This window comes from Helicobacter sp. 23-1045, assembly GCF_053654655.1.
The window spans coordinates 56,534-168,734 of record NZ_JBSIUR010000004.1 but is presented as its reverse complement, the minus strand read 5'-3'; the positions used below and the strand labels follow the sequence as shown (position 1 = coordinate 168,734).

General features: G+C 41.4%; 130 protein-coding genes, 3 tRNA genes, 3 rRNA genes and 2 pseudogenes (1 of these 138 only partly in view). 57 read left to right on the top strand and 81 right to left on the bottom strand.

What is annotated here, in order from left to right; all coding sequences use genetic code 11:
- The 7 genes from ACWIUE_RS05930 to pta form a co-directional block, all read right to left on the bottom strand.
- On the bottom strand, positions 1-1,321 hold the 5' portion of the coding sequence (locus ACWIUE_RS05930; RefSeq protein ID WP_454135719.1) for a M3 family oligoendopeptidase. It extends 449 nt beyond the left edge of the window; 1,321 of the gene's 1,770 nt are visible here — the first part of the coding sequence; the start codon lies at positions 1,319-1,321; the stop codon falls past the left edge of the window.
- Positions 1,322-1,359: 38 nt separating this feature from the next.
- On the bottom strand, positions 1,360-2,484 hold the full coding sequence (dnaJ, locus tag ACWIUE_RS05925) for a molecular chaperone DnaJ (protein WP_454135717.1): 1,125 nt from the start codon (positions 2,482-2,484) through the stop codon (positions 1,360-1,362).
- A 59-nt stretch (positions 2,485-2,543) separates the two neighbouring features.
- Positions 2,544-2,654, bottom strand: coding sequence for an LpxL/LpxP family acyltransferase (locus ACWIUE_RS05920; RefSeq protein WP_454135715.1), 111 nt, complete (start codon positions 2,652-2,654; stop codon positions 2,544-2,546).
- Positions 2,651-2,956, bottom strand: coding sequence for a hypothetical protein (locus ACWIUE_RS05915; protein ID WP_454135713.1), 306 nt, complete (start codon positions 2,954-2,956; stop codon positions 2,651-2,653). The genes ACWIUE_RS05920 and ACWIUE_RS05915 overlap by 4 nt, the downstream gene beginning before the upstream one ends.
- 93 nt (positions 2,957-3,049) lie before the next feature.
- A complete protein-coding gene (locus ACWIUE_RS05910) occupies positions 3,050-4,039 on the bottom strand; it encodes a hypothetical protein (RefSeq protein ID WP_454135712.1) in 990 nt (329 codons plus the stop codon).
- Positions 4,040-4,294: 255 nt separating this feature from the next.
- Positions 4,295-5,494: an acetate kinase gene (locus tag ACWIUE_RS05905; protein ID WP_454135710.1), complete on the bottom strand. Its 1,200-nt coding sequence runs from the start codon at positions 5,492-5,494 to the stop codon at positions 4,295-4,297.
- A 21-nt stretch (positions 5,495-5,515) separates the two neighbouring features.
- Positions 5,516-6,517 (bottom strand): phosphate acetyltransferase, encoded by a 1,002-nt coding sequence (pta, locus tag ACWIUE_RS05900; protein ID WP_454135709.1) that lies wholly within the window; start codon positions 6,515-6,517, stop codon positions 5,516-5,518.
- 77 nt (positions 6,518-6,594) lie between these two features.
- Here pta and ACWIUE_RS05895 point away from each other — a divergent pair, with 77 nt between their 5' ends.
- Together ACWIUE_RS05895 and ACWIUE_RS05890 are read left to right on the top strand one after the other, a co-directional pair.
- The gene (locus ACWIUE_RS05895; RefSeq protein WP_454135708.1) at positions 6,595-6,774 is read left to right on the top strand and encodes a hypothetical protein; all 180 of its coding nucleotides are present in this window, start codon (positions 6,595-6,597) and stop codon (positions 6,772-6,774) included.
- Positions 6,735-6,825 (top strand) — tRNA-Ser (locus ACWIUE_RS05890). The genes ACWIUE_RS05895 and ACWIUE_RS05890 overlap by 40 nt, the downstream gene beginning before the upstream one ends.
- Positions 6,826-7,047: 222 nt before the next feature.
- Here the strand turns inward: ACWIUE_RS05890 and ACWIUE_RS05885 are convergent.
- A complete protein-coding gene (locus ACWIUE_RS05885; protein ID WP_454135707.1) occupies positions 7,048-9,207 on the bottom strand; it encodes a sulfatase-like hydrolase/transferase in 2,160 nt (719 codons plus the stop codon).
- Between ACWIUE_RS05885 and ACWIUE_RS05880 the strand changes: the two genes are divergently transcribed.
- Both ACWIUE_RS05880 and ppk2 read left to right on the top strand, forming a co-directional pair.
- Entirely contained in the window at positions 9,191-9,466 is a 276-nt protein-coding gene (locus tag ACWIUE_RS05880) for a hypothetical protein (protein ID WP_454135705.1), read from the top strand. The two genes, ACWIUE_RS05885 and ACWIUE_RS05880, sit on opposite strands and share 17 nt — an antisense overlap.
- A 117-nt stretch (positions 9,467-9,583) precedes the next feature.
- Entirely contained in the window at positions 9,584-10,465 is an 882-nt protein-coding gene (gene ppk2 / locus ACWIUE_RS05875; RefSeq protein WP_454135704.1) for a polyphosphate kinase 2, read from the top strand.
- Between the two features lie 65 nt (positions 10,466-10,530).
- Here the strand turns inward: ppk2 and ACWIUE_RS05870 are convergent, their stop codons facing one another.
- From ACWIUE_RS05870 to ACWIUE_RS05855, 4 genes are all read right to left on the bottom strand, one after another.
- A complete protein-coding gene (locus ACWIUE_RS05870) occupies positions 10,531-10,737 on the bottom strand; it encodes a hypothetical protein (RefSeq protein WP_454135703.1) in 207 nt (68 codons plus the stop codon).
- Between the two features lie 3 nt (positions 10,738-10,740).
- Positions 10,741-10,881 carry a hypothetical protein gene (locus tag ACWIUE_RS05865; protein ID WP_454135701.1) on the bottom strand — a complete coding sequence of 47 codons (141 nt, stop codon included), beginning with the start codon at positions 10,879-10,881 and terminating at the stop codon, positions 10,741-10,743.
- 116 nt (positions 10,882-10,997) lie between these two features.
- Complete coding sequence (locus tag ACWIUE_RS05860; protein WP_454135699.1) at positions 10,998-11,234, bottom strand: hypothetical protein; 237 nt, start codon at positions 11,232-11,234, stop codon at positions 10,998-11,000.
- A 7-nt stretch (positions 11,235-11,241) separates the two neighbouring features.
- Positions 11,242-11,868, bottom strand: a complete 627-nt coding sequence (locus tag ACWIUE_RS05855) for a phosphatase PAP2 family protein (RefSeq protein ID WP_454135697.1) — start codon at positions 11,866-11,868, stop codon at positions 11,242-11,244.
- Here ACWIUE_RS05855 and ACWIUE_RS05850 point away from each other — a divergent pair, their 5' ends adjacent.
- Entirely contained in the window at positions 11,869-12,030 is a 162-nt protein-coding gene (locus tag ACWIUE_RS05850) for a hypothetical protein (protein ID WP_454135695.1), read from the top strand.
- Entirely contained in the window at positions 11,984-12,283 is a 300-nt protein-coding gene (locus tag ACWIUE_RS05845) for a hypothetical protein (protein WP_454135693.1), read from the top strand. Before ACWIUE_RS05850 ends, ACWIUE_RS05845 begins: the two co-directional genes overlap by 47 nt.
- On the opposite strand, the gene ACWIUE_RS05840 is transcribed toward ACWIUE_RS05845, so the two are convergent.
- The 10 genes from ACWIUE_RS05840 to ACWIUE_RS05795 form a co-directional block, all read right to left on the bottom strand.
- On the bottom strand, positions 12,215-12,463 hold the full coding sequence (locus ACWIUE_RS05840; protein WP_454135692.1) for a S4 domain-containing protein: 249 nt from the start codon (positions 12,461-12,463) through the stop codon (positions 12,215-12,217). The two genes, ACWIUE_RS05845 and ACWIUE_RS05840, sit on opposite strands and share 69 nt — an antisense overlap.
- Entirely contained in the window at positions 12,450-12,920 is a 471-nt protein-coding gene (locus ACWIUE_RS05835) for a hypothetical protein (RefSeq protein WP_454135691.1), read from the bottom strand. Before ACWIUE_RS05835 ends, ACWIUE_RS05840 begins: the two co-directional genes overlap by 14 nt.
- A complete protein-coding gene (locus ACWIUE_RS05830) occupies positions 12,917-13,381 on the bottom strand; it encodes a Sua5 YciO YrdC YwlC family protein (protein ID WP_454135690.1) in 465 nt (154 codons plus the stop codon). Before ACWIUE_RS05830 ends, ACWIUE_RS05835 begins: the two co-directional genes overlap by 4 nt.
- An 8-nt stretch (positions 13,382-13,389) precedes the next feature.
- Positions 13,390-17,142 (bottom strand): carbamoyl-phosphate synthase large subunit, encoded by a 3,753-nt coding sequence (gene carB / locus ACWIUE_RS05825; protein ID WP_454135688.1) that lies wholly within the window; start codon positions 17,140-17,142, stop codon positions 13,390-13,392.
- A 363-nt stretch (positions 17,143-17,505) separates the two neighbouring features.
- Positions 17,506-17,624: ribosomal RNA gene (gene rrf / locus ACWIUE_RS05820) — 5S ribosomal RNA — on the bottom strand.
- Between the two features lie 105 nt (positions 17,625-17,729).
- Positions 17,730-21,157, bottom strand: a 23S ribosomal RNA gene (locus tag ACWIUE_RS05815).
- 217 nt (positions 21,158-21,374) lie between these two features.
- Positions 21,375-21,450, bottom strand: a tRNA-Ala gene (locus tag ACWIUE_RS05810).
- Between the two features lie 3 nt (positions 21,451-21,453).
- Positions 21,454-21,530: transfer RNA gene (locus ACWIUE_RS05805), tRNA-Ile, on the bottom strand.
- Between the two features lie 90 nt (positions 21,531-21,620).
- Positions 21,621-23,120: ribosomal RNA gene (locus ACWIUE_RS05800) — 16S ribosomal RNA — on the bottom strand.
- Together the 16S, 23S and 5S rRNA genes with 2 tRNA genes alongside form the textbook arrangement of a ribosomal RNA operon.
- An 11-nt stretch (positions 23,121-23,131) precedes the next feature.
- Positions 23,132-23,320, bottom strand: coding sequence for a hypothetical protein (locus ACWIUE_RS05795; protein WP_454135686.1), 189 nt, complete (start codon positions 23,318-23,320; stop codon positions 23,132-23,134).
- A 371-nt stretch (positions 23,321-23,691) separates the two neighbouring features.
- On the opposite strand from ACWIUE_RS05795, the gene ACWIUE_RS05790 reads away from it, so the two are divergent.
- Positions 23,692-23,907 carry a hypothetical protein gene (locus ACWIUE_RS05790; RefSeq protein ID WP_454135684.1) on the top strand — a complete coding sequence of 72 codons (216 nt, stop codon included), beginning with the start codon at positions 23,692-23,694 and terminating at the stop codon, positions 23,905-23,907.
- Positions 23,908-23,972: 65 nt separating this feature from the next.
- Here ACWIUE_RS05790 and hypE read toward each other — a convergent pair whose 3' ends face one another.
- Positions 23,973-25,031 carry a hydrogenase expression/formation protein HypE gene (gene hypE, locus ACWIUE_RS05785; protein ID WP_454135683.1) on the bottom strand — a complete coding sequence of 353 codons (1,059 nt, stop codon included), beginning with the start codon at positions 25,029-25,031 and terminating at the stop codon, positions 23,973-23,975.
- Between the two features lie 81 nt (positions 25,032-25,112).
- On the opposite strand from hypE, the gene panD reads away from it, so the two are divergent.
- Genes panD through surE form a run of 5 tightly spaced genes read left to right on the top strand, consistent with a single transcriptional unit; the run spans position 25,113 to position 28,460 of the window.
- Positions 25,113-25,478 carry an aspartate 1-decarboxylase gene (panD, locus tag ACWIUE_RS05780; protein WP_454135681.1) on the top strand — a complete coding sequence of 122 codons (366 nt, stop codon included), beginning with the start codon at positions 25,113-25,115 and terminating at the stop codon, positions 25,476-25,478.
- A 10-nt stretch (positions 25,479-25,488) separates the two neighbouring features.
- Positions 25,489-25,791 carry a YbaB/EbfC family nucleoid-associated protein gene (locus ACWIUE_RS05775; RefSeq protein WP_454135680.1) on the top strand — a complete coding sequence of 101 codons (303 nt, stop codon included), beginning with the start codon at positions 25,489-25,491 and terminating at the stop codon, positions 25,789-25,791.
- The gene (locus ACWIUE_RS05770; protein WP_454135678.1) at positions 25,733-26,833 is read left to right on the top strand and encodes a DUF7488 domain-containing protein; all 1,101 of its coding nucleotides are present in this window, start codon (positions 25,733-25,735) and stop codon (positions 26,831-26,833) included. Before ACWIUE_RS05775 ends, ACWIUE_RS05770 begins: the two co-directional genes overlap by 59 nt.
- Complete coding sequence (locus ACWIUE_RS05765; protein WP_454135677.1) at positions 26,830-27,693, top strand: polyprenyl synthetase family protein; 864 nt, start codon at positions 26,830-26,832, stop codon at positions 27,691-27,693. The genes ACWIUE_RS05770 and ACWIUE_RS05765 overlap by 4 nt, the downstream gene beginning before the upstream one ends.
- Positions 27,690-28,460, top strand: coding sequence for a 5'/3'-nucleotidase SurE (gene surE / locus ACWIUE_RS05760; RefSeq protein ID WP_454135675.1), 771 nt, complete (start codon positions 27,690-27,692; stop codon positions 28,458-28,460). The genes ACWIUE_RS05765 and surE overlap by 4 nt, the downstream gene beginning before the upstream one ends.
- A 12-nt stretch (positions 28,461-28,472) precedes the next feature.
- On the opposite strand, the gene ACWIUE_RS05755 is transcribed toward surE, so the two are convergent.
- Both ACWIUE_RS05755 and ACWIUE_RS05750 read right to left on the bottom strand, forming a co-directional pair.
- Complete coding sequence (locus ACWIUE_RS05755; RefSeq protein WP_454135673.1) at positions 28,473-29,297, bottom strand: hypothetical protein; 825 nt, start codon at positions 29,295-29,297, stop codon at positions 28,473-28,475.
- 37 nt (positions 29,298-29,334) lie between these two features.
- Positions 29,335-30,573: an MBOAT family O-acyltransferase gene (locus ACWIUE_RS05750; RefSeq protein WP_454135671.1), complete on the bottom strand. Its 1,239-nt coding sequence runs from the start codon at positions 30,571-30,573 to the stop codon at positions 29,335-29,337.
- A gap of 64 nt (positions 30,574-30,637) precedes the next feature.
- Here ACWIUE_RS05750 and ACWIUE_RS05745 point away from each other — a divergent pair, with 64 nt between their 5' ends.
- Positions 30,638-30,796 carry a hypothetical protein gene (locus ACWIUE_RS05745; RefSeq protein WP_454135670.1) on the top strand — a complete coding sequence of 53 codons (159 nt, stop codon included), beginning with the start codon at positions 30,638-30,640 and terminating at the stop codon, positions 30,794-30,796.
- Between the two features lie 104 nt (positions 30,797-30,900).
- On the opposite strand, the gene ACWIUE_RS05740 is transcribed toward ACWIUE_RS05745, so the two are convergent.
- From ACWIUE_RS05740 to ACWIUE_RS05700, 9 genes are all read right to left on the bottom strand, one after another.
- Positions 30,901-31,518 (bottom strand): GT-D fold domain-containing glycosyltransferase, encoded by a 618-nt coding sequence (locus ACWIUE_RS05740; protein WP_454135668.1) that lies wholly within the window; start codon positions 31,516-31,518, stop codon positions 30,901-30,903.
- Positions 31,466-32,035 carry a hypothetical protein gene (locus ACWIUE_RS05735; protein ID WP_454135667.1) on the bottom strand — a complete coding sequence of 190 codons (570 nt, stop codon included), beginning with the start codon at positions 32,033-32,035 and terminating at the stop codon, positions 31,466-31,468. Before ACWIUE_RS05735 ends, ACWIUE_RS05740 begins: the two co-directional genes overlap by 53 nt.
- 2 nt (positions 32,036-32,037) lie before the next feature.
- Positions 32,038-33,261: an exodeoxyribonuclease VII large subunit gene (gene xseA, locus ACWIUE_RS05730; protein ID WP_454135665.1), complete on the bottom strand. Its 1,224-nt coding sequence runs from the start codon at positions 33,259-33,261 to the stop codon at positions 32,038-32,040.
- Between the two features lie 27 nt (positions 33,262-33,288).
- Positions 33,289-33,951, bottom strand: coding sequence for a uroporphyrinogen-III synthase (locus ACWIUE_RS05725; RefSeq protein WP_454135663.1), 663 nt, complete (start codon positions 33,949-33,951; stop codon positions 33,289-33,291).
- Entirely contained in the window at positions 33,948-34,550 is a 603-nt protein-coding gene (locus tag ACWIUE_RS05720) for a DUF2147 domain-containing protein (protein ID WP_454135662.1), read from the bottom strand. The genes ACWIUE_RS05725 and ACWIUE_RS05720 overlap by 4 nt, the downstream gene beginning before the upstream one ends.
- Positions 34,547-35,056: a YhcH/YjgK/YiaL family protein gene (locus ACWIUE_RS05715; RefSeq protein ID WP_454135660.1), complete on the bottom strand. Its 510-nt coding sequence runs from the start codon at positions 35,054-35,056 to the stop codon at positions 34,547-34,549. Before ACWIUE_RS05715 ends, ACWIUE_RS05720 begins: the two co-directional genes overlap by 4 nt.
- 1 nt (position 35,057) lies before the next feature.
- Positions 35,058-35,606 (bottom strand): hypothetical protein, encoded by a 549-nt coding sequence (locus tag ACWIUE_RS05710; protein WP_454135658.1) that lies wholly within the window; start codon positions 35,604-35,606, stop codon positions 35,058-35,060.
- 90 nt (positions 35,607-35,696) lie between these two features.
- Positions 35,697-36,005, bottom strand: coding sequence for a hypothetical protein (locus tag ACWIUE_RS05705; protein ID WP_454135657.1), 309 nt, complete (start codon positions 36,003-36,005; stop codon positions 35,697-35,699).
- Positions 36,006-36,023: 18 nt separating this feature from the next.
- Entirely contained in the window at positions 36,024-37,502 is a 1,479-nt protein-coding gene (locus tag ACWIUE_RS05700; RefSeq protein ID WP_454135655.1) for an ankyrin repeat domain-containing protein, read from the bottom strand.
- 299 nt (positions 37,503-37,801) lie between these two features.
- Here ACWIUE_RS05700 and ACWIUE_RS05695 point away from each other — a divergent pair, with 299 nt between their 5' ends.
- The 5 genes from ACWIUE_RS05695 to ACWIUE_RS05675 are packed head-to-tail and all read left to right on the top strand — an operon-like array spanning position 37,802 to position 44,457.
- On the top strand, positions 37,802-39,301 hold the full coding sequence (locus tag ACWIUE_RS05695; RefSeq protein ID WP_454135654.1) for a DEAD/DEAH box helicase: 1,500 nt from the start codon (positions 37,802-37,804) through the stop codon (positions 39,299-39,301).
- Between the two features lie 12 nt (positions 39,302-39,313).
- On the top strand, positions 39,314-40,432 hold the full coding sequence (locus ACWIUE_RS05690) for a succinyldiaminopimelate transaminase (protein WP_454135652.1): 1,119 nt from the start codon (positions 39,314-39,316) through the stop codon (positions 40,430-40,432).
- Positions 40,423-41,751 (top strand): UDP-N-acetylmuramate--L-alanine ligase, encoded by a 1,329-nt coding sequence (murC, locus tag ACWIUE_RS05685; RefSeq protein WP_454135651.1) that lies wholly within the window; start codon positions 40,423-40,425, stop codon positions 41,749-41,751. The genes ACWIUE_RS05690 and murC overlap by 10 nt, the downstream gene beginning before the upstream one ends.
- Complete coding sequence (locus ACWIUE_RS05680; protein WP_454135649.1) at positions 41,748-42,083, top strand: hypothetical protein; 336 nt, start codon at positions 41,748-41,750, stop codon at positions 42,081-42,083. The genes murC and ACWIUE_RS05680 overlap by 4 nt, the downstream gene beginning before the upstream one ends.
- Before the next feature lies 1 nt (position 42,084).
- A complete protein-coding gene (locus ACWIUE_RS05675) occupies positions 42,085-44,457 on the top strand; it encodes an endonuclease MutS2 (RefSeq protein WP_454135647.1) in 2,373 nt (790 codons plus the stop codon).
- A 145-nt stretch (positions 44,458-44,602) separates the two neighbouring features.
- Here ACWIUE_RS05675 and ACWIUE_RS05670 read toward each other — a convergent pair whose 3' ends face one another.
- Positions 44,603-45,058: a hypothetical protein gene (locus tag ACWIUE_RS05670; protein ID WP_454135646.1), complete on the bottom strand. Its 456-nt coding sequence runs from the start codon at positions 45,056-45,058 to the stop codon at positions 44,603-44,605.
- An 878-nt stretch (positions 45,059-45,936) separates the two neighbouring features.
- On the opposite strand from ACWIUE_RS05670, the gene purD reads away from it, so the two are divergent.
- Positions 45,937-47,247, top strand: a complete 1,311-nt coding sequence (gene purD, locus ACWIUE_RS05665; RefSeq protein WP_454135644.1) for a phosphoribosylamine--glycine ligase — start codon at positions 45,937-45,939, stop codon at positions 47,245-47,247.
- On the opposite strand, the gene ACWIUE_RS05660 is transcribed toward purD, so the two are convergent.
- From ACWIUE_RS05660 to glmM, 4 genes are all read right to left on the bottom strand, one after another.
- Positions 47,169-47,492: a hypothetical protein gene (locus ACWIUE_RS05660; protein WP_454135643.1), complete on the bottom strand. Its 324-nt coding sequence runs from the start codon at positions 47,490-47,492 to the stop codon at positions 47,169-47,171. The two genes, purD and ACWIUE_RS05660, sit on opposite strands and share 79 nt — an antisense overlap.
- A 64-nt stretch (positions 47,493-47,556) precedes the next feature.
- A complete protein-coding gene (locus tag ACWIUE_RS05655) occupies positions 47,557-47,718 on the bottom strand; it encodes a hypothetical protein (RefSeq protein ID WP_454135642.1) in 162 nt (53 codons plus the stop codon).
- A gap of 40 nt (positions 47,719-47,758) precedes the next feature.
- Positions 47,759-48,277, bottom strand: coding sequence for a signal peptidase II (gene lspA / locus ACWIUE_RS05650; protein WP_454135640.1), 519 nt, complete (start codon positions 48,275-48,277; stop codon positions 47,759-47,761).
- 23 nt (positions 48,278-48,300) lie between these two features.
- Complete coding sequence (gene glmM / locus ACWIUE_RS05645) at positions 48,301-49,656, bottom strand: phosphoglucosamine mutase (protein ID WP_454135638.1); 1,356 nt, start codon at positions 49,654-49,656, stop codon at positions 48,301-48,303.
- A gap of 205 nt (positions 49,657-49,861) precedes the next feature.
- Between glmM and ACWIUE_RS05640 the strand changes: the two genes are divergently transcribed.
- Positions 49,862-50,026, top strand: coding sequence for a hypothetical protein (locus ACWIUE_RS05640; RefSeq protein WP_454135636.1), 165 nt, complete (start codon positions 49,862-49,864; stop codon positions 50,024-50,026).
- A 99-nt stretch (positions 50,027-50,125) separates the two neighbouring features.
- Here the strand turns inward: ACWIUE_RS05640 and ACWIUE_RS05635 are convergent, their stop codons facing one another.
- The 4 genes from ACWIUE_RS05635 to ACWIUE_RS05620 are packed head-to-tail and all read right to left on the bottom strand — an operon-like array spanning position 50,126 to position 51,249.
- Complete coding sequence (locus ACWIUE_RS05635) at positions 50,126-50,317, bottom strand: hypothetical protein (protein WP_454135634.1); 192 nt, start codon at positions 50,315-50,317, stop codon at positions 50,126-50,128.
- A gap of 8 nt (positions 50,318-50,325) precedes the next feature.
- Positions 50,326-50,532 carry a hypothetical protein gene (locus tag ACWIUE_RS05630; protein ID WP_454135633.1) on the bottom strand — a complete coding sequence of 69 codons (207 nt, stop codon included), beginning with the start codon at positions 50,530-50,532 and terminating at the stop codon, positions 50,326-50,328.
- 3 nt (positions 50,533-50,535) lie between these two features.
- Complete coding sequence (locus ACWIUE_RS05625; protein ID WP_454135631.1) at positions 50,536-50,985, bottom strand: hypothetical protein; 450 nt, start codon at positions 50,983-50,985, stop codon at positions 50,536-50,538.
- Between the two features lie 18 nt (positions 50,986-51,003).
- Positions 51,004-51,249 carry a hypothetical protein gene (locus tag ACWIUE_RS05620; protein ID WP_454135630.1) on the bottom strand — a complete coding sequence of 82 codons (246 nt, stop codon included), beginning with the start codon at positions 51,247-51,249 and terminating at the stop codon, positions 51,004-51,006.
- A 69-nt stretch (positions 51,250-51,318) separates the two neighbouring features.
- Here ACWIUE_RS05620 and ACWIUE_RS05615 point away from each other — a divergent pair, with 69 nt between their 5' ends.
- Together ACWIUE_RS05615 and ACWIUE_RS05610 are read left to right on the top strand one after the other, a co-directional pair.
- Positions 51,319-51,957: a trimeric intracellular cation channel family protein gene (locus tag ACWIUE_RS05615; protein WP_454135767.1), complete on the top strand. Its 639-nt coding sequence runs from the start codon at positions 51,319-51,321 to the stop codon at positions 51,955-51,957.
- Positions 51,954-52,616: a hypothetical protein gene (locus tag ACWIUE_RS05610; RefSeq protein ID WP_454135629.1), complete on the top strand. Its 663-nt coding sequence runs from the start codon at positions 51,954-51,956 to the stop codon at positions 52,614-52,616. The genes ACWIUE_RS05615 and ACWIUE_RS05610 overlap by 4 nt, the downstream gene beginning before the upstream one ends.
- Here ACWIUE_RS05610 and ACWIUE_RS05605 read toward each other — a convergent pair.
- Together ACWIUE_RS05605 and ACWIUE_RS05600 are read right to left on the bottom strand one after the other, a co-directional pair.
- Positions 52,592-52,744: a hypothetical protein gene (locus ACWIUE_RS05605; protein ID WP_454135627.1), complete on the bottom strand. Its 153-nt coding sequence runs from the start codon at positions 52,742-52,744 to the stop codon at positions 52,592-52,594. The two genes, ACWIUE_RS05610 and ACWIUE_RS05605, sit on opposite strands and share 25 nt — an antisense overlap.
- Positions 52,741-54,024, bottom strand: a complete 1,284-nt coding sequence (locus tag ACWIUE_RS05600; protein ID WP_454135625.1) for a citrate synthase — start codon at positions 54,022-54,024, stop codon at positions 52,741-52,743. Before ACWIUE_RS05600 ends, ACWIUE_RS05605 begins: the two co-directional genes overlap by 4 nt.
- Before the next feature lie 139 nt (positions 54,025-54,163).
- Here ACWIUE_RS05600 and cutA point away from each other — a divergent pair, with 139 nt between their 5' ends.
- The gene (cutA, locus tag ACWIUE_RS05595; protein ID WP_454135623.1) at positions 54,164-54,472 is read left to right on the top strand and encodes a divalent-cation tolerance protein CutA; all 309 of its coding nucleotides are present in this window, start codon (positions 54,164-54,166) and stop codon (positions 54,470-54,472) included.
- A gap of 18 nt (positions 54,473-54,490) precedes the next feature.
- On the opposite strand, the gene ACWIUE_RS05590 is transcribed toward cutA, so the two are convergent.
- The 3 genes from ACWIUE_RS05590 to ACWIUE_RS05580 form a co-directional block, all read right to left on the bottom strand.
- Complete coding sequence (locus tag ACWIUE_RS05590; RefSeq protein ID WP_454135621.1) at positions 54,491-55,327, bottom strand: ankyrin repeat domain-containing protein; 837 nt, start codon at positions 55,325-55,327, stop codon at positions 54,491-54,493.
- Positions 55,328-55,344: 17 nt separating this feature from the next.
- Positions 55,345-56,346: a DUF2971 domain-containing protein gene (locus ACWIUE_RS05585; protein ID WP_454135619.1), complete on the bottom strand. Its 1,002-nt coding sequence runs from the start codon at positions 56,344-56,346 to the stop codon at positions 55,345-55,347.
- A 227-nt stretch (positions 56,347-56,573) separates the two neighbouring features.
- Positions 56,574-56,735, bottom strand: coding sequence for a hypothetical protein (locus tag ACWIUE_RS05580; protein ID WP_454135618.1), 162 nt, complete (start codon positions 56,733-56,735; stop codon positions 56,574-56,576).
- 37 nt (positions 56,736-56,772) lie between these two features.
- On the opposite strand from ACWIUE_RS05580, the gene ACWIUE_RS05575 reads away from it, so the two are divergent.
- A complete protein-coding gene (locus ACWIUE_RS05575; protein ID WP_454135616.1) occupies positions 56,773-57,324 on the top strand; it encodes an outer membrane beta-barrel protein in 552 nt (183 codons plus the stop codon).
- A gap of 35 nt (positions 57,325-57,359) precedes the next feature.
- Here ACWIUE_RS05575 and ACWIUE_RS05570 read toward each other — a convergent pair whose 3' ends face one another.
- The 3 genes from ACWIUE_RS05570 to uvrA are packed head-to-tail and all read right to left on the bottom strand — an operon-like array spanning position 57,360 to position 61,480.
- The gene (locus tag ACWIUE_RS05570) at positions 57,360-58,505 is read right to left on the bottom strand and encodes a CCA tRNA nucleotidyltransferase (RefSeq protein ID WP_454135614.1); all 1,146 of its coding nucleotides are present in this window, start codon (positions 58,503-58,505) and stop codon (positions 57,360-57,362) included.
- 1 nt (position 58,506) lies between these two features.
- Positions 58,507-58,734, bottom strand: coding sequence for a hypothetical protein (locus tag ACWIUE_RS05565; RefSeq protein WP_454135612.1), 228 nt, complete (start codon positions 58,732-58,734; stop codon positions 58,507-58,509).
- The gene (uvrA, locus tag ACWIUE_RS05560; RefSeq protein ID WP_454135611.1) at positions 58,682-61,480 is read right to left on the bottom strand and encodes an excinuclease ABC subunit UvrA; all 2,799 of its coding nucleotides are present in this window, start codon (positions 61,478-61,480) and stop codon (positions 58,682-58,684) included. Before uvrA ends, ACWIUE_RS05565 begins: the two co-directional genes overlap by 53 nt.
- A 297-nt stretch (positions 61,481-61,777) precedes the next feature.
- On the opposite strand from uvrA, the gene ACWIUE_RS05555 reads away from it, so the two are divergent.
- Together ACWIUE_RS05555 and pyrE are read left to right on the top strand one after the other, a co-directional pair.
- Entirely contained in the window at positions 61,778-62,479 is a 702-nt protein-coding gene (locus ACWIUE_RS05555) for a lysophospholipid acyltransferase family protein (protein WP_454135609.1), read from the top strand.
- Complete coding sequence (gene pyrE, locus ACWIUE_RS05550) at positions 62,466-63,077, top strand: orotate phosphoribosyltransferase (RefSeq protein WP_454135607.1); 612 nt, start codon at positions 62,466-62,468, stop codon at positions 63,075-63,077. Before ACWIUE_RS05555 ends, pyrE begins: the two co-directional genes overlap by 14 nt.
- A gap of 13 nt (positions 63,078-63,090) precedes the next feature.
- On the opposite strand, the gene ACWIUE_RS05545 is transcribed toward pyrE, so the two are convergent.
- On the bottom strand, positions 63,091-63,282 hold the full coding sequence (locus tag ACWIUE_RS05545) for a hypothetical protein (RefSeq protein ID WP_454135606.1): 192 nt from the start codon (positions 63,280-63,282) through the stop codon (positions 63,091-63,093).
- Between the two features lie 38 nt (positions 63,283-63,320).
- Between ACWIUE_RS05545 and ACWIUE_RS05540 the strand changes: the two genes are divergently transcribed.
- The 7 genes from ACWIUE_RS05540 to ACWIUE_RS05510 all read left to right on the top strand — a co-directional run bounded on the left by ACWIUE_RS05540 (position 63,321) and on the right by ACWIUE_RS05510 (position 69,601).
- Positions 63,321-63,476: a hypothetical protein gene (locus tag ACWIUE_RS05540; RefSeq protein WP_454135604.1), complete on the top strand. Its 156-nt coding sequence runs from the start codon at positions 63,321-63,323 to the stop codon at positions 63,474-63,476.
- Positions 63,469-63,894 carry an RDD family protein gene (locus ACWIUE_RS05535; RefSeq protein WP_454135602.1) on the top strand — a complete coding sequence of 142 codons (426 nt, stop codon included), beginning with the start codon at positions 63,469-63,471 and terminating at the stop codon, positions 63,892-63,894. The genes ACWIUE_RS05540 and ACWIUE_RS05535 overlap by 8 nt, the downstream gene beginning before the upstream one ends.
- Positions 63,895-63,909: 15 nt before the next feature.
- A complete protein-coding gene (locus ACWIUE_RS05530; RefSeq protein ID WP_454135601.1) occupies positions 63,910-64,695 on the top strand; it encodes a J domain-containing protein in 786 nt (261 codons plus the stop codon).
- A 100-nt stretch (positions 64,696-64,795) separates the two neighbouring features.
- Positions 64,796-65,449, top strand: a complete 654-nt coding sequence (locus tag ACWIUE_RS05525) for a hypothetical protein (RefSeq protein WP_454135599.1) — start codon at positions 64,796-64,798, stop codon at positions 65,447-65,449.
- A complete protein-coding gene (locus ACWIUE_RS05520) occupies positions 65,450-66,442 on the top strand; it encodes an NAD(+)/NADH kinase (protein ID WP_454135597.1) in 993 nt (330 codons plus the stop codon).
- A complete protein-coding gene (locus ACWIUE_RS05515; protein ID WP_454135596.1) occupies positions 66,384-67,973 on the top strand; it encodes an AAA family ATPase in 1,590 nt (529 codons plus the stop codon). Before ACWIUE_RS05520 ends, ACWIUE_RS05515 begins: the two co-directional genes overlap by 59 nt.
- Positions 67,970-69,601, top strand: a complete 1,632-nt coding sequence (locus tag ACWIUE_RS05510) for an NFACT family protein (protein WP_454135595.1) — start codon at positions 67,970-67,972, stop codon at positions 69,599-69,601. The genes ACWIUE_RS05515 and ACWIUE_RS05510 overlap by 4 nt, the downstream gene beginning before the upstream one ends.
- Before the next feature lie 43 nt (positions 69,602-69,644).
- On the opposite strand, the gene ACWIUE_RS05505 is transcribed toward ACWIUE_RS05510, so the two are convergent.
- Positions 69,645-69,809: a hypothetical protein gene (locus tag ACWIUE_RS05505; protein ID WP_454135593.1), complete on the bottom strand. Its 165-nt coding sequence runs from the start codon at positions 69,807-69,809 to the stop codon at positions 69,645-69,647.
- On the opposite strand from ACWIUE_RS05505, the gene ACWIUE_RS05500 reads away from it, so the two are divergent.
- Entirely contained in the window at positions 69,790-70,077 is a 288-nt protein-coding gene (locus ACWIUE_RS05500; protein ID WP_454135591.1) for a hypothetical protein, read from the top strand. The two genes, ACWIUE_RS05505 and ACWIUE_RS05500, sit on opposite strands and share 20 nt — an antisense overlap.
- On the opposite strand, the gene ACWIUE_RS05495 is transcribed toward ACWIUE_RS05500, so the two are convergent.
- Positions 70,025-70,234, bottom strand: a complete 210-nt coding sequence (locus ACWIUE_RS05495) for a hypothetical protein (RefSeq protein WP_454135589.1) — start codon at positions 70,232-70,234, stop codon at positions 70,025-70,027. The two genes, ACWIUE_RS05500 and ACWIUE_RS05495, sit on opposite strands and share 53 nt — an antisense overlap.
- 126 nt (positions 70,235-70,360) lie before the next feature.
- On the opposite strand from ACWIUE_RS05495, the gene ACWIUE_RS05490 reads away from it, so the two are divergent.
- The gene (locus ACWIUE_RS05490; RefSeq protein WP_454135587.1) at positions 70,361-70,963 is read left to right on the top strand and encodes a type II secretion system protein; all 603 of its coding nucleotides are present in this window, start codon (positions 70,361-70,363) and stop codon (positions 70,961-70,963) included.
- A gap of 405 nt (positions 70,964-71,368) precedes the next feature.
- On the opposite strand, the gene ACWIUE_RS05485 is transcribed toward ACWIUE_RS05490, so the two are convergent.
- From ACWIUE_RS05485 to ACWIUE_RS05475, 3 genes are read right to left on the bottom strand one after another with little or no spacing between them, the layout of a single operon-like run.
- Positions 71,369-71,620, bottom strand: a complete 252-nt coding sequence (locus ACWIUE_RS05485) for a hypothetical protein (protein WP_454135586.1) — start codon at positions 71,618-71,620, stop codon at positions 71,369-71,371.
- Position 71,621: 1 nt separating this feature from the next.
- Positions 71,622-72,701 (bottom strand): undecaprenyldiphospho-muramoylpentapeptide beta-N-acetylglucosaminyltransferase, encoded by a 1,080-nt coding sequence (gene murG, locus ACWIUE_RS05480; RefSeq protein ID WP_454135584.1) that lies wholly within the window; start codon positions 72,699-72,701, stop codon positions 71,622-71,624.
- Positions 72,692-73,270: a LysE family translocator gene (locus tag ACWIUE_RS05475; protein ID WP_454135582.1), complete on the bottom strand. Its 579-nt coding sequence runs from the start codon at positions 73,268-73,270 to the stop codon at positions 72,692-72,694. The genes murG and ACWIUE_RS05475 overlap by 10 nt, the downstream gene beginning before the upstream one ends.
- A gap of 94 nt (positions 73,271-73,364) precedes the next feature.
- Here ACWIUE_RS05475 and ACWIUE_RS05470 point away from each other — a divergent pair, with 94 nt between their 5' ends.
- Together ACWIUE_RS05470 and ACWIUE_RS05465 are read left to right on the top strand one after the other, a co-directional pair.
- On the top strand, positions 73,365-73,673 hold the full coding sequence (locus ACWIUE_RS05470) for a hypothetical protein (protein WP_454135580.1): 309 nt from the start codon (positions 73,365-73,367) through the stop codon (positions 73,671-73,673).
- Positions 73,642-73,860, top strand: coding sequence for a hypothetical protein (locus ACWIUE_RS05465; RefSeq protein WP_454135579.1), 219 nt, complete (start codon positions 73,642-73,644; stop codon positions 73,858-73,860). The genes ACWIUE_RS05470 and ACWIUE_RS05465 overlap by 32 nt, the downstream gene beginning before the upstream one ends.
- Positions 73,861-73,891: 31 nt before the next feature.
- On the opposite strand, the gene ACWIUE_RS05460 is transcribed toward ACWIUE_RS05465, so the two are convergent.
- The 7 genes from ACWIUE_RS05460 to ACWIUE_RS05430 form a co-directional block, all read right to left on the bottom strand.
- Positions 73,892-75,163, bottom strand: a complete 1,272-nt coding sequence (locus ACWIUE_RS05460; protein WP_454135577.1) for a glucose-6-phosphate isomerase — start codon at positions 75,161-75,163, stop codon at positions 73,892-73,894.
- 73 nt (positions 75,164-75,236) lie between these two features.
- Entirely contained in the window at positions 75,237-76,283 is a 1,047-nt protein-coding gene (gap, locus tag ACWIUE_RS05455) for a type I glyceraldehyde-3-phosphate dehydrogenase (protein ID WP_454135575.1), read from the bottom strand.
- A 170-nt stretch (positions 76,284-76,453) separates the two neighbouring features.
- The gene (locus ACWIUE_RS05450) at positions 76,454-77,578 is read right to left on the bottom strand and encodes a hypothetical protein (RefSeq protein WP_454135573.1); all 1,125 of its coding nucleotides are present in this window, start codon (positions 77,576-77,578) and stop codon (positions 76,454-76,456) included.
- Positions 77,575-78,915, bottom strand: a complete 1,341-nt coding sequence (locus ACWIUE_RS05445) for a glycosyltransferase family 25 protein (RefSeq protein WP_454135571.1) — start codon at positions 78,913-78,915, stop codon at positions 77,575-77,577. The genes ACWIUE_RS05450 and ACWIUE_RS05445 overlap by 4 nt, the downstream gene beginning before the upstream one ends.
- 36 nt (positions 78,916-78,951) lie before the next feature.
- Positions 78,952-79,194, bottom strand: coding sequence for a HypC/HybG/HupF family hydrogenase formation chaperone (locus tag ACWIUE_RS05440; protein ID WP_454135570.1), 243 nt, complete (start codon positions 79,192-79,194; stop codon positions 78,952-78,954).
- 1 nt (position 79,195) lies between these two features.
- Positions 79,196-79,852 carry a hydrogenase nickel incorporation protein HypB gene (gene hypB / locus ACWIUE_RS05435; RefSeq protein ID WP_454135568.1) on the bottom strand — a complete coding sequence of 219 codons (657 nt, stop codon included), beginning with the start codon at positions 79,850-79,852 and terminating at the stop codon, positions 79,196-79,198.
- A 9-nt stretch (positions 79,853-79,861) separates the two neighbouring features.
- Positions 79,862-82,576, bottom strand: a complete 2,715-nt coding sequence (locus ACWIUE_RS05430) for a carbamoyltransferase HypF (RefSeq protein WP_454135566.1) — start codon at positions 82,574-82,576, stop codon at positions 79,862-79,864.
- A 134-nt stretch (positions 82,577-82,710) separates the two neighbouring features.
- Here ACWIUE_RS05430 and ACWIUE_RS05425 point away from each other — a divergent pair, with 134 nt between their 5' ends.
- Positions 82,711-82,956, top strand: coding sequence for an RNA recognition motif domain-containing protein (locus ACWIUE_RS05425; RefSeq protein WP_454135564.1), 246 nt, complete (start codon positions 82,711-82,713; stop codon positions 82,954-82,956).
- Between the two features lie 155 nt (positions 82,957-83,111).
- On the opposite strand, the gene ACWIUE_RS05420 is transcribed toward ACWIUE_RS05425, so the two are convergent.
- A complete protein-coding gene (locus ACWIUE_RS05420) occupies positions 83,112-83,978 on the bottom strand; it encodes an ElyC/SanA/YdcF family protein (protein ID WP_454135562.1) in 867 nt (288 codons plus the stop codon).
- Between the two features lie 163 nt (positions 83,979-84,141).
- On the opposite strand from ACWIUE_RS05420, the gene ACWIUE_RS05415 reads away from it, so the two are divergent.
- The 4 genes from ACWIUE_RS05415 (at position 84,142) to ACWIUE_RS05400 (ending at position 87,629) form a co-directional block, all read left to right on the top strand.
- Positions 84,142-85,590: a catalase gene (locus ACWIUE_RS05415; RefSeq protein ID WP_454135560.1), complete on the top strand. Its 1,449-nt coding sequence runs from the start codon at positions 84,142-84,144 to the stop codon at positions 85,588-85,590.
- A complete protein-coding gene (locus tag ACWIUE_RS05410) occupies positions 85,587-86,180 on the top strand; it encodes an ankyrin repeat domain-containing protein (RefSeq protein WP_454135559.1) in 594 nt (197 codons plus the stop codon). Before ACWIUE_RS05415 ends, ACWIUE_RS05410 begins: the two co-directional genes overlap by 4 nt.
- On the top strand, positions 86,116-86,805 hold the full coding sequence (locus ACWIUE_RS05405) for a hypothetical protein (protein ID WP_454135557.1): 690 nt from the start codon (positions 86,116-86,118) through the stop codon (positions 86,803-86,805). Before ACWIUE_RS05410 ends, ACWIUE_RS05405 begins: the two co-directional genes overlap by 65 nt.
- A 149-nt stretch (positions 86,806-86,954) precedes the next feature.
- A complete protein-coding gene (locus ACWIUE_RS05400; protein ID WP_454135555.1) occupies positions 86,955-87,629 on the top strand; it encodes an alpha-1,2-fucosyltransferase in 675 nt (224 codons plus the stop codon).
- A gap of 180 nt (positions 87,630-87,809) precedes the next feature.
- Here the strand turns inward: ACWIUE_RS05400 and ACWIUE_RS05395 are convergent, their stop codons facing one another.
- The 4 genes from ACWIUE_RS05395 to ACWIUE_RS05380 form a co-directional block, all read right to left on the bottom strand.
- Complete coding sequence (locus ACWIUE_RS05395; RefSeq protein WP_454135553.1) at positions 87,810-87,971, bottom strand: hypothetical protein; 162 nt, start codon at positions 87,969-87,971, stop codon at positions 87,810-87,812.
- 10 nt (positions 87,972-87,981) lie between these two features.
- A complete protein-coding gene (locus ACWIUE_RS05390; RefSeq protein ID WP_454135551.1) occupies positions 87,982-89,922 on the bottom strand; it encodes a heavy metal translocating P-type ATPase in 1,941 nt (646 codons plus the stop codon).
- A gap of 116 nt (positions 89,923-90,038) precedes the next feature.
- Positions 90,039-90,266, bottom strand: coding sequence for a hypothetical protein (locus ACWIUE_RS05385; RefSeq protein ID WP_454135549.1), 228 nt, complete (start codon positions 90,264-90,266; stop codon positions 90,039-90,041).
- Positions 90,267-90,269: 3 nt separating this feature from the next.
- Positions 90,270-90,488 (bottom strand): hypothetical protein, encoded by a 219-nt coding sequence (locus ACWIUE_RS05380; RefSeq protein WP_454135548.1) that lies wholly within the window; start codon positions 90,486-90,488, stop codon positions 90,270-90,272.
- A 90-nt stretch (positions 90,489-90,578) separates the two neighbouring features.
- Between ACWIUE_RS05380 and ACWIUE_RS05375 the strand changes: the two genes are divergently transcribed.
- The 9 genes and pseudogenes from ACWIUE_RS05375 to ACWIUE_RS05335 all read left to right on the top strand — a co-directional run bounded on the left by ACWIUE_RS05375 (position 90,579) and on the right by ACWIUE_RS05335 (position 100,349).
- Entirely contained in the window at positions 90,579-91,244 is a 666-nt protein-coding gene (locus ACWIUE_RS05375; RefSeq protein ID WP_454135546.1) for a response regulator transcription factor, read from the top strand.
- Positions 91,245-91,524: 280 nt separating this feature from the next.
- Complete coding sequence (locus tag ACWIUE_RS05370) at positions 91,525-92,121, top strand: hypothetical protein (protein ID WP_454135544.1); 597 nt, start codon at positions 91,525-91,527, stop codon at positions 92,119-92,121.
- 65 nt (positions 92,122-92,186) lie between these two features.
- Positions 92,187-93,371: an ATP-binding protein gene (locus ACWIUE_RS05365; protein ID WP_454135542.1), complete on the top strand. Its 1,185-nt coding sequence runs from the start codon at positions 92,187-92,189 to the stop codon at positions 93,369-93,371.
- 6 nt (positions 93,372-93,377) lie between these two features.
- Entirely contained in the window at positions 93,378-96,005 is a 2,628-nt protein-coding gene (locus ACWIUE_RS05360; RefSeq protein WP_454135540.1) for an HD domain-containing phosphohydrolase, read from the top strand.
- A 3-nt stretch (positions 96,006-96,008) separates the two neighbouring features.
- On the top strand, positions 96,009-96,431 hold the full coding sequence (locus tag ACWIUE_RS05355; protein WP_454135539.1) for a hypothetical protein: 423 nt from the start codon (positions 96,009-96,011) through the stop codon (positions 96,429-96,431).
- A pseudogene (locus ACWIUE_RS05350) lies at positions 96,431-96,844 on the top strand (glutamate--tRNA ligase family protein); the annotation flags it as partial. The gene ACWIUE_RS05355 and the pseudogene ACWIUE_RS05350, both read left to right, overlap by 1 nt.
- Positions 96,845-97,003: 159 nt before the next feature.
- A pseudogene (locus tag ACWIUE_RS05345) lies at positions 97,004-97,525 on the top strand (glutamate--tRNA ligase family protein); the annotation flags it as partial.
- 858 nt (positions 97,526-98,383) lie between these two features.
- On the top strand, positions 98,384-98,677 hold the full coding sequence (locus ACWIUE_RS05340; RefSeq protein WP_454135537.1) for a YggT family protein: 294 nt from the start codon (positions 98,384-98,386) through the stop codon (positions 98,675-98,677).
- A 16-nt stretch (positions 98,678-98,693) separates the two neighbouring features.
- Complete coding sequence (locus ACWIUE_RS05335) at positions 98,694-100,349, top strand: lytic transglycosylase domain-containing protein (protein ID WP_454135536.1); 1,656 nt, start codon at positions 98,694-98,696, stop codon at positions 100,347-100,349.
- A gap of 9 nt (positions 100,350-100,358) precedes the next feature.
- Here the strand turns inward: ACWIUE_RS05335 and ACWIUE_RS05330 are convergent, their stop codons facing one another.
- Complete coding sequence (locus ACWIUE_RS05330; protein ID WP_454135534.1) at positions 100,359-100,487, bottom strand: hypothetical protein; 129 nt, start codon at positions 100,485-100,487, stop codon at positions 100,359-100,361.
- Between the two features lie 57 nt (positions 100,488-100,544).
- Between ACWIUE_RS05330 and ACWIUE_RS05325 the strand changes: the two genes are divergently transcribed.
- Together ACWIUE_RS05325 and moaA are read left to right on the top strand one after the other, a co-directional pair.
- Positions 100,545-100,919 (top strand): hypothetical protein, encoded by a 375-nt coding sequence (locus ACWIUE_RS05325; protein ID WP_454135532.1) that lies wholly within the window; start codon positions 100,545-100,547, stop codon positions 100,917-100,919.
- 111 nt (positions 100,920-101,030) lie between these two features.
- Entirely contained in the window at positions 101,031-102,131 is a 1,101-nt protein-coding gene (gene moaA, locus ACWIUE_RS05320) for a GTP 3',8-cyclase MoaA (protein ID WP_454135530.1), read from the top strand.
- Positions 102,132-102,138: 7 nt separating this feature from the next.
- On the opposite strand, the gene ACWIUE_RS05315 is transcribed toward moaA, so the two are convergent.
- Genes ACWIUE_RS05315 through ACWIUE_RS05265 form a run of 11 tightly spaced genes read right to left on the bottom strand, consistent with a single transcriptional unit; the run spans position 102,139 to position 107,057 of the window.
- A complete protein-coding gene (locus ACWIUE_RS05315) occupies positions 102,139-102,264 on the bottom strand; it encodes a hypothetical protein (protein ID WP_454135528.1) in 126 nt (41 codons plus the stop codon).
- A 5-nt stretch (positions 102,265-102,269) separates the two neighbouring features.
- Positions 102,270-102,833, bottom strand: a complete 564-nt coding sequence (gene recR / locus ACWIUE_RS05310) for a recombination mediator RecR (RefSeq protein ID WP_454135526.1) — start codon at positions 102,831-102,833, stop codon at positions 102,270-102,272.
- On the bottom strand, positions 102,820-102,993 hold the full coding sequence (locus tag ACWIUE_RS05305; protein WP_454135525.1) for a hypothetical protein: 174 nt from the start codon (positions 102,991-102,993) through the stop codon (positions 102,820-102,822). Before ACWIUE_RS05305 ends, recR begins: the two co-directional genes overlap by 14 nt.
- On the bottom strand, positions 102,990-103,880 hold the full coding sequence (locus ACWIUE_RS05300; RefSeq protein ID WP_454135523.1) for a helix-turn-helix transcriptional regulator: 891 nt from the start codon (positions 103,878-103,880) through the stop codon (positions 102,990-102,992). Before ACWIUE_RS05300 ends, ACWIUE_RS05305 begins: the two co-directional genes overlap by 4 nt.
- Before the next feature lie 34 nt (positions 103,881-103,914).
- Positions 103,915-104,052, bottom strand: a complete 138-nt coding sequence (locus tag ACWIUE_RS05295; protein WP_454135521.1) for a hypothetical protein — start codon at positions 104,050-104,052, stop codon at positions 103,915-103,917.
- Between the two features lie 41 nt (positions 104,053-104,093).
- Positions 104,094-104,771: a uracil-DNA glycosylase gene (gene ung, locus ACWIUE_RS05290; RefSeq protein WP_454135519.1), complete on the bottom strand. Its 678-nt coding sequence runs from the start codon at positions 104,769-104,771 to the stop codon at positions 104,094-104,096.
- Between the two features lie 50 nt (positions 104,772-104,821).
- Positions 104,822-105,049 carry a hypothetical protein gene (locus ACWIUE_RS05285; RefSeq protein ID WP_454135517.1) on the bottom strand — a complete coding sequence of 76 codons (228 nt, stop codon included), beginning with the start codon at positions 105,047-105,049 and terminating at the stop codon, positions 104,822-104,824.
- A gap of 17 nt (positions 105,050-105,066) precedes the next feature.
- Positions 105,067-105,273, bottom strand: coding sequence for a hypothetical protein (locus ACWIUE_RS05280; protein WP_454135515.1), 207 nt, complete (start codon positions 105,271-105,273; stop codon positions 105,067-105,069).
- Positions 105,274-105,303: 30 nt separating this feature from the next.
- Positions 105,304-105,432 carry a hypothetical protein gene (locus ACWIUE_RS05275; RefSeq protein ID WP_454135514.1) on the bottom strand — a complete coding sequence of 43 codons (129 nt, stop codon included), beginning with the start codon at positions 105,430-105,432 and terminating at the stop codon, positions 105,304-105,306.
- Between the two features lie 53 nt (positions 105,433-105,485).
- On the bottom strand, positions 105,486-105,764 hold the full coding sequence (gatC, locus tag ACWIUE_RS05270; protein WP_454135512.1) for an Asp-tRNA(Asn)/Glu-tRNA(Gln) amidotransferase subunit GatC: 279 nt from the start codon (positions 105,762-105,764) through the stop codon (positions 105,486-105,488).
- A gap of 18 nt (positions 105,765-105,782) precedes the next feature.
- Entirely contained in the window at positions 105,783-107,057 is a 1,275-nt protein-coding gene (locus ACWIUE_RS05265; protein ID WP_454135510.1) for a 3-isopropylmalate dehydratase large subunit, read from the bottom strand.
- Positions 107,058-107,146: 89 nt separating this feature from the next.
- On the opposite strand from ACWIUE_RS05265, the gene ACWIUE_RS05260 reads away from it, so the two are divergent.
- The 4 genes from ACWIUE_RS05260 to ACWIUE_RS05245 all read left to right on the top strand — a co-directional run bounded on the left by ACWIUE_RS05260 (position 107,147) and on the right by ACWIUE_RS05245 (position 112,124).
- Entirely contained in the window at positions 107,147-108,325 is a 1,179-nt protein-coding gene (locus tag ACWIUE_RS05260) for an N-acetyl-gamma-glutamyl-phosphate reductase (protein ID WP_454135508.1), read from the top strand.
- 15 nt (positions 108,326-108,340) lie between these two features.
- On the top strand, positions 108,341-109,144 hold the full coding sequence (locus ACWIUE_RS05255) for a UDP-2,3-diacylglucosamine diphosphatase (protein WP_454135506.1): 804 nt from the start codon (positions 108,341-108,343) through the stop codon (positions 109,142-109,144).
- Positions 109,145-109,226: 82 nt separating this feature from the next.
- Positions 109,227-111,620, top strand: a complete 2,394-nt coding sequence (locus tag ACWIUE_RS05250; RefSeq protein WP_454135505.1) for a hybrid sensor histidine kinase/response regulator — start codon at positions 109,227-109,229, stop codon at positions 111,618-111,620.
- Positions 111,621-111,632: 12 nt separating this feature from the next.
- The gene (locus ACWIUE_RS05245; protein ID WP_454135503.1) at positions 111,633-112,124 is read left to right on the top strand and encodes a chemotaxis protein CheW; all 492 of its coding nucleotides are present in this window, start codon (positions 111,633-111,635) and stop codon (positions 112,122-112,124) included.
- The last annotated feature ends 77 nt before the right edge of the window (positions 112,125-112,201 follow it).

Below are 112,201 nucleotides of genomic sequence, written 5' to 3'. Positions count from 1 at the left end.
TAAAAAGCGTGGAGAAAATATCCTCAATTTTCCCTGCATAAATGGCGGTTAGCTCTTTGCCACTCAATTTTTGCTTCATTTTATCAAAAAGCAACATTTCGCCAAAAACACTCGCCGTTTCCGCCGTTGTAAGCGGTGTGTCCATATTCAAATAACCCACGCTTTTGCTTAACTCTTGGTGAATCGCGTGTCCAAATTCGTGTGCGATAGTGAAAATATCGCGCCTCCCGCCTGTGTAGTTTAGTAGCACAAAAGGGTGCGCGTGTGGTGTCGCGCCGTGCGAAAATGCCCCGCCTCTTTTATCATTGCTTGGGTGCGAATCTACCCATCCATTTTTGAATGCAGATTCTGCGATTTTGCCAAATGTAGGGCTAAAATCAGCATAAGTTTGCAAAACCAAATCTTTTGCCTCTGCATAAGGGATTTTGGCGTTTGATTCAAAGTTTAGCGGTGCGTATCTATCAAAATCTTTTAGCTTTTTTATGCCTAAAAGGCGCGATTTTAGGCGATAATAGCGATGAACTAGCGCGAAATTTGATTCGACAATCTTTATCATCGAATCCACGCTTTTTTGGGAGATTTGATTATCAATGTGGCGAAAGGATTCGCTTAGCTCATAGCCCCGCAATTCGCGCGAAATCTCCGTATCTTTTTTGATAATATTTATAATGTAGCTTAAAATATGCGCGGATTTTTTGAGATTTTTTGTCATCGCTTTTTGCGCGCTTTTTCGCACTGCACGGCTTTTGTCGTGTAGCTTGGATAAAATCTCTTCTTCGCTCAATTCTTGTGAATCTAGCTTAAAACGCATTTTGCTAATATGCTCATCAAAAAGTCTGCTAAACGCATTTGCGCCCACAGGGGAGAGTTTTAAGATGATTTTTTCCTCTGCCTTGCTTAAAGAGTGCTTTTTTTGTGCGAAAATTTTGGAGAGATAATATTTGTAATTTTTGCTTTGGGCGATTAGATTTTTGGCGATTTTATCGCTATTTTTTGATAGCTCAGCAAATTCCACTTCAAAAAATATGACAATGCTTTGAATTTCATTTACGACAAGCTCGTATTTTGCGTAGATTCCGCCGTTTTTGGTGTCCTTTGCAAAAAGCAAAAACGCATAAGTGGCGATTCGCGCTAATCCCTCGCAAATCCCCTCATACTCGCGCATAACGCTATCAATATCGTTTATTTTTGCAATATTGCCACTATATTTTTTTTCAAAATTTTGTGCGCGAATCTTTAAATCTTTTGCAAATCTATCTACTTCTTTTGTGCTTTTAAAAAGCGGTTTTAAGTCCCACACATCGATATTTTCTTTATTCATTCTTTACTCCATTTTTGCAAATTATAGCAGAATCTAACTCATTCTAACCATTCTTTGATTTTATCCAAACAACTATCCAAAATCCCCTTGTGTGGCTCACTTTTTAGCCCAAAAGATTTATGCAAATCCTCTGCGATTTTGCGTTGCTCTGCTGTGAGTTTTTCACTTGGATAAGTGATTTTGATTTGGACGATAAATCGCCCTTTTTGGCTACTATTTAGGCTTTTTACGCCCTCATTTTTGAAAACAAATTGTTCTTTGTCTTTGGCATTTGGCGGGATTTTTAGCTCTAATTCGCCCCGCAAACTAGGCACTTTTATGCTTCCACCCAAAATAATATTTGTAAAAAACACGGGGATTTCTATGTAAATATCGCTTCCGTGCCGAATGAAATGCGAATCTTCGCTCACATCAATGATAATGTATAAATCCCCGCGCTCCCCGCTTGGTAGCTTGTGTCCGTGATTTGAAGCGCGGATTCGATTGTCTGTATCGATGCCTTCTGGGATTTCAATGGTGAATTTTTCCTCTAATTTCGTGAATTTTTTGCCATTGCATTTGGGGCATTTATCTTTGATGATTTCGCCTAATCCACCGCATTTTGGACAAGTTTGCGCAAAAGTCATAAAGCCACTGCGCGTATAAACCTTGCCCTGCCCTTTACACGCGCCACATTGCTCTTTTGATTTTGCGCCACTGCCTTTGCATTCCTCGCAATACGCTCTATATGAATTTTTGATTTCTTTTTTGCAACCAAAGACGGCTTCTTTGAAACTCAAATTTAGCGCAATGGCAAAGTCCGATTCAAAGCCACTTTGCCTCCGATTTGCGCCAAATCCACCGCCAAATCCGCTCCCAAAAACGCTCTCAAATATAGAGCCAATGTCGCCAAAAATATCGCCAAAATCTTTCCCGCTAAAACCGCTAAATCCGCTGTTTTCTAGCCCTGCCTTGCCGTATTTGTCATAAATCTCGCGTTTGCTATCATCGCTAAGCACTTGATAGGCTTCATTTATTTGCTTAAATTTTTCCTCCGCGTCCTTGTCGCCCTCATTTCTATCGGGGTGATATTTTAGGGCAAGTTTGCGATAAGCCTTTTTTATAATCTCTTTGTCGCTTGTTTTCTGTATTTCAAGCACTTCGTAATAATCAAATTCTTCCAAAATCTACCTCGAATCTTTAAAATTTGCAAAATTGTAATTGTGGCAAAAAATTGCTGATTTTATACATAAAGCTCACGATATTTTCCTTTGAATCGCCTATGAAACCAAAACCACTCATCTGGTTTCTCACGGATTATGCGCTCTGTAAAGTCGCTTTGCGCCTGTGTCATTGCCAAAATATCCGCCAGCGTGATTTTTTCATCAAAGCATTTGTGTAGTCCAAAATTTTTAACCTTTCATTTACAGAGTTGCAAAAATGCGAAATTATAGCAGAAAAGATTGTTTTAAGGGGTAGATTCTGCGATTTTATTTTGAAAATAATGCTAGATTCTGCGGAATTTGTTTGATTTTCGCAGAATCTCGCGAATTTTTGGCAGATTCTGCGAATCTTGCATATTTTCGCAGAATCTTGGCGTAGAATCTCGCAAATTTTTGGCAGATTCTGCGAATCGTGCGAAATAAATTTTGTCATATTGAGACTTTGAAAAAGTCGAAATATCTCAAAAATTTAAAAAAAGAGATTCTTCGCTTTACACTTCGCATTCGCGCGAGAATGACAAGGTTGCTAAAACTCAATAACGCCCGTAGAAGCAAGTGGGATGATTTTATCGCCATTGCCTCCGCTGCTTGCATAGCTCATACGCAAAGCGCTACAAAAGTCATCTTTGTCATAATCATCGCTCAATCTGCTAGGGTTAAAGTGCATATTGCCATCGCGGGGATTTATCCACAGCGCGGGCAGTCCGCTTATATCTTTGCATAGTTTGCGCTTCTTGCCTTTTTCGTCCGTGCCGATGGCGTAAATGCCATTATTTCCCGCTTTCCACCTGCTTTCATCAAGTTCTGCAATTTCCATAATCCACTCGCCCCAATCTTTGCCATTTGGTGCTTTGCGTTTATTTACATCAATATTATCCGCAAAGACTTTTGCTACAATCGCCTTTTGCGCGGACGCTAAGTCGCTTCTAGCGGTTGCCACTTGCCCATCTGTCCTATCTGCTGTAAATCTAGGCACGGCAACTGCCGTAAGTATTAAGAACACAAAAAGCAATGGTATGAATAAAAGAACTATAAATAACCCCACAGACGCCTCTTTTGGTTGCTCACTATAAATACAATTCTTACTAAATGCAAGATATAGAAATGCTATCAAATTTATATGTGGAATGGCAAGTAAGAATCTAATCCCCACGCCACAGCCAAATTTTCCACCTAATTTAAATGCCAAAACAAGACGCATAATCAAAAATGGCAAGGCAAAAAGAAAATATATAATATCATAAGCTCTTTCTTCATCTGTGATAATCATTACGACTAGCCCCATAATAATGCCAAAAAATTGAATCATTACCACCACAAGAAAGCCCACGCCAAAGCCAACGCCACCTGCGACTTTGCCTAAAATATAGGCATTGTAAAATGGCACGATTGCCGCCCAGCCCTCTTCGCCACCTTTTTTAAAGATTTTCCACCACGAGACAACAAGTGCCACTAGATACGCAATCACAAGCAATACAAGTAAAAATCCAAGCAATGCTAACAATCCATCATTCATAATCAATCCTTTAAATTAAAATTTCTAAAAACGAATTTTGCCCCCCCCCAACCTTAAATTTCGCTGAAAAATATGAGAAATTTTGAAAATTTTTGATTTTTTTTGAATTTTTGTGATTTTTTGTGATTTTTTGTGAATTTTTGTGAAAAAAATGCAGAATTTTGGGATTTTTTAAAAGCAGATTCTGCGTTTTTCGCCTAAAATCGCAGAATCTAAACGCAGAATCTATAAATTCGCAGAATCTAATAAAAAATCCTACAACTTCGACACAATCTCATAAGTATCCTGCGCGATTACTAGCTCTTCATTTGTGGGGATTACGCAGACTTTGACTTTTGAGTCCGCCGTAGAGATTAACGCTTCTTTGCCGATGGTGGCGACATTTACGCCGATATCTAGTTGCACTCCCAAAAATCCCAAATGCTCCACGATTAGTCCGCGAATATACACGGCATTTTCGCCCACCCCAGCGCAAAATGCAATCGCATCTACGCCATTCATCGCTGCCATATATGAGCCTATGTATTTTGCCACGCGGTAGGCAAATACGCGCCTTGCAAGTGCGGCAAGCTCGTTGCCACTGCCTTCTGCGGCAAGTAAGTCTCTAAAATCGCTTGATAGCTTTGAGATTCCAAGCACGCCACTTTTTTTGTTTAGCACATTTAAAATCTCATCAATGTTTAGATTTTCCTTTTTTGCGATATATTGAAGCACCGCAGGGTCTAAATCCCCGCTACGCGTCCCCATAGCGATTCCCTCCAAAGGCGAAAGCCCCATACTTGTATCAACGCTCTTGCCGTTTTGAACCGCGCAGAGCGAGCTTCCATTGCCTAAATGGCAAGTGATAATTTTGGAGTTATTTATATCTAATCCCAAAAATTCCGCCGTGCGCTTGCTTACAAACTTATGACTTGTGCCGTGAAAGCCGTATTTGCGGACTTTGTATTTCTCATACCACTCATAAGGCAATGCGTAAAGATACGCGCGGGGTGGCATACTTTGGTGAAATGAAGTATCAAACACGCACACCATAGGCGTGTTTGGCATTAGCTCTCTGCACCCTCGCAAACCCATCAAATGCGCGGGATTGTGAAGCGGGGCTAAATCGCTACACGCCTCAATTTTTGCAATGACATCATCAGTGACTAAAACGGAGTTAAAGAAAAACTCGCCTCCGTGCACGATTCGATGTCCTATTGCCTCAATTTCATCAAGCGATTCAACCACGCCACATTCTTTATCTGCCAAAATATCAAAGACATATTTTATCGCGCTTTTATGGTCTGGCATAGGCATTTGACGCTCGATTTTCTGTCCGCGCACCTTGTATTTTAGCACGCTACCTTCTAAATAAATCCTATCACACATTCCATCTGCCAAAACCTCGCTATTTTCCATATCTATCAATCGATATTTGAGCGATGAGCTACCGCAATTTATTACCAAAACTTTCATTTTTTCTCCCTTTTGTTGAATTTATAGCGATTGTAACGCCGTAATCGCAATCGTGCCGACAATATCATCTGCGCTACACCCGCGTGATAAGTCATTTATCGGTTGCGCCAAACCTTGCGTGATAGGACCATAGGCGTCTGCGTGTGCGAATCGTTGCACTAGCTTATAGCCGATATTTCCTGCGTCAATATCTGGGAAAATCAGCACATTCGCGCTTCCTGCGATTTTTGAATGCGGTGCTTTTGCCTTGCCTACGGATTCAATGATTGCCGCATCAAGTTGCAACTCGCCATCTATCAGTAGATTCGCGTCATTTTCCTTTGCGATATGAAGCGCACGAAGCACTTTATCGACTTTTTCGTGCTTTGCACTACCATAAGTTGAGTGGCTTAAAAGCGCGACTTTTGGCACACCGCCCGTTAGGCTATGAAAAGTTTTTGCGCTAGAAATTGCGATTTGCGCGAGTTCATTTTCATTTGGATTTTGGATAAGCGCACAATCCGCAAAGCCAAAAATCCCGCCAAACTTGTGCTGGTAGCCAAGTGGCGAATCTTTTAGCACCATTAGCATAAATGTGGATACGACTTTCACCCCGCTTTGTGTGCCTACGATTTGAAGTGCCGCGCGAAGCACATCAGCAGTTGGGGATAGCGACCCAGCTACCATTCCATCCGCCTTTTTATCGCGCACCAAAGCCGCGCCAAAATAAAGCGGATTATTTGTTAGCAAATCCACCGCCTTTTCCTTTGTCATTCCCTTGTGTGCGCGAAGTTCAACTAGCAAATCCACATATTTTGGCAAAAGCGAAGAAGTGGCAGGATTTATAATCTCCGCCTTGCTAATGTCAAATCCTGTGGCTTTTTTGCGCACTTTGCTTTCATCTCCAAGCAAAATGATTTTTGCAAAGCCGTCATTTAGTACCTTTGCCGCCGCTTCAATCACGCGAATATCATCAGTTTCGGGCAAAACGATTGCCTTTTGATATTTTCGCGCCTTATCCTTAATCTCATCGATAAATTCCATCTGTCGCTCCTTTTTCTTTAAAGTGGCAAAATAATAACTAACAAAATTTTAATATTTCGCAGAATCAAGGCGAATTTTTGGCAAAATTTTCGCAAAATGTAAAATTTACGCAAAAATTAGCGAAATTTCAAAATATTTTGCTACAATTTCGCTTTTTTAATGCAAATGCAAACTTGTCGCAAGTGCTAGATTCTGCGAATTGTGGCGAGATTTTGATGGACCGGTGGGTGAGTTGGCTTAAACCACGTCCCTGCTAAGGACGCGTAGTCGCAAGATTACCGAGGGTTCGAATCCCTCCCTGTCCGCCATTTTTAAACTTCAACTTTTTTACAAAACAAATTTAAAATCAAATTTTTCACAGCCGAATCTAAAATCATAATCATTAAGACATTTTCACGCGTGGGGTTCGAATCCCTCAATGTCCGCCATAAATTTAAAACTTCAAATTTTTCGCAAATCAAATCTAAATTCAACTTTTCACAATTTACAATAGCAAAATCTCGCAGAATCTACCGCAGATTCTGCGAATACTACTTGATTTCCTTCCATTTGCTTGTATCTAACACATCTTCAACTTCCCACACTTTTTCAAAAATCAATCCATCATTTCTCTGCGCCTTCTGCGTCCAGTGGATATTTAGCGTGTGAATGATTTTGCGATTTTTGGGATAATTTTGCAAGATATTTTTTTCATCGCACGCATTTAATTTATCGCATAAAATCCCATAAACATCGGCATTACTCATTAGTCGCATATCCGTTTTTAGCGCGCCATTCGCATTAAAATGCTTTATCATCAAAAGCGGATTTGGATTATTTCCAAGCGATTTTTTAGGCATATTATGCTCAATTATGTCATTATAACTATGGTCGCTAACTAGCGCAATCATCGTGTTACCATAGATTTTTTCCGCCTTTAAAAAGTGCAAAATTTTAATAGTTTCTTTTATCGCGCAAATTTCATTATCATAATGATTTGGATTCGCCACAAATGCGCGAAACTGCGCTGGAAGTTGCGAAGGGGCATTAAACTTTGGCGCACAATCCGCAGAATCCAGCGAAAAAGGATAATGCGTATGCATTGTATGGATGTATTTTAGCGTTTTTTGCGTGGCGTTTGTGTTTAGATTCTCCGCAATCATCGGTAGTTGCGAAGCATTTTTAAGTCCATTTATAAATCCGCCAATTTGCACTTTACTACCAAAAATCCACGAATAGTTCCCAAACTCAAAGTACCTATAAATACGCACACGAAAAGAATATGGCGCAAAATAAAATAATCCCATCGAAATCATCTCGCCAATGGGGCGATTTTTTGCGCGGAGATTCTGCACTAAGTCATCTAAATTATACGCATTTTTGTAACTCTCAAAATAATCATCGCCATATTCATAAATGTGGATTTTTGGCGCAGAATCTGCGTTTTGCAAATATGGCATTCCAAAACTACTCACTTCAAATCCCGCCTTTGCAAATTGCCTATAACTCTCAATCAAGGCATTTTTGGCACTTTTTGCATACTGCTCCAAAGACTTTTCTTTGTTTGCATATGGCGCAAGTGCGTGTCCGCTTAAAATCGTGTGCGCCGTCCGCGTGGTATGCCCATCCACGCTAAGTGTATTTGGATAGTAAGTAAATCCGCTAAATTCCCTCTCAAACTCGGGGAATTGCTCAAAAATATACTTCAAATGCGACCCGCTAAATCCATCAAAAAGCAAAATTAGCACATTTAAATCATCTTTACTAAAAGCAGTGAGTTGTCCGTGATATGCGGGTAAATTCGCAGAATCTGCGGGATTTTTGGAGTTAGATTCTGCGATTTTTGCAGAATCTAAATTGTGCGTATCTTTTATGATTTTATAGCAATAAATACCGCCCACAGCGACAAAACTAATAAAAAATACCCTAAAAATCACAAGAGTAATTTGCCTAAATCTTAACAGCACCATCGCCACCACGCACGATAAAATGCCGATTGCCAAATCCACGAATTTCCCCTGCGGTGCGGATAAATTATGCGGATTTTTAAAGGTGAAATTATCAATCTCGCTATAACTTTCACCCGTCATCACATTAAAATCTAACACAAAACAATAAATAAACCCAATGCTTAAAACCACGCAAAATGCGAATGTGCCGAGTTTCAAAAGTCTTGTTTTGTAGAAAAAACTCGTGGCGTAGATGAAAATCCCGCTTGTTAGGATGAAAAATCCCGCTAGCGCGCATAAAGTCGAGGTCGTCTGCGTGGCGTCAAACTGCGTCACATCGCTTGCATACAGCGCAAATGGCGAGAAAACGCAGATTAAAAAGCAAATATTTAAAATCGCAAAGATGGAAATATCGCGGTAAGTTTTGTAGTCTTTGTCGCTAAAATCGCCGTGCGATGGGAAAATCGCGCGAATTAGATTGCGTGGGAATTTGGGAAATTTGGGATTTGGGGGATTTGTGGGATTTGTGGGAGATTCTGCGAAATTTGCAGAATCTGCGGGATTTTGGGGATTTTTTGTATTAGATTCTGCGGATTTCGTGCGATTCGCAGAATCTCGTGTAAAATTTGAAGTTTTCGCAGAATCTAGCGCAGAATCCGCGTTATTTTTGCGATTAGATTCTGCGTTTTTTGTTTGATTTGCAGAATCTAATGCGGAAGTTTCGCTTAAAACTTCCCCATCCCTTGTGAAGGGCAATTCCAAAACTTCCCCCTCCCTTGCGGAGGGGGTTAGGGGGTGGGTAAATTTTATTTTAGATTCTGCGGATTTTGTGCGATTCGCAGAATCTCGTGTAAAATTTGAAGTTTTCGCAGAATCTAGCGCAGAATCTGCGTTATTTTTGCAATTAGATTCTGCATTTTTTGCAAAATTCGCAGAATCTGCCTTATCTAGCGCACCGCGCCGCTCTCTCTCTCTCTCTCTCTCTCTCTCTCTCGTGGCGTTTCATCAAAAATCTCTTTGAAAATCTCATCGAAAATCTAAAAAATCTCATTTGCAAAATCCTTTTTAAAAAAATAAAGCGAATTTTAGCGCATTTTTGCTACAATCAAAACTTAAAATTTCAAAACGGAGGGACAAAATGTCAAAACAAATTGTGATTCGACCAGAGGATAGCAAAGATGTAAGCGAGGTTTATAAGGAGCGCGGGAAGCTACAAGTTTTCAAACGCAAATTTTATGAGGACGAAATGTATAAGCTAGAAATCGAGCTTATAAAGTTTCAAACTTGGGTGATGAATAACAAAAAGCGCGTGTTAATCATTATGGAAGGGCGCGATGGCGCGGGAAAAGGCGGGACGATTAAGGCACTTACAAATCGCCTAAATGCAAGAGGACTGCGAATCGTAGCACTCCCTGCGCCAACAGAGCTAGAAAAACGCGATTGGTATTTTTTGCGCTACCTTATCAAGCTCCCCAGACCGGGCGAAATCGTGCTTTTTGATAGAAGCTGGTATAACCGCGCGGGTGTCGAGCGTGTGATGGGATTTTGCACACAGGAGGAATACCGCGAGTTTATCATACAAGTCTCAAATTTGGAAAATATGCTAATTTCAAGCGGACTAATCGTCTTTAAATACTTTCTAAATGTCGCGCGAGATGAGCAAAAAAGGCGCATAGAGCGACGCAAAACCGACCCACTTCGTATGTGGAAGCTAAGCCCCATTGACAACAAATCGCTAAATCTTTGGGATGAATACACGGAGGCATTTCAAAAGATGTTTTCACGCACGCACACTGCGGAGGCGCCGTGGATTTTGGTGAATTCTACGGATAAAAAACGAGCGCGAATAAATATCGCACGGGATTTGCTCTCAAAAGTCGATTACGATGGCAAAGACCAAACGAAAGTCTGCCTGCTAGCCGACCCGACAATCGTTACGCCATATTCGCAAGCGTCATTTTTCTCCCGCAAAGAGAAGAAAGAAAAAGAAAAAGACGGCAAAAAGGGGAAAAAGAAGTAGGATTTTTGGGGAGATTCTGCGAAAATTTGGGAGATTCTGCGATTAGATTCTGTGGTTAGATTCTGCTAAATTTGGGTTGATTCTGCGATTTTTACGCAATTTGCAGAATCTACATTACTTTCTGTCATTGCGAGATTCTGCGAAGCAGAATCGTGGCAATCCATACTTTTTTTGTCATTTTGAGCGAATAAAATGAGCGAAAAATCTCTATTTGTTGAATTTTGAGATTTTTCGCTACACGCGAGAATGACAATTAAAAATAGATTCTGCAATTTTTACGCAATTCGCAGAATCTCGCACGAAAAACGCAGAATCTCACACGCCATTATAAACAATCGAAGCATTGGTTGCTTCGCTTTGCTTGTAAATTCTATGGATTGCTTCGTTGCACTCGCTTCGCTTAGTGCGCCTCGCAATGACGAAATTTTTAGATTCTGCAAAAGGCAACAAAAACGCAGAATCTGCAACTAATTGTCATTGCGAGATTCTGCGAAGCAGAATCGTGGCAATCCATTTTTAGATTCTGCGTTTTTTATTTGATTCGCAGAATCTGCGAGATTTTTATCATTTTTGCTATCGCAAAAATTTTTGGATTGCTTCGTTGCACTTGCTTCGCTTCGTGCTCCTCGCAATGACGAAGTGGGAGCAGATTCTGCGATTTTGCAAAATCTCGCAATGACGAATCTATTTTGGATTTTAGATTTGCCAAATCTGCGGAATGACTACCCAAAACAAGCGAAGCGCAGTTTCCTATAAAAACAAATTGCACTCAAAACCTAAAACACATAACTCACGCTAACATAATAAAATATCCTATACGCCCTATCTCGCCCCACAGATGGGAAAACGAAAAATTGTCGGCGCGGTGCGGAATGATAAGTGTTGCGATATGCCACGCCAAACGCACTATTATCCACAAACTCGCTATATGGCGTGGTAAAAAGCGCGGCAAATCCCCACGCAATCGCACTCCCCACCAAAACCTGCCAAACGCTATGCTTCTCCGCATACACGCGCGATGCGCTAGTGGCGACACTTAGCGCGATGAGTGGCAGTGCCGGCTTCCACCCGTAGCGATAAAATACATATCCCGCCGCACTCATCGCCCCGCCTGCGTGCCCGCTTGGCATCCCCTTGTAACTATCGCAACACGGGCGTTTGGCAAATGCGATACTATATCCATTTTTATGCGCTAAATTAAAACCGCTTTTTATCCCTTCAATCGCGCCCTGCGTTGCTGCCGTGCCTAGCAATAATTGAAATGCGCCCCAATAATCCTCCATACTCTCACTCACAACGCCCACAGGCACGGGCATAAGCGTAAATGTATCGCCGAATTTTTCAAAGTCGCTTCGTGCGTGTGCGACAACGCAGATGATGAGATAAAAGATAAGTTTTTGCATTTGTTTCCTTTAATAGATTCTGCGAAAATTGCGCTAGATTCTGCGAATTTCCCCAAAAAACACGCTAGATTCTGCGAATTTCCCCAAAAAACGCGTGAGATTCTGCGAATTTCGTTTGAGATTCTGCGAAAATCGCGCGAGATTCTGCGAAAATCGCGCTAGATTCTGCGAATTATCTTACGCTGTCATTGCGAGACTTGCTTACAAGTCGTGGCAATCTATATTTAAAAAGTGGATTGCCACGACAATTCGCTTCGCTCATTTTCTCGCAATGACGAAATTCAAGCAGATTCTGCGATTTTCGTTCGTTTTCACGCGAGATTCTGCGAAAATCGCAGAATCTGCCCTACCCTACTTCCTCCCAAAAGTCATTTTTGGTGTTTTTGGGGACATTTTTGGATTGTGGGATTGCTAAAATCTTGTATTTTTTGGAGTATTCTAAAAATTTGATTTCCACAATATCGCCGATTTTTACCTCTCTACTTGCCTTTACAACCGCGCCATTTACGCAAACTAAATTATTTTTGATTAAATCCTGCGCCACGCTTCGCCGTTTTAGGATATTTGTCGTATTTAGAAAACTATCTATTCGCATTTGGATTTGCCCTATTTTCAGCACGATTCGCGCTCAAATTCACTTTCACAACCTTTGGATTTTCCGCCGTGTTGTAATAAAACTTGTATTTATCCTTGTAAATCACGCGCACAACTTCGCTTTTGCCATTTTGGATAATGCGGACATTTTCTTTTAAAAAGAGTTTCTGCCCCACGCTTTGCCCCACGCTCGGGATTAAAGTCGCCATCAAAATCATCGCACAAAGCAAATAAAGGATTTTCAAAAAATTACCATTCGCCACAAAACAAATCCCGCTAAACGCCCCAAACAGCGCGTAAAAATACAGATTTAGATTCTGCGTGAAAAATCCGTTGAAATATTCTTTGATTTCATAGGGCGCAAAATAATTTATCCAAACCCCGCCATAGAACATAATCAGCGGAAAAAGTCCAAAGATTGCGCCAAATGCGAGAGTTGAAAATATGCGTGAAATCATCGAATCTTCTTTAATTTGGATTTTTTGACTTTGAAAATGCGTGATGGCGAATCCTCGCGCAATCGGCGCGAATCGCTTACAATAATATCCGCGCTTTTTTTGGCGAATGTTTCGTCAAATCGTCCGCCATTTTTATTAGCTGATGATGAAAAAAGTGTGCCAAATCGCCTTAAAAAGGCGTGGTGGAGATTTGTGCCTTTGGTGCTAAAATCATCGCATACTACGCGAAATGACAACCCATTATCAAAAATAAATGTTGTCTTGTTTGCACGGCGAATCCGTTTTTGCAAGATTCGCGGGATTCGCGTGATATTTTTTATGTGCGCCAAATCACAGGATTCGCGTAAAATCGCTTTGTTTTTTGGGCTATTTTTTGCATTTAAGATTCGCATTTGATTTACGCTCAAAAATCCCGCTGTGGTGTCGCTCTGCGCTAAAAAAATGGCGTTTGATAAATCCATATTTTGTCCTAAATTTTTTTGATAGATTCTGCGTTTTTCGCAGAATCTGCGTTAGATTTTGTGCGATTCGCAGAATCTGCGTTAGATTCTGCGACTAAATATTCTTGCAAAGGTTTTGCGGTGTTTGGCGAATTTTTGCGCAATTCTTTTATCGCTTCTATCGCTACCGCTGTCCCTGCGATTGTCGTAAAATAGGGCAGATTTAGACGCACGACTTGGGCGCGAATCTGCCTTGCGTCATCTTTGCTAGACTTATTGTCGCTCGTATTTACGATAAGGCAAATCTCGCCGTTTGTCAGCATATCGTGGATATTTGGGCGTCCCTCGCTAATTTTTAGCACCTTGTGTGCGGGGATTTTATGCGCCTCCAAGCAGTCATAAGTCCCGCCTGTGGCATAAATCTTAAATCCAAGTTTGGCAAAACCCTTTGCGATTCGTGGCAACTCAGACTTGTCATTGTCTGCCACCGACAAAAGCACACTGCCCGATAACGGAATGACATTTTTGGAGGCGATTTGACTTTTGGCAAAGCTCATCGCAAAATTACGCGAAATCCCCATAACCTCGCCCGTGCTTTTCATCTCTGGTCCCAAAATCAAATCCGCCCCGTTTAATTTGCTAAACGGAAATACAGATTCTTTTACCGCGATATGATTTAGTGCCTTGTGGCAAAGCGGTTTTGCGCTAAAATCCACGCAATGAAAACTATCATAAAATTTCAACGCTTCTTTGAGAATGCCTTTACTTGTGGGATTTTGTGATTGATTCCACATAACCCTTGTGGCGATTTTGGCAAGTGGTATCCCTGTGGCTTTACTCACAAAAGGCACGGTGCGCGAAGCGCGCGGATTTACTTCGATGATATAAAGTGTATTTTGGTGGATTGCGTATTGAATGTTTAGTAAGCCCACGATTCCTAACTCTATGGCGATTTTTTCAGTGGTGGTGCGAATCGATTTTAGCATTTTCTCATCAATATTTATGCTAGGCAAAACGCTTGTGCTATCCCCGCTATGCACGCCTGCTTCTTCGATATGCTGCATAATCCCCCCGATATAGACTTCCTCCCCATCGCAAATCGCATCGACATCAAGCTCGGTAGCGTGGTCTAAAAATTTATCCACAAGCACGGGGCTAGACTCACTCACCCTCACCGCCTCGTCCATATAGGTTTTTAGCTCATCATCGCTTTGCACGATACGCATAGCGCGCCCACCTAGCACATAGCTAGGGCGCACAAGCACGGGGTAGCCGATATTTCGCGCTATGGCAAAGGCTTGCTCTTTGCTTGTGGCAGAGCCATTGGGGGGCTGATTTAGATTGAGCTTTTTAGCAAATGTGGCGAACTTCTCTCTATCCTCTGCGGTGTCGATTACCGCTGCCTTTGTGCCGATGATATTTGCGCTAATTGCCGTGAGATTTTTAGCTAGTTTTAGTGGCGTTTGTCCGCCAAAATGCACGATTATGCCATTTGGATTTTCTCTCTCTATCACCGCTCGGACGCGCTCAAAGTCGATAGGCTCGAAGTAAAGAGTGTCGCTTGTGTCATAATCCGTGCTAACGGTTTCAGGGTTGCAGTTATACATTATGCTTTGCACGCCTAAGTCTTTGAGCGCGAAGCTAGAATGCACGCAACAATAATCAAATTCGATGCCTTGACCGATGCGATTTGGACCGCCACCGATGATTAGGACTTTTTTGCTTTGTGCGTCATCTTTTTGGCAATTTGCCTTTACTAAAGAAACTTCGGCTACGCCTTGTTTTGAGTATGCAATTTGCGCCGTTTCCGCATAAACTGCGCTCTGGTGTTCCCCAAGTTCTATCTCGCTTGTTTCACGCGAAAATAATCCAAAGCAACACCGCAAATCCTTCGATTGTTTGTTTTGCGAATCGTGCGCTGTGTGAGATTCTGCGTTTGCAGAATCTACCCACCACCTAGCCCCCTCCGCAAGGGAGGGGGGATTTTGAGAATCTGCGTTTTCTTTTGAAACAATTCTAGTATTTGCGGTAGTGCTTGTGGAGTTTTTGCAAAATTTTGGGGCTGAGACTAGACTAGCGGTCTGCGAAGCCCCGAAATTTTGCAAATCTACGCAATGATTACCCAAAGACGAATTGCCAATAAAAAGATTCACAGGGATTGTCGAATAAAGATAAGGCGTCAAAGCCTCAAACTCCGCCGCACAAGTATCCACCTCCTCATATCTCGCCACTACGCCCATTGCCTTTCTAGCCGTGTAGATTTCGCCCTCACTCATCTCCACGCCCTCATTTTGCGCCAAAAGTCTAGCCAAAGCCTTATCGCTAAATCCCTGCGATTTGAGAGTGCGCATAGCCCCCTCATCGCGTAAAATCTCGCTACTCACGCCCCTTTCAGCCTCCACTAGCTCATAGATTTGGTGCAAAAACCATTTATCGATTTTGCTAAGCTCCGCGACTTCCTCCACACTAAGCCCCAGCCGAAAGCAATCCGCTACATACAAGATTCGATTTGCATTTGCTCTGCGCGTTTCTTTTTTCGCTAGCTCAATGTCGCTAGTCATACTATCCAACCCGCAAAATCCATTCTCCAAGCTACACAACGCCTTTTGCAAACTCTCTTTAAAACTCCCGCCAATCGCCATCACCTCGCCGATAGACTTCATCGAAGTAGTGAGAGTAGAATCTGCTAACGGGAATTTCTCAAAAGTAAAGCGCGGGATTTTGGTAACGATATAATCAATGCTTGGCTCAAAGCTCGCAGGCGTGCCTGTGATGTCATTTGTAATCTCATCTAGGCTAAATCCAACAGCTAGCATTGTGGCGACTTTGGCTATGGGGTAGCCTGTTGCCTTGCTCGCAAGCGCGGAAGAGCGCGACACTCGCGGATTCATCTCAATCACCGTCATTCGCCCATTGCTAGGATTTATGGCAAACTGCACATTGCTTCCGCCCGTATCCACGCCGATTTCACGCAAAATCTTAAAAGAAGCATCGCGCATTCGCTGATATTCTTTGTCGGTTAGCGTGAGCGCAGGGGCGATAGTGATAGAATCCCCCGTATGCACGCCCATAGGGTCGAGATTCTCGATAGAGCACACGATTATGCAGTTATCATTCTTATCGCGGATTACCTCCATTTCATATTCTTTCCACCCTAAAAGGCTTTCTTCGATTAAGATTTCATTTATCGGGCTTGCTTCTAGCCCCGCTTTTGCCAATGCCTTAAACTCCTCGATATTATACGCCACGCCACTGCCACCGCCCGCAAGTGTATAACTCGCACGGATAATAAGCGGGAATCCAATGCTTTGTGCCGCTTGCTCCGCCTCATCAAGCGTGTAGGCATAATGGCTCTTTGGCAAATCCATTCCAATTTTTAGCATAGCCTCTTTAAACGCCTGCCTATCCTCGCCTTTTTTGATTGCGCTAGGATTTGCGCCTAAAAATTTCACACCCTCTAGCGCACCGCTTTCATACATTTCCATTGCGACATTAAGCGCGGTTTGTCCGCCCATAGTAGGCAGTATCGCGTCAATGTTTTCGGCTTTTATGATATTTGCGATGACTTCTTGCGTGATAGGCTCGATATAAGTGCGGTGGGCAAAATCAGGGTCTGTCATAATCGTAGCGGGGTTTGAGTTTATCAGCACCACGCGGTAGCCCAAGTTTTTGAGCGTCTTTGCCGCTTGCGTGCCCGAGTAGTCAAACTCGCACGCCTGCCCGATGACAATGGGTCCAGAGCCGATGAGTAAAATAGTGTTAATGTCGGTGCGTTGTGGCATAGTCGTCCTTGATTTTTTCAAAATTTTTGGATTCTACACAATATGGACTTTAATAATCTTTAAAAAATGCAAAAAATAAATAATAATTCGCAGAATCTAATGCGCTAATTTTGTAAAATCGCAGAATCTAACAAATAATGCAGATTCTGCAATTTTCGTAAATTTTATCAATCCAAGCAAAATTATATCAATTCGCAGAATCTAGCGTAAGATTGTAATTATTTGCGGAATCTAATTTGTATAAAATTGCAGAATCTGCATTAGATTCTGCGAATCTTATGGATTTTATATAATTAAAAAAATAAAATGTATAAAATTTGAAGTGATTAAATTGTAAGAAATAAGTTAGAGAATTTTCTCTAATCCCTGCATCAACCTACATTCCCACGCTTGAAAAACGCAGTATCATCGGCAAAAAGAAGCTTAACTGCTAGGTTCGGGATGGAAAACTAGGTGTGTCCTTCTTTTTCATAAACACAAGGAAAAGAGAAAGGATAATGTAACACAAATAATTTGGATACACTATACTTTCTCTTTCATAATAGCCAATAGTTATAGACTAAACAAGGTAGTGCTCAATTAGAATATCAAATAAGCCAAACGGTCTATTAGTAGTAGTCAGCTAAACACATTACTATGCTTACACACCTACCCTATCAAGCAGCTAGTCTTGCTGCGACCTTCAGGGAGAGTTCATCTTGGAGTTGGCTTCCCGCTTAGATGCTTTCAGCGGTTATCACATCCACGCGTAGCTACGCAGCGATGCTCTTGGCAGAACAACTGCTACACCAGTGGCGTGTCCATCCCGGTCCTCTCGTACTAGGGACAGCTCTCCTCAACTCTCCTGCGCCCACGGCAGATAGGGACCGAACTGTCTCACGACGTTCTGAACCCAGCTCGCGTACCGCTTTAAATGGCGAACAGCCATACCCTTGGGACCTGCTCCAGCCCCAGGATGCGATGAGCCGACATCGAGGTGCCAAACCTCCCCGTCGATGTGAGCTCTTGGGGGAGATCAGCCTGTTATCCCCGGGGTACCTTTTATCCTTTGAGCGATGACCCTTCCACACAGAATCACCGGATCACTATGACCGACTTTCGTCTCTGCTCGACTTGTTTGTCTCGCAGTCAGGCTGGCTTATGCCATTACACTCTGCTTGCGATTTCCAACCGCAATGAGCCAACCTTTGCAAGCCTCCGTTACTTTTTAGGAGGCGACCGCCCCAGTCAAACTACCCACCAGACATTGTCCTGCTAGAGGATAACTCTAGCCAGTTAGCCCACAGAAACATTAAGGGTGGTATCTCAAGGACAGCTCCATCTCCACCAGAGTAGAGACTTCAAAGCTTCCCACCTATCCTGCGCATAATGCTCCCATGTGCAGTGCCAAGCTGTAGTAAAGGTCCACGGGGTCTCTCCGTCTTGCCGCGGGTAGGAGGAATTTTCACCTCCACTACAATTTCACTGAATCTCTCTTTGAGACAGCTCCCATCTCGTTACGCCATTCATGCAGGTCGGTATTTAACCGACAAGGAATTTCGCTACCTTAGGACCGTTATAGTTACGGCCGCCGTTTACTCGGGCTTCAATTCAATGCTTTGGGTTGCCCCTGACAAATCCTCTTAACCTTCGAGCACCGGGCAGGCGTCACACCTTATACTTCCTCTTACGAGTTTGCAAAGTGCTGTGTTTTTGGTAAACAGTCGGGAGGGACTCTTTGCTGAGACCTATTGCTAGGCACACCTTATCGCGAACTTACGGTGCTAGTTTGCAGAGTTCCTTAAAGAGAGTTCTTTCACGCGCCTTAGAATACTCATCTCATCTACCTGTGTCGGTTTGCGGTACGGGCAATAGTAGCTAAACTTAGAAACTTTTCTTGGCACGACGGTATCAGTGATTCTCCCCGCTATCCGAAGACTTTGGAGAGCCTTTTAGGTTTGACATACAGAGGCGGATTTGCCTATCCTCCAAGCTACACCCTTAGACTAGCACTTCCATCAGCTAGCTCACCTAACCCTATGCGTCCTTCCATCGCACACTACTATTGGTATTGGAATATTAACCAATTTTCCATCGACTACCCATTTCTGACTTGTCTTAGGACCCGACTAACCCTACGATGACGAGCATCGCGTAGGAAACCTTAGACTTTCGGCGAAGTGGATTCTCACCACTTTTATCGCTACTCATTCCTGCATGCTCACTTCGCATCGCTCCACCACTTCTTGCCGATATGGCTTCAACGCTGATACGAACGCTCTTCTACCACTCTATGCACCAGCATAGAATCTACAACTTCGGTGTCTATCTTAGCCCCGTTATATTTTCTGCGCAAAATCACTAGACCAGTGAGCTGTTACGCTTTCTTTAAAGGATGGCTGCTTCTAAGCCAACCTCCTGGTTGTCTAAGTAACTTCACATCATTTTCCACTTAGAATAGAACTTTGGGACCTTAGTTGGTAGTCTGGGTTGTTCCCCTTTTGACGATTGATTTTATCACCCACCGCCTGACTCCCAAGATAAGGCAATAGGTATTCGTAGTTTGACAGGGGTTGGTACCGCGGTAGGCAGCCCTAGCCCAATCAGTGCTCTACCCCCTATTGCTATCACTTGAGGCTATACCTAAATATATTTCGAAGAGAACCAGCTATCACCAAGTTTGTTTGGCCTTTCACCCCTATCCACAACTCATCCCAACCCGTTTCAATGGGCACGAGTTCAGTCCTCCATAAGCTGTTACACTTACTTCAACTTGGTCATGGATAGATCACTTGGCTTCGGGTCTGCAGCATCTGACTTAACGCCCTATTAAGACTCGCTTTCGCTATGGCTTCGCGTGTGCTTAACCTTGCCAGATACCACAACTCGCAGGATCATTATGCAAAAGGCAGTCCATCACCCTTGTGAATCCCTTTGAAGAATTAAGTTAAATTTAATCTAATGCAATGTTTTGCAAGATTAACATCTTGCAAAACCACACAGTCTATCTTTTTTAGTTGTTAGTTTGAATTCTACAAACATTGAAATAGCTAGACACTTATTTAATTTACACTAACAGCTTTCACATTCCTATTTACCTGCATCTCTCCACTCTTAATGTTGCAAGAATGACAAGTGGGAATAATATAAACAGGATTCCTACTACCACTTGTTAGTTGGATATGTGCACCATCTGTTGCTTTTTTGGTACAATTTTGTATTACACAATTCCCAGCCTGACTATCAGTATTCTTTTCCCAATAATCTAGCCAAGAATTAAAGCCATACGGTGATTTATCGTTGCTAGTTCCAATTTTGTGTATGACATTAGTTTGCCGAATTTCCACAACTTTAGCCATAATTAGCTCCTTAAATTTATTAATTTGAGAAAAAAATTTCAAAGTCAAAGAAATTATTGCAGAAAATATCAATTCACTTCTTTTCCTCAAATTTAATTCCTCAAAGGGACTCACAATAGGGCTCTGAATGATTGTAAGCAAATGGTTTCAGGTTCTATTTCACTCCGCTCACTGCGGTTCTTTTCACCTTTCCCTCACGGTACTTGTGCGCTATCGGTGTAGTAGTAGTATTTAGGGTTGGAGAGTGGTCTCCCCTGCTTCGGGCAAGATTTCTCGTGTCTCGCCCTACTCTGGATACTGCTACCTATGAATATTTTACGCTTACGGGGCTATCACCCTTTATAGCAGACTTTTCCAAGTCCTTCTGCTTTGATATTCAAGTGGATATTGCAGTCCTCAACCCCGAATGCAAGCACTCGGTTTGCCCTCTTCCCCGTTCGCTCGCCGCTACTAGGAGAATCTCTATTGATTTCTTTTCCTCTAGCTACTGAGATGTTTCACTTCGCTAGGTTCGCTCCATTTAAGGTAATGCGCATCACTACGCATTGGGTTTCCCCATTCGGAAATCTGCGGATCAAAGCCTCTTGACAGCTCCCCACAGCTTATCGCAGTCTAGTGCGTCCTTCATCGCCTCTACTACCCAAGGCATCCACCATTTGCTCTTAACAAGCTTATAAATGAGATATTCTAATTTACATTCACTACCTTGCTTAATCTATAATGATTAAACAAGCAAATTGTAATCTTTTACTATTGGCTATTAACAAAGAATTTTAAAACAACGCTAGACTTAAAAAGTCTAAATATATGATTCGTTTGATTCGTTGCGAATCGATTCACAAAAAATCACATATTTAGACTTTAAAAACTACAAAGATTCACGCTAGATTCTAATGGTGGAGAATAGCGGGATCGAACCGCTGACCTCCTGCGTGCAAAGCAGGCGCTCTCCCAGCTGAGCTAATTCCCCTTGTGGTGGGCTTAGGAGGACTTGAACCTCCGACCTCACCCTTATCAGGGGTGCGCTCTAACCACCTGAGCTATAAGCCCCTATCAAAACAACTAGCAGTAATCTCTGAAAACTAAGCAAAGCTAACAAAATCTCACAACGACTAAAAATATATTTCTAAAAATTCTCTGAAAGGAGGTGATCCAACCGCAGGTTCACCTACGGTTACCTTGTTACGACTTCACCCCAGTCGCTGCATCCGCCGTGGACGGTAGCCAGTTTAGCATTCCGGCTTAGGGCGAATACAACTCCCATGGTGTGACGGGCGGTGAGTACAAGACCCGGGAACGTATTCACCGCAACATTGCTGATTTGCGATTACTAGCGATTCCAGCTTCATGCAGTCGAGTTGCAGACTACAATCCGAACTGAGAGGCGTTTTAGGGATTTGCTCTATCTCGCGATTTTGCATCTCTTTGTGCGCCCCATTGTAGCACGTGTGTAGCCCTAGGCGTAAGGGCCATGATGACTTGACGTCGTCCTCACCTTCCTCCTCCTTACGAAGGCAGTCTCCCTAGAGTGCTCAGCCGAACTGCTAGCAACTAAGGACGAGGGTTGCGCTCGTTGCGGGACTTAACCCAACATCTCACGACACGAGCTGACGACAGCCGTGCAGCACCTGTTTTCAAGCTCTGGCAAGCCAGCACTCCGCTATCTCTAGCAGATTCTATCAATGTCAAGCCTAGGTAAGGTTCTTCGCGTATCTTCGAATTAAACCACATGCTCCACCGCTTGTGCGGGTCCCCGTCTATTCCTTTAAGTTTTAATCTTGCGACCGTACTCCCCAGGCGGAATGCTTAATGCGTTAGCTGCATTACTGCCCTGTCAAGCAGGGCAACAACTAGCATTCATCGTTTAGGGCGTGGACTACCAGGGTATCTAATCCTGTTTGCTCCCCACGCTTTCGTGCATGAGCGTCAGTAATGTTCCAGTAGGTCGCCTTCGCAATGAGTATTCCTCTTGATCTCTACGGATTTTACCCCTACACCAAGAATTCCACCTACCTCTCCCACACTCTAGAATAGCAGTTTCAAATGCAGTTCTATGGTTAAGCCATAGCATTTCACATCTGACTTGCTATCCCGCCTGCGCACTCTTTACGCCCAGTGATTCCGAGTAACGCTTGCACCCTCCGTATTACCGCGGCTGCTGGCACGGAGTTAGCCGGTGCTTATTCGTTAGATACCGTCATAATCTTCTCTAACAAAAGGAGTTTACAATCCTAAAACCTTCATCCTCCACGCGGCGTTGCTGCTTCAGGGTTTCCCCCATTGAGCAATATTCCCTACTGCTGCCTCCCGTAGGAGTCTGGACCGTGTCTCAGTTCCAGTGTGTCCGTTCACCCTCTCAGGCCGGATACCCGTCATAGCCTTGGTGAGCCATTACCTCACCAACAAGCTGATAGGACATAGGCTAATCCCATAGCGAAAAACTTTCCCCCGTAGGGAGTATCTAGTATTAATCACCGTTTCCAGTGGCTATCCTAGACTATGGGGCATATTACCTATGCGTTACTCACCCGTGCGCCACTAATCCACTTCCTAGCAAGCTAGAAAGCTTCATCGTTCGACTTGCATGTATTAGGCACGCCGCCAGCGTTCACTCTGAGCCAGGATCAAACTCTCCATAAAAAATGGAAGTTTCACGCCAAAATATAAAATAATGACGCAAACTCTCCATAAAAAATGGCTCTTTTAGATTCGCAACGAATCCAAAACGCCAAAAAAATGAAAAATTCGCATCCAACTAGCTCAATTAAAACCAAAATATCCACATTTCGCCACGCACTAGGCGCGACAAAATGCGTGTAAGACAAGTTGTATTCAATCAAACTAACTTAAACACAATTCATTGTGATATTCGTTAGTCCTTGCTTAGTTGTCAAAGATCACTATACTAAAAATTGTAATGTTTAAGAATCTAAAAACATTAAATCTCTAAATTACAGAACACCTAAATTCTAAAAGAAAATTTACGATTTAAAATGGAATTTGACTTGCTTATGCTAATCTAAAACATTTCCAAACTATTTCAAAAATTTCTATCGAAAAAAGGAAGCGGAATAATACAACTATATTCCTTAAACGAAACTTAAAAAAAATAAAAATTTTTGCAAAATTTTAAAATTTTTTAGATTCGCCCTACTCTGCCCTATTTTGCGCAAAAATATCACTTCTAATATTTACACAATCACAAAATTTTATGTTATATGCAAATTCTACCACGCCAAAATTCTACATTCTGGAAATTAAAAGGGGCAATTTAAAGTATTTCGTAAAATTCTCCATATCCAGCCAGATTCTGCGTCGTAGCAAATTCGCAGAATCTAATATAGATTGCCACGATTTTGCGAAGCAAAATCTCGCAATGACGATTTTTTTAGATTTTTCGCTTCGCTCGCAGATTCTGCGAATTTAGCGCAGTCTAAGTGCAACTAACGAAAAATCACATACCAAAGACATAAATTGCCAAAACGCGCACTTTTAGCAAATTCGTGGCAATATTTCCCCTTGCGGATATTCCAAATATCGCCTAACTCCCAAATCGCTTTTTATTGCCACTTTTCCCAAATCTGCGCCATTTTTAACGACAACGCCAATAATACTTGCATTTTTGCCTAATTCGTGGCTTTTTAATAGCTCCAAAGCGCGAGGCGCACAATCTTTTGGCAATGCAAACGCACAAACGCCCTCATTTGCGAGACTAAACGCATCGATTCCTAAAATTTCACACACGCCACGCACTTCGTTGCTAATCGGTATCGCGCATTCATCTATTTCAATCGCACACTTGCTAGAAACCGCCCATTCATTTAGCAAAGAAGCGATTCCACCCCGCGTAGCGTCCCTCATCGCGTGAATCTCTACGCCATTTTTGATTAGCAACTCCACAAGCCCCCACAGCACGGCGCAGTCGCTTTGCAAACTATGCTCCAAATCAATCCCCTCGCGCTCACAATAGATACACGCGCCGTGTGTGCCGATATTTCCGCTGATTATCACACAATCGCCATCCTGCAAATTTTTCGCGCTTATGCCATCGCGCAACACTTCGCCAATCATCGCAGTTGTGATAAAAATCCCCGCATTTTCGCTTCGTTTTTCCACCACTTTCGTATCCGCTGAGATTAGCGCAATGCCATTTTTTTGCATTTCATCACCCATAGACTGCGCGATTTTTTCCAAATCCGCAACCAAAAAGCCCTCTTCGATGATAAAACTAGCACTCAAAAATTTTGGTTTTGCGCCCATCATTGCGACATCGTTCGCGCTTCCGCAAATGCTAAGTTTGCCTATGTCGCCCCCTGCGAAAAAAATAGGCGTTATGGTAAATGAATCAATGCTTGTGGCGTATTTTTTGGGGTTTTGTTTTGATAGATTCGCACTTTGATTCGCAAGATTTTCGCTTGAATCTGTGTTAAATTCGCCAAAGATTCCCGCATCCTCTGTGCCAAATTTATTTTCAAAATGTCGCAAAAATACTTTGATTAGCTCCGCATTTTCCGCTCCGCCGTTACCAGCTGACAACATTACTCGCTCCATAAATCCGCCTTTTAAAGAAATTTTAAGCAAGTATAATCAATTTAATGTTAAAATTCCGCATTTTTTTGAAACGGAGGCGAAATGCAAATCGAAATGTTATGCGCGAAACTGCACCGCGCCACGATTACGGACGCGAATCTAAACTATGTCGGCTCAATCACAATCGATTCGGCACTTTTGGAGTGTGCGAATCTCCGCGTGGGACAAAAAGTCGAAATCGCAAATATCAACAATGGCGCACGATTTAGCACCTATATCATCAAAGGACAAGCGCACAGCGGGATAGTCTGCCTAAATGGCGCGGCGGCGAGACTTGCGCAGGTGGGGGATAAAGTCATCATTATGGCTTACGCGCTTTATGATGAATCCGAGCTAAAAAACTACGCGCCAAAGATTTTGCAACTTGGCAAAAAAAATGAGATTCTATCACAAAGCACGACATTATAAAGGGGCAAAAATGTTTAATCCAAATGATTTTAGCAATATGTTAGAGCAGCTTCAAAGCAATATTAAAAATATCGAAGAAAAGAACGCAAACACCATCTACACGGCAAAAAGTGGCGGTGGGCTTGTGAGCGTGAGCGTGAATGGAATGAGCCAAGTGGTGGATTTGAATATCGATAAGTCGCTATTAGAGGACTTGGAGGCGTTGCAGATTTTGCTAATCGGCGCAATCAATGAAGCGTTGAAAAACGCCGAAAATGCCAAAAAAAATAGCGCGATGGAGATTTTGGGTGATTTTTCGCCGTTTAAGTCTTAGATTCTGCGTATTTATCGCGGTTTTGATTGCGCCATTAAGTGCGTATAATTTCAGCAAATGCGCGGAGTTTTATTTAAATACTTCGCAAATTTTCACACTTCAAAGTGGCGCAAAAATCCGCGCAATCCACATTGGCGAAGGCAAATATCTCGCATTTAGCGGTGAATCAAGCGCAGATTCTGCGAAATATGACGCATTTATGCGACTAATTTTATTTGATGGCAAGGTTTTGGCGCAAAAGTATGATTTGGTTGTGCCAGATTCTGCGAATCTTAAAAATCTCGCCACCATAAGCGAAAATGCGATTTTACAAGGGCAGATTTTGCACCTTCAAAAATCGCTAAAAGATTTTGGTAAATTTTCGCAAGATATCCCGCCAAATGCCGTGATTAGCGATATTTGCTATCAAATCTATGGCATTGGCATTGGGGATAATCGCTTTATAGATTCTGCGTATTTGAAGCGATTTTTAGCGCGAACTTTACCGCATAGTGTGGCAAAATATAGCGATATTGGATTTAGCATTGATGCAAAAAATAAAATAATTGCGATAAATCCGCTTATGCAAAAATCCGCCGAATCTAAACGCGAATCCACAGAATCCAGCGCAAAATCTTTGCATTTAGGCGATGAAGTCTTGGCGATAAATGGCACAAAAATCAAAAATCAATATGATTTTTTTGATATTTCTTCAAATTTAGAGCACGGCAAAATCGCCCAAATCACGATAAAGCGAAATGATAAGATTTTGCAAATCCCCGTGCGTGCGTTTGAGCGACATCGTGCATTTGATGAAAATAGCGTGGCGTTAGATATTTTAGGCATTATCGTTAATGAAAATTTGCGCGTTGAGAGAGATTTTGCGAGTTTTAAAAAGGGCGATAAGATTTTGCGACTAAATCAAATTGAGATTAGCGATAAAAATGCGCTAGATTCTGCGCTAAATGCGGCACTTTCGCATACTCAAATGCTGTCATTTCTTGTGATTCGAGATGATTTTGAATTTTTTATTGATGTAGATTTGATGGAGATGGATTTATGAAGCGATTTGACGCGATAATGGCGGAGTTTGAGCGATATTTGCAAAATCACAGCGCAAACATTATGCGAAGTTTTCACCCAAGCTTTGAAGTCGCATTTTGGGAAATGGTGCGAAATGGTGGGAAGCGATTCCGCCCTGCATTGCTTTTTTGCGTGGTTTTGGCAAACGACAAAGCGCGAATAAAAGACGCCTTTCAAATCGCCCTAGCAATCGAATCGCTCCACACCTACTCCCTAATCCACGATGATTTACCCGCTATGGATAATGCTTCACTTCGCCGCAATCACCCCACTTTGCATACCAAATACAGCGAGGCGGACGCGATTTTGTGTGGCGATGGGCTAAATACTTATGCGTTTTATTTGATTGCTACGGCGCATTTTAGTGGCAAAATTCGCGCCAAACTTGCCAAATCGCTGTCCTTTGGTGGGCTAAAAATGGTGGTAGGACAAGCTTTGGATTGCCACTTTGAGGGACAGAAATTACAGAGAAAAAAGGTTGATTTTATCCACACAAACAAAACTGCGCATTTAATCGCTTCATCGCTTGAAATGGGTGCAATTATCGCCAAACTGCCAAAATTTGAGCGCAAAAAACTCTATGATTTTGGGCTAAAATTGGGGCTATTTTTTCAGATTCGCGATGATATTTTGGATAAAATTTCATCAAATGAGGGCAAAAGCGCAAATATCGATGAAAACAAAAATAGCTATGTGAATCTACTAGGGCTAAAAGGTGCGGAGGGCGCGTTAGATTCGCTTAAAATGACGCTACTAGAAACGCTAGAAAAAATCGATAAAAAAATCGCAAAAAACTTATATTTTTTGCTAAATAAATATCTATTAAAAGGACAAAAATGAAAAATATTTTAATCACAAATGATGATGGCTTTGAATCTATCGCATTGCAAGCACTTGTAGAAGCATTGAGCGATTTGGCGCGAATCATCGCCGTAGCCCCCGCAAGTGAAAAATCTGCCTGCGGACACGGGCTAACGCTTACAAGCCCCTTGCGACTAATCAAAATCGCCAAAGATTTCTACAAACTTGATGACGGCACACCCGCAGACTGCGTGTATTTAGCACTTAATACGCTAAAAATTACACCCGACTTAATCATCTCTGGCATAAACATAGGCTCAAATATGGGCGAAGATGTAACCTACTCAGGCACGGTGGCAGGGGCGATGGAGGGTGCAATAAGAGAGATTCCATCAATCGCCATTTCGCAAGTGGTAGATGACAAAAGGGGCGTGGTGAAAAGCGATTTTGCCCTTGCCAAAGAAGTCTCACGCGATTTGGTGCAAAAAATTTTAAGCGCACAATTCCCCTTGCAAGGGCGCAAACTACTAAATGTAAATATCCCAAATGTTAAAGCAAAGGATTACAAAGGGGCAAAAATCACGCAATTAGGCTACCGAATCTACGGCAATGACGCGCACAAGCGCAAAAGTCCGCGCGGTGAAGAATATTATTGGCTTGGACTTCACCCATTAGCGTGGAATGAACGCGCGGAAAATAACTCGGATTTTAGCGCAGTAATGGCAGGATTCACCAGCATAACGCCTATAATGCTTGATATGACAAGCTATGAGGATATGAACGCGCTTAAAGCGTGGATGGCGTAGATTCTGCGAAATTCAAAGAAAATCGCGAGTTTTTTTGATGAATTCATCGCTAAATTCATCAGCACTTTTTTCAAGCAAATGAATGCCATCGGTCGTTTGATAAATGCTATGATTTGGCGGTGACAGCGTGGGATATGCAAAGTCTTTCAAAACTTTATGCACCGCCAAAACCTGCTTTGTGTTAAGTAATTTTTCATCGATTGGCATTTCAAAAAATATAATCTCTACCCCCTGCTTTTCAAAATACGCCAAAAGTGCCCTTAACTCCGCCAAATCCGCTTCATATTTCGCAGAATCTATATTTGCATTATATCCCTCAATCATCCGCTCCAAGCTCTCTTTATACAACTTTTCATTGCGTTGTTTTGCTAACTTTTCATCCTTTGATTTCCCCGCCCTCCCTTTTACAAAACTCAAAAAAACATTTATTGGTTGATATTTTACCTGCAAAGCAGGGATGTATTTTTTCATCGCAGAATCTACGCCAAAAAGTTGCTTTAACATATTTGCATCCTTTGGACGTAAAAATGCAATATTAGATTCTACGAAAATCGCCTTTGGCAGTTTGTTTGCTTGCTTGATGATTTCTAATCCGCTCAACGCACTTCCACCGCCAAAAGCGAGATTGTAAATATGACTTTTCGCTAACTTCGCAGAATCTATTCTCGCACTCATCGATGAACCGACAATAATTGCGTTATACGCGCTAGATTCTGCGATTTTAGTGATTTTTGTCTCATAGATAAAATCTTGCGCAAAAACGATATTTTGTTGCCATTGATTTTGAGTGGCGGTTATTTGCGGTTTGCAACTCCACAAAAAAATATTATATGCCAAAAATATTGCCAAAAATATGGCAAAAATTTTTAAAAAATTAGAACTGAAAATAGATAAACGCATCGCTACTCCCGCTGTTTGTGAAAATTAAAAATAGCATAATTGCCCAAATGAGATTATTATCAAGTATATTTTTACCGCTTTTTTGGCAAAGCAAATAATTTAAATAATAAATCAAAATGCAAGACGAATAAATCCCCACGCAAAGTGCCACCACTCGCATAAACTCGCCTTCGTTATTAAAAAGTTTTTGGATAAACGCGATGGCGTGCGTAAAATCATTTAGACAAAATAGTAACCACCCAAAACTAACCGCCAAAAACACAAATAATATCCGTCCCATTCGCACAAATCTCCACTTTGGCAATGTGAAAATTTGACTGCAAATCCGCTCTAAAATCAGCAAAATCCCGTGATAACAGCCCCAAATAATATAACTTACCGCCGCCCCGTGCCAAAATCCACCAAGTGCCATCACAATAAAGAGATTTAGATAAGTTCGCAAATTCCCCTTTTTATTCCCACCAAGCGGAATGTAGAGATATTCCTTCAACCACGATGAAAGACTAATATGCCACCTACTCCAAAACTCGCTAAATGACGCCGAAATATAGGGGAAATTAAAATTTTTAGGCAACTCATATCCAAAAAGCAACGCAACGCCGATTGCAATCAAACTATACCCAGCAAAATCCGCAAAAATCTGCACACTATAACCAATAAGCAAAACCACCAAACTCGCAGAATCATAAGACAAAAAGTAAGGATACGCCATCCAAAAAGTTTGGTCTTTTAGATTATCAGCGATGACATTTTTTAAAAAATATCCCAAAATCAGCACTTTGAATGCTCGTAAAAATGGGATATTTTTTAGATATTTTGCGCGAATTTGCGGGAAAAAATTATGTGCTTTTAAAATGGGACCAGCGATGAGTGCGGGGAAAAATGCAATGAAAAATACGACATTTTTGGCGTGATTTTTTGGGGTAGATTCTGCGATTTTATTATTTTTATAAACATCCACCACCAAAGAAATGCCTTGAAATGTAAAAAATGAAATGCCAATTGGAAGTGGGATGGAAAGCAAAAGTGTGGCGAAATCTCCCGCTGGTAGCATTGCTCCAAATAGTGGCGAATATTTAAACGCGCATAAAATCGCTAAATTTACGCACACGCCAAAGATTGCGTAAAATCGCTTTGCTTTACCTTGCGAAGTGTGGGAAATTTGATATGAAGTGATTGCGTTAATTAGCGCGGATGAAATAAGCAAAAGCAATAAAAGCGGGACATTGTAAGCATAAAATACAAAACTAGCGATGATGATTACAAAAATCTGATAGTTGCACTTCGCAGAATCTAATATTTGGGTAGATTCTGCGAATTTTGCGTTATTTGCAGAATCTGCGTTTGGATTTATAGATTCTGCGTTTTTTGCATATTTTGCAGAATCTGCGCTAGATTCTGCGATTTTTAACTTATTCTGCCCCCCCCCTATTTAGCATTTTCCAAAATGGCGCGTAATAAAAAATCATCGTAAAAATCACAAGCACCACAAACATATAACTATTAAAAAGCATCAAAATCCTTATTTAAAAATTCAAAATTATAGCATTAAAATATATTCTTTTTGCAAATTTAGCGTATCAATCAACTTTCTATCTTTTTTATGGATAATGCAATCATAACTAATTGACATATTTCCCATATCATAGGCGATATATCCGCGCATCGCTAACTCAACGCATAGAATTTTCGCACTCGCCCCAAGTGCCACAATAAAGCAAATTTCATCCTTTTCATATTTCCTTGCCACACGCATCACATCCCCCAAAATCTCATCAATTTTGCTAAACGCATCAAATGGCGGATAGGAATTTAGGCGAATAACCTCACTTGCAGAATCTAGCAAATCATTATAAACGCCAAAATAACTATTAAATCCCTCAACAACAACGACTTTTTTCCAGCGCCAAAGGGACTTTATAGGATTTATCAAAATCTCTAAATAATCCTCAAAAACTCTCCGCCCAAAACTATCATCAAAATAAAAATGCGGATTTTTCGCTAAATCCAAAAGATTCGCAGAATCTGCGTTTGGATTTATGGATTCTGCGAATTTTGCGTTATTCGCAGAATCTGCGTTTGGATTTATAGATTCTGCGATTTTGTTAATTTTTGCAGAGTTTAGATTCTGCGATTTTGCTTCTGCCCCCCCCCCCATTTTGGATTTTCGAATCTAATACATAAAAATCCATCGGCGAATATCTTAGCGCAACACCATCAAAATAAACTCTATCATTTGGCAGATATTTTATCGCACCATAGGCATTTAAATACTCACACGCATAGAAAAATCCGCTATCTTTTAAAGCAACATTTTTCACCAAATTGACATTTATTCCAATGGGAATATTTAGGCGATTCGCAGAATCTAGCGCAAACATTAGTCGCTCTTTTAGCGTCGTGCTAAATTTATGCATTCCACCGCCCTTATCGCACAAAATAGGCAAATCTCCATCGCCAAGTCTTATAAAACTGCCTCTTTTTTCACACAAAAACTCAATGCTTTTTTGTGGCGATAAAATCTTATATTTTGCCATAAATTCCTTTCGCAAAAGCATCTCAATGCCCCACAAAGTCGCCTTATCTACGCTATTTTCTCGCACTTCATCCAAAATGGGTTTATAAAGCACCCTTAAAAATGGATACATAATTTTTTTGTAGATTTTTTTAAGCATTTTCATCCTCCAATCACCGCGTTTTTGCTTATTTCGCCATCGCTTAAAGTTATTTTATCATCTTTTTGCAAATCATTTAGATTTGCCACTGCGCCATCTTTGGTAATCTGCACGAATCCTTTTTCAACCAATCTTTTTGGATTGCGCGAATCCAAAATCGCCCTTAGTTGCGCTAGATTTGTGCGTTGCGATTCAAGCAGGCGCAAATATGTCGAATCTAGCGCATTTTTTTGATTTGCACTCTCACATTTTTGCGCTAATAAATTTTGCGCCATTTTTGTTAGATTCGCCCGCAAATCAGCCAAATTCGCGCACTCTTTTTTATAGTCAAATCGAAATGCCAACATTTTTGAGCGTAAAATTTCAAGCGCATTTTTAAACGCCGTGATTCGCGCCAAATACGCCGAATCAAGCTCATTTTGCAACTCTGCCAATTTCAAAAGCCACTGCGTTTTATCGGGCAAAATCATCTCAAAAGCCGCAGAGGGCGTAGGTGCGCGAATGTCCGCCACCAAATCACTAAGCAAAAAATCAACTTCGTGCCCAATCGCCGAAACTATGGGCGTTTTCGCGCTAAAAATCGCCCTTGCTACAATCTCTTCATTAAACGCCCATAAATCCTCCAAACTCCCGCCACCACGCGCCAAAACGATAATGTCAAACTTGCCATTATCCGCCAACGCGATAGATTCTGCGATTTGAAACTTTGCTTCATCGCCCTGCACGAGCGTATCAAAGATTGACAGCTCAATTAAATTCCACCGCTTGTTTGCCACAAATAAAATGTCGTGCAATGCTGCGCCTGATTTTGAAGTGATGAGCGCGATTTTATGCGGAAAGCGTGGCAGTGGCTTTTTGTGCTTTTGCTCAAACAAGCCCTCCGCCTTTAATTTTTGCTTTAACTTTTCTAGTGCGTTTGCATCTGCCCCGCATTGCGCAATATTTGTGCATATTATTTGATATTCGCCTCTTTTTTCATAAAGCGAGATTTCGCCTGTGATTTGGACTTTTTGCGCGTTTTCTAGCTCAATTTTTAGCCAAGCACGAGTGCCCTTAAAAAGCACACAGCGAATAGTTGAATCCGCGTCTTTTAGGCTAAAATAGCAATGTCCGCTTTGGTGTTTTGTCAAATTGCAGATTTCGCCCTCCACGCACACTTTGCAAAAATGCTCTTTGATGACGCTTTTTAACTGCGAATTTAGTTCGCTAACACTTAAAAATTGCACGATTTTAGCCCCAAAATGCCACAAAACTTACGGCAATCGCACGCGCAATTCTTTGGCAAAGTCAATGCAGGATTGAATGCTTTGCTTTGGCGCGACAAAGGCGTCAATCCCCGTATCAAACACTCCAAAAGTCGTCATTCCAATCGCCACTGCCAAATAGCTCCCATCCCACTTGAAATTTGCCAAAAACGCCTTGTAATGACTAGGCGCGGTAAAAATCAAAATCGAACTAGGTGGCGGGAGGAGGCGTGAATCTAATTTCAGCGTCTTATTTTCATACGCCACCACTTCGCTTAATTTGATTTTGTGGTGGATTAGCTTTTCATTTATGCCAGAGACGATTTTTTTGGCGTGAACATACAGCGGGTGGCGGTTTTTAAGCAATGGGATAATCTCTTTTGCAAAGCCATCGCCGTGCGAATCTTGCCCGATATACTCGATTGTCCCACCCAAACTCTCTAAAAATCCCGCACTGCCTTCGCCTATCACAAAGCTAGGGATTTTTTTCCAGCTACAATCGCCCACGCGCTCGGCGTTTTGCGCCATTGATTTTATCGCATAGCGCGAAGTAAAAATCAGCGCGTCAATATTATGCAAATTCACTTCAAATGGCAAAATCCTTATTTCGCTCACAACCAGCGACTTTACGCCCTCTTCGGCTTTTGAGCCGATTAAAAAAATCTCTCTCAATTCACAACTCCACTAAAATCAATCTTTGGTTTAGATTTTACAAAAAAATGCGCTTCTTGTGGCAAAATCGCCCTATAAATTTTTTTCGTCCCTAAAAAGCCCACATTGTCCGCACTCACAAGCAAAATGAGCTTATCGCATTCTAATCGCGCCTTTAAGTGAAAACTCTTGCCTTTGTTGAAATCATAATATCTGCCATTTATATAAGAATTTTGCCCTTCGCGCTCCAAATTATAAATATGAACGCTACCCAAAACCTCCCTATCACGCAAAGCGAAATTTTGATTTAGCGTGTCTTTTTTTGAGGCTTGCGAATCCATAAAAGCAACCTGATATGCGAAATATTTGCCATCTTTCTTAAAAATCTCTACAATGCTATATCGCCCACTAACTTTGTCGCGTGGAGAGAGCCAAAAACCCGTAATATCGCCGTTTTTACAATTATTTTGTGGCAAATCTTGCGAATCTTGTGAATCTTGTGAAATATTTGAATTGCGCGAATCTTGCGAATCTTGCGCAAAATCGCTTGTAATATTTGGCAAATTGTCTGCAAAAAGATTCGATATAAAAATCATAAAAAATATAAGTTTTTTTCTCATAGCGCAATCTTTAATAAATTTGTCGGCACTTTTAGCACGGACTTAAAAACCACTCGCGAATCTAGCTCAAATCCTCCAGCGTGAATGTCCTTTGGCGTTAAAATCAAAAGCGAATTTTTATAAAGCGCAACCTGTGAAGGCGATTTAAGTGGCACAAAATTTTGGCAATCTTTTGTGAAATCATATTCATTTATAGGCTCAAACGCGCTAAAAAAGCCCACTTTCATAATCTCACTCCCCTTTGCTACAAACTGAAAATCCACAAACGCCCTGTGTGCTTCAAAAATCCCACTATTTTTTAGTGCGTAACTCTGCTCGATAGCGCGAATCCCACTCCCCAAATCCACGCTATTTTCAACACGCGAATCGCCACAATTTAGGGATAAAATGCGATTCAAAGTCGCCGAATCCAAAAAATAATCGCTCACATTTTTTGCGACTTGCAAATCCGTAAAAATTACTTCCAAAATCCCCAAATCTCGCGGCATCTCCAACAAAATCGCCATTTTACCCCCTTGCTAAATAAAAATAATTGTCCGCTTGTTTGGTGCTGTAACCTACTACGCGCAAAGATTGCGATTCGATAGCAGAGAATAGCTCGTTTTGAAACATTTTTTGCCAAATTTCGCGCTCATCAAATGCCTCAAAAAATCGCCTGTAATTTTCCACGCATTTCGCGCAAAATGGCAGTTTTGCATCATAAAAAATTTTCGCACTCACGCGCTCACTGCTCCCCACCGCGTAGCTAAAAGCGTTGCTTGTCATAATCCGCGCCTTTGCGCCATTGCCTTGCATTAGCGCGTCTAAATCCGCGCATTTCGTGAAGTGAATGATGGGCTTTTGCCTTGCTATGTGCGCTCGGTGGCTTATTAGCGCGTTATAAATGACGCAAGGATAAAGCGCGTTTTGTGGTGTCCGCAAGTAGATAAAATACTTGCCAAGCACGATGTCAGCGAGTTTTAGCGCAATGCCTTTGTGAAACTCATCAAGTGCAAATGATTCAAAACTGCCAAAATTTAGGATTTTTGCGAAGCTGTGTGCTAGATTTTGCGTCATTTTGTGCGCCCTTTGCTAAAAATTTGCAAATTTTAGCTTAAATGCGAGCAAAAAGCAAAATGCCCCTAAAATCGCCCTAAAATTTAGCATTTAGCGTTCTTTTTTATATTCGTCATCTATGTTTGAGTATTTTTCAACTAGCCTTTGCCAATAATCATCGTTTTGCTCTTGTTGCTTTTCTATTATCGTTTGCCAAAATTCATCATATTCGCCTTTTTGCCTTTGTGGCGTTTTGCGCGTGCCTAAATGTGGATTATACGCCGTGATAAATATCAGCACCACCACTATCACAGAAATTAGCCCCGATATCGCAGAGTGCAAAAATGCCATTACTATCATCGCTATCCACACCGCACACTCGGCGATAAATGCTATGATACACTTTTGCTCTTTTGTCATTTTCGCTCCCTTGAATCTTTAAAATGGGATTTCATCATCAATGTCGATTTCGGGGATATTATCGTTTTCGGGGACATTATTATCGTTTGTATCTTGCTCATTATTGCGCCATACATCTATAATCGCACCGCGTTCAATTAAATACTTTACAATTTCAAAATGCTTATTTATTAAAGCTAAAGCTAACGCAGTGTTATCATAACTATCCCTTACATTAACATCTGCACCATTTTCAACTAAATATTTTACAATCTCAAAATGTCCATTTCGCGAAGCAGACATTAAAGCGGTGTAATTAACAACACAATCTAATACTGATGCACGACCTTCAGCATTCACATCTGCACCATTTTCAACTAAATATTTTACAATTTCAAAATACCCATTTTCTGAAGCATATATTAAAGCAGTGAAAGAATCATACACTTTAAATCCCTCATAACATTTAGCATTTACATCTGTATTATTTTCAGCGAGATATTTCACAATTTCAAAATGTCCATTTTTTAAAGCTAATATTAAAGCAGTAAAAGAACTTTCATCAACTTCAATGCTTTCATTAATTTTATTAATTTCTTCTTTATAACTTTTTGCATTTACATTTGCGCCATTTTCAACTAAATATTTTACAATTTCAAAATGTCCGTTTGCTGAAGCCTTCATTAAAGCAGTGTAGTCCAATTCATCTGTCGCATTTACATTTGCACCATTTTCAACTAAATATTTTACAATCTCAAAATGTCCGTTTGCTGAAGCCTTCATTAAAGCAGTGCAGTCCAATTCATCTGTCGCATTTACATTTGCGCCATTTTCAACTAAATATTTGACAATTTCAAAATGTCCATTTGCTGAAGCAGACATTAAAATATATTTTGTATTCACATCTGCACCATTTTTTAAGCAATATTCGACTTTTTTTAAGTTGCCTCTATCTACAAAATTTTCCAAAGCTAAATTTATATTTATATTTTGTGTCTTTGATTTTAAATAGTCCCATATTTTATCGGTTTTTGATTTCTCTAAAGCAGTGTAGTCCAATACATCTGTCGTATTTACATTTGCGCCATTTTCAACTAAATATTTTACAATTTCAAAATGTCCATTTTGTGAAGCCTCCATTAAAGCAGTTTTGCCAAAATTATCTTTCGCATTCACATCTGCGCCATTTTCAACTAAATATTTGACAATTTCAAAATGTCCGTTTTCTGAAGCAGACATTAAAGCAGTGCAGTCCCATTCACCTTTCGTATTTACATATACACCATTTGCTAGGCATTCTTTAACTTTCTCTAAATTTCCAATTTGGGCAGATTGCAGTAATAGTTCGCAATTTAACCCATACTGCTGTCTCGCTATTTTGTCATATTCATCTTCTTTATCTTCATATTTATTATAGCTACTATCACCAACATAAATTCCATAAAAGCAATTTGGGCATACACCAGCTTCTTCTTCAATGTCCTTTATACCCTCGCCACAACACTTACAAATACCCATAATCTAAAATCCTTGTCAAATTTGATGATTTTTGCTATTTTATCAAAATTTGCATAATAATGCGTAATAAATTGTTATTTTACATATCTCTTTTCTTTCTTTTTATGTTGTTTTGCCTTGCTATTGTAGATTTCATAATAAGCGGAGTTTTCATATTTTTACAATTTGCGCAAGATTTGGCATTTTTAAGCTAGATTTAAGTTAATTTTCACACCCAAAATCATCGCAACTATATTTTTAAAAATTTTTTGCTATAATCCGCACTTTTATCAAAACTTATCACGAGCAAAAGAGCATTTATGAATAATTTTACACATTTCAATTTAAAGAAAAAAGTCCTGCAAGGTATCACAGAGGCGGGATTCAAAGACCCTAGCCCCATTCAGCAAAGCGCGATTCCGCTAGTGCTAGAAGGGCACGATTTAATCGCCCAAGCGCAGACAGGCACGGGCAAAACGGCGGCATTTGCGATTCCTATCCTAAATATGTTGGAGCAAAATAGCGACATTGAGGCTCTCATCATCACGCCCACGCGCGAACTTGCGATGCAAATCAGCGATGAAGTTTTTAAGCTAGGGCGATTTTTGCGGACAAAAACGATTTGCATTTACGGCGGACAGAGCATAAAACGGCAGATTGACTTGCTAGATAAAAAGCCAAAGGTTATGGTAGCCACGCCCGGACGGCTTTTAGACCACTTGCGAAACGATAGGATTAAGAATTTTAATCCGCGATTCGTTGTCCTTGATGAAAGCGATGAAATGCTTGATATGGGCTTTTTGGAGAGTATCGAAGAGATTTTTCGCTTTATCCCACGCGTTCGTCAGACTTTGCTATTTTCTGCGACAATGCCAACGCCTATCAAAAATCTCGCCAAAAAGATTTTAAACAACCCAAAGAGCGTAAAAATCGCCAAAGTCGATATTACAAACACCGACATTGAGCAAAAATACTACATTATAAACGAAAATGAGCGCGATGACGCGATTATGCGCCTTTTGGACTTTGTGGCAAGTAAAAAATCCATCGTTTTCACGCGCACCAAGCGTGAGGCGGACATTTTGGCGGAGTTGCTGAAATCCAAAGGCTACAAGGCAACCGCGCTTCACGGCGATATGGAGCAACGCGATAGGCGCACGGCGATGAGCGCGTTTAAAGAAAATCGCGTGGAGATTTTGGTGGCAACCGATGTGGCAAGTCGTGGGCTTGATATAAGCGATGTGGGCTTTGTTTTCAACTATCACTTACCGCTAAATCCCGATTCGTATGTCCATCGTATCGGGCGCACGGGCAGAGCGGGCAAAAAAGGCGTGGCGATTACGCTTGTAACGCCACTTGAATTTAAAGATTTGAAGCGAATCAAAGAGCAAATAAAGACAAATTTGGAGCTTTTTACGCTTGATGATTCAGTGGCAAATCAAAGCGATGATATTTTTGGCAATAAGCGCGAATCTCACAAAAATAACGACACAGAGGACATAATTAGCGCGATTTTGAATTATCAAATTTCGCATAGCGCGTTAGATTTATACCCGCGATTAAGCGCGAAAATCGATAGCACTCAACTTGCTTGTAAAATGCTCTCATATTTGATTGATTTAAACAAATCTAGTGGCAATGCGCGTAAATTAGGGCGTGATTCGCGCAAAAATGGGGGCGAATCCAAAATGCGCGATTCACATAAAAAACCACAGCGATTCGCAAAAAATTCAAATGGACGCAGGGATTCACGGCAAAATTCACGCAAACCGCGACATTCAAATAGGCGCGATTCAAAGCGCGATTCAACCCCATTTTAAAAGAAGCGCGAAATGCAATTTGAACCATATCCATTTGAAAAATTAAACGCGCTTTTGGCAAATATCGCGCCAAAAGATTCGCGTGAAATTATCAAACTAACCATCGGCGAACCGCAATTTGAAACGCCAGACTTTATCCAAAACGCGCTCAAAGATTCGGCACATTTGCTTTGCAAATATCCCGCAAGTGGGGGCGAATCCTATCTAAAAAATGCGCAGATTGACTTTATCAAACGGCGATTTGATATTGCGCTAGATTCGACGCAAATTATCCCTACATTTGGCACAAGGGAGGTGCTTTTTAACTTTCCAAATTTTGTCTTTGGTAGCCTTTTCCCACAAAATAGGGTTATGGCATTTCCAAATCCCTTTTATCAAATCTATGAAGGCGCGGCAATCGCCTCAAATGCGGAGATAATCTATATGGATTTGGATAGCGATTTTAAACCGCAAATCGCCGAATCGGATTTAAAAAAAGCAAAATTAGTCATTTTAAATTCGCCAAACAATCCCACAGGCGCGACTTTATCGCAAGATGAGTTAGAGATTTGGGTGCGAAATGCCCTAAAATACGACTTTATTTTGCTAAATGATGAATGTTATAGCGAGATTTACGAATCTAATGCGCCTACTTCGATTTTAGAGGCAAGTCTCGCCGTAGGCAACGAATCTTTTAAAAATATTTTGGCGATAAATTCTATCTCCAAGCGTTCATCTGCGCCAGGACTACGAAGCGGATTTATCGCAGGGGACGCAAAAATCCTAAAAGATTATGCGCGTTATCGCACTTATATCGGCTGTGCGATTCCTTTGCCTTTGCAAAAAGCCGCAGCAGTGGCGTGGGAGGACAATAAAAGTGCGGAGTTTTTTCGTCAAAAATACAGCGCGAATCTCAAAATCGCAAGAGAAATGTTAGGCACAAACATAAATCCATACACTTTTTATGTGTGGTTGCGCGTAAATGACGATATAGCATTCACAAAAGAGCTTTACGCAAATGAGGGCATTTTGGTGCTACCGGGTCGCTATTTGGGGCGCAAGGGAGCGGGAGAAAATTTCGTGCGAATCGCCCTTGTTTATGAAAGCGAAATTATCAAAAACGCAATGCAGAGGATAAAATTATGGATTTAAATAGCATTCATTTCGTAGGAATCGGGGGCATTGGCATTTCAGGTTTGGCTAGATATTTACAAGCACAAGGCGTTGAAGTCAGCGGTAGCGATATAAGTGAGAGTTGCTCTACAAAATATCTGCGTAGTTTAGGCGTCCAAGTCGCAATCCCGCACGACAAAAACAATATCAAAAATCCAAATTTACTCGTGCATAGCGCGATTATCGATGATGACAATGTCGAATTAGCGCAAGCACGGGCAAAAAATATCCCCATTCTCTCACGCAAGGACGCATTAAAAATCATTTTGGCAAAAAAACGCGTGTTTTCGGTGTGTGGAGCGCACGGCAAAAGTAGCACTACGGCAATGTTAAGCGCGATTTTTAAGGATTATGGCGCAATCATCGGGGCGATAAGCAAAGAGTTTGGCTCAAATGTCCGCGCAGTGCAAAGCGAGAGCGTTGTATTTGAAGCAGATGAGAGCGATGGCAGTTTTTTAAATAGCAATCCCTACTGCGCGATTGTTACAAACGCCGAGCCAGAGCATATGGAGCACTACAATTACGATTTAGAGCTGTTTCATAGAGCTTATGCGGACTTTTTGACAAGCGCAAAAAAGCGCGTTTTTAACGCCGAAGATGAATTTTTAGCATCTTTGAATCTCCCCGCAACGCGCCTTTATCCGCACAAAGACATTGCAAATATCAAATATTTTTTGGAGGATGATGAGCCATTTACGGAGTTTTCTTTGAATCGCAATGGCAAATTTGTGGGCAATTTTCGCGTGTGGGGATTTGGATTTCATACCGCAAGTAATGCGAGTTTGGCGATTTTAAGCGCGTTAGATGAGATGGATTCTGCGAATATTTCGCAGAATCTACTAAATTACAAAGGCATACAAAAGCGATTTGATATCGTTTGCAAGGGCGAAAAGTGCGTGATTATCGATGATTACGCCCACCACCCGACAGAAATCAAATCCACGCTTGATTCAATAAAGCACTACGCTAGATTGAAAAATATCCGCAATATCACTGCGATTTGGCAGCCGCACAAGTATTCGCGCACGATTCACAATATCGATGGATTCGCAGAATCTTTTGCGGGTGTGGATAATTTGGTGATTTTGCCCGTGTGGGGGACAAATGAGAGTCCAATCCCCATTGATTTTAACGGACACTTTGGGCGATATGCGCCCATTATGGCGGATTGTATTCATCGCAGTGGCGCAACATTAGAGATTGTCAAAGATGGCAAAATCCTAAATGCGCTTGATTCAGGGCTAATTGTGGGCTTTGGCGCGGGTGATATTACCTATCAAATGAGAGGTGCGATTTGAAAATCGCCCTAATCGCGCTAATATCCGTCATCATCGGGCTATTTTTGTATTTTAATGTGCGCGGAAAAATGGATAAGAAAAAGGGCATAATTTTAGGCATTTTGTGCGCTGTGTGCGTGATAATCGCCTTTATTTACACGCAAATGTTTGATAAAAAAAATCGCGCAGACGCCGAAATCATCGCTTCATTCAATCGTGGCGAGGATATTGAATGTGGCGAAATTAGCGTGAATCGCGACAATTTTACCTTTACAAACGGCACTTTGAGCTTCACAGGCAAGGCGGGGACAAAGCACCATAACAAAATCATCGCCATTGAGGAATGCGAATAATTTGAATGACGCTATCATAAAAAAGCTCGATTTGTGGGACTTTGTCAAGGATTTTTTGGGATTTTTTGCAAGGAAAAATAATTTAGATTCTGCGCTAAATTCGCAGAATCTACAAAATCTTTCACGCGAATCGCAGAATCTAACGCAGAATCCGCAAGACTTTTCGCACAAATCGCAGAATCCGCAGAATCTAACGCAGTTTTTGCAAATCAAAGGCGACTTAAAAGAAGCAAAATTAAAAATCGATGAATTAAGTAGCATTGTTTTTGCCCCACCACAAAGCGTTGTAGGCGAGATTCGCACATTGGATAACGAACTAGCGATTTTAAAAAAAGGCGCGATTTTAAAGTTAGATTCGCTTTTTGAATTTGCCAAAATTATCAAATATTTTCTCTACCTTAAAAATCTAAATTTAGATTCGCTTACCCAAATCCCGCGAATGCTAGGGCAAATCAATATCCCATTTGATATTTTGCAAATTGTGGATTGCTTTGAAAATGATGGCAATTTGCGAAGTGGAAAATACGAGAAATTTGATTTTATAAATCAAAGCATAAAAAACGCAAACAAAGAGCTAAAAAAACAGCTTGATAGATTGCTTGGTAACGCAAAAATCACGCCTTATTTGGTGGATAAAAGTGTGCATTTTATCGATGGAAGAGAGTGTCTTTTGGTTCGCAGTGGATTTAGCAAAGTAATGCAAGGACGCATAATGCAACGCACACAGGCGGGATTTTTTTACATTTTGCCAAATGCCTTGCAACATATTTATGATAAACTTGACAAACTCCGCAATGAGCGCGAAATCGCCCTTTTTGAGATTGAGCGTGAGATATCTAGCAAAATGCAAGAAAATATATTTTTTTTGAAATTTATAAATGCTGAATTTGATAGATTTGACGCACTTCAAGCGCGGGTATTTTTTGCCAAAACGCGCAATTTTGAGTTTATTTTGCCATCTTTAAATCGCCAAAATTACGGAGGCGCGATTATTTTAAGCGATTTTTGCCACCCAAATATCAAAAATCCAATACCTTGCAATGTGGAGTTTGATAGGCAAATAATGCTTGTAACGGGCGTAAATGCGGGTGGAAAGACAATGCTACTAAAAAGCATTTTAAGCGCGAGTTTGCTCTCAAACTTGCTAATCCCTTTTAAAATAAGTCCGCATAAGTCCAAAATCCCACATTTTACGCGAATCGAAGCGATTTTGAATGACCCGCAGGATAGTAAAAATGACATTTCGACTTTTGCTGGGCGAATGATGGAATTTAGCGCGATTTTAGCACAGATTCGGGCGCAAGGCGCGGATTCAAATATAATGCTTGGCATTGATGAAATCGAGCTAGGCACGGACGCAAATGAAGCAAGTGCGCTTTATTTCGCGCTTTTGGAGCATTTGAGCGACAAAAATATCAAAATAATCATCACTACGCACCACAAAATTTTGGCAAGTAAAATGGCGGATAATCCGCGTGTAGAGCTACTTGCCGCTCTTTATGATGAGGCAAATCGCGCCCCCACTTATACATTTCTAAAAGGGACGATTGGCAAAAGCTATGCGTTTGAGAGTGCGCTAAAATACGGGATTCCGCGCTTTATCATTCAAAAGGCGCAAAAAATATATAATCAAAATTTAGAAAATCTAAACGCGCTTTTGGAGCAAACCAGCGCATTAAAGGCGAATCTAATCACAAAAGAAGCGCAAATGGAGGCAAACCTGCAAAAAATTGAGCGCAAAAAAGATGAGTTGGATTCGCTAATCGAAGCGCAAAATAACGCGCTTGGCGCGAAAAAAGCGGAGTTAGAATCAATCTATAATAAGGCATTAGATGAGTTAAAGGCGGTGCTAAAAAAGCAAGATAGCAAAGAGATTCATCGCTTTTTAAACGCGCAATACAAGGCTTTTGGGGCGATACCAAAAGATTTGCCAAAAAGGCACATTGATTTTAAAATCGGTAATCGCGTAATGCAGGGCAAAAATATCGGCATAATTTTAAGCATAAAGGGCGAAAATGCGCAAATTGAGCTAGAAAACGGCGTTAGAGTTCGCACAAAACTCTCCGCCCTAAAACTAGCCCCGCAAATCCCCCAAAAAGCGCGAAGCGTGAGCGTTAGCAAAGTCGCCAAAAGTTGCCCTGTAAGTATTGATTTACACGGGAAACGCGCCGAAGAGGCACTAGATTTGCTTGAAGCGTATATCTCAGATTGCCTAATGGCTGGATTTAGCGAAGTAATAATCAAACACGGCATCGGCAGTGGCATTTTAAGCGCGGTGGTGCGGGACTTTTTAAGCGCACACCCAAAAGTGCAAAGTTTTGAAGACGCCCCACCGCAAATGGGTGGCTTTGGCGCAAAAATCGTGAGGTTTTAAGAGCTAAATTTACAGGACGCGTGAAATGCAATACACGCCTTACGAAAAAATCCACAGGACTAACAAAGCAATCTAACCATACGAATCTAAAATTGCATTAGATTCGCACTAAATCAACAAACGATTCACGCGAATCTTTTACAAATCAAAAGCTAAAATGTCCCGTTTCATTTAATGGGATTTTTTTATCGCCATTGCTAATGTCGTTACGATAGCTCTCACTTAGATTTTTGCAAAATGCTTCCATTTTGCCCTCACCTGCGATTTTGCTAGGGTTAAAATACATATAGTCATTGTCAATGGTTATCAATGGCGTTTCGCCTTTATTGCAATCTTTGAATGCTATGCCATTTTGCACCACTACCCATTTAGCATTATCAAGTTCTGCCACTTCCATAATCCATTCGCCCCACGATTTGCCATTTGGTGCTGTGGGTTTCTTTGTATCGATATTATCCGCCCAAATTTTTGTCACAATAGTCTTTTGCATTGAAGCTATTTCACTTCTAGTTATCGATATTCGCTTAACAACATTATCGCCACACGCGCTAATTCCAAGTGCTATGAAACCTAGCACAGCTATTTTTACTAACTTTGTCATTGTATTTTCCTTTTTTGATTTAAAATTTTATCTGCCCTTTTTGGGCGAATCTCTAACCGCCAACTCAAAAATCCAAAAGATTGCTTTATCCTAAAAATGAATACGCGAATCTAAAAAGCGCGAAAATATAGATTTATGTAATCATTTGGATTCCTTTGTGAATAAGGTTAGGGGATTTTGTGGATTCTTGGATTGCTTCGATTTTCTAGCGAAAATCTCGCAATGACAGGTTATTTTACGCTGATTCGTCATTGCGAGGGCTTTTGCAAAAAGCCCGAAGCAATCCAAAAATGTTTTGTGTTTTAATGCGTGAGTTTGGAATAAGTGGCGTAAATAATTACTTAAATAAATGGTAAATCCTCCCCCCAAGAGAGTTTAAGCGGATTTATCGATTTAAAGATTTGCAAATTAAGATTTATTTTCAAAACTTCGCCTTTTTTCAAAAAATAGAATTGCGAATTTTAGGTTTTATCAAATTAAAAATTTCTTAAATCTTTGCAAATTTGGATATTTTTTGCATTTTTGGATTGCTTTTGCGCGAAATGATATGAAATTCGCAGAATCTAGCGCGATTTTATTTTAGATTCGCAGAATCTGCCCTGTAAAAAATGCGCATTTTTTAAGGCAAAGTGAAAGTTTTTTGCTATAATTCGCTCGCCCAAGTAAATGCGGGATTCTTTAAATTTTAAGTCTAATGTGAAATATATTTAGATTCGCGTAGTCGTTTGTATGTGTCGGTGTTTCTGCTTGATGGCGCGGTGCGTGCGTAGGATTTGCCGCCTACACAAATGCTTAGAATCTTACTCTTTGTATCCTTTTTGGGGCAAAAAATTCAAAATTTCGCTTTGCTTGGGTAATCCACATTTAAGGGCGTAACATTGAAAATTCTAATAGTAGGTAGCGGTGGGCGCGAGTATAGCATAGCATTGAGCTTGAAAAATGACGTACGCGTGGGACAAATCTACTTTGCAAATGGCAACGGCGCGACAGCAAATTTGGGCGAAAATATCCACGCAAAAGGCAACAAAGAAATCGTTGATTTTTGCGTGAATAAGGGCGTGAATCTTGTGGTGATAGGACCAGAGCAACCTTTGATTGAGGGATTAAGCGATGAATTACGCAAAGCAAAAGTCCGCGTTTTTGCGCCTAGCAAGGCAGCCGCGAGGTTAGAGGGCTCAAAAATCTTTATGAAAAATCTGCTTAAAAAATATCATATCCCCACAGCAAAATTTCTTGCAAGTAGCGATAAGGACGAGCTTTTTGGCTTTATAGATTCTGCGTTTTGTGGCAAAAATCCGCTAGATTCAGCCACGCACTTCACGCCAAAAATCGTAATAAAGGCAGATGGCTTGTGCGCGGGGAAAGGCGTGATTATCACTGATTCAAAGCCCGAAGCAAAGCAGATTGTGGAGTCGATGATAAGCGGAGAGCGATTTGGCGAGGCGGGGAGGCGGATTGTCATCGAAGAATTTTTAGATGGCTTTGAATTAAGCGTGTTTGCGATTTGCGATGGCAAAAATTTCATTCTAATGCCCACAGCGCAAGACCACAAGCGATTATTGGACGATGATTTAGGACCAAATACGGGCGGTATGGGCGCATATAGCCCCACGCCACAATGCGATTTAGTGCTACTAGAAAAAATCAAAGCGCGAATCATTACGCCCACTTTGGAGGCGATGAGGGCGGAGGGCGCGGAGTTTTGCGGGGTGCTATTTTGCGGGATTATGGTAAGTGGCGGCGAGCCTTTTGTGCTGGAATTTAATGTCCGCTTTGGCGACCCTGAATGCGAGGTGATTTTGCCCTTGCTAAAAACGCCGTTGCTTGATATTTTGGAGGCGGCGCTGCATCGCAAACTAGGCGATTTCAAAGTGGAGATTTTGGATAAATCTTGCGTGGGCGTGGTTGTGGCAAGTGAAAACTACCCGTATAGCGCAAGCGTAGCGCAAACTATCACGCTACAAAATGGCACAAATTGCACTTCAAATGCGGACAATCACATTTCATTTGCGGGGGTTAGCGATGAAAATGGTGCATTAAAGGCAAGTGGTGGGCGCGTTTTGGTGTGCGTGGGGATAGGCGATTCGCTAAAAGAGGCGCAAAAAAATGCCTATAATTTGACAAAACAAGTGAATTTCAAAGGCGCAAAAATGCGCAAAGATATTGCAAATAAGGCGATAAAAGCGTAGATTCGGCGGGATTTAAAAATTTTAATTTCAGGTGCGAGATTCGGCGATTTTGCGTGAATCATAACATCTAAAATTACCCACCCCCTAACCCCCTCCGCAAGGGAGGGGGAACAAAAAATAACAATCTCCGCAAGGGGAAAATCTTTGCGCGAATCCTCCGCAAGGGTGGGGAAAATAAAAAAGCTCCTCCCCTTGCGGGAGGGGTTTGGGGTGGGGTATTTATCGCAAGGGTAGGGAAAATCCATTTCGCCATTGCGAGATTCGGCGAAAAATATCCCAAATTGTCATTCTCGCGCGTAGCGAAGAATCTCAAAATCTCAAAAATAATCCGTCATTGCGAGAATTTACGAAGTAAATTCGTGGCAATCTATTTAGATTCTGCGATTTACTCAAAAATCGCCCCAAAATCGCAGAATCTGCCGTAGAATCTACGAAAATCGCAGAATCTACCCATTTTTCGCAGAATCTCACAGAAAATTTCGCAGAATCTAATTTTTTTCTGTCACAACGCCTATTTTCGCCAAAAAATATACTTCAAAATCACCCACGCGATGGCGACATTTATGAGCGAATCAGCTAGGTTGAAAACCGCAAAGTTGAATTTGTAATGCCAAAAAATATAATCCACCACGCCCTCGCGTGTGAATCTATCCACCAAATTGCTAAATCCCGCACCGATGATTAGCCCAAATGCTACGAAGTTTTGGGCGAATAATTCATCGCTTTTTAGCACCAAAATCAGCATAAAAAGTAGCATTGCTAGGATTATCCATTTGAGATTCGCGCCCACTGCGCTTAAAAATGAGAATGCCACGCCTTTGTTGAAAACTAAGATTATGTCGATAAATTCGCTTTCAAAGACTTTGGCGTGGGGGCTTGGCGCGTTTGCATAAAAATCCAAAATCAAAAATTTGATTGCTTGGTCAAGTGCGATTGCCAAAACCATCATCGCAAAAAATGCAAAGTGTTTTTTGGTGAATCTGCGCAAGATTCGTGCTTTTAGATTCGTCCCCCCCAAATTGCGCTCCATTTTTACCTAAATTTAGATTCGCGTTATCCGCAAGAAATCTCTTTTTTAAAAAACGCTTCTAACTCGCACATCGTGGCTTCAAGCAACTTTTTGTCCTTGCCTTCTAGCAAGATTCGCAATTTATTCTCCGTGCCAGAGTAGCGGATAATGTGGCGAATCTCACCAGAAATCAGCTTTTTATAGCGCGATTCAAGCAAATCTAGTGGCGTTTTTTTGTGTGAAATATCGATATTTTTTAGCACCTGCGGATAAAGGCTAAAAGGATTTAGCACCTCGTTACTTGTGCGATTCGCCTTTAACATAAGGGCTAGGACTTGCAACGCGCTCAAAATCCCATCGCCCGTTTTGGCATAATCGCTAAAAATAATATGCCCACTTTGCTCCCCGCCAAAGCTGTAACCCTGCGCTATCATCGCTTCTAGCACGAATTTATCGCCGACATTTGCGCGAATCATATCGATATTGTGCTTGGCGCAAAACCGCTCCAGCGCGACATTGCTCATTATTGTAGTTACGATTCCATTGTTGCGTAGGCACTTTTGGCGTTTGAGATATAGCGATAACGCGCCTAGCACTTTGTCTCCACTGACAATCTGCCCTTTATTATCCACGACTATGAGCCTATCAGCATCTCCATCAAGGGCGAATCCCACATCTGCGCCCACTTCTACAACCTTTTGCGCCAAAATTTCAGGGTGCATTGCGCCACAAGATTCGTTGATATTGTAGCCGTTTGGGGCGTTGTTTATGGCAATCACCTCCGCGCCCAATTCGCTAAAAATAATGGGTGCGACTTTGTAACCTGCGCCATTTGCGCAATCCACGACAATTTTCACGCCATTTAGGTTGAGATTTTTGGGGAAGCTATTTTTGATATGCACGATATATCGCCCGATGACATCATCGATTCGCTTTGATGCGCCGATATTTGCGCGGGTTTCGAAGTGCGAAGTGAGCGTCTTTTCATCATTGTAAATGCGCTCGATTTGCTCTTCTTTGCGCTCATCTAGCTTGTATCCGCGCAAATCAAAGAACTTTATGCCGTTGTCATAGTAGGGATTGTGGGACGCGCTTATCATTATCCCCGCATCACAGCGCATATCCTCCGTGAGAAAGGCAATCGCAGGGGTTGGCATCGGTCCTACTTGAATGACATTAAACCCAAGCGCGGTAAATGCGCTAACCAAGCCATTTTCAATCATATAGCCACTGCGGCGCGTGTCCTTGCCTATTAAAATCGTATTTGTGTTTTTTGGCAAGTCATTTTGGGGGCAATTTTTAAAATAAATCCCCGCAGCAAGCCCCGCTTTTAGCGCGGTGAATGGCGTAATGTCGCTCCCAGCCTCCCCGCGAATCCCATCAGTCCCAAAGATTTTCAAAATATGTCCTTTTTTTGTGAGAGATAAAAACGCGAATTTTAGCAGAAAATTTATAAATTCGCAGAATCTCTGCAAATCACAGCAAATCACATAAAATTCGCAGAATCTGTGCTAACTTGTCATTCTGAGATTGCAAAGCAATCGAAGAATCTCTGTTTTGATTGTTTTTTTTTTTTTTTTTTTGAGATTCTTCGCTTCGCTCAGAATGACAAAAATTTTAGATTGCCACGAAGTCGCCCCAAAAGTGCAACTTCTCGCAATGACGGAATTATTTTTTTTGGATGGTTGCTTCGCTTCGCTCACTCGCAATGACAAATTTAGGCGAGATTCTGCGAATTTGGCGCAGAATCTACGATTTTGCGTGAATTAGCTTTATGTAAATTATTTAAACCCGCCAATAATCATCAATAATCCAAGCACATACAGCAATATAATAGTTAGCAAGATTTTAACGACAATTTTAATTGCTTTATTTGTCATTTTTATCCTTTTTCTTGTCAAATACGCCCCATATAACTCCCCATATTAAGTAGCTTATGCCCACAATAACAGCCATATAAAAAACGCCATTTACCACATCTGATGCCGTAGCATTTTGAAGTCCTGTATCGCCAAAACTTATACTTACAAACAAGCATAATGCCAAAACCAATTTTTCCATTTTTTACCTCAATATTCACAATATTTTGAGCCAAAAAAGATTTTGTATAAATTATCACTGCTGTCTTTATAGATTCCTACATAGCCGTAGTCATAGCCAAATCTACCATAAGAGCAATCAATTAGCCTTAAATGTTTATTGTTGAAAAAATACGCATTTGCACTGCAAATATACAATGAAGCAATAGCAATAATTGCAAAAAGTTTTCTTTTCATTTTCTACCTCCCTGATGTGATTCTTGCAAAAGTGATAATCAAAAGAATGCCTACAAAAATTATCACGGCAAAACCCATATTTGTGCCCGTCTTTAACGCTTCGTCATTATCCAAATCTAACTTTTTTTCAAAATCCTTGATGATGAAATATTTCACAGATAGCGCGATGATAGCATTGCCAAGAAATGGGATAAAAAGCAAAAAAAGACCAGCGATAAGCATAATCACCGCCATCGCATATTGCTTCCTATACATACAAAAGAAAATATGCAAGAAAAATCCCCACCAGCTCCAAGTAGCAACAAACGCCAATCCACTTCTACCGCCTTTTTCAAACATCGCTTCGGCACTTTGCGCATAAATCTCTACTTTTTGGGGCGTTTGCAGGTAAATGCCTAACTTTTCTCGCAATCTTTTGCTATCTGCAAAGATTTCCCTTGATTTTTGTGTCATTTTTTTAACTCCCTATTTTTAAAAATTTCCGCGAATAACACAAAAAAAACGCAAGTCAATAAAAAAGTGATTTATTTTTTGATATTTTTGTAAGTGCTTTGTAAGTGCTTTGGTGGTGCTTTGGCGCAAAGTCAAATGATAAATTCGCAGAATCTCGCATAAACTCGCACGAAATTTCGCAGAATCTAGCGTGTGGATTCTGCGAAAGGCAACAAATTCGCAGAATCTGCCCTTAAAGCAATCTTTTCTGCTATAATTTCGCATTTTTTAATATCACAGGCAAAAGGTAAAATTTTGGACTACACGCTTGATTTGGGGTTTTTTGGCTCATATATTTTTGATTTGTCCTTACTTGGGGTGCTGTGGATTTTTGGCATAAGCGTAGAGGCGGTTACAGGCGCGCTTGCGGCGGGACGGCATAAAATGGATTTGTTTGGCGTGTGCGTGGTGGCACTTGTCACGGCAATCGGTGGCGGGACGATTCGCGATATTATGCTAAATAATTATCCGCTCTCGTGGGTAAAAGGACCGCAATACATCGTGCTTTTGTGTGCTATCGCCATCATCACCACTCGCATAAAGCGCAAGGCGGCGACTTTGGAGAGAGTATTTTTGGCGTTAGATGCCGTAGGGCTAGTCGTTTATAGTATCATCGGGGCGAAAATCGCCCTAAATATGGGACACGGACTAATCATCGCAATCGTTGCGGGCTGCACTACGGGCATTTTTGGCGGGATTTTGCGTGATATTTTTTGCAATCAAATCCCGCTTGTGTTTCAAAAAGAGATTTACGCGAGTGTCGCAATCATCTCTGTTTTGCTATTTTATGCGCTCATAATTTGCGGTGTGGGCGAGCTTATCGCTACGCTAATCACGCTAATTTTTGGGACGGCGATGCGATTATATGCGATTAGACGCAAGATGGATTTGCCGATATTTGAGTATGATACCGATGAAAGGGAGTGCAAATGAAATCAGTGCTAATCTTAATGGCGTTTTTATACGCGCTACACGCAGAATCTAGCGATATTTCGCAAAACATATTCATTTTAGAGCCACTCAATCAAAGTGCCGAGCAACGCGCACTAGGGGCGCACTATACGAATGAAGGCTACCGCGCGGCGAGTTTTGGAGCGCAAAAAATCGCGCGGGATTTGTTTTACAAAGCGTGCTCTTTGGGCGATAACTTGGGGTGCTTGTCGCTAAATAAGCTAAATGCACCGCTTGGCGTGGATAATTTAGTGCTAAAAAAGCAAGAATGCGCCTACGGCGTGGGTGAATCGTGCTTTTGGCTATTTCGCCACTATGCAGGCGAATCTACGCTAGATAGTTTTAAGACGGATTGGTATTTAAATAAGGCGTGCAAACTTGGCAAAATGCAGGCGTGCGCGCTAAAATCCGAGCGATTCAAACCATATATTTTGGATAATTATCAGCTTTTGGGCAATAGGTGCTTTAAAAACGATGCACAAAGCTGCTATGTGCTTGGCGTGGCGCACTTTTTAGGGCGACTAGATGGCAAAAAAGTAGCTCAAAATCGCACCTATGCTTTGGAGCTGCTACAAAAATCCTGCGTTCTTGGGGCAAAAATGGGCTGTGTAGAATATCACAAATTGCGAGGATGGAGGTAGGTTTGGGAGTGGATTTGTGGGTAGATTCTGCGATTTTCGCGTGAAATTTTGTATGTTGCAGAATCTAATGAAATTCGCAGAATCTGCGTTGTTTTTCGTGCTAGATTCTGCGATTTATAAATTTTCATTTCCCCAAATAAACCTGTCTTGGGCGGGTGATTCGCGCCCCTGATTTGATATGCTCGATGACTTGCGCACACCAGCCCGGCATTCGCCCGATGACAAAAATGGGCGTAAATAAGCTCACAGGGATTTTTAGCGCGGTTAAAATAATGCCACTATAAAAATCCACATTTGGGTAAAGTTTGCGCTCGATGAAGTATTCATCTTTCAGCGCGACTTCTTCTAGCTTTTCGGCGATTTCGCTAAATTGCGCATTCATTTTTATGCCCTTTTTGTTTAGCTCATCTTTTAGCCCCTTAATCGCCTTTGCGCGCGGGTCGTAGCTCTTATAGACGCGATGTCCAAAGCCCATTAGCCTAAAAGGGTCATTTTTATCTTTCACGCGCTCGATGAATTTTGGGACATTTTTCACATCGCCAATTTCAGCGAGTTGCCCCAAAACCTTTTCATTTGCCCCGCCGTGCGATGGTCCCCAAAGCGCATTTATACCAGCACTTATCGCCGCGTAAGGATGCACCCCTGTGGAGGCGACATTACGCACGGTTGTGGTGGAGGCATTTTGCCCGTGGTCGGCGTGGAGACTAAAAATCTTATCTAACGCCTCCACTTCTAGCGCATCAATTTGCACTTCGCCATCGATATTTACGCCGATTTTGCCACAGGGGAAGGCGCGAAGCATATACAAAAAGTTCTCAACATAAGAGCGCGAAACATCGGGGTAGATATACGGATAGCCGATTGCGTGGCGGTATGAGAAGGCGACTAGCGTGGTGATTTTGGCAATCATTCGCTTTGCCATCATCGCATATCCTTCATCATCGCTAATCTCCATATAGTCCTTGTAAAATGTCGATAGCGCGCCCACAGCGGAGCTTAGATTCGCCATAGGGTGAGCAGAATCTGGGAATGATTTAAAAATATCGCTTAGCCCTTCGTGCAAATATCGCAAGGGGCGCAGTTCTAAATCCATCTCATTTGATTCACGCTCATTTTGCGGGAGTTTGTCGCTTATCAAAAGATTGCAAATATCCACAAATTTATATTTATCCACCAAATCTTGGATAGGTATCCCGCGATAGAGCAATACGCCATTTGCGCCATCGATGTAGCTTATCGTGCTTTTGCACCCCGCAGTTGAAGCATAGCCGGGGTCATAAGAAAATATGCCCGTGCGCTCAAAGAGCTTCGCAAAGTCAATCGCCTTTGGTCCGCGCGAACATTCGATTAAATCAAACTCAAACTCCTTGCCTGTGGAATTATCAATTAGCGTTACTGAATTTTTCATAGTTTCTCCTTGTAATTTGAAATGTGAATCATAATAATAAAAAACGCGCGATTTTAAAAGTTTTTTGCAAAAAAGTGCGATAAAAAAATGTCCCTTTGGGTAGAATCTGCACTTTTAATTTAATGCGATGGAGGCAAAAATGGCAAAAATTTGCGTGATAATGACTTCGTGCGGGGATGAGAAAAGTGCTGATTTGTTAAGCGAAATGCTAGTGCGCGAAAAGCTCGCGGCGTGCGTGCAAATACAGCGCATAAAAAGTCGCTATTTGTGGCAAGGTGAGTTGAGATTCGAGCGTGAATTTTTGCTAATCATAAAAACGCTTCGCAAAAATCGCAAAAAAATTAAGCGCGTTTTTAAAGCGCACCACCCTTATGAATTGCCCGAATTTGTGTGCTTTGACGCAGATTCAAGCAAAGAATACAGCGCGTGGATTGAAAAATGCTGTTAGGTTTTGTGCTAGATTCTGTTATGTTGCATTCGATTCGCATAAATCTACAAGATACTTATTTATTGATTGGCTATTCCCATCTAATTTATCGGTATCCAGCAAGGCAGTTTTACAAGTTTCATATACCGCATTCACATCTGCGCCATTTTCTACTAAAAATTTTACCATATCTAGTTTTTGTCCCTCGTTTACAGCATAATACAAAGCCGTTTTGCCATTATTGTCTTTAATATTTACATCTGCACCTTTAGAAATAAGATATTTTACAATCTCAAAATATATTGTCTCTGATGTCTGGCTATAATAACAAACAGTTCGTATTAAAGCTGTTTGACCATTATTCTCTTTAGCATTTACATCTGCACCGGCTTCAACTAAAAGCATTACACTGCCTAGCAATCCATAGCGCCTCAACCACGCAATAGATGCACCTAGAAATCCCGCAGACGAGGCTCTTATTAAGGCGGTGTTACCAAAATTATCTTTAGCCTCCATATCTGCACCACGCTCTATTAAATATTCTGCTACTTCTAATCTGAAATCATCGCAACGCATTAAAGCTGTATTCCCATCTCTATCCCTAGCATTTATATCCGCGCCATCTGCCAAACAACGCTGTATTGTCTGCAAATCTTTGGCATCCAACAACTCTATATCACTATCACACGTGGATACTTTGTAATTATCAAATGTTTTGCTTGTAGTCGAAGTCTTATTGCCTTGTGTGGCTTTGCTGTTTTGCTGTGTAGGTGTTTTATGTGTTGCTTTGTTATTGACTTGCAACCATTCACCTATAAATCCAACTAAAAACATAAATACAAAAAATATGCCAAATCCTACTATTATTTCTCCCATTTCACACTCCCTTTCATTTAATACATTTCATCTAGATTTGCGAGTTCTTTTCTTATCAAAACCCCACTATTTTCATCAATCTTTACTTTGTAAAACTTAACTTTATGATTATATTGTTGGCATTTTTGTTTGATATTGTTTATGATTTTCCGTTGTTCTTTTAATGGTATCCTTGTGCCAAAAGTGATGGATTTTAGACATTTAAAATCATAATATAACCTTTGCTCTGGCAAATATTTTTTAAGGATTGAATATCTATGCTCTTTTTCGTATTTCCAAGCTTTTAATTTTGTATTGTAGATAGTTTCGTATTTATCGTTATATTTAAGTTGCAGTTGTTTTGGTGGTGTATTATTTATATCAAGTTTGTTCGCATTACCAGCTACACATAAGCCGACAGAGAATTGCAGATTTTTAATATCATTATTTCGGTAATCTATATCTTTGTGTGTAAGTTTATTTTGCAAACTACCATCCTGTACCTTAATCTCGCTAAATTCCAAGCAGAATCCCTTAAATCCATCAGCATAATGCGCCCACATAAGAATCTCGCCACATTTTAAAATAACAGAGCCACCAAGCCTACTAAAAGCGCAAATTAACTTTTCATTGATAACGCGACCCTTAAGTTCTTTGATATATTTGTTGATTTTATGATAAATATATCTTTGTTTGCCATAATATTTATTGTAAATATCTGTCAAAGTGGGTTTTAAATCTTCTGCCCACAGCACATTATTTGCTAATCGCTTTATAACTTCTTGTAAGTAATCATTGAAATGTGCGTTATTGTTATGCGTGTGTTGTTTGGCTATACCGCTGTGTTGACACATATTTTCTAAAAAGTGTTTAAAGAAATTTTCATATAATTCCTTATTTTCTTTAAAAAATAGTCTATAAAAACACTCCATAGGGTCGTTTAATTCATCAAATGTTGAAAAATATAAGTAAGAATCTCTCAACTCACCAATCCCATATTTTAAACTACGAAAACGATACAATGGAGCTAAATCTTGCATTTTACCCTTTCACTCTAAATTCATAAAAAACATATTCTAGCCCCCCCCCCGCTTAAAATTTACTTAAAAATATGAAATTTTAAATAGATTTTGCGATTCACGCCAAAAGCGCAGAATCTAATATAATTTTTAGTGCGAAAATTTCTTGTAAAAATTTAAAAATTTTGCAATAATTCGCACTTTTAATTTTTCAAAATAAAGGACAGAAAATGCAAATTTCAAAAATTCTAAAATCCCCCCCCCCTATCGCCCCTAAATAAACTCAAACTCGCAATTCTTACCATATTTTGCCTTGCAAGTTTCGCACACGCAGAATCTAACGCATTTTTCATCGGCGGAGGTGTCGGTGGCGGTGGCATAAAAAATAGCGTAAATATTGAAAGAAGCAATACGCCAAATGTTGAGCCAGACACGCCAAATGTTGATATGTCCTATATGCAGCACACCTTTGATTGGAGCATAATAGCTGGATACAAGCACTTTTTTGGCAAGAGTTTTGGCGCACGGGGTTATGGCAGTATTGATTTTAGTCATATTGGCAATATTAACATCGGTGGCGATTTTATCGGTGGTGCTTCTATGGAAGTCACTTTTACGCTAATGGGTATCAGGGCAAATGCGGACTTGCTATGGAACTTTTATAAAGGCAGTAGCGTTGAAGTGGGCGCATTTGTAGGACTTGGCGCGGGAATGAAAAGTATGATTGTGGCAAGCAAATTGGGTGGCGGACTTGCAGGCACATTGTTTGATATCGGTGCGAATTTCGGTCTGCGTGGGAATTTTAGTCATAATCACGGCGTAGAGCTTGGTGTGTATGTCCCATTTTTGCCCATAATGAGCGCAGGTGTTAGTGGCGCAAAAATGGAGATGCGCCAAGCATTTAGTATGCAAATGCGCTATATTTACACATTTGGCGATACACCAAAGGCAAAAAAGGATAATAAAACGAAAGGTTGTAAAGAAAAACGCGCAAAATGATTATGAGTGAATTTGTGGTAGATTTGGCGAATCTGTTACCGAGATTTTATAAATCGCAAATCTCTCGCACGGCAAAGCAAAATCGCCCTTGTATTTGGCAAGTCTCCGCTGTAAATCTCGCGCAAAAGTTGCGATTTTACCGCGCCGATTTGCATTTGCGTAAATCCCAAATTTTGCAAATCAAATCCGTTAATTTTTGGACTTTGTCGCAATATTTTTAGGCGAAATGCCTTTTTGAATCGCCCATTTTGGGGCAATAGCGAAAGTGCGATTTGCAAATCGCTCACTTCAAATCGCATTCGCAACTCCGCCAAAAATCGCCTTAAATCGCGGACTTTGCGAAACCTTTGCGCCGAATCTAGCGCGATGAAAATCTCTTTTATGGTTTTTTGCCTTTTTGTGATTTGCATTTCATCAAAAATCTCATCAAAGATTAAAAAAATGGCGTAGATTCTGCGGTTTGCCGGGATTTTATGAAAATTTTTAGGGATTTTTAGCGGTAAAATTTCTTGCATTTTTTGAAGTGCTTTTAGCGCGAATCTGCCTTTTAAAATTTTGCTAATTTCTGCGCTTATTCGCTCTTTTGAGATATTTTTTAATAGTGATTTTTGCGCTATAATCGCGCCCATCGTAGCACTATCAATCTCAAATCCAAACTTCGCCACAAAGCTAAATGCACGCAAAATTCGCAAGGCATCTTCGCTAAATCGCTTATTTGCATTGCCCACCGCACAAATCTTTTGCGCCCTTAAATCCGCCACTCCGCCAAAAATATCAGTTATTTTACCGCTTAAAATCTCAAATGCCATCGCATTTATGGTAAAATCCCGCCTTTTTAAATCCGCAAAAATCTCACTCTCAAAGCGCACAAATTTCGGGTGGCGATTGTCCGCATAGTCGCGCTCACTGCGAAAAGTCGTAATTTCGATTTTTGTGCCACAAATCATCGCGCCAATCGTGCCAAACTTCTCGCCCACGCTAAAAATCGCGCGTGTTTTGCCAAAATCTTGCAAAATCGCCCTTGTCTCGTGCGGGAGCGCGTCCGTGCAAAAGTCAAAGTCGCTTGGCATTTGCCCTAGCATAAAGTCTCGCACACTCCCGCCCACAAGGTAGAGTTTGAAATGTTGCGCGTTAAAATGATGTGCCAAAGCTATAATCTGTGGCGGGATAGAAAATTTCATTTTATGCCTTAAATACGCGAGATTCTGCGTTTTTTATTATTAGATTCTGCGAAAATTTTGCTTTTTTATCAAGATTCTGTGGATTTGTTGCCGAGATTCTGCGAAAATTTTGCGAGATTCTGCGTTTTTTTATTAGATTCTGCGAATCGCAGAATCTAAGCACAATTTCGCAGAATCTAAACTTCCTTTGCCAAATATTTTCCCGTGTAGCTTCCGCTCTTTTTTGCATTCTTTACAATCGATGACACACTTCCACAATCTACGACTTTTCCGCCTTTATCCCCACCCTCAGGTCCAATGTCGATGATATAATCCGCGTTTTTTATCACATCTAAATTATGCTCGATGATAATCATAGAATTGCCTAATTCCACTAGGTGGTGGAGCACTAAAATGAGATTGTTTATATCCTCAAAATGCAGTCCCGTAGTGGGCTCATCAAGCACATAGAGCGTTTTGCCTGTGTCCTTTTTGCAAAGTTCTTTGGCGATTTTTATGCGTTGTGCTTCGCCTCCGCTTAAAGATAGCGCATTTTGCCCTAGTGTGATATAACCTAGCCCTATGTCGTTTATCGTTTTTAGTTTTTGCGTAATGCGCGGGATTTTTTTGAAAAATTCTAATGCCTCGCTTACGCTAAGATTCAGCACATCGGCGATATTTTTGCCGTTGTATAGGATTTCTAGCGTTTGTTCATTATATTTTTTGCCACCGCAAACATCGCATTTGACATTTATGTCGGGCAAAAAGTGCATTTCGATTCGTATCTCGCCCTCGCCTTGACATTTTTCGCAACGCCCACCTTTGACATTAAAGCTAAATCGCCCCACGCCGTAGCCTCGCACTTTTGCTTCTTTTGTCTGCGAAAAAAGCAAGCGAATGTCATCCATTACGCCCGTATATGTCGCTGGATTGCTTCGTGGCGTGCGTCCAATCGGGCTTTGGTCTAAATATATGACTTTATCAAGTTCTTCTAACCCGCGAATCTCCACGCCATCAACGCGGTTGATTTTCGTAGCTCGGTTTAGAATCTCTTGTGCGATAGGAAGCAGCGTTTGAAGCACAATGCTACTTTTGCCACTGCCACTCACACCCGTAACACACACAAAGTTTAATAGCGGTATTTTTAGGCTCAAATTTTTGACATTATTTATATTGATATTGTCGATTTCAAGCCATTTGCTTTGTTTGCGCCCATAGAAATGCTCTATTTGCTTTTTGCCATAGATATATTGCGCGGTTAGCGTGTTTGCGCTTTTTAGCTCGTCCATATTTCCGCTAAATATGACTTTTCCGCCATTTTTACCCGCGCCCTCGCCAATATCCACGATAAAATCCGCATTTTTAATCGTCTCTCTATCGTGCTCAACTACCACAAGCGTGTTGCCCTTTTGTTGCAAAGAGCGAAGCGTTTTGATTAGGCGTAGTGTGTCTCTCTCGTGAAGCCCGATACTAGGCTCATCAAGCACATACAGCACACCTGTAAGCCCACTGCCGATTTGCGAAGCGATTCGTATGCGCTGATTTTCGCCCCCGCTAATAGTGCGACTATCGCGCCCCAAACTCAAATATCCTAACCCCACATCATAGAGAAAATAAAGCCGTTCGCGGATTTCTTTTAAAATGCTTTGCGCGATGAATCTCTGCTCCGCGCTTAAATACGCGAAATTTGCCTCATCGCTAAAAAGGCGATATGCCTCTTCGATAGGCATTTCTACGATTTCGCCAATGCCCTTATTTGCGACTTTTACGCTTAAAGATTCTAATTTTAGTCGCTTCCCACCGCACAAATCACACACTTTTTCGCTCATATATTCGCCCAAATCGCTGTCGTTTTTATACATATTGTAGGCGATTTTTAGGATTCCGTCCCACGAACTTTTGATTTTGCTTTTGCCCCAATCAAATTGCAATTCCTTTGGGCTACCATAGAGAATCAAATTTTGTTTTTGCGCGGAGAGATTTTCAAAAGATTCGCTAGGCTCGATTTTTTCCGCTTTGCAAAAGGCATAAAATAGCTCTGTATAGTAGCTTTTGTTGAATCCAAATATGACTTTAATCCCGCCTTTGTTTAGCGGGAGCGCGTCATTTATGATTTTTTTTCTATCGATTCGGTAATTCATTCCAAGCCCATTACAGCTAGGACACGCGCCTTTTGGGGAGTTGAAGCTAAAACTGAGCGGCTCTAAAACTTCAAAGCTAATCTTACAATCAAAACACGCAAAATGTTCGCTATAATGCGTGAGTTTTTCGCCCTCCAACACTTCGATTTCGCCAAACGACTCTTTTAACCCACGCTCAATCGCACTTGCCACGCGCGATTTGTTTTCATCGCTTATCGTAACCCTATCAAGAACGATTTTTATAGTGTGCTTTTTGGTTTTGGATAGTTCGATATTTTCATCTAAACGCGCAATCACGCCATCAATCATCACCCGCACGAATCCTTTTTGGCGAAGCGATTCAAGTGTGTCATTGAATGTCCCCTTTTTTTCTTTGACAATGGGCGCAAGGATAGAGATTTTGCTACCATTTGGCAAAGACAAAATTTGATTTATAATATCGCTACTACTCATCTGCGAAATCTTTTTGCCACATTTATGGCAGTGTTGAATCCCTGTCCTTGCATAAAGAAGGCGCAAATAATCATAAATCTCCGTAATCGTCCCCACTGTGGAGCGCGGATTTTTAGAAGTCGTCTTTTGGTCGATTGCGATGGCGGGAGTTAGCCCCTCGATTTTATCGACATCAGGTTTGCCGACTTTATCCAAAAACTGCCTTGCGTAGCTTGATAGGCTCTCCAAATATCGCCGTTGCCCCTCCGCATAGAGCGTATCAAAGGCAAGTGTGCTTTTGCCAGAGCCTGATAACCCCGTAAATACGACTAATTTATTTTTAGGAATCTCTAAATTGATATTTTTTAGGTTATTTTCTCGCGCCCCAAAAATCTGTATGAAATCATTCGCAGAATCTAGCATTTTCTCACTCCATAAAAATCGCGAATTATATCTAAATTACAGCGCAATAAAATAAAAATTATTCTTTTTGCAAGTTTTTTGGGAGATTGACAGAGTGCAGTCGCGAATTTTAGAGTCTGTTAATGCCTCAAATTGTCATATGGTTACTTCACTTTGTGCTTTTCACTTCGCGCAAGAATGATAAAATAAATGCGATTTGCGATTCACAAAATCTCACAAATTTCGCAGAATCTTTGCCTAAATTTTGCTAAAATTACGCAATTTTAAAAGCGGAGGCGCGAAATCAAAAAGCCAAAATTGCCAAATTTCAAATTGCCAAATTTGCCAAATCTCAAATTGCCAAATTTGCCAAATTTGCTGAATCTAAATAGAGACACAAAGCGCAAAATCATTTTGTTTTTTGCCCCGCGCCTTGCGTGGTTTGCGATGTGGTTTATCTATCTTACTTCGTGCAATCGCTTTGCTATCGATGAAAAAATCACAGCGCAAAATGCCATTTTTATCGCGTGGCACGGCGAACTTTTGATGTTGCCATTTCTCTACCGCAAGATTCGGCAAAAATCAAACATTTTCATTTTGGCAAGCGAACATTTTGACGCAGAGCTCATCGTGCGGATTTGCGCGCTTTTTGGTATGCAAAATATTCGCGGGTCAAGCACAAAGGGCGGCAGGCGGGCGATTATCCAAAGCATAGCGCGACTAAAAGAGGGCAAGGACATCGCCATAATGCCCGATGGTCCGCGCGGTCCGTATCATAGCATTGCGGACGGCGCACCTGCGATTGCGCAAAAAACAGGGGCGCCCTTAATCGTCCTACAAGTCCGCGCAAGGCGATTTTGGGAGTTAGATTCGTGGGATAGATTTCGCATACCAAAGCCTTTTGGGCGAATCGACTACTACGCAAGCGCACCATTTTGCGTGGATTGCGCACTTGGCATTGATGACGCAAAAGAGATTATTTATCAACAAATGACAGGGGGACTAAATGAAGGCGATTAGAGATTATTATGTAAGCGCAAACGCGCTATTAGAGGGGCATTTCTTGCTATCAAGTGGGAAGCATTCAAAGTTTTATTTGCAGTCGGCAAAAGTGCTTGAAAATCCGCAGACTGCGGAGATTTTGCTAGCTAAACTCGCAGAATCTATCAAAAAAAGCAATATAAAAATTGAGTGCGTTTGCTCGCCTGCAATCGGCGGGATTTTGGCGGGATATGAACTCGCAAGGGCGCTAAATACGCGCTTTATTTTCACCGAGCGAGTGAATGGAGAAATGACGCTACGGCGCGGATTTAGCGTAAATCGTGGCGAGAGAGTGCTAATTTGCGAAGATATAATCACCACAGGGGGGAGTGCAATGGAAGCGGGAAGCTGTATTAGCGCGCTTGGCGGGGAAGTCGTGGCGTTTGCGAGTGTGGCAAATCGTGGATTTTGCAAAAGTGTGGATAGCGATTTTGCGCCAAAAAAAGAGTGCAAACTACCGCAGAATCTGCCTTTTTTCACGCTTGAAAATTTTGAATTTGAGATGTTTGATGCGGAGAACTGCCCGATGTGTAAAAGTGGAAGTGTGGCGGTGAAGCCCGGCAGTCGCGGGAATTAGGCAAGTTTGGCATTTAGATTCTGTGAGATTTTTCGCTTCGCTCAAAATGACAAAAAAATGAATGGCAATGCAAAGATTCTGCGAATTTCGCAAATGACAACAAAATCAAAAATGCAGAATCTAATTCACAAAATACCCACCCCCTTAATCCCCCTCCGCAAGGGAGGGGGAGAAAAAACGCAGAATCCTCCGTAGGGGAATCCATTTCGTCATTGCGAGCGAGAGAAGCGAGTGTGGCAATCTATGAATCAAAAAATAGATTGCTTTGTTGTTTTCGCTTCGCTCACACTGCCTCGCAATGACGAAGTGGGTGCAAGATTCTGCGAATTAGAGATTTTTCGCTTCGCTCAAAATGACAATGAAAAATATTTTGCGAATTTTAGGAAAATAAATGATTAAAGATTTTTTAGAAAAAACGCTTTTAATCCCGCGCATAAAGGCATTTATTACGGATATTTTTATGATTTATATGCCTATTTTGTATGTGGCGACTTATGGCGTTCTTGGCTCAAAAGAGGCACTTTGGGAAAGTCAATGGACGATTTTTGCCTGTGTGGCGTTGTATATTGTGATTTTATCGCTGTTTTTTGCGCGAAACGGGCAGAGTTTGGGTTACAAATACGCGCAAATCGCCCTGCGAAAGGAAAATGGCGCGGAGATTGGACTTGCCACTGCGCTTATTCGCAATGTTATTTTTTGTGTGAGTTTTGGACTGATTTTTGGCGTTTTCGTGCCTTTGGTGCGCAAAGATAGGCGATTTTTGCACGATATTTTAAGCAAAACAAAGGTGGAACTAAAATTGCTTGAAAATCCATAAAAAACGGAGCGGATTTTGAGAGTTGAGGCGTTAAATAAATTTGTGCAAATAAGTATCGAGGAATACAATCCAAACCTACCAAAAGTCCTAAACTACGCAAAAAAGCACTTCCAAAAGCACTATCATTTGTCAAGTTCGATTTTGATTTTGGATGATGGTGTGCGATTTAAGAAAGATTATTTTATAAATTGGGCGTATCATCTCGCAACGCAGGGCAGTTGCGATGAAATCGGTGCGGATTTAGAGCCGATTTTGGCGGTGAGCTTTTTGCCAATTCGCATTAAAATAATCAGCGCAAATGCCCTTGTGGAGCGCGTAAAAGTCTCATTTCACATTTTGAGCGCAAATCGCGCCGTGCTAATTTTAGATAAACCAAATCACACGGCAAAGCGGTATATTGGCGCGTTTTTGTCGCACTTGGTGGTGAGTAGCGATTTGTGTCATATTTATTTGGATATGCAAAATAGCGCGTTTTGGAAGTCGATAATGGAGATTATTGAGAGTAAAATCATCCACAATGTCCGCTTGGAGTTTGACTATGAAAGCTTTAAGGGCGGGAAGTCGCCTTCGTATTTGACAAAATCCGAGCAGATTCTGCGAAATGCTTACAAAGTGCTTGGCGTGGGGGAAAAGATGAGCTTTTTTGAAATCCGCGCAAAATATTTAGAGCAAATCAAACGCTACCATCCCGATAAAGTTTTCAACAAGGATAGCGCGACAATTAGCGCGTATAATGCGCGATTTATCGAGGTAAAAGAGGCGTTTGATATAATTAAGCGCAGTTTTGAGCTTGCGAGCTAAAATGGCGATTTAAGGCGCGCTCAAAATGGCGATTTAGAAAATTAGCGCAGAATCTGCGGATTTTGTGCTAAAATCTCATATTTTAAAAAAGGAGCGAAAGATGGAATACGAAGAAGGCAACAAAAAGGCGACACTCGCGCTAATTGCGGTGATTGCAACGGTGATAATTTTGGCGGCGGTGACTTACTTTTTCTTTTACAAAGATACGCAGGTTTATGATAATGCAGAGATTGAGGCACTGCCACAAGTCGCGCAAGAGGCGATAGAGGCGAAGAATGAAGAGCAAATTTTGCCGGATTCTGCGATAGATTCTGCAAATGCGGGATTTGGCGCAGAATCTGCGGATTTTGCGGTGGATTCTGCGATTTCTGCTGATTCTATTAAGACAAGCATTGCGAGTTTGAAATACAGCATAAAGCCAAATGATGTGGATATTTTTGCGTGTGTGAATTTTAGAAATGGCGGATGGACTATGCCTAAAAGCTGCAAGGGCGAGGTGATAAGCGCGGTGCAGAGGCTAATTGACAACAACGCCGAACTCATCGCAATCGAGGTAAGCGGTATTGTCGATAATAATCCCTACGCAGGTCCAAGCGCGGAGTTGAAGCAAGAGGGACTAGCGTCTTTTCGCGCAAGAGAGGGCATAATCACCATTATGAACGCATTTAGCAACGTCGCGGCGTTTGAAGGTCCAAGTATGCAGTTGTCAAATCAGCGCGGATTTCAAGTGAAGGCATATTATTTGCAAAAATAAATGAGCGATTTGAAGCGAATCGGCGTCCTTTTGCGTCCAAAGACGCCATCTTTGAAAAGTGCCTACGATGAGTTTGTGGCGGTGGCGGGGGCGTTTGGCATTGAGGTGATTTTGGAGAAAAATAGCGCGGAGATGATTGGCGCGGAAGTTGCCTTTGACTTTGATGAAATGTGCGAGAAGTGCGATATTTTGGCGAGTATCGGCGGGGATGGGACGCTGATTTCGCTAATGCGGAAGTCATTTGAGTTTGATAAACCCATTTTTGGCGTGAATATGGGGCGACTTGGATTTTTGACTTCGATAAAAATCGATGAATTAAGCACATTTTTGCAGAATCTAAAAAATGGCGAGTTTGATTTAAGGGCGCATTTAATGCTTGGCGGGGAGATTTTGGAAAATGTGGAAAATGTGGAAAATTTGGAAAATTTGGAAACTCCGCACACTTCACGCACTTCGTCATTGCGAGATTCTGCGAATGAAACGAAAAACGCAGAATCTACCGCAAATTCCGCAGATTCTGCGCCAAACCATCAAAACACCCAAAGCGCAAAAATCCTCCGCTGTGTGAATGAATTTCTCATTACCAAGCAAAATATAAGCGGGATGATTTGCATAAAAGCGCACATTGATGGGCGATATTTCAACACATATCGCTGCGATGGGCTGATTATCGGCACTCCCACAGGTTCAAGTGCGTATAATATCAGCGCGGGCGGTTCAATCGTCTATCCTTATAATCGAAATATCCTGCTCACGCCCATTTGCGCGCATTCGCTCACGCAAAAACCGCTTGTTTTAAGCGATGAGTTTGCACTAGAATTTTCCATCATTGAAGGCAGTGCAAAAATCATAATCGATGGGCAGGAAGTCTTTGATTTCCCGCGCGGTGCGAGTTTTCGCGTGAGAGTTTTGCAGAAAAATTCGCATTTGATTTATGGCAAAAATAGAGATTATTTTGCGATTTTGCGAGAGAAGTTTGGATGGGGAGATTAGGATGATTGAGCGACTTTATATCAAAGATTTGCTCTCTTTTAGCGAGGTTTGCCTAAATCCAAGTGCGAATTTTAATATTTTTAGCGGGATTAGCGGAAGCGGGAAAAGTGTGCTAATTGAGGGCATTCTCTCGCTTTTTGGACTAAAAGAGTGCAATGCGAGTGTGATTGAGGCGACATTTGCAGAATCAAAATCCATCCCCCTGCCGGAGGATTTTTTGGCGGATTGTGCGATTGTTTTAAAGATTATCAAAAAAGATAAGACGAAATATTTTTTAAATTCACAAAGCATTTCAAAAAAGCGATTAAAAGAGATTTTTGCCCCCTTTGTGCGCTATATCACCGCCCATTCGGTAAATGAATTGGAATCGCAGAATCTGCTTTTGATTTTGGATAATTTGGTAGAGCAAAAGGACTATCGCCACCTTTTAAGTGCCTTTCGCGCGGAGTTTGTGGCGTTAAATCAAAAAAGGGATGAATTAGCAAAGTTAGAGGCGGAGGAAGCGCATATCGCGGAGTTGAAGGAATTTGTGGCGTATGAGATTTCTCAAATCGAGCGCGTAAATCCCAAAATTGGCGAATATGAGGAACTTTTGGAGTTGAAAAAATCGCTATCCAAAAAAGATAAAATTTTAGAGAAAATAAATGCCGCAAAACCCGCGATTGAGGGATTTAGCAAGGTTATTTCGCTGCTTGATTTGGTGGAAAAAAATAAGGAAATTTATGGGGAGATTTTGCGCGAGATTGAGGGCGAGATAAATGCGGAGGCGGAGCGTTTGGAGGGCATTGATGAAAAAGATATCGAGGGGGTATTAAATCGCTTGGAGGCACTCTCGCAATTGGTGCGAAAATATGGAAGCATAGATTCTGCGCTAAATGCGCTTGGCGCGAAAAAAGCGGACTTGGAGCGATATAATAATCTCTCTTTTAATAAAAATGTCTTGCAAAAAGAAGTGGCGAATTTGGCAGATTCTGCGCTAAAAAAGGCAAGGCAAATTAGCGAAATCCGCCAAAATACACTGCCAAAGTTTTGCAAAAAACTTACATTTTTTTGCGAAAAGTTAAAATTAAATGCGCCAAAAGTTACGATTTTAGATAAAGAAATTTGCAAAGATGGCGTGGATAAAGTTGAGATTTTTTTGAATGATTCTGCGATTGCGACTTTGAGTAGCGGGGAGTTTAACCGCCTTAAACTTGCGATTATGTGCGTTGATATCGACTTTACAAAGCAATGTGGGATTTTGATTTTAGATGAAATTGATGCGAATTTAAGCGGGAGTGAAAGCGAAGGTGTGGCGGAGATTTTAGGCACTTTGTCAAAAAAATATCAGATTTTTGCAATATCTCATCAATCGCATATGCCCTGCTTTGCGTCAAATCACTATTTGATTTCAAAAGATAATGCCCTATCAAGCGCGACTTTGCTTGATAAAAATGGCAGGATAAATGAAATCGCGCGGATGATAAGTGGCGCAAACATCACGCAAAAGGCACTAAACTTCGCCAAAGAGAAATTAGCGCATTTGAAATGAATATCGCGATTTTGGAGCAGGTGGCGGAGTTTTTCGCGCGATTTAGGGTGATAAATTATTGCGGGCGCGTGGGCGATAATGTGATAAAACTTACGCTAGATTCTGCGAACTTTTATGTGGATTTAAGCAAGGGGAAAAGTTGCATTTTTTGCGATGAGCGCGCAGAATCTAGCGCAAAAATCTACAATGCGCCATTTGATTTCGCGCTGAAAAAATATCTAATCAAAGCGCGGATTTTGGCGTGCAAAGTGGATGGGAATAATCGCATTTTGCGCCTAAAATGCGCTAAAAATCTGCAATACAAAGTGCTTGAAAGCACCTTGCAGATGGAATTCACGGGGAAATACACAAACGCGATAATTTTAAATGAAAATGAAATCGTTTTAGAGGCGTTACGAAAAATCACACAAAATGCGCGAGTGGTGCAAAATGGCGTCTTTTTGCAACCGCTCCCACAGCAAGAAAGCGTCGTGCGGAGGGCATTTGATGGGGATATTTTAGAGTTTTTAAAACAGCAAAAAAATAATGAAAATTTAGAAAATGCCAAAAAAACGGCAACGCAGAATCTCGCTCAAAAAATCAAAAAACTTATATTTTTAAAGGACAATCTCCCACCCAAAAACGAGTTAGAAAAAAGGGCAAAAGATTACGCCAAAATCGGCGAACTATTAGCGATAAATCCAAATGCAGAAATTACCAATAATAGCATTTCGCTAAAAGACTATGAAGGCAAAAAACTTATATTTTTCGTAGATAATGACATAAACTTACATAAAAATCTAATAAATGAATTTTTCACAAAATCAAAAAAGTTAAAGGCAAAAGCGCAAAATATCGCCCTCCAATCGCAGAATCTAACTGAAAATATCGCCTTTTTGGAGGCAAAAATCGCCATCATAAAATCCGCAAAAAATCTTAGCGATATAAAAATCATCACACACAAGCAACCACGCCAAGCAAAGCACAGCAGGGCAAAACCGCAGAAATATGAAAGTTTTTTCATCGCTCAGCATAAAATCTCCATCGGCAAAAATGAGAGGGAAAATATCGCCCTTTTGCGCGATGCGAGGGCGGATGATGTGTGGATGCATATTCGTAACATTCCTAGTTCGCATTTGATTATCCATAGCGGTAAAAATACGCAGTTAAAAGACGAGATTTTGCGCAAGGCGGGGGAGATTCTGCTAGGATTTGCGAAATTGCAAGGTGGGAATTTTTTGGTCGATTATACTAAACGCAAATTTGTGAAAATCAAAGATGGCGCAAGCGTGGTGTATAGCAATTTTTCCACGCTCACACTGAAAACGGAGGCGAAAATGGCGATTTCGCAAATAGGAAATATCGCTCACATAAATCAAAATACCCTATCAAATGCGCAGCTGCAAGCATCGCAGCAAAACGCCCAAAACGCGCAGAATCTAATAAATATCCAAGAATTTTCGCAAAAAATCCAAGAAAATTTAGAAGTGCGAAAAACAGAGGAAAGCAAAGCGATAAATAAAGACGGAAAAGGTGGTGGTGACGCAAATAGCGCAGAATCTAGTGCGCAAAACGCGGAATCTCACGCGCAAAAAAAACAGCATAAAAATATTTACGGCGATGATGGGATTTTGGATATTAAGGTGTGAAAATTCGCGCGTTGCGTTTTAGATGCGCGATTTTCGTGCGGGTTTAGGGTAGATTCTGCGATTTATGTAAAATTTTTCGTTTAGATTCTGCAAATCGTAGAATCTTAAAAAATCCCGTCATTGCGAGATTTGCCAAAGGCAAGTCGTAGCAATCCAAATCACGCGAATCTAAAAGGCAAATAAAATCAATGGCACAAAAGCGAATCAATAAATTTTACATTGAGATTCTGCCAAAGTCAGCGATTTGCATAAGTTTCAAAAGTTGCATTAGTGGATTTGCAAGTGTGGGTCGGTGCTTCGCACAGACGCTTCCGTTGCACTTCATTTCGCTTCGCTTCGCTCAAACGCCTCGCAATGACGAGTTTAGTTTGGATTGCCACGATTTTGCTACGCAAAATCTCGCAATGACGAAATTTAACAATATTAGATTCTGCAAAATTCGCAGAATCTCACATAAAAAATCCAAAAAAATCTAATGCGTTTGTTTTTCTCATTGCAAAAAAACGCAGAATCTCGCACAAAAAAATCAAAAAAAATCCAAGATTCTGCGTTTCCCATACAAAAAAATCCAAAAACCTCCAAAAAAATTTCCAAAACCTCAAAAATCTCTCCAAAATTTCCAAATTCTCCCAAAAATCATTACCAAAAGTTACAAAAATCGTTTTTTTTTTTTTTATTTTGCAAAATTTATTTTGTATTTACTAACTATTTGTCAAAATTCACTCGTTTCATCAAAATTTAATTTTCAGGAGGTTCAAAATGAAACGAAGTGGTTTTAGTATGATTGAGTTAGTGTTCGTTATCGTAATACTAGGTGTTTTGGCGGCGGTTGCGGTGCCTAGATTTGTGGCAACTAGGACAGATGCGCAGGTAGCGACAGCAAGAAGCGACTTGGCATCAGCGCAAAAGGCGATTGTGGCAAAGGTATTTGCCGATAATATCGACCCTACGCAGAGCAAAGCACCAGATCCAAATAAACCAGTCGCAGGGCAAACTCCAAGTAAAGATTGGGGTGATTGGATAATCGAAGTGGCAGGATTGGATGGCGCGAGGTGGCTCAAAGGTGGAAACCCCATCAGCAACCAAAATGCCGCTTTAAGCGTAAATGCTAATGATGGTATCCAGCCTGTGGGGAATGTCCAAACAACCGATGGTGGTAAAAAAGGTGGATGCGGAATGGTGCTAGGTATAAACATAGTGGAAGGTATGCTAGTGTTTTCGCCAAATAATATTGGTGGCTCAAATGTCGCAGTTTCAAAAGCGACAAACTTCTGCTACGCGCTAAAAGTGTCCTTTGCAAGCTCTGGCGGTCCGGGAAATAAAATCATCCCACTTGCTTCTACGGGAACGGTTGAGTTTTAATCTAGCTTTTTATCTACAACTAGCTAGTTTCGGGGTGGGATTTCCCCGCCCCTTGCTTCTATTTTTTAATATCTCTTTATTCGTCATTGCGAAGCGTAATGTAAGTTCTCCGCCATTGCGAGGGAGCGAAGCAACCATCCAAATCACGCGAATCTAAAAGACAAATAAAATCAATGATACAAAATTGAATCGATAAATTAAGATTTTTAAAATCTAACCACAGATTTACATAAAGTCCGCGATTTACGATTGATTTAAGATTCGCATAAATAGATTTGCAGGTGTGGGTCGGTGCTTCGCACAGACGCTTCGTTGTTTTCGCTATCGCTCAAACGCCTCGCAATGACGAATTTTTTGCATTAGATTCTGCGATTTTATAAAATTTTCGTGCGAATTCGCAGAAATCTAACCCACCCCCTTAATCCCCCTCCGCACGAGAGGGGAGACTTTTTTGTCATTTTGAGCGAATACGAAAAATCTTAAAAAAATAAAGATTCTTCGGTCGCTTCGCTCCCTCAGAATGACAAAAAACAAATGCCAAGAATGACAAAAATAGCGTAGATTCTGCGTTTGGATTGCCACGAAGTCGCCCTTAAACGCGTGACTTCTCGTAATGACAAATCTCGCAGAATCTCGCAATGACAAATTTTCGCGCAATCTACGCTCTCTCCAAAATCAAATCGATAATTTCCTCGCTTCCGTTTTTATAAGGCAGTTTTGCTAAGTTTTGCGAGATATTTGCAATTGTCGCAGAATCTGCGATATTTTCAAAATGGCGCATTTTCGCAGAATCTAAATATTTCAAAAACGCATCTTTATCCAAATCTTTTTGCCTCACAACCTCGCAAAGTCCCCTTTTTGCTAAAAAATCCGCATTTAAAAACTGATGATTTTTCGCCGCAAAGGGATATGGCACAAAATAGCAAGGCAGATAGTTTGCCACCATCTCCCAAAGACTGCTCGCCCCTGCGCGACTTACGCAAAAATCCGCTTTTGTGATAAACTCCGCCAAATTATCGCTAAAATCAAAAAGGGTGACTTGCTTATCCGCATTTATCGCGCTGTATGCGCTTTTTACGCGCTCAAAGTCGGCTTTCCCGCATTGATGGATGATTTTTATGCCCCGTTTTAAAAGTTCTGGCGCGAGATTTAGCGCGAAATCATTGATTGCCATCGCCCCCTGCGAACCGCCTAAAAACAAAATGCACTCTACCCTACCCCGCACCCGCGCGAGTTTGCGATAAATCTCATTTATGGGATAAGCGGTGCAAATGAAATTTTTCCCGCCCATCTCAAAACTACCAAAAACCGCCCTTGCAAAGGGGGCAAGAATGCGATTTAGCGTCCCAAAGACGCTATTTTGCTCGTGGATAAAAAGCGGGATTTGGCATAAAAGTGCCGCAATGCTCCCGCCACCCGCGCTAAATCCACCCACGCTAATCACAAAGTCGATTTTATGCCTTCGCAGAATCTGCATTGATTTTAGCACCGCGCAAAACTGCATCCACAGCGATTTTAGCAGTCCAAATCCCCTTTTATTCACCACACCGCTTGATTTTAAGAAGTATTTTGCCTCAAAAATCTCGCTGTTTTCGAACCAAACTCTATCCTGTCCGCTTTGCGAACCGATATACACGCATTTAAATCCCCTCTTTTGGCACTGCACCGCGAGTGCCTTTGCGATACTTAAATGCCCGCCCGTGCCTCCGCCTGTGATTGCCACGCGTTTTAGAGACATTTTTCCACCCCCATTGCCAAAAGTCCCACGCCAAAGGCGCAAAACACCACCGCGCAAACTTTATCGATGATAAAAAATAATCGCCCCGTGATTAAATGTCGCGCGAAGTGTGCGGTGAAAATCACGCATAAAAACGCCACATTTAGTCCCAAAAATAGCAGTGCGAAGTGCAATGCGGGACTTTTGGTGCTAAATGGCGCGATGATTGCGCTAAAAAAAAGCATTGCCTTTGGGTTTGAGAGATTGATGAGTAATCCCGTGAAATAGGGACTTTTGGACGCAGAATCTACGGCGGATAAATCGATATTTTCTTTTGAAGCAAACAGCAAAAACGCCAAATAAAGCAAGTAAATCCCGCCAAAAAAAGCAATTGCAATCTGCGCAACTTCCCCGCCAAGCAAGTGCGCGAACCCAAAATACAAAATCGAAATGTAAAAAATCCACCCCGTAGCGATGCCACATAGCGTCTGCAATCCCGCGAGGACGCCACTTTTCAGTGTTTGGCGTAACACTAGCAAAATATCCGGTCCGGGAGTTATCGCCCCCAAAAATGCGATGAAAAATATCAAAATCCGTCCTTTTGTGAATTCATTATGCTTTGTAAAATGTGCCTTATAAAAGTGGAATTTTAACACAAATGCGCGGGAGATTCTGCGAAAATTTATGTTAGATTCTGCGAAAATTCGCGCTAGTCTGCGAATCGCAGAATCTAGCGTGGAAATCCGTCATTGCGAGACTTGCGAAAGCAAGTCGTGGCAATCTAAAAATTACCCACCCCCTTTGTCCCCCTCCGCAAGGGAGGGGGATTCGCACGAATTCACGCTAGATTCTGCGAATCGCAGAATCTACCACAAAATCGCAGAATCTATAATTTTTTTGTGGATTGCCACGAGAATTCGCTTACGCTCATTCTCTCGCAATGACGGAGTTTGTTGTCATTTTGAGCGACAGCGAAAAATCTCAAAAAAATAGAGATTCTTCGATTGCTTCGCAATCTCAGAATGACAAAATAATGGATGGTTGCTTCACTTCGCTCACAAATCCTGTGGATTGCCACGATTTGCTTCGCAAGTCTCGCAATGACGGAAAAACAGAAAATCGCAGAATCTATGATTTTTTTGTGGATTGCCACGACTTGCTTTCGCAAGTCTCGCAATGACGAAAAAATACAGAATTTCGCAGAATCTCCCCTATTTTTCGCACTTTTTCTTAAATTTCGTAATCAAAATTTTCTTGCCAAGCTCCACGCCGGGCTGATTGTAGGTGTCAATGTCTAGCACTTTCCCTGCACACGAAGTCAAAAGCTCATAATACATTATCAAACTCCCCGCGCTTTCCTCATCAAGCCGTTTAATTTCAATGCTATCAGTCGGCACGCCCTCTTTTTGAATCGCCTCCATTGTGGAGAGTTGCTGTTTTTGCAAAAGCGAAGCAAAACTCGCGCCATTAGCAAAATCACACGAATCCAAAAATTCTAATTTCATCTTTGGGATTTTTGGATTTTCATAGCTCATCTGATTTAAACTCAAAAAAGTTACGGTTTTATCCATCACGCCTTGCACGATTAGCTGCAAAAACGAATGCTGGTCGATACTGCCAATAAGCGCAATCGGCGTTAGCGCGGTTTTACGATGAAAGCTATTTAGCTTACCCAAACTCTCGCCCCAAAGTTGCACATACCACGCATTAAAGTCCTTAAATACGCTTGAATACGAAAAGAGAATATTTATGTGAAATTTGTCCCTGTGATTGCCAAAAAAAATCGCCTTTTTTAAAATATGGTCTGCCTTGCGCTTAAAAAAGTCATTTGAAATTTCACGCGCCCCACGCAAGATTTTCTCCACGCGATAGCCCAAAATGCTTAAAGGCAAAATGCCTATCGTGCTAAGTGCCGAAAATCGCCCCCCGATATTTTTGTCAATGCAAAGCGTGGCGATTTTGTGTTTGCGCCCAAAGGATTCAAGCGGTGAGCCAAAATCCGTGATGATTGCCAAATGTCGCTTGTTTGTCGCGCCTTTTAATAGCTGATAACGGCGCAGGACATATTTCATAAGCGAGAGCGTTTCAATCGTTTTGCCAGACTTTGAGATGACGATAAAAAGCGAATTTTTGAATTTAATTTTTTTGAGCGTTTTTTCAATCTTTATGGGGTCGGTGTGCTCCAAAAATTTCAAATTTATCGCCTTGCGATAGGGCAAATGCGATAGCATCGAATCGATTGCTTTAAGCCCAAGCGAACTGCCACCAATGCCGATAATGATTAGATTTTCGATTCCATCTAAAAGCATTTTTCGCGATTCGATAAACTTATGCGAATCCAAAATCGCGCTTTTTTGGTATGGCAAATCATAATATCCGCTAACGCCCTCTTTTTTTTCAGCCACAATGGCGCAAAAAAGTGCCTCCATCGCGTCTTTTGAGAGATTGCTAGATTTTGGAAAATAGTCTTTGAATTTTATCATTGATTCGCCCCTATAAAGATTTGTGCCTATTTTACGCTAGATTCGCGCCTGATTTACGATAGATTTGCCACATTTACGCATTTACAAACGCCACCAAATCCACAAGTCGCGCACTATAACCCACTTCATTATCATACCACGCAAGGACTTTTGCGTTAAAATCATCTACCACAAGCGTCTTATCTGGCACAAAAATGCTACTATACCGCGAATCCACGAAGTCGCTTGAAACTAGCTTTTGCGTGTCATTGTGGATAATTTGCGGATTTTGTCGCTCTGCCTCCAAAAATGCCTCGTTGATTATATCCACGCTCACGCGCTTTTTAAGGCGCACGGACAAATCTATGAGGCTCACATTTGGCGTGGGGACGCGAATCGCAACGCCATTTAGTTTGCCATCAAGTTCAGGCAAAATCTTACCAATCGCCTTTGCCGCGCCCGTGCTTGTGGGTATCATATTTAGCGCAGCGGCACGCGCACGGCGCAAATCCTTGTGCTTGACATCTAGGACATTTTGGTCGTTTGTGTAGCTATGAATCGTAGTCATAAGTCCGCACTCCACGCCAAAATTGCTATGAAGCACCGCCACAATGGGCGCAAGGCAGTTTGTCGTGCAACTCGCATTTGAAATCACGGATTCGCCCTTGTATGCGCTATGATTCACGCCATAGACAAACATCGGCGCATTGTCCGCAGGGGCGGAGATGACGACTTTTTTGACATTGCCGTGTAAATGTTGCGCAGATTTTTCGGCTGAGTTAAATTTGCCCGTGCATTCAATCACGCACTGCGCTTCGCCAAAGTCCAATTTGTTTGGGTCTCTATCGCTTAAAACGCGGATATTTTTGCTTTTGCCTATGCGAATCTTATCATCGCCTAGCACTTCGATTTCAACGCTATGCCTATGCACCGAATCAAATTTCAGCAAATGCGCTAATGTCGCAATGTCCGCCGTGCTGTTGATTGCTACGATTTCTATGTCATCTCGTTCAGCGATGATTCGCGCCACGCAAAGCCCGATTCGCCCTGTGCCGTTTATGGCTACCTTTATTTTTGTCGTTTGGATTTTTGCCGTTTGTGTTGTTGTGGTTTGCGTTTTTGTCGTTTGTATTGTTGCCATTTTTGCCTCCGCTAAAAATTTTTGCAATTTTATACAAAAATCTTTTAAAAGTTGCTTGCGCGGATTTTTAGATTCTGCGAAAGGCAACAAAAACGCAGAATCTAATAAATTTTCGCAGAATCTAATGGGATTTTCGTCAGATTCTGCGAATTTTTAGATTTTCGCAGAATCTAGTCTAGTGCGAAGTTTATAAAGCTAATTAGTGGGATTTTTTTGCCACAAATCACAATCTCATCGTTTAAATCAATCGTAAGCACCGCGATTTCAAGCCCCATAAAATCCACGCCTTTTAGCGCATCAACTATCATTCCCTTGCTCTTAAAAGGCATTACAATATAGCCGTTTTTGCCACAAATCAGCGGGATTTTATCGCTATAAAAAATCTCTGCACAATTTTTTTGTGGATTAGATTCGCGCTCCAAAGATTTGCCACTAGATTCGCGCTGATTCGCGCTAGATTCACGCCCTAAAAGCTCCAAAAACACCATATTTTCAAAACTCGCCATAAAATTGCGCTCATAACTTATCGCATTTCGCAAACTAAAATCAAACAAAAACGCCTTTTTTGGGGCTTTTGGCTTATCACAATGCGCCACAAAGCGCACAATCCCGCGCTTTTCAAACTCATCTATCACGCCATAAATCCTATTTTTTGACATTTTGCTATCTTTTTTTAGAATATTATAAAGCTGAAAAATGCTTAGCGCGTTAGCTTGAAAGCGCGTGAGTACCGAAAAAATATCCATATTCTCACCCATTATAAAAACTAGCATTTTTTGCTTTGCCTCCAATTTGGCAAAATCACGCATTGATAAATGCTGTGAATTAAGCATAATAGGGAGATTCCCAAACTTTATAAACCGCTCAAAAAGCTCTTTTAGATTTAGCCCCTGCGTATCAAAACTGATAAATTCTTCAAAATTTAGGGGCAAAATCTCTAATCGCTCAAATCCGCTCAAATCCGCATTTGATTCGCTTATAGTGATGATATTTGCGCCCTTTGGCAGGTTTGTAAAATGATTTGCAAAATCGCGCGGGATATTATCCAAGATTAACAAATCGCGCGTTTTTTCAAAGGCGATTTTTAGTAGCGTCTGCCCTATCAAATCCCGCGAATTGCGCAAATCCGCAAAGTCGATATACAGCGGATTTTTAAAATTTCTCGCATAATTTAGCGCAATGCTAGTTTTGCCACTTTGTGGCGCACCAAAAATATGCGTCCTTTGCGCGTGAATCCCAAATCTGCGCGGATTTAGATTTTGCTTTAATTTTGCGTTTGAGGCTTCAAAAATCATTTGCGATTTTGCTTCGCACTAAAAAATGCGCGAATCTCTACGCAATTTAGGGCAAAATAAAGCCATTTGCGAATGACATAAAAGTAGATTCGTGAGAGTTCGCGGGTGAGTTTTCGCCAAAAACTCATCTTTGGCTTTGTGCGCCCTAAAATCGTGCTTTGCGTGGCATTTATGCTATCTTCGGCTATGACAAATGGCAAAAAAATGATATTTTTGACATTGTGAATAAAAAACATATCCATATAATCATCAACACAAAATAGCCAAAATCTTGCATTTTTGATAAATTTTTGCGCAGCTGTTGGTGTGAGATAGTAGCCCTGTGTTCCCGCAATCTTGCCAAAAGAAATGTAAAAATTATCATAAATCTGCGATATTTTTCTATCAAATAAATAATATAATCGCACATATTCAAATGGCGATTTAAAAATATCAGCGATTTGGCAAAAATCTTGCATAAAATCTATGTCATCCTCCAAAACTACGATAGGCGAATCTAACGCAACGCACTTTTCCCACAAGCGATAATGTGAGCTAAAACACGCAATTTCGCCAAAACTCAAATCCTTGCCTTTCACAAAACGCGTGAGTTTGGGGTGATAATGCGGAGGGATTTTTGCGGGATTGTCCTTAAAGTCGTTTGCATCGGTGGCGGAGAAAAAGTGAAAATGCAAATCCAAAGATTCCCCCTCACTTGCGGAGGGGGCTAGGGGGTGGGTAAAATCGCTATTTGAAAATTTCGCGCCACTATTATTTTGCGAATCTACCCACCCCCTTAATCCCCCGCGCACATTTGGGAGGGGGAGATTATTTTTGTCATTCTGAGCGAAGCGCGAAGTGCGAAGCGAAGAATCTCTATTTTTTTGAGTTTTTTCGCTACGCTCAAAATGACAATTTGCGTTAGATTCTGCGATATTTGTTTGATTCGCAGAATCTGTATTGCTCTCCGTCATTGCGAGATTCTGCGAAGCAGAATCGTGGCAATCCATAGGATTTGTGAGCGAAGCGAAACAATCATCCAAATTTAGATTCTGCGATTTTGTGCAAGATTCTGCGTTTTTCGTTTCATTCGCAGAATCTGCGCTATTTTTACTAGATTCGCGTGTTTTGGATTGCCACGAAAATTCGCTTCGCTCATTTTCTCGCAATGACGAAGTAGTGGCAGATTCTGCATTTTGTTCCCCCTCCCTTGCAGAGGGGGTTAGGGGGTGGGTAATTTTCTCGCCATCAATATAAATCTCCCCAAATCCTCTAATCTTTGCGATTTTTTGCTTCATAGATTCGCGTCTATCAACTGAACGCGCCAAATTTATGATAAAAATTTCTATATTTTGCATTTTTAAAGTCGCTTAAAGTCCCAAAATCCAACGAATCTAAACTTCCTCATTTTCCATTTCGCGCACGATTTCATCATAGATTTTTAGCGATTCTATCGCGCTTTGCTCATCAATCTTGCTAATGACAAAGCCGATATGAAGTAGCACAAATTCGCCCTCACGCACTTCCTCGCTCATCAAATCCAAACTCGCCTCGCGCCGAACGCCCATAGTATCAAGCATTGCGGTGTTTTTGTCTTTGTCGATGGAGATGACTTTTGATGGGATTGCTAGGCACATTTCACGCCTCCCTTATTGATTTGATATGCGCTAATAGCGCGGATACGCTATCTTTGTCCTTGCTATTTAGCGTAAAAAGCGTGGCTTTGGGATTTAGCTTTGCCAAATCGCTTTGCACCTGCGCGATTTTAAAGCCAAAAATATCGCCAATATCGCTTTTGCTAACCACCACAATATCCGCGCACAAAAACATACTAGGATATTTTAGCACCTTGTCATCGCCCTCTGGCGTGGATAAAAGCACGATTTTTAGAGCCTCGCCCAAGTCATAACTCGCAGGGCATACTAAATTGCCGACATTTTCGATGATAAGATAGTCGATATTTTCCATCGCACCCGCGCTTTTTAGGCTCAAATACGCTTTTTCTACCATACTCGCTTCCAAATGACAAGCCTCGCCTGTGGTGATTTGGTAGGCGTGAATCCCGCGCTTTTGCAAACGCTCGGCGTCTCTATTTGTCTCCAAATCGCCCTCAATTACGGCAAATCTAAATGCCGAATTCTCGCTAAATGCCTCCAAAAGCGTGGTTTTGCCACTGCCCGGTGCGCTCATAATATTTATCACAAAAAGATTGTCCTTTGCAAAAGATTCGCGCAATTCACGCGCTTTTAAGTCATTTTTGCTTAAAATTTTTTGTGCTACTTCGATTTTTTGCATTTGTCGCCTTTATATTTCATAGTCTCCGCGCAAATACGCCACGATTTGTCCAACTGCGATTCCGCCGTCATTTGTGGGGATTTCGTAGCTAAAATAGTGGCGAACAAAACGCGCTTTTAATAAAGCCGAAATTTTATCACAAAGAATCTTATTTGCAAACACGCCACCGCTAAAAATCACTTTTAGATTCGGCGCATTTTGGCGCGAATCTAGCGCGATTTGGGCGATAATCTGCGCCAAAGTATTGATAAATTTTGTAGCGATAAGCGTGGGATTGCCGTAATCACGGACGATTCCGCGAATGATTTTATCAATGCGAATCTCACCATTGCAAATCTCAACGCCGTAATGTGCGCGAATTTTGGGGTTATAATGCGCTTCAATAAATCCGCCACTCTCACCCTCAAAACTCTGCGAATCTAACCCGCACATAAACGCCACAAAGTCAAAGATTCGCCCAACGGAGCTGGTTTGAAGTGTATTTAGATTTTTTTGAAACATTTGGTAAAAAAGTGCGACATTTTCAAAGCGCAATTCAAGCGGAATCGCCCTGCCATACACGCTAAAAAGAATGCCAAGCGCGATTTTACGAATGTCTTTTATAGCAGATTCGCCCCCTAAAAGCGCGAAATGGCTAAAATGGGCGATATGGCGAAGTTTTGCGCTTTGAATTTTTACTGCGGAGAGATTTGCACTTTGTTCCCCCTCCCTTGCGGAGTGGGCTAGGGGGTGGGTAAAGTCGCTATTTGAAAATTTCGCGCCACTATTTTTTTGCGAATCAACCCACCCCCTTAATCCCCCTCCGCAAGGGAGGGGGAGATTTTGAGGTTCTGCAATTTTCGTGTTTTTTTTATTAGATTCTGCATTCGCAGAATCTACAACGGAAGGAATCGCAGTAGTGCTTTCGTAGTTTTTGGTGAATCGACACAAGGATAGCGGACTTTGCGTCCTGTGCGCTTTAAGGCGATTCACCAAATCTGCGGAATGATTACCCGAGAGCGAATTGCCCAAAATAAAAAACTCGCCGCCCCAAATTGTGCCATCTTCGCCTAATCCCGTGCCGTCAAACACCACGCCCAAAATATTTTCATCATTTTTGTGCGCCAAATTATTATCAAACAAAGAGCTATAAAAATGTGCGCGGTGGTGGTAGATTCGTGCGATTTTTGCACCAAATTTTCGCGCCAAATCCGCCGCGATTTTGCTACTCTCATAGCCACTATGACAATCGCATAAAATCACGCTAGGGGCGAGATTATACAGCTCTAATAAAAAATTTATTTCGTATTTTAGGGCATTTATGCTATCCACATTATCCAAATCCCCTATATAGCGTGAAATTAGCATATATCCGCTAAAAAATATCGCAATTTGGCTTTTTTGATGCGCCCCGAGTGCCAAAATCACTTCATCGCTTTTAAATTTTGTGCGCCTTAAAAGCGGGTAATCGCCCCGTCCTGCGCGAAGATTCATCGCCTTGCCATTGCGCAAGATTCGCTTCAAACTATCATCGATAGGATTTATAATCGCGCGATTGTAATCCACCAAATAATCATAAATATGCGCGATTTTTGCCTGTGCTGTGGCTTTTTGCGTGATGATAGGCTCGCCACTCAAATTTGCCGAAGTAAAAATCAGCGGTTTTTTATAGCCTTTGAAAAGTAGCTTATGAAGCGCAGAATAGGCGATTATAACGCCATAAGTGTTTAGATGAAAGCTCAAATTTTGTGGCAAAGCGACTTTGGGGCGATTTAGCAAAACAATGGGCGCAGATGGCGATAAAAGCGCGGTTTCCTCGTGCGCTGAAATGTGAAAATATTTTTTCGCGCTTTTTATATCGCCAAACATTATCGCAAAAGGCTTACGCGGACGGGATTTTTGCGCTCTCAACTCTGCAATCGCTTTTGTTTTAACCGCGCAAATTAGGTTAAATCCGCCGATTCCTTTAAGGCAAATAATTTTGTTTTGTTTGATTTTTTCGCACACAAAGGCAAAAATCGCGCGTTGATTCGCAAAATCTGCGTTTGATTCGCGTGAATCTATGATTTTTTTGCTAGATTCGCACTGATTCGCGCCTAAATCGCCACTAGATTCGCACAAAACCTCAACGCCATTTTTATCAAAAACCGCAAGTTTTATCCCGCAATCTGCGCAACTATTGGGCTGTGCGTGAAATCGCCGATTTTTTATGTCGCCATATTCACGCTCACAAGATTCGCACATTTTAAAGCCGCTCATCGCCGTTCGCTCCCTGTCGTAGGGCAGATTTTGAATGATTGTCCATCTTGGACCGCAATTTATGCAGTTTATAAAAGCGTAGCCAAAACGCCTATTTTGCGGGTTTTGTAGCTCTTTTTGACAAGATTTACAAATCGCCAAATCGCGCGGAATCGCCGAATAAAAATACGATTCGTTAGTTTTGTCGCTCCCTATTATTTGAAAATCGCTAAAAATTTTTTTGGTGCGAATCGTTGATATTTTTATGCGAGAAATTATCGCATTTTGCGGGGGATTCGCCCTTAATTTTGCCACAAAATCCACCATTTTTTGCGAATCTTTTGCTTGTATCAAAATACTTATATTAGCATTTGTATTTTTTACGAAGCCTTTTAGGCGAAATTTTCGCGCCAAATTATACACAAAAGGGCGGAATCCAACGCCCTGCACGAGACCACTTATAAAAATTTTTTTGCTAAAAATCGCAGAATCTGATATTTTTTTCATTATTTTTTACCTAAAAATCCCAAAAAATAGGGCAAAATAAAGATTGCTTTAAGTTTATTTTGCCTAAAATGCAATCCCTTTTTTAAAAAGGAATTAGGATTTTATCCTAAAAATTTAAATTTTGGAGAGTTTTTGTGAAAAGTATTTATGTTGGAAATATGCCTTACAGCGCGACAAAAGAGCAGATTGAAGAGTTGTTTGCGGAGTTTGGTGAAGTGAGTGCGGTAAGGATTATTTTAGATAGGGAAACTAAGCGTCCAAAGGGGTTTTGCTTTGTTGAGATGGATGATGAGGGCGCGACAAAGGCGATTAGCGCGCTAAATGAAAAGGACTTTTTAGGGCGCAAACTTCGTGTAAATGAAGCACGCGGGAGAGATTAAGACTTTTTTTAATCGCAGAATCTAGTGCAGAATCTGTGATTTTTTTTGCGAGATTCTGCGGATTTCGTGATTTACAGAATCTGCGGTAGATTCTGCGAATTTCTTGATTTTTTTTGGCGAGATTCTGCGATTTTATTTAAAATCTAGCGCAGAATCTAATGCGCCTTTACTCCCGCCATCTCGCTATCATTTGCATAAAATAATAGCAGTTTTGGTGCTTCTAGTGCGTAGTTCATAATCCCTAGTTCGCTTCTATGCCAATTTTGGCGGTTAAAAATGCGATTTGGCGCGGGGAAAATGTATAGTTTCGTCTCCACGCTAGATTCTGCGAAAATCTTGCTAAAAGTTGCGTGCGCGCGTTTTGAGTGAAATTCGCTTGTGATGATGATGAGCTCATCAAGCGCATTTTGTGACAAAAAGTTAGCGATATCAAGTGCCTCATCTCTCGTGCTTTGCGCGCCAAGCGGATTTAGCGGTGGAATAATTTTGTAATTTACCTTTGCAAAATCTAGCGCACCCTTCATCTGCGCCACCTCGCTTTGTATCGCACCACCAAAGTCATACTCAATATAACTCGCGGGATTTGTGATGAAAATCATATCGCTAACGCCATAAATATAAAGTGCGACTGCGTAAAAAAGGCGAGATTGAACGGCGCCGCCCAAAAGCAAAATGGCGCGTTTTGGCGCAGAATCTGCGGTGGATTCTGCGGATTTTGGGGCGAATCTTGCGATAGATTCTGCGATTTTGGTGCGATTCGCAGAATCTGTGGGATTTTTTTGGCGAGATTCTGCGAATTTTGGATTTTTAGATTCTGCGATTTTGGTGAAATTTTGCGCTAAATTGTGCGAAAAGCGCATAAAATCATCCTTCCTAAAATCGCTTGGCATTTTCTCAAAATAAAAGAAATCTGCATATTTTTGCGCCAAAAAGTCCCTAAAAACAAACGCCAAAATCCCCACACACGCAAGAGTTGCGATAAAAATCGCACAATGCCTAAAAATCGTTTTTACAAATTTCATTCGCACACCTCGATAATTTTAAAAATTCGCATTTTAGCAGAATCTAAATGAGTATTTTCGTAATGTTTTTTTGTATTAAACGATAATTTTTATCATTTAACTATTCTAAATGATAATTTTTATCTACAATATCACTTCAAATTTTACATTCAAAGGAGAAAAAATGGCAGATTTTAACAATCTAACAACTTCAAGCGGACGCCCTGTGGGCGATAATCAAAATGTGATGAGCGTGGGCGCAAGGGGTCCGCTTCTCTTGCAAGATGCGTGGTTTTTAGAGAAACTCGCGGCATTTGATAGAGAGCGAATCCCTGAGCGAGTGGTGCACGCGCGTGGTAGCGGGGCGCACGGCGTGCTAGAAATCACAAATGACATTAGCGAGTATTCCAAAGCGGAGGTTTTCAAAAAAGGCACGAAAACGCCGTTATTTATTCGCTTTTCAACGGTTGCGCCTGAGAGCGGTTCGGCAGATGCGGTGCGAGACCCGCGCGGATTTGCGATAAAGTTCTACACAACGCAGGGTAATTGGGATTTGGTGGGCAATAATACGCCTATTTTCTTTATCCGCGACCCGTATAAATTCCCTGACTTTATCCACAGCCAAAAGCGCGATTCTAAAACGCATATCCAAAACTCCGAGCGGTGGTGGGACTTTTGGTCGCTGACACCTGAATCGCTTCATATGGTGACTTATCTTATGGGCGATAGGGGGATTCCTGCTAGTTATCGCAATATGAATGGCTATGGCAGTCACACTTTTAGTCTCATAAACGCCAAAAATGAGCGATTTTGGGTGAAATTTCACTTTCACACAATGCAAGGGATAAAAAATCTTACAAACGAGCAAGCGGAGGCACTTCGCGCGAAAGATATGGATTCACACCAAAGGGATTTGTTTGAAGCAATCGAGCGCGGCGAATATCCGCAGTGGCGATTTTCAATCCAAGTAATGCCGGAATCTGACGCCAAAAATTATAAATTTCACCCATTTGATGTGACAAAAGTGTGGAGTCATAAGGACTATCCGCTTATTGAAGTAGGCATAATGACGCTAAATAAAAATCCGCAAAATTACTTCGCCGAAGTGGAGCAAGCGGCGTTCAACCCCGCAAATATCGTGCCGGGCATTGGATTTAGCCCCGATAGATTATTGCAAGGGCGACTCTTTGCCTATGGCGACACGCAGCGATATCGACTTGGCGCAAATCATAATCAGCTCCCGATAAATGCGCCAAAGTCGCCCGTGCATTCTACGATTCGCGATGGATATATGACAAATGGCGCATACGGCGCAACTCGCAATTATGAGCCAAGCAATTTGGACGGATACAAGGATAATTGGGATTTGAAAGAGCCGATTTTAGACCCGCTTTGCTTTGAGAGTGACGCAAGACTCGCGCAGTGGGACTATCGCGCAGATGATGATGACTATTTCACACAGGCAGGGGACTTGTATCGCTTGATGAGTAGCGATGAAAAAGAGCGACTTTGCCAAACTATCGCAGGCACGATGAAAGGCATAAATGAAGGGATTATAAAAGCGCAGTTAGCGCACTTTAAAAAGGCAGATGAGAATTATGGAGCGCGAATCGCGGAGCTATTAGCGAAATGAAAAATATCATTTTAGATTCTACGCCAAATTTAAAAACGCAGAATCTAGTGCAGAACCCACAAGATTCTACGCTAAATGTGGCGACTTCGCAGAATCTAGCGCAAAAATCGCAGAATCCGCAGAAAACTTCGCAGAATCTTAGCGCGGATGAATACGCCAAATTAGAAGAATTTGTGAAAATGTCCTTTGATTTTGCGCGAAATAATGACGCAAAATCGCTAGAAATTATGCTTACAAACGGGCTAAATCCAAATTTGGCAAACCACAAGGGCGACACTTTGCTAATGCTAGCAAGCTATCACAACGCGCTTTCGTGTGTGCGCCTTTTGCTAGATTTTGGCGCGAGTGTCGATAAGGCAAATGACAAAGGGCACACGCCACTTGCTGGGGTTTGCTTTAAGGGATATTTTGAAGTGGCAAAGGTACTTTTAGGCGCGGGGGCAAGTCCAAATGGCAAGGGCGGGGCATTAAGTCCCATAAATACGGCGATAATGTTTCGCAGAAAAGAGATTTTATCCTTGCTACTTGCGCATAGCACGCAAAAAATCCCGCTTTTTAAAAAAATCTTGGCAAAGATTTTGTGGATTTAGTGAATCGCAGAATCTGCATTACTCTCTGTCATTGCGAGATTTGCCAAAGGCAAATCGTGGCAATCCAAATCAAATTGTCATTCTCGCGCGAGTGAAACGAGCGAAGAATCTATTTTTAGATTCTGCGATTTTGCAGAATCTCACACGCAAAAACAAAAATCCGCAAAATCTAACGCATTTTTTGCTAAAATATGCCCTTTTTGAAAGGATAAAAATGATTAAAAAATACGCAAAGAGGCTCGCTTCACGCATTTTCTTAAACCAAATCAAAGACACCAAAAAGCGCGATTTTATTCACAAACTGCTAAATGATGAATATTTTTATCAGCAGATTTTTAGGCAAAATCAAAGCGTTGAAAAACTCTACTTTTACGCGCATAATTACCTGCCAAATCCCCGCCTTGTGGTGGTGTGGATTGTGGGCGGGTTAGGCAATCAAATGTATTTATATGCATTTGGGAGGGCGTTAGAAAAAATGGGGTATAGCGTGATTTTTGATGCGAGTGAGTATAAAAATAGCTTGCCTTTGGGCGTTTTGGTAGATTCTGCGAATTTAGATTCTGCGCTAGATTTTGCAAACGGGGGGGGGATTTACAAAAATCTAAAAACGCAGAATCTATCGTAAAATCCGCAAAAATCGCAGAATCTAAATCCAAAAAATCCCCCAATCGCCCAAATATTCGCAACTTAGAACTTCTACATTTTAACATTACAAAACCACTTGATACGCACTTTGACAAGGAATTATTTTTCAAATTAGTCGATAAAAATTATGTGCCACAAAAGCGTTATGCGCGCACGCTAACAGGCGAAGTGTATATCTCAATCCCGCTTGATACGCTAGAAATCGCGCCATTTAGCTATTTTGATGGATATTGGTTTAGCACGGAATATTTGAAAGATTCTGCGATTTTGGCGGAATTCACGCTAAAATCGCCACTTTCAAAGGCAAATCAAACGCTAAAAAATCGCATTTTAAACACGCAAGATTCTGCGTTTTTACACATTCGGCGGGGCGATTATTTGGCGATTGAAAACTGCGCGAATTTGTGCGTGGGGCGGTATTATGAGGGGGCGATTTCGTTTTTGAAAAAGCGCGTGAAAAATCCGCATATTTTTATTTTCAGCAATGATATTTTGTGGTGCAGAGCGCACTTTTTGGCGACTTTGAGCGATGAAACAAAGGCGGGCGTGGAGTTTGAGTTTGTCGCAAATAATGGCGAGGGCAACGCAGCGCAGGAAATGGAGCTAATGCGCGCCTGCAAGCACGCGATTACGGCGAATTCGACTTTTAGCTGGTGGGCGGGATTTTTGATGGAAAATCCGCAAAAAATCGTGATTATGCCAAATCGCTATTTTAACGATGGGCGCGAGTTTTCAAAGGGTGATATTGCTATAAATTTTAAAGGTTCGGTAATGTTAGACTCGATAACAGGCGAAGTTTTGTAGATTCGCAGAATCTCACACGCAAAAATTAAAAATCGCAGAAATTTACAGAATCTCGCAATGACGACAAAACACGGCAGATTCTGCGATTTTCGTGTTTTTTATTAGATTCTGCATTCGCAGAATCTGTTTGTGGATTGCTTCGGCGAATCTTGCGATTCGCCTCGCAATGACGAATCGTTTTTATTTAGATTCGCATTCAATTCCACAATTCACATTAAAAACAATCGAAGTAGTTGCGGTGGAGATTTTGTGGTTTTTGGCAAATTTTGGGCGTGAGACTAGACTAGCGGTCTGCGAACGCCCGAAATTTGCCAAATCCGCGAAAGATGCACCCAAATACAAATTGCCCGCACTACACTTTCAATATCCGCATTGCATTTGATAGCGCGATTAGCGCCACTCCCACATCGCCAAACACCGCTTCCCAAATGTTTGCCACGCCAAAAAGCCCTAGCACAATAAAAACCACTTTCACGCCTAACGCAAAGCCGATATTTTGCCAGATTATGCGCTTTGTTTTTCGTGCGATTTTTATGGCGGTGGCGATTTTTGATAGGCTATCATCGACTATCAAAATATCCGCGCTCTCTTTGCTGACATCGCTTCCCACGCCTCCCATACTTATGCCTATGTCCGCACAAGCGATACTTGGGGCGTCATTTATGCCATCGCCTACAAATACGCTTTTGCCCTTTGAATCGTGTGTATCGCGTGAAAATTCGCCAAAGATTCGCGCCTTTTCTTCGGGCAAGAGATTATAATGCACTTCATCTAGCCCCAAACTCGCGCTGATTTCTTTTGTTGCAAACTCATTGTCGCCTGTAAGCATTGCCATTTTCTCCACGCCCAAATCGCGCAATTCACGCACCGCACGGACACTATCGTCCTTTAACTCATCGGCTATCATTATATAACCCGCATATTTGTCATTTACCGCAATATGCGCCACCGTGCCTTGAATCTCGCAGTTATCGTGCGCCACATTGAATTTATGTAAAATCTTATCATTTCCCGCCAAAATATTTTGATAATTGCAAGTCGCCTTTATGCCCATACCGCTTATGTTTTCGTGTGTTGTGTGAGTGCAAGAATGTGAAATAGTGTGGCTATTTACGCGCTTTTCATACTCTGCCTTTATCGCTAGGGCGATTGGGTGATTTGAGAAATTTTCCGCACAAAAGGCATATTGCAACACTTCATCTTCGCTAAAACCATTTTGCGCTTCGATTTTTATAATCTTAAAGACGCCCTTTGTGAGCGTCCCTGTCTTGTCAAAAGCGATATGGCTAACTTCACTTAATGCTTCTAAATAATTTGCGCCTTTGATTAAAATCGCATTTTTGGATGCCGCTCCGATTCCCCCAAAATATGCGAGTGGCACGGAAATCACAAGCGCACACGGACAGCTAACCATTAGCACCACAAGTGCGCGGTAAATCCAATCATTAAATGTGCCAAATCCAAGCAGTGGCGGGACAATAGCCACGCAAAGCGCAAAGAAAAACACGATAGGCGTGTATGTTCTTGCGAATTTTGTGATGAAACTCTCTGCCTTTGCTTTGTTTTGCGTGGCATTTTGGACTAAATCAATGATTTTTGCGACACTCGAATCCACATATAACCTCAACGCGCGGACTTCTAAAACGCCATTTAGATTTAGCGTCCCGCCTAAAATTTTGCTATCCTTTTTTGCCAAAACGGGGATAGGTTCGCCTGTGAGAGCCTTCGTGTCGATGGTGCTTTCTCCATCTATCACAATGCCATCAAGCGGGATTTTTTCGCCCGGATACACAATAAAAATGTCGTCCTTTTGCAAATCTTTTGGCGCAATGTCGATGATTTTAGATTCGCGCTTCAAATGCGCGATATTTGGGGCGATTTGGAGCAGTGATTTTATGGATTTTTTGGAGTTATTTAGTGCCATTTCTTGAAAAAATTCGCCCGTGCGAAAAAATAGCATAACCGCAACCGCCTCTTCATAGGCTTCTATCGCAAATGCCGCGATTGTGGCGATAAACATTAGCGCGTTTTCATCAAAAAAATCGCCTTTTTTGAAGTTTGCAAAGGCGTTTATGAAAATCTCTTTGCCTGAGATGAGATAGATTGCCACAAGAATGATGATTGCGCCGTATTTTAGGGCTTCTATCTGCGTAAAGTGCAATGTTGCCACCGCGCCCAAAAATATCGCAATCAAAGTCAAAAGAAACGCTAATTCTCTTTTTGTGCTGAAATTCGCAGAATCTTCGCACTCCACGCGAAAATCACAGCAAGAGCAAGGTTTTGGTTTTAGCATAGAAACTCTTTATTTTAAGATTCTGCGTTTTGGCGCAAATTGCGTTTTTGGCGTAATTTGGCGTTTTGGCGCAAATTTAAGGGGCGGATTTTATAGAAATTATACTTAAAATCTCGCTAGATTCTGCGAAAATCGCAGAATCTAATGCGAAAATTCGCAGAATCTGTCCTCACTTCGTCATTGCGAGGCGCACGAAGCGAAGCGAGTGCAACGAAGCAATCCACAAAAAATAAAATGGATTGCCACGATTTGACTTCGTCAAATCTCGCAATGACGGAAAAAATGCAAAAAATCGCAGAATCTCGCCCAAAAAAATTCGCAGAATCTAATGCGAAAAAACCCACCCCCTAACCCCCTCCGCAAGGGAGGGGGAAATTAGATTCTGTAAAAAACGCAGAATCTCGCAATGACGGATTTTTTGCACTTTGATTTGCCTTGCGAAGCACAATCGAAGTAATTGCGGTAGTGCTTTCGTAGTTTTTGCTAAATTTTGGGCGTGAGACTAGACTAGCGGTCTGCGAACGCCCGAAATTTAGCAAATCTGCGGAATGATTACCCAAGAACAAATTGCCAAAAAATTCGCAGAATCTTAATAACTTTTAATGCTATAATTCCCCTTTTCGCAAAGAAATTATTTTTACAAAAAAGGATAAATTATGAGCAAAATTTTGCTAATTGAGGATGATTTGGAAATGCAGGGATTGATTGTGGCGTATTTGACGCAGAGCAAATACGAGGTTATCCCCACGCACCTGCCTTCAAAGGCGTTAGAGATTTTGGAGGGGCGCACAAATATTGATTTAATCATTTTGGATTTGACTTTGCCTGAAATGGACGGACTAAAATTATGCAAGCGCATTCGTAAATTAACGCAAGTGCCTATCATCATTTCATCCGCGCGGGGCGATATTTACAACAAAGTCGAGGGATTTGATTTAGGTGCGGATGACTATTTGGCGAAGCCCTATGAGCCTGTGGAGCTTTTGGCGCGGATAAATGCCCTGCTTCGGCGACTAAAACCAAAGAGCATTAAAGTCGGCAGTATCGAGATAAACGCAGAATCTCGCGCGGTGATTGTCGATGGGATGAATGTGGATTTGACGCCTACGGAGTTTGAAATTTTATTTTTCCTAATTGAAAATCGCCAAAAGCCGATGAGCAGGGAGCAAATCGCAAATAGCATTTCATCGATGGGCGAGGATTCGACGCTGCGGAGCATTGATACGCATATTCGCAATATTCGCAGTAAAATCAATGATAACGCGAAGGATGCGAGGTTTATACAATCCGTGTGGGGGATTGGGTATAAGTTTTGTGTGTAGATTTTGGTGTGGGGGCAATTTGTCTTTGGAGTCGTGCAATTCGTTCTCGGGTAATCATTCCGCAGATTTGCTAATTTTTGGGAGGCTCACAGACCCCAAAGTCTAGCTTCGCTCCCAAAAATTAGCAAAAACTACGAAAGCACTACTGCGATTCCTTCCGTTGTAGATTCTGCGAATCGCAGAATCTAATGAAAATCAATCGTGCGACAGCACCGAATCTCGCCCGCTTCGTGGTGCAAAAAATCGGGAGCAAACGAGCAGTAGTGCGAGTGCCGATTTTTTGCTAGAAGCGGAAAAGCGAGGCTCTCCCCCTAAAAGCGAAAAAGCGGCTGCTTTTTGGCGCGTAGGGGGAGCGGGGCGGGGGGTGCAGCCCTTTTTGCGAAAAAAAACTAGCGAATCTAATCCAAAAAACGGCGAAACTATCGCAGATTCTGCGAATCTGACAAGAGATTCTTCGCCTACGGCTCAGAATGACAATTTTGTGGATTGCCACGATTCTGCATTCGCAGAATCTCGCAATGACGGAAACAGCGCACTAGATTCTGCGATTCGCACGAAAAACACAGAATCTTGCACAAAAATCGCAGAATCTAAAAAGAGATACTTCGCTTGGTTCAGTATGACAATTTTTTTTGGATGGTTGCTTCACTTCGCTCACAAATCCTATGGATTGCCACGATTTTGCTACGCAAAATCTCGCAATGACGGAAATATCACAGATTCTGCGATTTACGCAAATATCACAGATTCTGCGATTCGCACGAAAAACGCAGAATCTTGCACGAAAATCGCAGAATCTAACAAATTTCGCAGAATCTCGCACGAATCTCGCATTTTCTCGCGCAATCTCACAATCCCAAATTTTAATCAATTTTAATCAAAGCAAAATTTAGTAAAATAAATCTCAGCAAATTCAAAGCAAAAAACAAAAAAAGGATTTATTTGCAGTTAAAACATAAATTTTTACTTTTGGCGGTGATTTTATTTGTGGCGTCTCTTGCCTTTGCGTATCGCACAAGTGCGCTGATTTACGAGAGTGAGAGCAAACGACTGCAAAATGAAATCGTGGTTTTTGCCCAAAGTATCATTCCGTATTATTTAAATGGCAATTTGAGCGTGGTGGAAAAATTTAGGGAAAATTTTGGTTATAAAAAACTGCAAAGCGCCCCAAAGGACGCAAAGATTTTATTCGCAGAATCTAATGGCATTTTGGAGTTTAAAATTTATGAATTTGGCAAAATGATTGGATTTAGCGTGAATTTTATGGATGATGCGCTTTACTTAGCGAGGGATAAGGATTTAGGCGCGTGGGATAGGTATAAAAGATTTATGTTGCTTTTTCAATCCGCGCTAATTGCGCTAATTTTATTCTTTTTGTTTTGTCAGATTCTGCGTCCGCTTCAAGTGCTGAAAAATTCCATTGACGAGCTAAAAAGCGGGGTTTTTGCTAAAAAGTTGCACCCAAATTCAAATGATGAAATTGGTGCGCTTTTTAGGGCATTTAATGAGATGAATGAAAAAATCACAAAAATGATAAAGGCAAGAGAGTTGATAACTCGCAATATCGCCCACGAGCTACGCACTCCGCTTGCCAAAATCAAACTTGCATTAGAGCTAAAAAGTGGCGATGAGCTAAAAAAAGATTTGCAAAAATACATAAATTCGCTAAATCGCATTAGCCAAAGTATGCTAGAATTTGAGCGCATTCAAAGCGAAAACTTTAAATTGCGAAACGATTATTTCGAGAGCGAAAGCGCGGTGTTTGAGGCGTTGAAGGATTTGGATGATAGGCTGATTTGCCTAAATGTGATTAAAAGTGTGAAAATTAAGGGCGATTTGCATTTATTTTCCATCGCAATCAAAAATCTAATCGAAAATGCGATAAAATACGGCGAAAATGGCGAAGTTAGCGTGGAGCTAAATGAAAATGGCATTTTATTTACAAATAAAGGACAGATTCTGCGAAATGATATTTCATACTATTTTGAGCCGTTTTATCGTGGCGATATCACGAAACAAGGCTATGGCTTGGGATTGTCGCTTGTGAAAGAAATCGTTTTGCTGCATAAGATGAGTATAAATTATCATTACGATTGCGGAAAGCATAATTTTTATATCAAATGGTGAAAATAAATGAGAGTTATAAACTTTTTTTACGAAAATGACGAGAGTTTGGCGGAGAGATTAAGCGCGATTAAAAGCGAAAAAAATATTTTTATTCAAATCTTTTGCGGGGCATCGTTGCGAAAAAAGGCACTGCCTTTGTTATCATTTATATCGCAGAATCTCCCACAGGCGAAGGTTTTATTAGCATCATCCTTTGCAGAGATGAGCGATGGAGAGTATAAGAGCAACTCTATTTCAATCTCTATTTCCATCTTTCAAAAAACAAATATCAAAACTTTGAGTTTTGGCAATGAAAACCCCACAAATATCGCTGATAAAATCGCAATAAGCACCACAAAGCAAACCAAAATGGTAATTATATTTTGCAATGGACTGCAAATAAACTCCGCCATTCTTTTAGAATCGCTCACAAAGCAAATCCCGCAAGTTGTGATTGCCGGGGGAAATGTAAGCGATGATTTGCACTTTGGCAAGTGCTTTGTAGGGAGTGATAAAGGCATTGAAAATATCGCAGTTAGCGTGGCGATTTTGGATAGTGAAGTGCTTCAAATTTATAGAGATTATATTTTTGAATACAATCGCATAGGACTTGATATGGTGGTAACTCACGCAGAAAATGGCGTAGTTTATAAAATTAACAATCAACCCATAATGGATATTTACAAACGCTATTTGGGGAAATATATAAGCGATACTTTGCCTGAGAATGGATATCAATTCCCGCTGACATTTTTTGATGGCGATTTGCTCGTGGGGCGAACTGTGTTTGGGAAAACAAAGGAAGGCGGACTAATTTATGGTGGCGATATAAAAAAAGGCACAAAAGTCAAATTTGGCGTGGCAAGTAGTTTGGATATTATGACTGAGATGAGTAAGCAGCTAATCTCGCTCTCATCGCAAAATATCGATGCGTTTTATGTGTATTCGTGCGTGGGGCGGTATTTGTATTTCAAAGATACGATTTTGGATTACAATGTCAAAATGTTTAATAATATCGCGCCGATGGCGGGATTTTTCACCTTTGGGGAGTTTTATCACAAAGGCAATAAAAATTACTTGCTAAATAATACAAACACCTTCATCGCCCTAAGCGAGGGCACAAACGAGCCAAAGTCAAACACAATCCACGAGTTAGACGCACAGCCAAATACCGCCGATACGATAATTTATGGATTGCGAAATCTTAGTAGCGTCTCAAATAGCGATTATTTGGAGATTATGAGTATTTTTAAACAATATAAAGATTTGCTAGAAAAGTCGCTAATTGTGATATATTTTGATAAAAATGGAAATATTATCGATGCGAATAATTTATTCTTAAATATCGCAAAATACGCAAAAAGCGAGATTGTCGGGCGGAAGTTTGGCAGTATTATTGCAGCAGATTCTGCGAATAATATTAGCGATATTTGGAATGCGATAAAAGAAAAGCAAATCTTTTCAGGCATTATAAAAAGCAAGGCAAGCGATAATAGCGACTTTTACACAAAAACCATCATAAAACCCATCTTTAACAAGCAAAATGAAATTATGCTATTTGTCTGCTCGATGGATGATGTGACGAACTTTGAGGTAAATAAGCAAAATTTAGAGCGAAGCGTATCGGTGCTAACGGAAACTTCACTAGAAAAAGACATAATCATCGATAACTACAACTCGCTTTTAGATAGAAGCACAGCAATGGTGCGAATAAAAAATGAGCGATTTATCGAGGTGAATAAAAGTTGCGAAGAGATGTTTGGCTATGATAGGCAAAGTATGATAAATAAGCACGTATCGCTGATTTTAAAACCAAATAAAGATATGTCAGCCATCATCGGCAAAATCCGCAAAACTCTGCAAGAAAAAGGCTATGAAAAATTATATATGGACTGCGTGGATAGCAATAATAAAACGATTTTTGTCCAAGTGTATTTGATGGGGATAAAGTCGCATAAAAGTAGCACTTATGATGAAGCCTATGGCATTTTGCATAATGTCACAGAGCTTTTCCAAATGCAAAAAGAGCTAGAAGATGTCCAAAAAGAAGTCCTTTATGCGATGGGGACGATAAGCGAAGGGCGTTCGCGCGAGACGGGCAATCATATCAAGCGCGTGGCGGAATTCACCTATTTGCTTTCAAATCTCTATGGATTGGATAAAAAAACCGCCGAGCTTTACAAAATCGCCTCCCCTATGCACGACATAGGCAAGCTAGCAATCCCAGACCATATCTTGCATAAGCCGGGCAAACTCACAGATGAAGAATTCGTAGAGATGAAAACCCACGCACAAAAGGGCTATGATATGCTTTGCTTTTCAAATCGCTCGATTTTAAGAACGGCAGCTGAAATCGCGCTTACACACCACGAATGGTGGAATGGAAATGGCTACCCAAATAAATTAGAGGGCGAAAATATCCCAATTTGTGGGCGAATCGTAGCTGTGGCAGATGTCTTTGACGCATTAAGCCACGATAGATGCTACAAAAAAGCGTGGCCTATTAACGAAGTAGTCGAGCATTTTGTGAAAAATAAGGGCGTGCAGTTTGATGCGAAAATCGTGGATTTGTTGCTCGAAAATATCGATGAGTTTTTAAAAATCAAAGAGAGGTATGCGGATACATTTTGCGAGTTAGAGGGCGGGGGACATTAGAATATGAATTTGCAAAATTTTGTCTCAATTTGTCATATGGTTGCTTCGCTTCGCTCGCAAATCCTACGGATTGAGCGAAGCGAAATATCCCAAATTCTCCCCCTCCCTTGCGGAGGGGGATTAAGGGGGTGGGTAAGAATCCCAAAAAAATTGCCGTCATTGCGAGATTTGCCTTTGGCAAATCGTGGCAATCCACAAAAAAAATATTTAGTTTTTTCTACGATTCGCACAAAATTCGCAGAATCTAATGCGCCGTTACAAACAATCGAAGCATTTGCGGTGTGGCTTTGCACGAAGTTTGTCCCGTTGCTAGGCAATAGAACTAATGGTTCATTGACGACGCAATGGGGCAAACTTCGTGTGAATTGCATACCCAAAGGCAAATTGCCCAAACAAACAAACGCACAACTTCAAAGGATAACATAATGCTTCGTTTTGCTCCCAGCCCTACCGGCGATATGCACATCGGCAACCTACGCGCTGCGATTTTAAACTATATCATCGCAAAACAGCGTGGCGAAAAGTTTTTGATACGAATCGAAGACACGGATAAATCACGCAATATCGATGGCAAGGACATTGAGATTTTGCAAATCCTAAATCTATTTGGGCTTTTTTGGGACAAGCTAGTCTATCAAAGCGATAATTTTAAGATTCATAACGAACTTGCCGAGCAGTTAGTCAAAAAAGGACAGGCATTTTATTGCTACGCCACAAAGGATTTTTTAGACAAAAAGCGTGATGAAGCGTTAGCGCAAAAAAGGGCATTTCGCTATGATGATTCGTGGGCAGAAGTTTGCAAAGGTGAAAACAAAAACCCTGTGATTCGCCTAAGGGGCGATTTATCTTGTGGCAATTCATCTCTTACGCAATCTAAAAACGCCCTGCGCGGAAGTATTTTAGATGAGAAATCGGGGTTGTGTAGCTACGAGCGAGGAAATAAGACTGATTTGTCTATTGACGAAGCGAGTGGCAAACTCCCCGATTTATCGCTAAAAGACAACGCGCAAATAGCCTTTTTTGATGAAATCAAAGGCACTTGCACTTTCAACCAAAATGAAATCGATAGCTTTGTGATTATCCGCGATGATGGTGTGCCAACCTACAATTTCGCGTGTGCGGTTGATGATATGATTTATGACATTAGCTTTATCATTCGTGGCGAGGACCACACGAGCAACACGCCAAAGCAGATTTTGGTGCATAAAAAGTTAGGCTACGAGCGCGAAATCAAATACGCGCACCTGCCGATAATTTTGAATGATTCGGGCAAAAAGATGAGCAAAAGAGAGAGCGAATCAAGCGTGAAATGGCTTTTGGAGCAGGGATTTTTGCCCCGCGCGATTTTGAATTATTTGCTTTTGATGGGCAATAATCCGCCAACTGAGATTTTTACGCTTGATGATGCGGTAAAGTGGTTTGATTTATCGCAGCTCTCAAAATCCCCCGTGCGCTTTGATATGAATCAACTGCGCCACATAAACAGAGAACATTTAAGGCGATTAGGTGAAAATGAAATGGGGCTGTTATTAGAGAGTTCTAGCGAAATTTTGGCACGGGTGGGCAATTCGTCTTTGGGTAATCATTGCGTAGATTTGCAAAATTTCGGGGCTTCGCAGACCGCTAGTCTAGTCTCATCCCCAAAATTTCGCAAAAACTCCACAAGCACTACCGCAAATACTAGAATTGATTCAAATGCACCCGAATCGTCATTGCGAGGCGAATCGCAAGATTCGCCGAAGCAATCCAAAAAAAATAATCCGTGCGATAGCACCGAATCTCGCAATGACAAAATAAGTGGCAATTCAAACGAATTTATCAAATCTCTTGGCAATCTTGGCAAAATCTTTTTAGAAGAATCCTCCACGCTAAATGAATTGCGTGAGAAAGTTGAGCGGATTTTTATCCCACGAGATTTTAGCGATTTTGAGTTTGCAGATAATGCAAAAATCTTAAAAAATGCAATTTTGGCGGAGCTAAATGCAGAATCTAGCAAATTCGCAGAATCTACCCACCCCCTAACCCCCTCCGCAAGGGAGGGGGAACAAGTTGATTCAATCTCCGCAAGGGAGGGGGAACAAGTTGATTCAATCACCGCAAGGGAGGGGGGAGCATTCGCCCAATCTCCCGCAAAGTCAAATCAAATCGCCATTTCAAGCGCATTTGCCGACTTTGATTCGCTAAAAAGCACCCTTTTGCAAAAGTGCGATTTTAAGGGCAAGGCGTTTTTTGCGCCACTTCGATTTTTGCTCACAGGTGCGCACAAAGGACCGCATTTGGATATTTTGTATCCGCATTTGCGCCCATTTTTAGCGCAAATTTTAAAGGATTGAGCTATGATTCGCCCATTTTTGGCACACATTGTAAAGGATTAAAAAATGGTTTTAGGCACATTTTTAAGCGCGGTGGCGCAGATTTTGCACTTTGTTTTGACTATCTACACTTGGATTGTGATAATCGCGGCACTTTGTTCGCTCGTCCAAGCAAATCCGTATAATAAAATCGTGCAGATTCTCTACACGCTCACAGAGCCGCTGTATGCGTGGATTCGCCGATTTGTGCCGACTATTTTTGGTGGCATTGATTTTGCTCCGTTTATTGTGATTATTGTTTTGAAATTTGTGGATTTATTTTTTGTAAGGATTTTATTTAATTATGCGCAGAATCTCTAAAATTTTTATTAGTTTTTTGCTTTTTTGTAATGCTATAAATGCACTCACGCTTAGCGAGATTGAGAGCAAAGAAAAGGGCGTAGCACGGGACTTTTATCTATATTTATATTTGCAAGAAAATAGCAATTTAGACGCAGAATCTATGCTAAAAATTTATCATTTAATTGACAATAAAATCCCAAAAATTATGCAGTTTTTAAAAATCCCAAAAGATTCGCTCCCCAAAGATGCGCAATGCAAGGCAAAATCGCTAAAAGATTTGCAAAAAAGCGATGATGAGTGCTTTAACTTTGGAGTGAAATTAGACTACGCCACGCAGTTAAGCACAAAAGATTTAGCGCGAATCACAAATCCAAAAGTCAAAAATCGCATTGAGATTTTGCGAGAAAAAAGCGGGATTTTAGATTTGATTTTGGCATTAGATGGGGCGGAGTTTAGCGCGATTTTTAGCGCGACTAGCAAAAAAAATGCGATTTTTAATGTCGCCCCAAAAAATCCGCAAAATCTATCACATAAAAATTTCGCCCAAACCATCTACAATATTGTCATTAGCAAAAAGTATCCAAACTTTACAAATGCCCTTCTTAGCGCAAAAATCGAAGGTGTGAATGATTGGACATTTTATGCGCTTGGGTTAAATGAGCTCACAAACGGCGGCAGCGCGAAAAAGGCACTTGCATATTTTGAAAATGCCGCAAATAGCGCGAGTTTCAAACTGATGAAAGATAAATCGCTCTTTTGGTGCTACAAAATCGCTGAATCGCTTGAAGATTCAGCGAAAAAAGATTCGGCAAAACAAAATTCAGCAAAAAAAGACTCTACAAAAAAAGATTTAGCGACACAAAATTCTCCAAAAAAAGACGACTTTTTAGCGCAGTTAGCGCAAAGTTCGCATTTTAATCTCTACTCGCTTTATGCGGTGAAAAAGCTAGGCACAAAACCAAAATTTCACATCATCGATGAAACAAATGAGATTTTTAAAAATATCGCGCCACCAAAGCAAAATTTTGACATAAGCGACCCCTTTGCGTGGCAAAAATTGCGAAGCGAAATCATTGCCACAAAGGACAAAGACGCGCTGATAAAACTCGCCAAATCGCTGTATTTCAAAGACAATATGCCACATTTGGTGTTCGCGCTAAATCGCTACTTTGACTTTAAGAAAAGTTTTTTTGTGAAACCTTACAAGGGCGATTCGAAGTTTGATGATGAAAATCTCGTATTCGCGGTGGCAAGGCAAGAAAGCGCGTTTTTGCCATCTGTCATCTCTCGCTCTTACGCGCTTGGTATGATGCAGATTATGCCTTTTAATGTGGAGAGCTTCGCAAAGGCGCTTGGCGCGGAGAATATCACTTATGAAAGTATGTTTAACCCGCAGATTGCGCTAAAATTTGGGGATTATTATTTAGCGCACCTTAAAAAAGAGTTCGCCCACCCGCTTTTTGTGAGCTATGCGTATAATGGCGGACCGACTTTTATTCGCAATTTTTTAAAGGACGCCAAAAATTTTAGCGCGAAAAATGCCTTTGAGCCGTGGATAAGTATGGAGTTTATCCCCTTTGAAGAAAGTCGCTTTTATGCGTTTAGCGTGATGGCAAATTACATAATTTACCGCGAGATAGATGGCGAAAATGTCGATATGGACGCATTTTTTAGGGAGACGCTTCGATAGATTCTGCGATTAGATTCTGCGAATCATATAATTTTCGCAGAATCTCGCAAATTTGTAATTTTTCGCAGAATCTCGTAAATTCGCATTTTTTTTCGCAGAATCTCGCAAATTTCGCAGAATCTGCAAATAAAAATTCACAAAAATTTAATACTTTTGCCCTAAAATGCAATTTATTTTTAAAATTAAGGTAATTTTGTGAAATTAAAAGTGCTACTTTTTTGCATATTTATGGCGAGTGCCGCAGCAGAGCAGTTTGGCGGATTTTTGGAGTTTGTGTATGATGAGGCGTCAAAACTGCATCTAAATAAATCTCAGCAAATCGCGCTTAATGAAATCATCAAAAATCATCACAATTTCCTGCGCCAATGGTATGTTGATATGAAAAAAAATAATGAGCAGATTTTGCAAAAATTCACCACTTCAAATCTCCCGCACAGCGCGATAGAATTCACGCACGGGAGGCAGCTCTCCGCCGAGCGCATCGATGCGGAATATAAATTTATATTAGAAGTGTATGAAATGCTTGATGAGACGCAAAGGAAGGCATTTTGGGAGAAAATGGGACGCTAGATTTTATTTAGATTCTGCGAAATGTGCGAGATTCTGCGAAAATCACAGAATCTTTGCCATTCAAATCATATTTTTTGCTAAAATCTCACATATTTTTCACAAAGGATTCCTATGCAGCTAATCGATGGTTTTGGGCGCACAATCGATTATATCCGCATTTCAGTTACGAAAAATTGCAATTTTCGCTGCCTTTATTGTATGCCAAATACGCCCGAGATTATCGATGAAGGCGTGATTGCGCTCCCGCAAATGCTAGAATTTCTAAAAATCGCAATGGACTTTGGCGTCCGCAAAATCCGCATTACAGGCGGCGAACCGCTTTTGCGAAAGGATTTGAGCGAGTTTATCGCCGGGATTTACGCGCACAAGGGCGATATAGAAGTCGCACTCACCACAAACGCCTATTATTTGGCGCAAAACGCGCTAAAATTAAAAGAGGCGGGATTGAAGCGCATAAATATTTCGCTTGATAGTCTAGATTCAGCAAAAATAGCGCGAATCGCCCAAAGGGACGCGCATTCAAAGATAATGGATGGCATAATTGCCGCCAAAAACGCAGGACTAAAAATCAAACTAAATATGGTCCCACTGCGCGGGATAAACGATGATGAAATTGCCGAAATGCTTTTGTTCGCGCAAAAAAATGGATTTTTGCTACGATATATTGAGTATATGAGCAATTCTTTCGCCAACGGGGCGATTTGCGGTATGCGAAGCGATGAGATTTTGGCGAAATTAAGCGAAAGATTTAGCGTGAAAATGCTAAAAAAAGAAAATTTTGGTCCCGCGAAATTATATGAATTCACCCCCAAAATCGCAGAATCTAGCGGAGATTTTGCGAAACTCAAACTCTCCCCCTCCCTTGCGGAGGGGATTTGCACAAATATCCCCCCTCCCTTGCGGAGGGGGCTAGGGGGTGGGTTAAATCCAAATCCCACAGATTCGGCGACTCAACACGGCGTTTTTGGCATTATCGCCCCGCACAACGATGATTTTTGCACTTCTTGCAATCGCATTCGCATAACAAGCGATGGCATAATCTGCCCCTGCCTTTATTTCGAAGACGCGGTGGATTTAGGGGAGGCAATCAAAAACGGCGACAAAGACGCGATGAGAGCAGGTTTGCTAAAAGCAATCGCAAATAAACCTGAAAAAAACAAATGGAGCGAAAACGCAACATCAACTCGCGCATTTTACGAAACCGGCGGATAATGCAAATTTAAGCAACGCAAGATTCTGCGTTAGATTCTGCGATTTTCACAGATTCTACGGCAGATTCTGCGATTTTCACAAAATCCACAAATTCGCCAAAATCAAAAATTTCGCAAAATCCACAAATTCGCAAAAATCCTAAATTTTCACTCGTCCCTCCATCGCCCTTTGCAAAGATAGTTTGTCGATATTATCTAGCCCTACGCCTGTTGGGATACCTTGCGCGATTTTTGAAAATGTGAGATTCGCATTTTGCAATTTGTCCTCGATATAAAGCATCATCGCCTCACTACTTAAAGACGGCGAAAAGGCAAAGATAATCTCGTGCTTTTCATACTCTGCGATTTTAGCGCGAATATCGGCGAAATCCACCTCTTTCACGCTACTAATCACAAAGTAGCTCCCGCCAAAAACGCCCATTTCTTCAAGCGTCAAAATATCTTTCGCGCTACTTACAATGCAAAGACTTTGATGATACAAACGCGCCGAATCCTCGCAAATCGCGCAAATCCTCCCCTCCGCCATCCCGCCACAAATCTCACAAACCTGCACTTGCGAAATCGCGCTTTCAATGCAGTGTGCGATATTTAACGCCAACATTTTGTTTTCAATCGCGAGTGTGTAGGCGATTTTGAGTGCGGATTTGCGCCCGATGGTAGGGATTTGTTCGAGTTGCTCGACAAGTAAGTTAAATGATTTCATATTGAATTTTTAAGCAAAAAAAGTGCCAAAGGTTTGCGAGATTCTGCGTTTTATAAAATTTTCGCACGAGTCGCAGAATCTCTCCACGAAATTCGCAGAATCTAGATTGCCACGACTTGCAAGCAAGTCTCGCAATGACGAAGCGGGGCAAAAATCTCACTTCCCAAAATGCAAATTATTTGCCTTCTGCATTTGCTTTGGCGTAATCCCATATTTCTCGCCAAATCGCTTGATAAACCACGCCATCGAGTTGATTTTCAGCTCTTTGCAAATCTCGGTGACATTTTTATTGCTAAATTCAAGCAGTAGTTTTGCCCGCTCAAACTTCTCATTATCAATCCACTCTTTGGGCGAAATGCCAAAACTCAACTTAAAATTACGACTAAAAATCGACAAATTCATCTCAAAAAAGTCCGCCATCTCGCGCACATTGGCAAACTCTCTGCCGTTATTATTTAGCAAAGTCGCAAACAAAGGGCAGTCCTCAATAATCTCGCGAATATACCCCGCAAACACCATATCCTCGCGGTTTAGCAGTAGCAAAAATAGCGTCTCCATCTTTAACTTTATGATTTCTTTGAAAATATTGCTATTTAGTTGATTTTTATGCGCAAAATAGACTTTTAACGCCATAATTTGCTCGTTGATATAATCATCGCTTGAAATCTTGTAATGCTCGCATTTCGCGCCATTTTGAAGCAAATCAAAAACGAAGCGATGCTTGCTTAGAAATTTCAGCAAAAAGATATTTGAAAAAAATATGCAGTAAGATTGATAAATGCCCTGCTTTGCTTCATTTTTGGCGTCTAACTTGCCCTTTTTGATGAATAAAATCTCATTTTCATTTTGCATAAACTCGCCATTTGCCAAAATCTTGCGCCCTTTTAGGATAAACATAATGATATTTCGCGATGCGTTGATTTGGATTTTGCCCGTGCTTGTGCCTTTGTAGTTTAGTGCCAAAATCTCATCATAGTCCAAAAAGTCCTGCGTGTAGCGGTTTTCCCCCAAATGCTCATCGCACAAAATGTTGTTTTTTGTCTCCATTTTTACCCCCTAAATTTTCCAAAACAATGTAATTTTAGCAAATTTTTGGCATAAATGGGCGAGATTCTGCGATTAAATCGCAGAATCTGTGTTGCTCTCCGTCATTGCGAGGAAGTTTGAGCGAAGCGAAAACAACGAAGCAATCCATAATTAGATTCTGCGATTTTTGCAAAATTCACACTAGATTCTGCGAGATTTTACAGATTCTGCGATTTAAACCAAACTCCAATTTACCCCTGCGATGCCTTTGGCGCACAAAAATTCATTGCATTTGCTAAAATGTCCGCAACCCACAAATCCACGCGCTAGTGGCGATGGGTGCGGTGCTTCTAGCACTAAATGTCGGCGCGAATCTATGAGAGATTTTTTGCCCCGTGCGTAGTTGCCCCAAAGCATAAAAACGATATTTTCGCGCCTTTGTGAGAGAATTTCAATCACTTTGTCGGTGAAAATCTCCCACCCAAAGCCTTTGTGTGAGAGTGCTTTGCCAAGCTCCACACTTAAAAGCGCGTTTAACAAAAGCACACCCTCCCTTGCCCACGCGCTCAAATCGCCATTTTGTGGCGAATCTATATTTAAATCGCGTTTGATTTCTTTAAAGATATTTTTAAGCGATGGTGGCGGTGTAACGCCCTGCGGGACGCTAAAAGATAGCCCCATAGCCTGTGCTATCCCGCGCTCTACGCCGTGATAAGGGTCTTGTCCTAAAATCACAACCTTTACTTTCTCAAACGGCACGAGATTGAAAGCATTGAAAAGCAATTTTGGTGGTGGCAAAATGGTGGATTTTTTGAGTGCGTCATAATATTTGGCGCGAATCTCCGCAAAATAGGGCTTGTCAAACTCATCTTGCAAGACATTTTTCCACGAATCTTCGATTTTCACTTCCATAAAATAACCTTAAAAATTTTTAAGATATTTCGACTTTTTCAAAGTCTTAATCAAACATTGAAATTAGATTCTGCGATTTTTGCCGTCATTGCGAGATTCTGCAAAGCAGAATCGTGGCAATCCATAGGATTTGTGAGCGAAGCGAAACAACCATCCAAGTTTAGATTCTGCGAAATTAAATTAGATTCTGCGATTTTAGTTTCATTCGCAGAATCTGCGAGATTTTCGCCATTTTTTAGATTTAATTCGCTAGTTTCTTTTCGCAAAAAGGGCTGCACCCCCCTCCCCGCTCCCCCTACGCGCCAAAAAGCAGCCGCTTTTTCGCTTTTAGGGGGAGAGCCTCGCTTAATCCGCTTCTAGCAAAAAATCGGCGGTTGCACTTCTGCAACCTTGCGCCCGATTTTTTGCACCACGAAGCGGGCGAGATTAAGGGTGCTTCGCACGGATTTGATTTGATTGTGGATTGCTTCGTTGCACTCGCTTCGCTTCGTGCGCCTCGCAATGACGATTTTTTTGAGATTTTTCGCTTCGTTCAAAATGACGAAAATTTTTTAATTTGATTCGCAACGCGAATCACAATCGAAGTAATGGCGGTGTGGCTTTTGTAGTTTTTGATAATTTTTGGGAGCGAAGCTAGACTTGGAGTCTGTGAGCCTCCCAAAAATTATCAAATCTGCGAAATTGCATACCCCAGAACAAATTGAGCGCACGAATCTATTCAATAATTTTTGGCACGATAAAAAATCCACCCTCCGCCTTTGGCGCGTTTTTTAGGATAGATTCGACTACTTCGCTTTTGCGTGGAGTGTCCTCTCTCATCGGCGTTTTCGCGCTTTTATGCGGAATCTCCGCGCTTAAATCCACTGCATTTAGATTTTCTACGAAATTCAAAATTTCGCTAATCTGCCCCTTAATCGCCTCTTTTTTGTTTATCGGCACTTTTAACGCGCTTAATTTTTCTAGCTTTTCTAACAATTTATCATCGATTTGCATTTTTGCTTCCTTTAATTTTTAGATTCGCGGGTCGGCGATATAGCCTAGTAACGCGCTTTTTGCTACCACAGCGGAGTTTGCCAAATATACTTCCGAGCTTTTTGCGCCCATTCGCCCTACGAAGTTGCGATTCGTAGTTGAAATGCACTTTTCATTATCGCCCAAAATCCCCATATACCCGCCTAAACACGCGCCACAAGTAGGATTGCTGATAAGCGCACCACTATTTAGCAAAATCTCAATTAAGCCCTCTCTCTCCGCTTCACGCGCAATCGCCTGAGTGCCGGGCGTGATTATTAGGCGGACATCTTTGTGAATCTTTTTGCCCTTCAAAATCTCCGCAGCCACGCGCAAATCGCTAATGCGCCCATTGGTGCAAGAGCCGATAAAGGCTTGGTCGATTTTGATTTTATCGCTAACAGCTTGTGAAATGGGCTTCCCATTTGATGGCAAAAACGGATAAGCTACAAGCGGTTCTAACGCGCTTATGTCAATGGTGATTTTTTGCTTGTAGTGGGCGTTTTTATCGCTTTTGTGAATCACAGGTTTGCCACGCAACGATTGGCGCGAATCCAAAAACGCCTCCGTAATCTCATCTACGGCGATGATTCCGCTTTTTGCCCCTGCTTCGATTGCCATATTGCAAATGCTAAATCTATCGTCCATTGCGATATATTTTAGCCCTTCGCCTGTAAATTCTAGCGCGTTATACAGCGCACCATCAACGCCAAGACGGCGAATCACCTCCAAAATCAAATCCTTGCCATAAACGCAGGGTGCGCTCTTGCCGATAAATTCGACTTTTATGCTTTGGGGGATTTTAAACCAATTTTTGCCCGTCATCATCGCAAAAGCTAAATCCGTGCTTCCCATACCTGTGGCAAACGCACCCAACGCGCCGTGAGTGCAAGTGTGCGAATCCGCGCCGATAATCACATCGCCGGGTAGCACAAGCCCCTTTTCTGGCAAAAGCGCGTGTTCGATGCCCATATCGCGCTCATCAAAGAAATATTTTAGATTTTGCTCTTTTGCAAAGTCGCGGTTTTTTCGCGCTTGATTTGCCGATGCGATGTCTTTGGCTGGGATAAAATGGTCTAAGACTAAAAAGAAATTATCGGGCTTTGCGAGTTTTTTTGCCCCTGCTTTTTTGAAAGCTTCGATAGATAGGGGCGTGGTAATGTCATTGCCGATTACCATATCAATGTCGCATTCGATGATTTCATCGGCGAAAACGGCGCGATTCGCGTGTGCTGAAAAGATTTTTTCTGTGATTGTTTGTGGCTTTTGTGGCATTTTTGGCTCTCCATTTTTAAAAAAATTTTGAAATTTTATCTATAAAAATATAAAATTTTTTAAAAAATCTTAAAAATGGCGGATAAAATATGGCAAAAAATTTTAAAATCGGCATTGTGGGAATAAGCGGATACACTGGATTAGAACTAGTCAAATTGCTACTAAATCACAAATTTTTTGATTTGAGCTATGTCGCAAATTCAAGTGGCAAATCTTCGCTCTACGCGCTTTATCCAAACCTAATCAATGTCGCGCCAAACTTGCCCGTGCAAAAAATTGATTTTAGCGCAATCAAAGGGCTAGATTTGGTATTTTTGGCATTGCCACACAAGGAATCAATGAGCGTTGTGCCACGCATTTTAGAGCTTGGCGTAAAAGTGGTGGATTTAAGCGCGGATTATCGCTTATGCGCCAAAAATTACGAAGCACATTATTGCAAACATAGCGATTTAAAAAACCTCCAAAACGCCGTCTATGGCTTGATAGAGTGGAATCGCAAATCAATTAAAGGCGCGAATCTGGTGGCAAATCCGGGCTGTTATCCTACGGCGTCTTTGCTTGGAATCCTCCCATTTATCGCGCATTTGGGCGATTTTAGCATTTTTATTGACGCAAAAAGTGGCGTAAGTGGCGCAGGGAAAAAACTTACTCAAAATACGCACTATCCGCAAATAAATGAAAATATGTTCGCATATTCGCCATTTACGCACCGCCACAGCATTGAGATTAAGGAAAAATGCGAGTTTTTTGGGCGCAAAATCGCAGAATCTAGCACGAAAAAAGACTTGCGCGGAAGTATTTTGAGCGAGAAATCGGGGTTGCGCAGTTGTGAGCGAGGAAATAGAACTGATGGTTCATTGACGAAGCGAACAACAAGTCTCCACGATTTATCGCCAAAAGACAAACGCGCCATAGATTCGCCACAAATCAAAATCAACTTCGTCCCGCATTTAAGCCCCTTCACTCGCGGAATGCTAGTTTCAATCTTTGCGCGTTTAAAAGAGCCACTAAATCCACTAGAAATTTTACGCAAATGCTACAAAAATGAGCCTTTTATCCGCATTAGCGAAAATCCTGTGAGCGTGAAAAACACTGCTGGAAGCCACTTTTGTGATATTTTCGCGCTTATGGAAGGCAGAGATTTGTTTGTGAGTTCAAGTATCGATAATCTTTTGCGTGGGGCAAGTTCGCAAGCATTAGCGTGTGCAAATCTCGCGCTTGGCATTGATGAGGTTGAAGGTTTGCCAAAAATCGCCTATATGCCGTGAAATTTTGGAGTAATCTTGCAAAATACATTAGAAATTCAAAATGACGCGATTTTTATCGCGGATTCGCATACGCAAATCAGTGCGCAAAATACGCGCGATTCGCTTATTTTGGCATTGCAAAAAATGTGCGATTTGCGCCACACGCCATCGCAGATTTTTTTGCTGGGTGATATTTCAAACATTTTGGTAGGCAATCTAAAATCAAGCGTGAAATCAAATGAAACGCTCTTAAATGCGATAGATTCGCTATCCAAAAGGGCGCAAGTGATTTATTTTGCGGGCAATCACGATTTTAATTTGGAGGGCATTTTGCCAAATGCGCGAAAAATCCCGCGCAAAAATCAACCGATACTTGCAAAGTTTGGCAAAAAGCGCGTTTTAATCGCGCACGGCGATATTTTTTTGGATAAAAAATATGAAATTTACATAAAAATTTTGAGTGCGAAAATCACGGGTAAAATCTTGCAAATAGCAGATTTTGCGACTTTTGGGTGGCTTTATAGATTTATCGAAAAAAAAGTGCAAAATAAAAAAATTCGCTTTTTGCGCGGAGATTCTGCGATTTACGAGCTAATTAGGCGCAGAATCAAATGCTACCAAACTTACGCAAAATCGCAGAATCTAAGCATAGATTTAATCATCGAGGGGCATTTTCACTTGGGGAAAATCGTGGATTTTACGCTAGATTCTGCGAATAACGCAGATTTTGCAACTTCGCAGAATCTAGCAGATTCTGCGATAAAATATATCGCCCTACCCGCTTTTTTGCAGGAAAATAGCGCGTTTAAAATCGATAAATGTGAATTTATAACATTATAAAACGCAGAATCTAGGCGATTTTCTTGCGAAATTTAGAATAAAAATTATATAATCCGCAATTTTAAAATGCAGAGGTATTGAAATGGACGAAATGCAAGAGATTTTAGAAGATTTTCTAATCGAAGCCTTTGAGATGATAGAGCAGTTGGACCAAGATTTAATCGAGTTGGAGCACAATCCAAACGATTTGGACTTGCTAAATCGCATTTTTCGCGTGGCGCACACGATTAAGGGTTCAAGTTCGTTTTTGAATTTTGATGTGCTAACCAGCCTTACGCACAATATGGAAGATGTGCTAAACAAAGCACGGCGCGGAGAATTGCAGATTACGCCTGATGTGATGGATGTGGTGCTTGAATCAATCGATATGATGAAAGGACTGCTAAATGCGATTCGCGACACGGGGAGCGATAAAACTGACATTGACATTACAAATATTATAACAAAACTGCAAAATATCTCACAAGGGCAAAATTTCGCAGAATCTAGCGGAGAAAAGGCAGATTCTGCGCTAAAAGATTCTGCGACTTCTAAAACCTCATCAGATTCTGCACCTAAAATCGCAGAATCTAACGCAAAAACGACGGATTCTGCGCTAGATTCTGCGCCAAACGCTTTGGCAAACGATGATGATTACTCGAAATTATCGCCACAGGAAGTCGAGCAAGAAATCGAGCGACTTTTAAAACTCCGCCAAGAAGAGGACAAAGCAAGGCGGATGGCGAAAAAACAAAATGCGCTAGATTCTGCGAAACCCACAAAACAAGCAGATTCTGCGCCAAAATCGCAAACCACCTCGCCAAAACCGCAAACCCCACCCAAAAAAGATGACAACGCAGTAACCACCGCAGTCGAGCAAACCGTCCGCGTGGATGTGAAGCGATTAGACCACCTAATGCGCCTTATTGGCGAGCTTGTGCTTGGTAAAAATAGACTAATTAGCATTTATGATGAAGTCGAGGAAAGATACGATGGGGAGCAGTTTTTAGAGGAATTAAATCAAGTTGTAAGTGCCGTATCTATCGTAACTACGGACTTGCAACTAGCGGTTATGAAAACTCGAATGCTGCCTGTAAGTAAGGTATTCAACAAATTTCCGCGAATGGTGCGGGATTTATCGCGCGATATGGGGAAAAATATCGAGTTAATCATCAGCGGAGAGGAAACGGAGCTTGATAAGACGATTATTGAAGAAATCGGCGACCCGCTAGTGCATATTATCCGCAATTCCTGCGACCACGGGATTGAGGCAAAGGATGAGCGCGTAAATGCCGGGAAAAGCGAAAGCGGGAAAATCGAGCTAAAAGCGTATAACGAAGGCAATCACATCGTTATTGAAATCGCCGATGATGGCAAGGGATTAGACGCGGAGGCACTCAAACAAAAGGCGTTAGAGAAAAATATCATAACCGAGCGCGAAGCGGATATGATGAATGATAAAGAGGCGTATTCGCTAATTTTTAAGGCGGGATTTTCCACCGCAAAAGTCGTCACAAATGTCAGTGGGCGGGGCGTTGGAATGGATGTGGTGAAAACAAATATCGAAAAGCTAAATGGGATGATTGATGTAGAATCTGCGCTAGGACAAGGGACGACTTTGAAGCTAAAAATCCCGCTAACTTTGGCAATCATTCAGGCGTTAATTGTCGGCGTGCAAGAGGAATACTACGCAATCCCGCTTAGCTCGGTAATTGAAACCGTTAGGGCAAATCAAGATGAGATTTATATCGTGGAGGGGCGCAGTGTGCTTCGTTTGCGGGATGAGATACTCACACTTGTGCGGTTAAGCGATATTTTCAAAGTTGATAGCGTGATAAAAAATGCAAGTGAAATGTATGTCGTAGTGATTGGACTAGCGGAGAATAAAATAGGCATAATTGTGGATTATTTGGTAGGGCAAGAGGAAGTCGTCATAAAGTCGCTAGGATATTATTTAAAAGGCACGGAGGGCATCGCAGGGGCGACAGTTCGAGGCGATGGCAAAATCACGCTAATTGTCGATGTCGCAGGGATGATGCACTTAGCAAAATACGCCAAAGGCACGATTAGCACCCTGCAAGAAGAGGCAGGTGAAGCGGTGGAGAAAACAAAGGCGAGTGATTACATAATCCTTGCCGTTGATGATAGTCAAGTCGATAGAGCGATTATGAAAAAATATCTATCCCCACTTGGTGTAACCGTGATGGAAGCGCAAGATGGCGTCGAGGCATTAGATATTATCAAAAATGGCGAGCAAGTCATTGACGCGGTGCTAGTGGATATTGAAATGCCTAGAATGGACGGCTACACTTTGGCAAATGAAATTCGCAAGTATAATAAGTTCAAAAATCTCCCGCTAATCGCCGTAACAAGTCGCAGTAGCAAAACCGATAGAATGCGTGGCGTAGAATCTGGGATGACAGAATATATCACAAAGCCCTACTCTGCGGAATATTTGGTAAATGTCGTAAAACGAAATATAAATTTTAATCTATAAAAGGACGAAAAAATGACTGATGAAAAAATCAAAGAAATCTTTCAATCACAAAGTAAAAAGCACATCGAAGCTGAGCCAGAGGATATATTGCAAATTGTAGGATTTTTGGTAGGGAGCGAGGAATTTGCCGTGCCGATTTTAAATGTGCAAGAAATCGTCCGCCCCATCGAATACACGCGAGTGCCCGGCACTCCGCCGTATGTGCTTGGTGTGTTTAACTTGCGTGGCAATATTTATCCGCTTATAAACCTCCGCGCGAAGTTCAATCTCCCCACGATTAAGCAAAACAAAGATATGCGCTACATTGTGATAAAGCATAATGATGAAATCGCGGGATTTGTGATTGACAAGCTAACTGAGGCGGTAAAAATCAGCGAGAAGGACATCGAACCTACACCCGAGACGCTAAATGAAGATGCTAATTTGATTTATGGGATAGGAAAACAAAAAGATAGGTTAATTACCATTCTAAAAGTTGAATACTTACTAAAAAGGGCTTTTTAAGATTGCAAATTATTTTGGAGGGGTTGTTGCAATCTCTTCAAAATATAGACACAAAAGACATTATGACTCAAATCTAC

What these genes read in the sequence shown, in the direction of transcription:
- ACWIUE_RS05920 (WP_454135715.1), bottom strand. Translation starts at nt 2,654, where the DNA reads ATGACACAGGCGCAAAGCGACTTTACAGAGCGCATAATCCGTGAGAAA.
- ACWIUE_RS05915 (WP_454135713.1), bottom strand. Translation starts at nt 2,956, where the DNA reads ATGACAAAATTTATTTCGCACGATTCGCAGAATCTGCCAAAAATTTGC.
- ACWIUE_RS05910 (WP_454135712.1), bottom strand. Translation starts at nt 4,039, where the DNA reads ATGAATGATGGATTGTTAGCATTGCTTGGATTTTTACTTGTATTGCTT.
- ACWIUE_RS05905 (WP_454135710.1), bottom strand. Translation starts at nt 5,494, where the DNA reads ATGAAAGTTTTGGTAATAAATTGCGGTAGCTCATCGCTCAAATATCGA.
- pta (WP_454135709.1), bottom strand. Translation starts at nt 6,517, where the DNA reads ATGGAATTTATCGATGAGATTAAGGATAAGGCGCGAAAATATCAAAAG.
- ppk2 (WP_454135704.1), top strand. Translation starts at nt 9,584, where the DNA reads ATGTCAAAACAAATTGTGATTCGACCAGAGGATAGCAAAGATGTAAGC.
- ACWIUE_RS05855 (WP_454135697.1), bottom strand. Translation starts at nt 11,868, where the DNA reads ATGCAAAAACTTATCTTTTATCTCATCATCTGCGTTGTCGCACACGCA.
- ACWIUE_RS05840 (WP_454135692.1), bottom strand. Translation starts at nt 12,463, where the DNA reads ATGCGAATAGATAGTTTTCTAAATACGACAAATATCCTAAAACGGCGA.
- ACWIUE_RS05835 (WP_454135691.1), bottom strand. Translation starts at nt 12,920, where the DNA reads ATGATTTCACGCATATTTTCAACTCTCGCATTTGGCGCAATCTTTGGA.
- ACWIUE_RS05830 (WP_454135690.1), bottom strand. Translation starts at nt 13,381, where the DNA reads ATGGATTTATCAAACGCCATTTTTTTAGCGCAGAGCGACACCACAGCG.
- carB (WP_454135688.1), bottom strand. Translation starts at nt 17,142, where the DNA reads ATGCCACAACGCACCGACATTAACACTATTTTACTCATCGGCTCTGGA.
- ACWIUE_RS05790 (WP_454135684.1), top strand. Translation starts at nt 23,692, where the DNA reads ATGTTATATGCAAATTCTACCACGCCAAAATTCTACATTCTGGAAATT.
- hypE (WP_454135683.1), bottom strand. Translation starts at nt 25,031, where the DNA reads ATGGAGCGAGTAATGTTGTCAGCTGGTAACGGCGGAGCGGAAAATGCG.
- panD (WP_454135681.1), top strand. Translation starts at nt 25,113, where the DNA reads ATGCAAATCGAAATGTTATGCGCGAAACTGCACCGCGCCACGATTACG.
- ACWIUE_RS05775 (WP_454135680.1), top strand. Translation starts at nt 25,489, where the DNA reads ATGTTTAATCCAAATGATTTTAGCAATATGTTAGAGCAGCTTCAAAGC.
- ACWIUE_RS05770 (WP_454135678.1), top strand. Translation starts at nt 25,733, where the DNA reads ATGCCAAAAAAAATAGCGCGATGGAGATTTTGGGTGATTTTTCGCCGT.
- ACWIUE_RS05765 (WP_454135677.1), top strand. Translation starts at nt 26,830, where the DNA reads ATGAAGCGATTTGACGCGATAATGGCGGAGTTTGAGCGATATTTGCAA.
- surE (WP_454135675.1), top strand. Translation starts at nt 27,690, where the DNA reads ATGAAAAATATTTTAATCACAAATGATGATGGCTTTGAATCTATCGCA.
- ACWIUE_RS05740 (WP_454135668.1), bottom strand. Translation starts at nt 31,518, where the DNA reads ATGGGGGGGGGGGCAGAAGCAAAATCGCAGAATCTAAACTCTGCAAAA.
- ACWIUE_RS05735 (WP_454135667.1), bottom strand. Translation starts at nt 32,035, where the DNA reads ATGCTTAAAAAAATCTACAAAAAAATTATGTATCCATTTTTAAGGGTG.
- ACWIUE_RS05720 (WP_454135662.1), bottom strand. Translation starts at nt 34,550, where the DNA reads ATGAGAAAAAAACTTATATTTTTTATGATTTTTATATCGAATCTTTTT.
- ACWIUE_RS05715 (WP_454135660.1), bottom strand. Translation starts at nt 35,056, where the DNA reads ATGGCGATTTTGTTGGAGATGCCGCGAGATTTGGGGATTTTGGAAGTA.
- ACWIUE_RS05710 (WP_454135658.1), bottom strand. Translation starts at nt 35,606, where the DNA reads ATGACGCAAAATCTAGCACACAGCTTCGCAAAAATCCTAAATTTTGGC.
- ACWIUE_RS05705 (WP_454135657.1), bottom strand. Translation starts at nt 36,005, where the DNA reads ATGACAAAAGAGCAAAAGTGTATCATAGCATTTATCGCCGAGTGTGCG.
- ACWIUE_RS05700 (WP_454135655.1), bottom strand. Translation starts at nt 37,502, where the DNA reads ATGGGTATTTGTAAGTGTTGTGGCGAGGGTATAAAGGACATTGAAGAA.
- ACWIUE_RS05695 (WP_454135654.1), top strand. Translation starts at nt 37,802, where the DNA reads ATGAATAATTTTACACATTTCAATTTAAAGAAAAAAGTCCTGCAAGGT.
- ACWIUE_RS05690 (WP_454135652.1), top strand. Translation starts at nt 39,314, where the DNA reads ATGCAATTTGAACCATATCCATTTGAAAAATTAAACGCGCTTTTGGCA.
- murC (WP_454135651.1), top strand. Translation starts at nt 40,423, where the DNA reads ATGGATTTAAATAGCATTCATTTCGTAGGAATCGGGGGCATTGGCATT.
- ACWIUE_RS05670 (WP_454135646.1), bottom strand. Translation starts at nt 45,058, where the DNA reads ATGACAAAGTTAGTAAAAATAGCTGTGCTAGGTTTCATAGCACTTGGA.
- ACWIUE_RS05660 (WP_454135643.1), bottom strand. Translation starts at nt 47,492, where the DNA reads ATGGATTTTCCCTACCCTTGCGATAAATACCCCACCCCAAACCCCTCC.
- lspA (WP_454135640.1), bottom strand. Translation starts at nt 48,277, where the DNA reads ATGGAGCGCAATTTGGGGGGGACGAATCTAAAAGCACGAATCTTGCGC.
- ACWIUE_RS05640 (WP_454135636.1), top strand. Translation starts at nt 49,862, where the DNA reads ATGACAAAAATTTTAGATTGCCACGAAGTCGCCCCAAAAGTGCAACTT.
- ACWIUE_RS05635 (WP_454135634.1), bottom strand. Translation starts at nt 50,317, where the DNA reads ATGGAAAAATTGGTTTTGGCATTATGCTTGTTTGTAAGTATAAGTTTT.
- ACWIUE_RS05630 (WP_454135633.1), bottom strand. Translation starts at nt 50,532, where the DNA reads ATGAAAAGAAAACTTTTTGCAATTATTGCTATTGCTTCATTGTATATT.
- ACWIUE_RS05625 (WP_454135631.1), bottom strand. Translation starts at nt 50,985, where the DNA reads ATGACACAAAAATCAAGGGAAATCTTTGCAGATAGCAAAAGATTGCGA.
- ACWIUE_RS05620 (WP_454135630.1), bottom strand. Translation starts at nt 51,249, where the DNA reads ATGCGAAATTATAGCAGAAAAGATTGCTTTAAGGGCAGATTCTGCGAA.
- ACWIUE_RS05610 (WP_454135629.1), top strand. Translation starts at nt 51,954, where the DNA reads ATGAAATCAGTGCTAATCTTAATGGCGTTTTTATACGCGCTACACGCA.
- ACWIUE_RS05605 (WP_454135627.1), bottom strand. Translation starts at nt 52,744, where the DNA reads ATGAAAATTTATAAATCGCAGAATCTAGCACGAAAAACAACGCAGATT.
- ACWIUE_RS05600 (WP_454135625.1), bottom strand. Translation starts at nt 54,024, where the DNA reads ATGAAAAATTCAGTAACGCTAATTGATAATTCCACAGGCAAGGAGTTT.
- cutA (WP_454135623.1), top strand. Translation starts at nt 54,164, where the DNA reads ATGGCAAAAATTTGCGTGATAATGACTTCGTGCGGGGATGAGAAAAGT.
- ACWIUE_RS05590 (WP_454135621.1), bottom strand. Translation starts at nt 55,327, where the DNA reads ATGGGAGAAATAATAGTAGGATTTGGCATATTTTTTGTATTTATGTTT.
- ACWIUE_RS05585 (WP_454135619.1), bottom strand. Translation starts at nt 56,346, where the DNA reads ATGCAAGATTTAGCTCCATTGTATCGTTTTCGTAGTTTAAAATATGGG.
- ACWIUE_RS05575 (WP_454135616.1), top strand. Translation starts at nt 56,773, where the DNA reads ATGTCCTATATGCAGCACACCTTTGATTGGAGCATAATAGCTGGATAC.
- ACWIUE_RS05570 (WP_454135614.1), bottom strand. Translation starts at nt 58,505, where the DNA reads ATGAAATTTTCTATCCCGCCACAGATTATAGCTTTGGCACATCATTTT.
- ACWIUE_RS05565 (WP_454135612.1), bottom strand. Translation starts at nt 58,734, where the DNA reads ATGCAAAAAAGAGCGGAAGCTACACGGGAAAATATTTGGCAAAGGAAG.
- uvrA (WP_454135611.1), bottom strand. Translation starts at nt 61,480, where the DNA reads ATGCTAGATTCTGCGAATGATTTCATACAGATTTTTGGGGCGCGAGAA.
- pyrE (WP_454135607.1), top strand. Translation starts at nt 62,466, where the DNA reads ATGAAGGCGATTAGAGATTATTATGTAAGCGCAAACGCGCTATTAGAG.
- ACWIUE_RS05545 (WP_454135606.1), bottom strand. Translation starts at nt 63,282, where the DNA reads ATGGATTCCCCTACGGAGGATTCTGCGTTTTTTCTCCCCCTCCCTTGC.
- ACWIUE_RS05540 (WP_454135604.1), top strand. Translation starts at nt 63,321, where the DNA reads ATGAATCAAAAAATAGATTGCTTTGTTGTTTTCGCTTCGCTCACACTG.
- ACWIUE_RS05535 (WP_454135602.1), top strand. Translation starts at nt 63,469, where the DNA reads ATGATTAAAGATTTTTTAGAAAAAACGCTTTTAATCCCGCGCATAAAG.
- ACWIUE_RS05525 (WP_454135599.1), top strand. Translation starts at nt 64,796, where the DNA reads ATGGAATACGAAGAAGGCAACAAAAAGGCGACACTCGCGCTAATTGCG.
- ACWIUE_RS05520 (WP_454135597.1), top strand. Translation starts at nt 65,450, where the DNA reads ATGAGCGATTTGAAGCGAATCGGCGTCCTTTTGCGTCCAAAGACGCCA.
- ACWIUE_RS05515 (WP_454135596.1), top strand. Translation starts at nt 66,384, where the DNA reads ATGGCAAAAATAGAGATTATTTTGCGATTTTGCGAGAGAAGTTTGGAT.
- ACWIUE_RS05510 (WP_454135595.1), top strand. Translation starts at nt 67,970, where the DNA reads ATGAATATCGCGATTTTGGAGCAGGTGGCGGAGTTTTTCGCGCGATTT.
- ACWIUE_RS05500 (WP_454135591.1), top strand. Translation starts at nt 69,790, where the DNA reads ATGGCACAAAAGCGAATCAATAAATTTTACATTGAGATTCTGCCAAAG.
- ACWIUE_RS05490 (WP_454135587.1), top strand. Translation starts at nt 70,361, where the DNA reads ATGAAACGAAGTGGTTTTAGTATGATTGAGTTAGTGTTCGTTATCGTA.
- murG (WP_454135584.1), bottom strand. Translation starts at nt 72,701, where the DNA reads ATGTCTCTAAAACGCGTGGCAATCACAGGCGGAGGCACGGGCGGGCAT.
- ACWIUE_RS05470 (WP_454135580.1), top strand. Translation starts at nt 73,365, where the DNA reads ATGTTAGATTCTGCGAAAATTCGCGCTAGTCTGCGAATCGCAGAATCT.
- ACWIUE_RS05460 (WP_454135577.1), bottom strand. Translation starts at nt 75,163, where the DNA reads ATGATAAAATTCAAAGACTATTTTCCAAAATCTAGCAATCTCTCAAAA.
- gap (WP_454135575.1), bottom strand. Translation starts at nt 76,283, where the DNA reads ATGGCAACAATACAAACGACAAAAACGCAAACCACAACAACACAAACG.
- ACWIUE_RS05450 (WP_454135573.1), bottom strand. Translation starts at nt 77,578, where the DNA reads ATGATTTTTGAAGCCTCAAACGCAAAATTAAAGCAAAATCTAAATCCG.
- ACWIUE_RS05445 (WP_454135571.1), bottom strand. Translation starts at nt 78,915, where the DNA reads ATGCAAAATATAGAAATTTTTATCATAAATTTGGCGCGTTCAGTTGAT.
- ACWIUE_RS05440 (WP_454135570.1), bottom strand. Translation starts at nt 79,194, where the DNA reads ATGTGCCTAGCAATCCCATCAAAAGTCATCTCCATCGACAAAGACAAA.
- hypB (WP_454135568.1), bottom strand. Translation starts at nt 79,852, where the DNA reads ATGCAAAAAATCGAAGTAGCACAAAAAATTTTAAGCAAAAATGACTTA.
- ACWIUE_RS05430 (WP_454135566.1), bottom strand. Translation starts at nt 82,576, where the DNA reads ATGAAAAAAATATCAGATTCTGCGATTTTTAGCAAAAAAATTTTTATA.
- ACWIUE_RS05420 (WP_454135562.1), bottom strand. Translation starts at nt 83,978, where the DNA reads ATGAAATTTGTAAAAACGATTTTTAGGCATTGTGCGATTTTTATCGCA.
- ACWIUE_RS05415 (WP_454135560.1), top strand. Translation starts at nt 84,142, where the DNA reads ATGGCAGATTTTAACAATCTAACAACTTCAAGCGGACGCCCTGTGGGC.
- ACWIUE_RS05410 (WP_454135559.1), top strand. Translation starts at nt 85,587, where the DNA reads ATGAAAAATATCATTTTAGATTCTACGCCAAATTTAAAAACGCAGAAT.
- ACWIUE_RS05390 (WP_454135551.1), bottom strand. Translation starts at nt 89,922, where the DNA reads ATGCTAAAACCAAAACCTTGCTCTTGCTGTGATTTTCGCGTGGAGTGC.
- ACWIUE_RS05375 (WP_454135546.1), top strand. Translation starts at nt 90,579, where the DNA reads ATGAGCAAAATTTTGCTAATTGAGGATGATTTGGAAATGCAGGGATTG.
- ACWIUE_RS05360 (WP_454135540.1), top strand. Translation starts at nt 93,378, where the DNA reads ATGAGAGTTATAAACTTTTTTTACGAAAATGACGAGAGTTTGGCGGAG.
- ACWIUE_RS05355 (WP_454135539.1), top strand. Translation starts at nt 96,009, where the DNA reads ATGAATTTGCAAAATTTTGTCTCAATTTGTCATATGGTTGCTTCGCTT.
- ACWIUE_RS05340 (WP_454135537.1), top strand. Translation starts at nt 98,384, where the DNA reads ATGGTTTTAGGCACATTTTTAAGCGCGGTGGCGCAGATTTTGCACTTT.
- moaA (WP_454135530.1), top strand. Translation starts at nt 101,031, where the DNA reads ATGCAGCTAATCGATGGTTTTGGGCGCACAATCGATTATATCCGCATT.
- recR (WP_454135526.1), bottom strand. Translation starts at nt 102,833, where the DNA reads ATGAAATCATTTAACTTACTTGTCGAGCAACTCGAACAAATCCCTACC.
- ACWIUE_RS05300 (WP_454135523.1), bottom strand. Translation starts at nt 103,880, where the DNA reads ATGGAGACAAAAAACAACATTTTGTGCGATGAGCATTTGGGGGAAAAC.
- ung (WP_454135519.1), bottom strand. Translation starts at nt 104,771, where the DNA reads ATGGAAGTGAAAATCGAAGATTCGTGGAAAAATGTCTTGCAAGATGAG.
- gatC (WP_454135512.1), bottom strand. Translation starts at nt 105,764, where the DNA reads ATGCAAATCGATGATAAATTGTTAGAAAAGCTAGAAAAATTAAGCGCG.
- ACWIUE_RS05265 (WP_454135510.1), bottom strand. Translation starts at nt 107,057, where the DNA reads ATGCCACAAAAGCCACAAACAATCACAGAAAAAATCTTTTCAGCACAC.
- ACWIUE_RS05260 (WP_454135508.1), top strand. Translation starts at nt 107,147, where the DNA reads ATGGCAAAAAATTTTAAAATCGGCATTGTGGGAATAAGCGGATACACT.
- ACWIUE_RS05250 (WP_454135505.1), top strand. Translation starts at nt 109,227, where the DNA reads ATGGACGAAATGCAAGAGATTTTAGAAGATTTTCTAATCGAAGCCTTT.
- ACWIUE_RS05245 (WP_454135503.1), top strand. Translation starts at nt 111,633, where the DNA reads ATGACTGATGAAAAAATCAAAGAAATCTTTCAATCACAAAGTAAAAAG.